Genomic DNA, 115,343 nt, shown 5'->3' with positions numbered 1-115,343 from the left:
GCTGATAGTAAAGAAAATGCTATTAAATTTAACGCATCATTATGCACAAGTTGTGGATATTGTATAAATTCTTGTGCTGAAAAAGATACTATTTTTATACAAAAAGATATTTTAGAACTAAATCCGATTAGCTTTACTCATAAAACTTTAGCTAAAGATGAATTGTTTGCTTGTATTGAGTGTGGTAAAGAATTTGCTACTAAAAAATCAATTGATAAAATAGCTGGTATTTTAGGGGCAGCTTTTAGCTCTGATGTTACGAAAAAATACTCGCTTTATTGCTGTGCTGATTGTAAGGCTAAGATAATGATGCTAAAACAAGCTCAAGTTTTTGATGATACAAATAGTTTTTTTGCACCACTTGAAGAAAAATTAAATAAATTTTTGAAAGGTTAAAATGAACGAAGAATTAAATATAACTAGGTCATATTTTTACGAATTTTGTGCTAGAGCAATTAGCTTTATGAATAATGATGATTTTAATACTTTAAGAGAACAAGCTAAGTTTTTTTATGATAATTTAGATGATTTAAAAGATGATTTTAAAGTAATTTTAGATACTGATTATGCAGCTTATAAAGATGAGCAAAATGCTGTTTTTTATGATTTTTCTTATGTAAATGTGCCTACTGATGCTAGTTTTTATGATGAAGGGCGTGATAATGGCAAAATGAGAATAATTGCAACAGGAATTTTAAAAAGAGCTAATTTAATCAAAAACGCAAATCTTAGCGATAATGAAGATAGTATGAATTTTTTATTTTATCTAGGTAGTGTTTTATGCAAAAATAATGATGAATTATGTCAGGAACTATTTTCAAGAATTATTAATGAAGTTGTAGATGAGTTTTGTGAAAAACTACAAACTCATAAAAACTCAAAAATATTTACTCATATTGCAAATATCATATCTTATTTAATACAAATTGAAAGGGCATTTTATAGTGTAAATGCACCTGCTAAAAAAGAATCGGTTGCAGATAAAGCATTGCAAAGAATACCTTATGAACCAAGACTTCCAACCGAGTTTTCAAAAATCAATATGAGTGAGCTAACTAGCTTTAAAGAAAATATAGAATAAGTTTTATAAAGGAATAAAATGAAGATAATGTTTGTATGTTTAGGCAATATTTGTCGCTCTCCTATGGCTGAGTTTATTATGAAAGACTTATGCAAAAATAAAGAATTTAAAATAACAAGTTCAGGAACAGCAGGTTATCACGATGGAGAAGATATGCATATAGGCACGAAAAAACTTTTAAAAAATAAAAATATTGAATGCGATAATTTCGTATCAAAAAAACTCACAAAAAAATTATGCCAAGAATATGATTTAATCCTTACTATGGACGAGAGTAATTATAAAGATGTTTTAAATAATTTTTCTGAGTTTAAAGACAAAGTAAAACCAATATGTTCTTATTGTGATTTAGGATATAAAAATGTGCCTGACCCTTGGTATACAAATAATTTTGATGAAGTTTATATGATTTTAAATAATGCTTGCAAAAATATCCTAAAAGAAATTGAAAATAATAAGATTTAGCTAAAAACTAAATCTTATCTAAATATCTGAAATGTAAAAAACTCTGATTTGTATTCATCATTCATTTTCTCATATTGTGATATAGCTGATTCATAATTTTTTGCTTCGTGATAAAGTAAAGCTAAAGCCAATCTTGATTCAAGATTGCTTGGATTTTTTACACGAGATAGTTCAAGTAAGGCTATAGCTGAATTATTATGCCCTGCTCCAATAGCTGCAACACTAGCTAAAAATAAAATATCAGAATCTTCAATATGATAATCATCAATCAAACTATTATAAATTGCAAAACTCTCTTCAAATTCATTAGCATAAATATCTATATAAGCAAGTGCTTTTAAAGCTCCTATGTCTTCATTAGTTTTTAAATATTGCTTTAATTTTTCTCTTTCTTGTTGTAAAAGACCTGAAATCTGCATTAATTTTACATAGTTATACCCTACTATTTTAGCACCACCAAATAATGAGCGATAATCTAATTTTTTGTTAAGAAAATACATTTGAACATCTTTAGCATAGGCTTTTACATCTTTTTTATTGTTTTTTAAAGAAAAATATAAAATATTTGCGATTATGTCATTATCACTTAAGTCTATTAAAACTTTTGATTTATCTATCATCTTATCATAATCATTTTGCATATAAAATCCAAGAATTTCTAAACTAATATTGCTAATATTATTTGTATTAGTTTGGTTCAAAAAACCTTGCATATTTACATAATCTTTTTTCTTAATTGAAAGCAATGCTAAATAATAATTTCTATCTTTTTCATCTTCAACATAATTTAAATTATATTGTAAATCTTGCTCTAATTTCGTAGTATCATCATATAACAAATCCGAACAAAATAAAGCATAAATTCCTGCTCTTAAATCCTTAGGGTCTAAATGATAACTAGCTAAAAAGTGTTTTTTTGCTAAATCATATTTGCCTAAGAGTGCATATGCTAAACCTAAATCATATTGCAAAATACTATGCTGTGGATAAAGCTTTACTAATTCTTCTAATAACTCACTAGCACTCTTTATATCATAACTAAAAGCATAATTTAAAGCTTTTGTAATTTGTATATTTATCTTTGATAAAGTTTGACTATTTTTAAGATAATTTGAGCTTTTATCTAAATCATCTAAGTAAATATTAACATTTGCCTTATTTATCATTTTAGTCGCACTTGTCGCATCAAATACTTTAAAAGGCGAAAAATAAAATATCAAATCATATTTTTGTTGCTTTGAATCTATAAAGGTTTTTTCATAAGTATGTTGAGCGTAATTTATATCAAATATCCTATCATCTATGGTTGTTTTGACATTATAGCTTGACTTAAGCCACTCTAAATCATTTTTTTCTAATTCTTTTAAAAACCTTGAAGCTTCTTGATATTCTGCTAATTTTATATCAACTAAAGCTAAAGCTAATTTTGTCTCTTTTGGTTTTATTCTTTTTTCAAGTGCATTTTTTAAATAAAATCTTGCTTTGTTATATTCAGCATTTCTTGCATAAAGTAATCCTAAAGATAAATTTTTATCATAAGAATCTTGTAAATTAATCTCTCTTATAGAATCAGAACTTTTATTAAATGAGCTTAATATTTTTGCTCTTAAATATCTTGCGTCGTTTTGATAAAGTGGATGGATTTGTTTATTTAATGCTTGTAAAGCTTCAGGATAAAATCCTTTATAAAAATTCACTAAACCCAAGTAATAATAATAAAGGCTTGAGTTTTTTTCATTACTTAAATAAGAATATGCTAAATCTATATAATATTTAAATTCTTTATCTTTTTGTAATTTTAAAGCACAAACAGCAGCATTTAAAGCAGCCACCGTGTTATTTTCATTATTTTCCAAAGCCTTTTGAAAACTCTCTAAAGCTCCTTTATAGTTTGCTTGTTTCATTCTTGAAATTCCTAAATTATAATGCGAAAAACTCTCATTATATTTAGCTATATTTTCATATATTTTTAAAGCTTCACTTTTGTTTCCACTCTCATATAAAGCATTGGCTTTTGCCACCATTAAATCTAATTTTTGGCTTTTAAATTGTTGAATGCTTATTTTTGGCTCTATTAGCTCATTTCGCTCAACTTTAATTTCTTTTGACTTATCTTGAGTAAAAATTAAAAAAAGTAAAACTACTAATAAAATAATAATAAGTAAAGAAAGTCCAGCGATTAAAATTATACTTTTTTTGCTGAACTTACTTTGTTTTACTGGAAGAGTATTTCCTTCTTCAATAACAATTACTTGTTCTTCTGCCATACTTTATCTTACATATATTTTTGTAATACTTCAGGTATTGCTATTGTGCCATCTTCTCTTTGATAATTTTCCATAATAGCTACTAAAGTCCTACCTACTGCAAGGCTTGAACCATTTAGTGTATGAGCTAATTTGTTTTTACCATTTTCATCTTTATATCTTATTTTTGCGCGTCTTGCTTGAAAATCATAACAATTACTAACAGAGCTAATTTCACGATATTTATTTTGTGCTGGTAGCCACACTTCTAAATCAACTGTTTTTCCTGCACTAAAGCCCAAATCCCCACTACAAAGCATTAAATGTCTATGAGCTAAACCTAAGCTTGTTAATAAATCACTTGCGCAACTAAGCATATCTTCAAATACTTTATCGCTATCTTCTTGAGTGCTAATGCTTACAAGTTCAACTTTTCCGAATTGGTGTTGGCGGATAATTCCTTTTGTATCACGCCCTGCACTTCCTGCTTCTTTTCTAAAACAAGGTGAATAGCAAGTCATTTTGATAGGCAATTCATTTAAAGCTATAATTTCATCATTATATAGATTTGTTACACTAACTTCACTTGTAGGGATTAAATACAATTCTTCGCCATCAATTTTGAATAAATCATCTTTAAATTTAGGTAATTGTCCTGTGCCAAACATAGTATTAGCATTTACAATATAAGGAGTATTTACAAACTCAAATCCTCTTGAGCGGTTAAAATCTATCATATAATTATATAATGCTCTTTCAAGTCTTGCACCTTCACCGCGTAAAGCTACAAAACGACTTTTAGCAACTTTTACACCACGCTCAAAATCAAGCCAACCAAGTGCTACACCTAAATCGTGATGGTCTTTTGGAGTGAAATTAAATGTTGGTGGAATTAATACCTTTTTAATCTCTACATTTTCTTCTTCATCATTTCCAATAGGCACACAATCAGCTATTAAATTTGGAATACAAGCTGCAATTTCATTTAATTTAGCTTCACTTACGCTTACTTTTTCATTTAATTCAGCTATTTTTTTCTTATTTTCATCTAAAGACTTTTTAAGCTCACTTATATCTTCTCCTGATTTTGCTTTAAGTCCCATTTCTTTTGAGAATTTGTTTTGAAAACTTTGGGCGTTTTCTAATTCTATTTTTAACGCTTTTGTATCATTGTAGCTATCTAATAAACTTTTTAAAACTCCATCATCTACTTTTTTTGCTTTTAATTTTTGATTAAAAACTTCATAATTTTCTTCAATTTTTCTTAAATCTATCATAATTTCTCCTTATAAACTTAAAGCTTTATAAACTTGTTGCATTTTATTTTGCGCTAATATACTAGCTTTTTTTGCACCATCGTTTAATATATCAGCAATTTCTTTACCTTGCAATAATCTTTCATACTCACTTCTAGCCTTGTCAAAATACTCCCAAATAACATCACATAAATACAATTTAAAATGTCCGTATCCTTCTCCACCTTTTTCATACCTTGCACGAAGACTTGCTAAATCATTTTCATCTAAAAATAATTCAGCAATTTTATATATATTACAATTTTTCCAATCCTTAGGCTCTTCAATAGGAGTGCTATCGCTTACTATTTTATTTACTTGTTTTTTAAGTTGTTTATAACTTGTGAAAATATCAATAGTATTGCCATAGCTTTTACTCATTTTAGCACCATCTGTGCCTACTATTGTTTGAGTATTTTCATCAACTAATGCTTCAGGGATAGTAAATACATTTCCAAATTCATTATTAAATTTAATTGCAATATCTCTTGTAATTTCTAGGTGTTGAATTTGGTCTTTTCCAACAGGAACTAATGGTGCATCAAACAATAAAATATCAGCCGCCATTAAAACAGGATATGAAAATAAGCCGTGATTTGCACTAAGACCTTTTGCTATTTTATCCTTATATGAATGTGCTCTTTCAAGTAATCCCATAGGAGTAAATTGCGATAGTATCCAATAAAGTTCTAAGACTTCTTTAACATCACTTTGTAAATAAAATATACTTTTATTTGGATTTAATCCTAAAGCTAAAAATGCAGCTGCTGCTTTGTTAATATTATCTTTAAAATTACTAGCTGTTTTTTTATCCTTTAAAATACTTGTCATAGCGTGATAATTTGCAATAAACATTATCATTTCATTATCATTTTGTCTTTTCATCATTGGAGCTATTGCTCCAAAATAATTGCCTATATGCAAATCCCCACTTGGCTGAAGTCCTGTAAAAATTCTCATTTGTTCTCCATATCTTTACTTGTAATTTAAAATTTATGCTTAATATAGAGCAAAAAAATTAATAAAGGAGCTTAAATGCTATATGATTTAGTAGTAATAGGTGCAGGTCCAGCAGGAATTGCAAGTGCTTATGAAGCACATAAAAATGGTTTAAAAAATGTTTTATTAATAGAAAAAGCAGCAGAGAATTGTCAAACTTTTAGAACTTATTATAAAGATGGAAAAAGAGTTGATAAAGTTTATAATAAAATTGATATTCCAAACTTAGGAAATATACCTTTTGAAGATGGAACAAAAGAAAGCTCATTAGAATTATTTACAAGCCTTTGTGATGGTTCTTTTGAAGTAATGTTTTCAAATGAAGTTGAGAAAATCAAGCAAGTTGATGGAAATTTAGTTGTATATTCAAGTAAAGGCGAATTTAAAACAAAAAATGCAGTAATTTCAATAGGTAGAATGGGAAAACCAAATAAACCAAGTTATAAACTACCTTCAAAATTAAGTAAAGTTATCAATTTTAACGCAAACGACGCTAAAGAAAATGAAAAAATCTTAGTAGTTGGTGGTGGTAATAGTGCTGTTGAATACGCTGTTGATTTAAGCAAAAAAGCAAATGTTACATTATGCTATAGAAGAGCTGAATTTAGTAGAATTAATGAAATAAATCATAAAAATGTATATGAAGCAAAACTTACTTTAAAATTAGCAACTGATATTAGCGAAGTAAATGAAGTAGATAACAAACCTGAAGTTACTTATACTAATGGTGAAAAAGAGATTTTTGATAGAATAATTTATGGAATTGGCGGCTCTACTCCAGTTGATTTTCTAACAAATAGTGGAATAGAAATTGATGATAAGGGCGTTCCTACTTTTGATACCAATATGCAAAGTAATGTTAAAAATATTTTCGTAGCAGGAGATATTGCTAGTAAAAATGGAGAAAGCATAATAACTGCTTTAAATCACGCTAAAAAAATTGCTGATTATATTATTAAGGGTTAAGCTTGGCTAAGAAGAATTTAACACTATATAGCTTAGGTGCTTGTGCTGTTATTTTAGGTGGAATTTATTTTGTAATTCCATCTAAAGACACAAAAACAAACCAAACACCAATAAAACCACAAGTAAAAATAGAGCAAAAACAACAAACAAAACAAGTGCAATTGCCAAAACTTGAAGAACAAAACTATAAGATATTAAATGATAGAATTGTAAAGCTTACAAAGCAAATAGAAAGCTTAAAAAATAGCAATACCAAAGCCAATGAAATAGAAAATCTATATCAAGAAATTGAAAAATTAAAAATACAAAACGAACAATTAGAAACTAAGAATAATGAATTAGTTCATCGTTTAAATAACGAAAGTTTATTAGTAAATGAAAATAGCAAAAACTCATATCAGCAAATGATAGATAAGCTAAATGAAGATTTAGCAAATTATAAAAGCGAAAACGATAGTTTAAAATTAAGCTTAAATGATAAAGAAAACGCTGTTAAAAATCTAAATTCTTTACTAGGAACTCTTAGTAATCAAAAACAAATGGACGAATTTGAACACGATAATTTAGCAAGAAAATTGCAAGATGAATTAGATAAAGCAAATGCAAAAATCATAGCAAATCAAAAAAATTACACAGATGTGGTTAAAGAAAATGATATTTTAAAACAAAGAGTAAAAAATCTAGGGAATTTAGAAAGTGTAAATGCTGAATTAAGTAAAGTAAATAATGAACTTAACTTAAAAAATCTTGAATTAAGTAAAGAAATAAAAGCAGCAAGTAAGCTAAATGATGAATTAAAAAGCAATAATAATTCTGATTTTGTAAAGCTTAATTTGGATAATAAAAATCTCCAAGCAAAATTAGATGATGCCAAAACTTCAATATTAAAATTAAATCAAGTTAAAAATGATTTGGAACAAAAATTAGATAATTTGAAAAATATTGAAAAACAAAGAGATGAATTAAAAAATGAAGTTTTTCAAGCAAAACTAGAACTTGAAAAATCTAAAAACGAACAAACTAAAGTGATTAAGGATTTAAGTGATAAAAGCCAAAATTCACTTGATAATCTTACAAAAGAGCTAAATAAAGTTAATGAATCTAATGCTAAATTACAAGATAAAAATACAAAAAATGAAATAGCATTAAAAGATATGCAACTAAAAAATAAAGAACTAGAATTAGACTCAAAGAAAAAAGAAAAAGATTTAAGTGAAACAATAGCAAAACTTCAAAAAATTGATGAGCAATTAAAAGCAAGTAGTGCAAATAATATGGATTTAAAAACAAAATTAGATAATTTACAAAAAGAAAAAATAGAATTAACCACGCAATTAAATAAAATTAATAATGAGTTTTTAAACTATAAAAACGATAGCTTAAGTAATAAACAAAACGATGTTAAAGACTTAAATAATAAACTTTACGAAAGTTCAAAAGCTTATGATGAGCTAAATGTAAAATATATAGCTTTAAAAGAAGAATATGCGGCTAAAGAACTAGATAATAATAAAGCAAAACAAGAAAACAAAACACTTTTAGATGAAATTGAACAACTAAAATTAACTATTAGTAAGGATACAAATTCTGAAAGAGTTTTAGCCTTAGAAGAAGAAAAAGATAAGCTATTAAAACAACTAAATGAAATAAATATCAAAACTTTAAATAACTATAATCAAGAAAATAGCGAACTAATAGCAAAAAAAGAAAAAATTCAAGAATTAGAAAAAAAACTTGAATTAGCTCAAAAAGGAAGTTCGTTAAATACAAATAGTTTAAAATTACAAGATACTTTTGTTTGTGATGATATAAAATCAGGAGTAATTGGACTTAGTAAAACTTGCTCGCTTGAACTTGATAAATTCTTAGCAAAATATAATCAAAATTATTTATATGAGATAACTCCTATAATTGATGATAGTGGCTTTAAGAGTTTAAGTGCTATTGATGGAGTTCATATGGCTAGTAAAGAAGTGCAAAGATTAACTCGCTTAGCTAATTTTGGATTATCAAAAGATAGAACAAAAAGTGCTGCAAGTTATATAAAATCAAAAATTCCTAATGCACTAATTAGCTCAAGTTTAGAGCCTGAATACTCAAAAGACAATAAAAAAGGCTTTATTTTAAGAGTTTATAAATGATAATTTATCAATATAAAAACGGCTATCGCTACAATAGTGATAGCATAATTTTATATGATTTTATAAGTAAAGATAAGCTTAAAGGAATAGGACTTGATATTGGTGCTGGAAGTGGAATTTTAAGCCTATTATTAAGCGAAAATAAAAATATAAAAATAGATGCAATTGATATTCAAGAAGAAAATGTAAAACTATGCAAAAAAAATTATGAAAAAAATAATCTTAATTATAAAGTAATTTTAGGTGATATTAAAGATTATAAAGTTTATAATTATTATGATTTTATAATCTCTAATCCACCATTTTATTCTAAAATGCAAGCACAAAATAAGCATTTAAATATTTCAAGACATATTGATTTTTTGCCACTTGAAATATTGCTAAAAAGTGCTGATAAATTATTAAAACCGAAAGGTTTTTTATATTTTTGTTATGATGCTAAAAAAATTGATTTAATATTTGAAACCTTAAAAAATACGAATTTAAAATGCGAAATAATAAGATTTATTCACACAAAAGCAGAAAAACCATCAAATTTAGTATTAATTAAAGCAAGAAAATTAAGCAAAAGCGATGTATTAATTTTGCCACCTTTAATATGTAACGATAGCAATGGCACAACAAAAGAATTTAATTCAATTTATCAAAATATCAAAGTTCAAAGTTATGATTTACAATAAAGATTACTCATATTCATTTGATGAGAGTAAATGCAGTGAGTGTGGCGGTAAGTGTTGCACGGGTGAGAGTGGTTATATATTTTTAACTAGCGATGAAATTATCCAACTAGCTAAGATAAAAAATACAACTTTTAATGATTTTGTTAATAAATATTGCATTAAAGTAGGCGTTAGGTTTAGCCTAATTGAAAAGCCATACAATAATGGCTTTGCTTGTATATTTTTTGATGAAATTAATAAAAATTGTGGAGTATATGAAGCAAGACCTATGCAATGTAGAACATTTCCGTTTTGGGAATATTTTAAAAATAACCTAAAGGAGCTTAAAAAAGAATGTATTGGGGTAAATTAATACTAATCTTATTAGCTAGTATTACTTTTGCTGATAGTATTGATAATTTGCGTTTAAATGCAATGTTAAACGAAAATAATAATGCTAAATTATCTAGCGAATCATATTTAAAATTATATGATGAAACAAAATTAAAAGCTTATTTAGAAAATGGAATAAAACAAGGTTTTATTGCTAATTTAAATATGGATAAAGCAGTAAATACTCTAAGAGATATTGATAAAGATAATAATTTAATCAAAAAACTAGATATTGTTAAATTAGTAGAACAAAAAAATTATAAACAAGCAAAAAAAGAATATTATAAATTCATATCAAAAAACGAAGATTTTACACTAGCTAATGCTATGAGTAAGGAGCTGTTTAATCAAGGATTAAAAAAAGAAGCCTTACAAATATCTAAAGATTATTATAAAAAATATAGCAATTTATACTCATTATATTTATATATTGAAATGCTTATGGCTAACGAAAAATATAAAGATGTAGTAAAACTAACAGAAGAATTTAATAAAACTGCAGAAGAAAATAATAAAGTAGATACAGAATTAGCTCCTTTTTTATTAATGCGTTTAAATGCTTTAAAAGCTCTTAATATGTGGGAGAAAACGATTAGATTAGACCCTAAAGGCTATTCAGAACAAATACTAAAATTATTTAAAGAAAAAGATTATAAAAATATCAAAGAATATACTAAATTAGTGCCTATAAATCCTGATTATTCATTGTTTTTGCTGTATAGATTAGAAGCGCTTTATGAACTTAATAATTCTTCAGATATTGATGAGATTTTTAGCTTAGGAATGAAGCTTTATGAATTTACAAATAATAAAGATATTTTATACACAATAACTAAGAAATTATTGGAATTTAACAAGAAAAAAGAGCTTTATGAAATAGCTAATTTAGATGATGAATTAGCTTATAAAGTATATTTTAATTTAAAAGAATATAAAAAACTTAGTGAATTTTTATATCAAAAAGCAATTAAAGAAAATAATAATAGTTATTTAATAGAATCATATATATACGAAATGCTAGATAATCCTAAAGAATTTGATTATTTCAAATTAGATGAATTAGTAGCTAAAGGTGGCGTTGCTCCTAATATGCTAAATATATATGCTTATACAATAATTGATGAAAAAATTGATATTGCAAAAGGTATAAAACTAATACAAAAAGCTTTAGAACAAGAACCTGATAATGCTTATTTTCTTGATACTTTAGCTTGGGGATATTATTTAATAAATGATTGCAAAAACGCACAAGAAACTATGCAAAAAGTATTACAAAACGAAGATGTTTTAAATGAAGATGAAATAAAACTGCATAATCAAAGGATAAATAAATGCAAGAATTAAGCAAAGAAATTCTAATAAAAAGTCTTGGATTTAATCTGTTTTATCCAAGAGATTTAAGTGAATTTAAAAATGAAATAATTAAATTTAGCTATGACTTAAATGATTTAAATGATGCTTTTATTACCAGTGATTTTGATGAGCTAGGTTATGCTAGGCGTTATGTTAAAAAGCATTTATTTTATTATTCAAAAAACTTAAGCGAAGATGAATTAATCAAAGCTAGTATTTACGGAGCTGATGGGATTGTTTTGGATAAAATTGCTAATAATGATTTATTAAATCTTGCAAAAAATTGTGGTTTTAGCTTAGGGTTTTTAGCTAAAAACAATATAGATTTATTTAAAGCTACCATAAAACAATTTGATATTTTTATTGCTAACGATAAATTATTAAAAAATGTTCCAAATACTAAATATAAAGGAATTCTTAATGCAACACCTAAAAGCACCTTGGCGTGATAAATATTTTAAAGAAGATAGAAGTTTATGTCCTTTTTGCGAAGATAGTGAAGTGCTAGTTTATGAAGATGAATTGTGTAGGGTTTTAATGAATAAATACCCTTATTCTCCAGGACATATTCTAATAACTCCTAGAAAGCATGTTGAGTTTTTAAACGATTTAGATGAGATAACTTGGCTTAGAATGGCAAAAATAGCTAGATTTGCTGAAAATATTATGAGAACAACCTTGCACGCACAAGGAGTAAATATCGGACTTAATTTAGGCGATGCAGCTGGTGCTGGTATAGCAAAACACTTGCATTTACATGTCTTACCAAGATGGCATAAGGATACTAATTTTATAACCACTATTTGTGATACTAGAGTTATAGGGACTAGCCTAGATGAATTATATTTAAAGATAAAAGAGAGCTTTCAAAACTACAATGCAGCTAATTAGTGCTAAAGAATTTTTAAATACTAATAAAAATATTTTAATAGACGCAAGAAGTCCAAATGAATACAAAAAAGCACATTTAAAAAAAGCCTTAAACTTTTTTGCCTTAAATAATGAAGAGCATAAATTAGTAGGGACAAAATATGCTACTAATAAATTTAATGCAAAATTATTAGGAGCTAGTTTTATTTGCAAAAACACAAGCATTCATCTTAAAAAAATACAAAATATAGCAAATCCACATAAAGATGAAATATATATTTATTGTGCTAGGGGCGGTCAGCGAAGTGGCGCGATAGGTCATATTTTAAGTGAGATTGGATTTAAAGTCTATAAATGCGAAGGTGGTTTTAAAGAACTTAGAAACGAGATGATTTCGTATCTTAATAGCTATCAAAATCCTAATTTTGTAAGCCTAGCAGGAAATACAGCTTGTGGTAAAACAAGGCTTTTAAAATTACTTGATAATAAAATAGATTTAGAAAAATTAGCCCATCATTTCGGCTCAACTTTTGGCTCTCGTGGGTTTTTACAACCTAGCCAACAACAATTTGATATAAATCTAATAAATGAATTAAAAGCATTAAAAGATGCAAAAGTATTCATAGAAGCAGAGAGCAAAAACATAGGAACTATAACTTTATTTAATAATTTTTACGAGCAAATGAATAGCGGTATTAAGGTGCTTTGCGAAGCTAGTTTGGATATTAGAGTGCAAAATTGTGTGAATGATTATCAAAACATTAGCTCGGAGTTTTTTTATTTTTGTCTTGAGAGATTAAAGCCTTATTTAGGAAATGCTTTAGTTTATGAGCTAAGCACTGCTTATAATAATAAGGATTTAAAAAGTGTAGCAAAAATACTTTTAGTCAATTATTATGATAAGGTCTATAAAAAACCTAAGGAATTTGATTTATTATTAAATCTTGATGATTTAGAAAAAGCTAAAAACGAGTTAATGAAATTGTAATTTTATAATCTAAAGGATTTTTATGGATAATGTAAGCTCAAGCATATTAACTTTTGATAAATTAACCGAACTAAATCTTAGCATACCTGATTATCAACGCCCTTATGTTTGGAATGAAAATCATATAAAAACGCTTTTAAAAGATATTGAAAGTAACAAAAATATAACATTGCTAGGCTCTATCGTTTTATACAAAACTAACAAAGTAACAAAAGATAATAAACCAATTTATGAAATAATAGACGGGCAACAAAGATTAACCACTATAAAACTTATTTTAAAGGCTTTAGATAAAAATAATAAGTTTTTAGAAAATGCTAAATATTATCATCAAATATCGCATATAAATATAAAGAAAAATTACGATTTTTTAAAAGAATATCTAAAAAATAAAACAAATTTTTACGGAAAGCTAGAAAAGATTAATTTTATTTATATTAGCACGAATGATATAAAAAGAGCTTTTGTGTTTTTTGATAATATTAATACCAAAGGTAAAAAGCTAGAAAATTATGACTTAATCAAAGCATATTGGGTATTAAATACCAATAATGATTTAATTAATTACTATGTGAAAAAATACAATGAATTTATAGAAGATGGCAAAAGCAATACAATATATGAAAGTAACGAAGTAATTAAAAACTATTTTCAATTTTTCTTAGAAAATTTAGCAATGATTAGAAAATTTGATGATGAGCATAAATTTGATTTTTATTATTATTCTTGGGCTATTGATATTATTGATGAATATTGCAAAATCACACCTTTTAGCACAGGAGCTAATCTAAACAATATAAATGCAAGTTTTGCTAATGGAATTAGCTTTTTTTCTTGGGTTAAAAAACATTATGAAAATAAAGATGTGATAGCTAAAAGTAGCTTTTTAAATAAACTTGTTAAAAGCAATTATCCAAAAAGCAAATATTATGATTATTCTTATATATACACACAATTTGCACTTATCGTATATCTTGATAAATTTCTTGATGGAGATTTTGATAGGGTGGCAAGGATGATTGTAAGGATAATGTATTATAAGGTTATTACAGGTGGAAGGACTGATTATATTTCGCTTGTTGCAGACCTTAGAAGAATTACTAAAATGGTAATAAACTCAAATTGTGAAAATGATTTTATAAGAAGATTGGATAATTTAATAAGCTTAGAAGAATATCAAATTAGTTCATTTCAAAGGCTTAAATTTTTAGAAGATGAGTTTAAAAAATACAATATTTTAGGAGTAAGTGATGCAAAGTAAGATAATAAGCCTAAATGAAATTGATAAAAGCATTGTAATACCTATTTATCAAAGATTATATGAATGGGAAGAAGGACAAATTAAAGCGCTTTTAGATGATATTTTAAACGCAAATGAAGAGTATTTTATAGGCACTATTACAGCAAGCCTTAAAGATGATGAATTAGTGATAATTGATGGACAACAAAGACTTAGCACGATATTTTTCTTATGTGCTTATATGTGCTATGAAAATAACAAAATGCAAAAAGCTGAAGGAGAATTTGCAAATGCTTTTAATTTTGCGTATTTAGAAAATGAATGTAGATTCAAAATGCCTTTAAGAGAAGATATAACAGATGCTATTTGGGATTATAATTTTAATAATTTAGGTGAGAATATAGACAATGCTTTTAATACTTTTAAAGAGTATTTTAAAGACAATGATAAGTCAAAATTAAACGAAAACCTTTTTAAAAATATCAGAATAAATCTTGTGATTTTAGATGGTATTAATTGTGGCAATTATTTTATAAATATGAATAGCAACTCTCAAGCCCTTGATGAAAGCGATATTTTAAAATCATTTTTACTTAAGCTTGTAAAAGATGATGATAAATATTTTTATTATTCAAATATTTTAAACGAATGTATGCAAATGGATAAAATAGCTGATTTTAATACCAAATACGAAGCTCTTAGCATAGGTAGGATTTTAGACTTGGATATAAAAGAATGTAAAGCAAAAGAGTTTAAAAGCATTGTTGATTATCCTACATTTGTTTTGCATATTTTTAGGATTTTATTTGGAGATGAAATTAAAATTGATAAAACAAAATTCTTAGAAAATACTTGGAATAAAATAGAGCAAACAAAAGAAAACGCCATAAAAATAATAAATGCTTTAAAAGAATATAGAATTATTTTTGATAGAAGAAGTGTTAGAAAAACTCACGAAGATTATAAGCTTTTAGGAGATTTAAAGGATGCTAAGCTTGAATTGTTTTTAAATTATTTAAGAGTAGCTAGAAATCCTAGTGAATATTTAGAAACTTTACTAACTTGTAAAAGTGATGAAGATTTATTTAAAGAGCTAAAAAACCTAGATGATAATCTAGCAAAAAACGACAATCTTGATGATTTAAATTATAATCATCAAAATATTGTTTATTGGTTACAACGCTATGAATACTATCTAATGCAAGATGCTGATTTTAAAAACAACTATAAAAATTACATTACAAATTATCGCTTTAGAGATATTAATTCAGTTGAGCATATTTACCCACAAAGCAGAAGTAAAATTGATGACTTAGGCAATTTAGCCTTGATAAGCGATAGTGAAAACTCACAATTTAGCGATAAAGATTTTAATAAAAAGAAAAATATTTTTCAAAATTTCATAAATGAAAAAATAATAATTAGTCTAAAATTATTAGAAGTCTATTCTAAAAATAGCTGGGATTTAGAAGAAATTAATGCCTATCATAAAAAAATGCTAGATATTTTAAATAATTCCTTTTAAGCTAAATACAAAATTATTTTAAATTCTATAAAAATATTAAGAATTTAAAATAGATTTTGTGTTTAAAAAGTCTTTAGATAAAACGACTAAAATAGCCCTAAAGGATAAATTATGGATTTTACACATTTACATTTACATACAGAATATTCGCTTTTAGATGGCGCAAATAAAATTGATGAATTAGCAAAAAGATTAAAAGAGTTAAATTTTAAATCTTGTGCAATAACTGATCACGGGGTTATGTTTGGAGCAATTCATTTTTATAAAAGTATGAAAAAGCACGGAATTAAGCCTATTATTGGATTTGAAGGCTATTTGCACGATGATGATGATTTAAGCAGCACTGCAACCAATCGCCGTTGGCATATATGTTTATTTGCTAAAAATCAAAAAGGCTATGAAAACCTTATGTATCTTACTTCAAGAGCTCATATAGATGGTTTTTATTATCGCCCTAGAATTAATAAAAAATTATTAAAAGAATATAGCGAAGGTATAATTTGTAGCTCTGCTTGTCTTGCAGGTGAGATTAATTGGCATTTAAATGATAAAGAAGTTCGTCGCAATGGAAAAACAAATGCTGATATGGGAGCTAAAGGCTATGAAGGTGCAAAAGCAGCCGCACTTTGGTATAAAGAAGTTTTTGGAGATGATTTTTATCTTGAAATTATGAGAATGGGTATAAATTCTCAATTAAATATAGATACAAATATACTTAAATTAGGAAGAGAATTAGGTATAAAAGTAATAGCTACAAACGATTCACATTATACTTATAAAGATAGGGCTCAAGCTCAAAATATCTTTATGGCAATTAGCACAGGAGATATTGTAGGGGTTGATCCTGAAAGTGATGAAGCCAAAAAAGACAATGGCTTAAGACACACAATGAGTGAAATCTATGTAAAAAGCGCTGAAGAAATGCACGAATTATTCCTTGATGTGCCTGAAGTTGTGCAAAATACTCAAGAAATAGTTGATAAATGCAATTTAGAGCTAAACTTAGGAAACCCTACTCCACCAAATTTTAAATTCGCTCTTGAATATGCTGAAAAAATCGGCTTAGAATTGCCTAGTCAAGATATGTTTAGCTTTAGCAATGATGATGTATTGTTTGAAAGGCTTTGTTGGGACGGGCTTAATAAGCGTTTAGTATATATTGATGAGAGCAAACACGAAACCTATAAAGAGCGTTTAAGAACTGAAATCAACATTATTAAAAATATGCGTTTTAGTGGTTATATGCTAATCGTTCATGATTTTATAAAAGCTGCTAAGGATATGGGTATTCCTGTTGGACCTGGTAGGGGCTCTGCTGCAGGTTCATTGGTATCGTTTTGTTTAGAAATAACTGACCTTGACCCACTTCCTTATAATCTACTTTTTGAGCGTTTTTTAAATCCTGAGCGTGTATCTATGCCTGATATTGATGTGGATTTTTGTCAAAATAGGCGTGAAGAAGTAATTGATTATGTTGTAAAAAAATATGGTCGCTATAACGTAGCTCAAGTAATTACCTTTGGTAAATTACTTGCAAAAGGTGTTATTCGTGATGTTGCAAGGGTTTGTGATTTACGCATAAAAGATGCTGATACTTTAGCAAAATTAGTCCCTGATGAGCTAAAAATCACTCTAAAAGATGCTTACGAAAAAAACCCTGATATTAAGGCTTTCATTGAAGATTTAGACAATCGTGCAGAGTATAAAAATATAGTTTGCCACCCTGATGATGTAAGGGGCAAAAGCAAAATTGGAACTAGAGTTTGGGAGTATTCATTAGCACTTGAAGGACTTAATAGAAACGCAGGAATGCACGCTGCTGGAGTGGTGATTTCAAACGAAGAATTATGGAAAAAAACCCCATTGTTTAAACAACCAAAATCAGACGCATTAGTAACTCAATATATGAAAGATTATCTTGAAGATGTTGATTTGATTAAGTTTGACTTCTTAGGACTTAAAACTTTAACCGTTATTGATAATGCTATAAAACTCATTAAAAAACGCCATAATATAGATATAGACTGGAACAAAATTGATGTAAATGATAAAGGCGTTTATGATTTAATTCAAACAGGAAATACTCTTGGGATTTTCCAAATAGAAAGCTCGGGAATGCAGGATTTAAATGCTAGGCTTAAGCCAACTTGCTTTGAAGACTTAATCGCTGTTTTAGCACTTTATCGCCCAGGGCCACTTGATAGTGGAATGGTTGATGATTTTATAGATATTAAGCACGGAAGAAAACCAGCAGTATATGCTTTCCCTGAATTAAAGCCTATTTTAGAGCCAACTTATGGGGTTATTGTATATCAAGAGCAAGTTATGCAAGTAGTTCAAACCATTGGTGGATTTAGCTTAGGTGGAGCTGATTTGGTTCGTCGTGCTATGGGTAAGAAAAAGCTTGAAGAAATGGTAAAATTAAAAGGAGAATACCTAGAAGGTGCTATAAAACAAGGCTTTGATGAGAAAAAGGCTGATGATTTATGGGAGCTTATTTTAAAATTTGCTGAATACGGATTTAACAAATCTCACTCAGCAGCCTATGCTCTAGTAGCCTTTCAGACGGCTTATCTTAAAAAATATTATGAAACAGAATTTATGGCAGCATTACTAACTAGCGAAGAAGGAAAAGTTGAAAAAATTGAAAAATATAAAGATGAGCTAGATAGATTAGGAATAGAGCTTTTACCACCTAATATAAACGATGGTACAAGGGAATTTAACGTTACTATAAAAGATGGAAAAGCTGCTATTGTCTATGGGCTTGGCTCAATTAAGAGCTTTGGAATTCCTAGTGCTGAAGGACTTGCAAAAGCTAGAGCAGATAAGCCATTTAGCGATATGAAAGACTTTATTGCAAGGGCTGATGCTGCTTATATGAATAAAAAAGGCTTAGAAGCTTTAGCTAAGACGGGTTGTTTTGAATGTATTGGGATTAATAGAAAAAGTGCTTTAAATGCAATTGATTATATTATTAATGAGTTTAAAGCAAAAAAAGAGCATGATAAAAGATTGCAAGAGAGTTTATTCTCTCAATTTGAAACAGAATATCATAGTAGTATTGATATTACAAACCAAGAAGAATTTAGCGTAGCAGAATTAGCCGAGTTTGATAAAGAATATTTAGGAATATATCTTGGCTCACACCCGCTAGATGAGTTTAAAAAAGAAATTAAATCAATTGAGCATTATAAAAGTAGTGATTTTGAGAATTTAGATGATGGGGAATATCAAGCATTTTGCTTAGGAATTATTGAAGAAGTTGATTTTAAACAAAGCAAAAGCGGTAAAAGCTATGCAAATATTAAAGCGCTTGATTATTATTCAAATTTTAATATTTTGTGTTTTAACCCTGATTTAATAGATGTTTTAGCATCAAAATATAAAGCAATGAACCTAGCAGCTCAAGATATAAAAACCAAAAAATCTCTTTACGCATTTATTTTAAATCTTAAAAGAGATAATGCAAAAAATACTTTATTTTTAAATAATTTAATAGAAGTAAATGCTAGTGAAATAGGTGTAAATACTGATGATAAAAATGCTCTTGGATATGAAGTGTTTAGCAAAAAGGGTGGTAAGAAAATTAAGGGCGATATTAAAAGATTTTCTCATCTAACTCAAAATATTGAGTATTTAAAAAGTAGCGATTTTAACAAGGCTGATTATGGAGATTACAATGCTTTTTGCTTAGGAATAGTAACTGAAGCAGAATTTAAAGTAAGCAAAAAAAATAAAGCCTTTGCTAAGCTTAAAGTGGTTGATGAAGGTGGAGAATTTGATATTTTATGCTTTAATGATGAAGTGTATAAAAAGCTAGAAAATGAGTTTTTTAGTAAAGAAAAAGAAGAGAATTTATATGGATTTGAAGTTAGTTTAAGAGCTGATGAGAATGGAGTTGGGGTATTTATTGATGATTTTTTCTTAATTACTAACGAGCTTATAAAAGAGCCAAGTGAGAATAAAAACTCATTAGGTTATGTGGTATTTGAAAAACGAATAGCAAAACCAAGAAGGCAGTATTCTAAAGAAAATAAAGAAGAATTCACTCAAAGCCCAAAAGCCTTTGAAGGAGAATTCATACAAATTGATTTATTAAATATCAGTGCAGAGATTTTGCAAGAAATCACAAGATTGATTAAAGAGAATTTAAGTCAAAATGTAAGTGCAAAAGAAATAGTTTTAGAATTTTTAGATGATTCTTGCGTGAATAAATATTCAAGAAGATTTGGTTTAAATAATGAAGCTATAGAGAAAATAAAGGAATTATCAAAAATTAGCTAAAAAATTGATATTTAAATTCTAGTGGATAAAGAATTTATAAAATAAACTATAAGACTTTATCCACTAAATAATCTTTTAATTTTATAACTAACTTAGATAAAAGTAAAAGAATTTAAAACATAGATTTTTAATAAGTCCTTATTAAGTATAAAATGCTAGTTAAATAACACAAAATAAGTTTTATCAATTTTACAAAAGCTTTAGAATTAGGCGTTTGCTAGTATTTTTTAAAGTTAAATAAGACTTAAAGCTTTCAAAACTAAAATAGATTTTTCTTACAGGGTTTAAACTGATTAGCTAAGTGTAAGCTCTCATAAGGCAAACCTATTAGCTAGAATAAATATCTTTAAAACCATTGATTGTTATGATTTTTATAAAAAAAGCAATACACAAAAATACCTAAAAGAATACGAAAATCAAATTCTAAACGAAATAATAAATGCTTAAAATAATAATTTAAAATAACAAATTAGTATAATTTACTTCCAAAAAAGGAGATATATTGAAAAAGTTATTGTGTTTTATACTTTTAAGCATTTGCATTATCGGTTGTTCTAAAACAAATATGCTAGAAAAAATCAAATGCGATCAAGATGATTACATTGCTTGCGTTCTCTTAGGTTCTAATTATAAAGATAATTATGGTTATCAAAAGGCTGCACAACTAGCTACAAAAGCTTGTAATGATGAAGATTTTGAAGCTTGCTATCATTTAGAGGAGTTTTATATGAAAACGCACAAGGAGTAGAGCAAGATTATACTAAAGCATTTAATCTTTATAAAAAATCTTGCGAAGGTGGGTTTATTTATAGTTGTAATAATTTAGCTGGTTTATATGTTAGCGGAAATGGCACAAAACAAGACTATGCAAAAGCAGTAAAGCTTTATACTAAAACTTGTGGTGATGAGTATGCTGTTAGCTGTTATAATTTGGGATTTTTATATAATGTTGGAGTGGGTGTAAAGCAAGATTATACAAAAGCAATTCAATTTTATACAAAAGCTTGCGATAAAAACTATGCGAGTGCTTGTAGTAATTTAGGAACTTTATACCAAAAAGGTGAAGGTGAAAAACAAGATTTTGTTAAGGCTGTAATATTCTATCATAAAGCTTGTGAGAAAAATAATGCAATAGGTTGTATCAATTTAGGGTTTATGTATTTTAAAGGACAAGGTATAAAACAAGATACTCAAATAGCTAAACATTTTTTCAATAAAGCTTGTGATTTAGGCAACAATATAGGTTGTGAGAATGCTATGCAACTTAAATAAATAGATTTAATTGTTTTTAACTAAAAAATCTATAAAAAATAGTGATTTAATGTAATTGCTATATATAAATTTAACTAAGTAAGAATATTTTTGCTTAGTTAAAAATAAAATTAGCTTTATAAAAAGTGTATTAAAAACACAAAAACATTTTTATTTGTAACGAGCATAAATAAATCAATTTTATTTTATGAAAAGCTTGGATTTTGCATAGAGCAAAAATAAGAGATTAAAAAACTTTTTTTCAAGTGAAAATGTCTAGATAATGCTACAAGATATAAATAGGATTAAATAAGAGTTTTCGTTTCTAGCAAATCTAAAGGCAGCTATGAAATGAAAGAATTTGTAATGTAAGATTTTAATGGCTATGTATATATAATTGCATAAAAAAATCATTAAATTTAAAGGAAAATTATGAAAGCAGCAGTTTTAAATAATTTTAAAAGTGATTTAGAAATAAAAGAAATTGATATTCCAAAAATAACAGATGATGAAGTTTTAATTAAAGTAACTTATGCAGCCGTAAATCCACTAGATAATCTTATAAAAGATGGCGCACTAAATATAATAACTCCTTATAAATTACCACTAATTTTAGGCAATGAATTAGTAGGAGTTATAACTAGCATAGGTAAAAATGTAAAAAAATTTAAAGTTGGGGATAGAGTTTATGCAATGTGTGAAAAAGCATTTGCTGAATATGTAGCGATAAATCATAAGTATATAGCAAAAGTGCCTGAATATTTAAAAGATGATGAAGCAGCTTGCGTGCCATTAGCCTCTTTAACATTTTTACAAGCTATTAAATTAATGAATGCTAAAAATGAAAACTCAATATTTATTTCTGGAGCTAGTGGGAGTTTTGGAAATCTTGCTTTGCCACTTGCAAAAGAGCTTAACATATATGCTAGCGGAAATGCTAATTTTAAGCAAAAAGCCTTAGAATTAGGCGTTTGCGAGTATTTTACAAAAAGCGATGATTATACAAAAATTAAAGTAGATTTTGTAATAGATTGCATTGGTAAAAATGAAACTTTTAAGCAGTTTAAAATCCTAAATAAAGGTGGAAAGCTAGTATCTTTAAAGGGTATGCCTGATATGAAATTTGCTAAAAGCTTGAAGCTTTCAAAACTAAAGCAGATTTTATTTTATTTTGCAGGACTTAAGCTAAACAATGCAGCTAAAAAAGTAGGCTGTGAGTATCATTTTATGTTTGTTAATAAAAAATGGCGAAGAGCTTAAGCAAATATCTTCTATGCTAGATAATATAAAATACCGCCCATCAGTCGGTGAGATTTTTAGCATAAATGATATAAACCAAGCTTTAAAAAGTGTAAAAAATAACAATAAAATCGGTAAGGTTTTGATTAATTTAAATAATTAGAATGCTTATAAAATATCTTTCTAATTTAAATTCTAAGAATTTAAATTAGACTAATTATATTTATATTTTAGTTAAAAAACTCAGGGTGTTTGTCTTTTAATAAAGCCATAGTTTCTAAAATAAGCTCAAAATCATCTTCACTCTTCGCTTCATCAATTAGCTCAAGATAAGTAAATGCAGCCTTTTCTAGGCAGTTTTTCTTAACCCCTGCATAATACAAAGCAGCTTTGTGCATTAGAGCAATCTCATACATTAAATCTTCAATTTCTTCATTTTTCATTAAATTTCTCCAAATAAGTTTTAGTTTGTTCGTAAATCTTAGAATATACACTACTATCTTTATAACTTGTAAATATCCCGCCACTAGCATTTGCGTGACCGCCACCATTAAAAGCCGTTTTTGCAAATAAGCTAACATCAATTTTATTATTAGCCCTAAGAGAGATTTTCTTGCCAGGATTAATTTCTAAAAAGAAATCATATTCAGGATTTTTGACTAAAAAATCATTTCCTATAACGCTAACATTTCCTATATCATAGACCAATAAGCCTTTTTTGTCTTTATAATAAATCGTATAATCTTGCTTATTTTCGCTTAAAATCCTTACTAAATAATCGCTTATTAAATTACACAAAGTATCGTTTTTGTCATTTTTAAAAAACTCTTTTTTAATACTATGAGTTGCATCTTCTAAAGCAATATTTGGATTTTCAAGATGAAAATATTCTCTAGCTTTGTTTAATAAAAAGAACATATAAGCGTGATTTTGCTTAGCAAACATAGTTCTATTTATCTCCTTACTACTAGCAATTATTTGCATTAATATTTTGCCTAATTCAAAATATTTGCTATCACTTAGCCAAATATCAATGCTATTTATAATATCTACCATTAGGCTTAGTTCTTTATTTTCTCCAAAAATTTTACTAAAAAAATCATAAGTAATCTTAGTAGCACACCTTGAACTATCTAAAAAATACCAAGGATATTTTTCCATACAAGCTTTACCTGTTTGATGATGGTCAAGCAATAATAATTTTGCGTGATTTAGCCTTGCAACCCTAGAAGTAAATTCTTCGCAAACACTTTCAATAGGATTTACATCAGTTATTAAAATAAGAGCAAATTCATCAGGATTTGCTTCTACTTTTATCATAATTTCTTCAAATTTTTCTTCAATTTCTTTGCCATAATTAGAATTATAAAATTCACAATCCTTAAAATAATTAGCTACCACATATTGGCAACCATATCCATCTAAATCAGTGTGGCTTAGGTGATATATTTTCATTATTTTCCTTTCTAAATTGCTGCATCAACATTGCCTATATTATCAAAATCAGCGTTATTTGCAATCTCGCTATAAGCAAGAACAACAACTTGTTTTAATCCAAATCTTTCACAAATCTCTTTTATCTTTCTTCTAAGACTAGGTTCTACTAATAATATAAAAGTATTTGAATGCATATTATAATGCTCTTTTACTTTATCGCTAATTGCTGTATATAAAGCGTGGGTTTGCTCTGTATTTATTGCTAGGGTTGTTGTGCCGTTTTTATTAGTTACTAGCATTTCCAATAAACGCCTATTCACTTGCATTGATAGTGCATAAAATTGTAGTTTGTTATTATCATCTAAATACATATTAGTAATTACTCTATTAAGACTAGCTCTTACATGATCTGTTATTGTATCAATATCTTGAGTATAAGGCACTAAATCAGATATTGTTTCTAATATACTTATCATATCTTTTATTGGAATTTGCTCTTTTAATAATTCTTTTAATACCTTTTGTATAAGACCTATTGAAGTGATTTTCAATACTTCTTCAACCAACACACTTTGAGTAAGCTTTAATCTATCTAATAAAGAATTTACTTCTTGCCTAGTTAAAAGTTCGGCTGCGTGTTCTTTAACCAATTCACTTAAATGTGTGCTAATTACTGCACCAGGATGAACTACTACATAACCACTCATCGTAGCTTTATTTTTTTCACTTGGGTCAATCCAAATAGCTTTTGAACCAAAAGCAGGTTCTATTACTTCTATTCCTTCTATTTCATCGGTTTCATCAAAACCATTATCAATTGCTAAAAATTTATCAGGATATATAATATTTTTTGCAATTGAAATTCCTTTAATTCTAAAATCATATTCATTAGGGTCTAGCTGAATATTATCAATTATTCTAATATCTTGCATTAAAAAACCTAGATTTTTAGCTATTGTTTGACGCATTGTTGGAATTCTATCTATTAAATCACTTTCAGCAACTTTTACTAAAGAATATCCGATTTGTAATTCAAGCATTTCAAGATTTAAGCTTTCTTCATTTTTCTTTTTACGCTCTGCTGCAATTTCAGCTTCACTTTTTCTAGGTGGTGTTGTGCTTTGAGCTGGTGCTGCTCCACTTGTGTTTGGTTGTTGAGCTGCTCCTTTTTGCTTTGGTTTAGGACTTAATAAATCTTCATCTTTAGTCTTCATAAGTAAAAAGCCAAGCCCACCAAATACAAAAGCCATAAAACCTAGTGAAATAGTAGGAAGACCAGGAACTAAAGCAAATACGAACAAAATAAACCCAACTATAAATAAGGTTTTATAATCTCCAAATAATTGCTCTAAAGATTTTTCAGCAAATGGTTTTTCTTCTTTACTTGCACGAGTAATAATTATAGCTGTTGCTGTTGAAGTGATTAATCCTGGGATTTGAGATACAAGTCCATCTCCTATAGTTAAAATAGTATAACTAGAAGCAGCAGCATTTAATTCTAAATCGTGCTGAAACATACCTATTAAAAGTCCGCCAACTATATTAATAATAGTGATTATTATACCTGCAACTGCATCACCTTTAATAAATTTAGAAGAACCATCCATAGCTCCATAAAAGTTCGCTTCGCCTATTATTTCTTGACGCCTTTCTCTAGCTTGCTCTTCAGTAATAAGCCCTGCATTTAAATCAGCATCAATTGCCATTTGTTTTCCTGGCATTGCATCTAGCGTAAATCTAGCTTGAACTTCACTAACACGAGTTGAACCCTTTGTAACAACCATAAAATTAATTAATACTAAGATACAAAATACAACAACCCCTATTACATAGTTTCCACCTACAACAAATTCTCCAAAACTAGCAATTATATCACTAACTGCAGCAGGGCCTTCATGCCCTTTGCTTAAAATCATTCTAGTGGTTGCGATATTAAGGCTTAGTCTAAAAAGAGTAATTATTAAAATTAATGTTGGAAAAGTAGTCAAATCAGTCGGTTTTGGAATATACATAGCTATTAAAATCATCAAAACCGATATAGCAATACTAAGTGCTAAGCAAAAATCAAGTATTCCAGATGGTAAAGGAACGATAATAATTGCTAAAATAGCAACTATTAAACCTACCATAGAAAGACTTTTAAATTTTACAAGTGGCTCTAAATAAGGAGCTACTAGGCTTAGCATAGTATTTTTTTGTTTTGCCATTATTTTAAAATCTGCTCTAAGGTAATATCAGTTAAAAAAGAATTTATTTTATCTTGTAAGTTGGTAATTATAGGATATATTTTACAAGTATCGTGCCTATTACTAGGACACTTATCATCTCCTGTGCATTCAAAAACTAAAGGCTCTTTTTTTTCAGCAGATATTATGACATCTTTTATATTTATTAAATTTGGTTCTTTTGCCAGAATAAAACCACCATTAATACCTTTATAAGATTTTAAAATATGCGCTCTTGCTAAATTTTGTAATATTTTTGCTAAAAAGCTTCTTGGTATATTTAATTCACTTGCTAAAGTATCTACATCTATTGGACTTTTATGTTTTGCAATGTAAATTAAACTAATTAAAGCATATTCACTAGCTCTTGTAAATAACATTGTTTTCCTTAAAATATTTTTATTTAAATCTTAACTTTTTTTATTTAATACATAGACTAAGCAATAATCATTCTTGATTAGGAGTTTAAAAAATATTTATTTTATAATAAATTTAAAAAGGAATTTAAACTCAAAAAATGAGTTTAAATTCTTAAAAATTATAAAGAATACACGCTTAATGATATTTCTTCTAAAGCCTTTAAATAAGCTTTTGCAATATCAAGATTTGTAAAGCTTGCAACCTTACTCTCACTTGCTGCGCGTCTTATTTTAAATCCATCACTAAGGCTATTTTTTGCATCTCTTGGAGTATTAATTACTAATGTAATTTCTCCATTAACAATTTTTGAAATTATGTCATCTTCATCGCCTAATTTATTAACACTAATTGCATTAATTCCATGATTATTAAAATAAATTGCTGTATTTTTAGTAGCTAAGATTTTATAACCTAAGTTCATAAATCCACGAGCAAGCTCAAGTGAATCAGCCTTATTTTTATCATCAATACTAAATAATACTCCGCCAAATTCTTCTATTCTAACGCCACTTGCAACAAGACCTTTATAAAGTGCTTTGTTTGCACTTGTGCTAGTTCCCATAACTTCTCCAGTGCTTTTCATCTCAGGCCCTAAAACTGTATCAACTAAAGATAATTTTGAGAAGCTAAATACAGGAACTTTTACATAATACATTCCTTGTATTTCTTCAAATTCTTTAGTAATTCCTTGCTCTTTTAGGCTTATTCCTAAAGCAGCTTTTAAAGCTATATTTGCTAGGTTTTTATTAATTACTTTACTTAAAAACGGCAATGTTCTTGAAGCTCTTGGATTTACTTCTAATACATAAAGTTTATTTTCAAAATATACAAATTGTATATTTAAAAGTCCTTTGATTTTTAAAGCAAGTGCAAGTTTTTTAGTGTAATTAATAATTTCTTCTTTTACCTCATCACTTATACTAACGCTAGGAGTTATTGCTGTGCTATCTCCACTATGCACACCTGCTCTTTCAATATGCTCTAAAATACTTGGTATATAAACATTTTCTCCATCACAAATAGCATCTACTTCAAGCTCTTTTCCACATAAATATTTATCAATTAATATAGGTTTATCAAGGCTTACTTCTGTTGCTTCTTGCATATATTTTTTAAGTTCTTCATCGTTAAATACAACTTGCATAGCTCTACCACCTAAAACAAACGATGGACGAACTAGCACAGGATAGCCTATTAAATTAGCATTTTTGATAGCTTCATCAACACTAATTGCAGTAATTCCTTTAGGTTGATTTAAGCCTAAATCACTCATTAATTTTTCAAATAATTTTCTATCTTCAGCAGTATTTATGCTATCTAAACTTGTGCCTAAAATCTTAACTCCATTTGCTTCTAAAAACTCAGCTAAATTAATAGCAGTTTGACCACCAAAACTAACAATTACTCCTAAAGGTTTTTCAATATTAATAATTTCTAAAACTTCTTCATTGCTTAAAGGCTCAAAATAAAGCTTATTAGCTACGCTATAATCAGTTGATAATGTTTCAGGATTGTTATTAATTATTATTGCTTCATAGCCCATTTCTTTAATAGCCCAAATAGCATGCACGCTAGAATAATCAAACTCAATTCCTTGACCAATTCTAATAGGACCACTTCCTAAAACTATTATTTTTTGCTTATTGCTAATTTCATTTGTGTCTTTAAATTCTTTATTATAAGTTGAATAAAAACTTGGAATTAGATTTTTATAATCCATCGGCTGAACGCATTTATAAATAGGTCTTATATTATTTTTAGCTCTTAGTTCATACACTTCTTTTTGCTTGCATTCCCAACGATGTGCGATAATTTTATCAGCTAGTCCTATTTGCTTAGCTTTTGTAAGTGCTTGAATATCAAATTTTTTCTCTTTTAATTCGTGTTCTGTATCAATGATTTGCTTAAATGTGTCTATAAATAATCTTTGCATTTTAGTAAGATTCATAATCTCATCAACACTAATTCCACGCCTTAAAGCTTCTCCTATGAAAAATATTCTTTCATCTCCAGCTTTAATTAAACGCTTTTTGATTTTTTCATCTGTGTATGTTTCGCCGTTTTTAAGACCTAGATGACAAATTCCATATTCAAGTGATTTAATAGCTTTTAAAATACTTTCAGCTAGGCTAGTTCCTAAGCCCATTACTTCACCCGTTGCTTTCATTTGAGTGCCTAAATAACGATTAGCATCTTTAAACTTATCAAATGCAAATCTAGGAGCTTTAGTAACTATATAATCAAGATTTGGTTTATACTCAAGATAGCTTAAGCCACTTGCTTCATTTTTAATCTCATCTAAAGTTTTGCCTATTGCGATTTTTGCTGCGATTTTTGCTATAGGAAATGAAGTTGCTTTACTAGCTAAAGCACTTGAGCGTGAAACTCTAGGATTTACTTCAATAATAAAATATTCTTTTGTAATTGGGTTTAAAGCTATTTGAACATTACAACCACCTTCAATTTTTAATGCTCTTATTAATTTAATAGCAACATCTATCATTTGTTGTTTGATTTTTGGCTCAAGTGTTTGAGTTGGCGCAACAACCAATGAATCACCTGTATGAATTCCAACAGGGTCAATATTTTCCATATCGCAAATTAATATAGCATTATCAGCTCTATCTCTTATAACTTCATATTCAAGTTCTATAAATCCTGCTATTGATTTTTCAATTAAACATTGTCTAGTAGGAGAATAAATTAAGCCTTCGCTAGCTATTTTTTTAAGTTCAGCTTCATTTTCACAAATTCCGCCACCAGTTCCACCCATAGTAAATGCTGGACGAACAACAACAGGATAACCACATTCATTAGCAAAAGAAATTGCACTCTTTGTATTATTTACAATAACACTTGGTGGAACAGGTTCATTTAATTCATTCATTAATGCTCTAAATAATTCTCTATCTTCAGCCTTATTAATAGTATCTAAGCTAGAACCTAATACTTTTATATTATATTCTTTTAAAATCCCTGCTTTATCTAATTCTATTGCCATATTTAAAGCAACTTGTCCGCCTAAGGTAGCCAAGATTGCATCAGGGCGAGTTTTTTTAATAACCTTTGTTACAAATTCTAAAGTAATTGGCTCTATATAAATCTCATCAGCAATATTTTTATCAGTCATAATAGTAGCTGGGTTTGAATTGATTAATATTACATATTTACCTTCTTCTTTAAGCGATAAACAAGCTTGAGTTCCTGCATAATCAAACTCTGCTGCTTGACCAATTATAATAGGACCACTTCCTATAACTAAAATTTTATTTACATCTTGCATTTTATTCTCCTTTAAAAATAATTTTTCCATCACAAATTGTAAGCTCTACTTTTGAGCTTAATACACTTCCTAAATAAGGCGTATTCTTGCCTAAACTAACGATTTCATCTTCTTTTAATTCCCAAGTTTTATCTAAATCAATTACTACAATATCAGCTATCGAACCAACTTTAAGCTCCCCTGCATTTTCTAAATTAAATATTTTTTTAGGATTAGTGCTAAAAGCGTTTAGAATTGTCTCAAGTTTTACTAAATTAGTTTTTACTAATTTTGTATAAAGCAATGAAAACGCAAACTCACTTCCTATAATTCCAAAATAAGCCTTATTAAATCCACCTTGCTTTTCGTCTTTTGAATGTGGTGCATGATCTGTTGCTATTACTTCAATTATGCCTTCATTTAAAGCATTTATTAAATAATCTCTATCAGCTTTGCTTCTTAAAGGCGGATTCATCTTCCACATTCCATTATCTTCTTTAATATCTTCATCACAAGAAATTAAATGATGTGGAGTTACTTCACAACTTATATTTACTCCAAGTTTTTTGCCAAACTCAACCATCGCAACACTTTCTTTAGCACTTATATGACATACATGATAATTTGAATTGCATTCTTTACAAAGTAGCATATCTCTTGCAACTTGCACGCTCTCGCTTGAACTTGAAATTCCTTTAATTCCTAATTTTTTAGACTGAACTCCATCGTGCATATGACCGCCTTCAACTAGGTCTAAATCTTCGCAATGTGCAATTACATATTTATTTAATTTCGCACATTCTTTCATTGCGTCTTTCATAATTTTTGCATTTGCAACACCTCTTCCATCATCGCTAAACGCAAAAACAAAAGGAGCTAATTGGCTAAAATTAACTAAGCTTTGACCTTTTTCTTCCATAGTAATAGCTCCATAAGGAAGAACTTTCATACAAGAATCTTTTTGAATTAAATCTAATTCAAGTTTTAAATTCTCTAAAGTATCAGGCACAGGTTTTAGATTTGGCATAGCACAAGCTGTAGTAATTCCACCTTTTGCATTCGCCATTGAGCCTGTTTTTATGCTCTCTTTGTGTGAATATCCTGGCTCTCTTAAATGCTGATGAATATCAACAAAACCCGCACTAACAAGCTTACCTTTAACATCAATTATTTCTCCACTATAATCAATATTAGGAGCTATTTTTACTATTTTTTTACCTTCAATTAAAATATCAGTTTCAACAAATTTATTATCTATAAATGCATTACAATTTTTAAGAAGCATTTTAAATCCTTTCATATACATAATCAAGTATTGCCATTCTAGCAAATACACCATTACTCATTTGGGTAAAAATCTTTGATTTTTCACATTCAACCAAACAACTATCAATCTCTACTCCACGATTAATTGGGGCTGGGTGCATTATGATTGCATCATTTTTTAATCTTTTATAATTATTAGTTGTAAGTGCGAAAGATTTTCTATATTTTTCTAAATCTAATTCATTTTTATCGTGTCTTTCGTGTTGAATGCGTAAAAGCATACAAACATCAACCTCATCTATAATTTCATCTAATTTATAGTATTCATTATAAGAATTATCTTGATAAATAGGAGGTGCAGCTAAAAATACTTTAGCTCCAAGTCTTTCAAGCGCATCTTTGTTTGATTTTGCTACACGAGAATTTTTTATATCTCCAACTATTGCTATTTTTAAACCACTAAAAGTATTAAAATGCTCATAAATCGTTACTAAATCAAGCAAACATTGAGATGGGTGTGCTCCACTTCCATCACCTGCATTAACCACTTTAGCATTAAGTCCTACTAAATCATCAAAATAATTATTTTGTTTATGTCTAATTACTAAAACGCTAGTTCCAAGACTTTCAAAAGTCTTGCAAGTATCATATAAACTCTCGCCTTTATTTACACTTGAACTACTAGCAGAAAAATTAAGCACTCTAAAGCCAAGCTTAAGCTCAGCAACTTCAAAACTTGTCCTTGTTCTTGTAGAATCTTCAAAAAATAAATTAGCTATGATTTGATTTTCATAATTTTTAAAAAAGCCATCGTGTTGTTTGTAATACAAAGCTTTTTTTATAAGCGTATAAAAATCATCATTGCTAAGATTTTTAGTTGTTAAATAATCACGCATTGTCCTTCTCCCACGAGAGTAAGGCCTAACCGCCATTAGAAAACAATTTTAAATAAAGGGGATTGTATAAGTGAAGTTCAAAAAAATCTGTCAATAATAATATTTTAAACTTAAAATAAAATTAATTTTTATAAATTTTAGTAAAAATATATTTTAGGAATTTAAATTCCTAAAATATTTAATTCTCTCTAAAGAATTTTTGTGCCATTTGATTGGCTTTTGCTTTATCACGACCTTTTTTAAAGCTTTTATAAATTCCACTTACATAGTTTTCAAAAGTTTCTTGAGAATCAAGAGCTTTTTCATCTTTTTCTATCTTGGTATAAATACCATTCTCATCAAGCGTGTAAGCTAATTGATTATCACTTAATTGAAGTCTTAAAATCTCTGCTAATTTAGCGTGCAAACTCTCATTTAATATAGGTGTCATTAGTTCAAGCCTACGCTCAAGATTTCTTGGCATCATATCAGCACTGCTTATATAATATTGTGGAGTTGCGTGTTTAAAATAAAAAATCCTAGCGTGTTCAAGATATTTTCCAACTATACTTCTTACTCTTATATTTTCGCTAAATCCTTTAAGATTTGGTTTAAGACAACAAATCCCACGAACTATTAAATCAATGCTTACACCTTTGTTTGACGCTTCATAAAGTGCTTTTATAATGTCTTCATCAACAAGCGAGTTCATCTTCATTATAATTTCACCCTTTTTACCTGCTAGGCTTTCAGTTTTTATCATTTTTAAAATCTGCTCTTTTATCTGAAACGGGCTCATTGATAGAGTTTTTAAGCGTTTATTTTTGCAATAGCCTGTAAGTATGTTAAAAAACGCTGTAATATCAGTATTTGCTATATCAAAATTAGATGTAAAAAAGCTAATATCAGTATATACTTTAGCAGTAGCGGCGTTATAATTACCCGTGCCTAAATGTGCGTAGAATTTAAGCGTGCCATCATCTAATTGGCGAATTACTTGAGTAATTTTTGCATGCACTTTAAACCCTGCTATTCCATATACTACATGAGCTCCTGCGTTTTCTAATTCTTTTGCCCAATAAAGGTTATTTTCTTCATCAAAACGAGCCTTTAATTCAACCATAACCGTAACTTGCTTTCCATCATTAGCTGCGTCCATTAAAGCCTTAATAATTTGCGAGTTTTTTTCTAAGCGATATAGGGTCATTCTAATTGATATTACTTTTGAATCCTTACTAGCTTCTTTGATAAAACTTGCAACTGGGTCAAAACTCTCATAAGGCTGATAGCATAAAATATCTTGCTTATCAATTACTTCAAATATACTTACATTCTCATCAAATGGTGGCAAAATCTTAGGCACATAAGAAGCATTGCATAAATGACTTAATTGCTTATTATTTACGATTTGTAGCATTGATGATAGGGCTAATGGGGTTTTGTATTCGTAAATATCTTTATTAAATACTTTTAAATGTATGCTTAAAAAGTTTTTAATCTCTTCACTAGCACCGCTTTCAATTTGAATTCTAACATAAGCACCTTTTCTTCTAAGTTTTAAGCCTTGCTCAAGTAGCATCATAAAATCATCTGCTTCTTCTTCCTCAATTATAATATCAGCATTTCTAGTTACTCTAAAAGCTGCACTTTCTACCATAGTAAAACCTGGGAAAATATCTTCTAAATGCTCTTTTACCACACTTTCAATAGGAACGAAAAGCCCCCTATCAGCTTCAAAAAATCTAGGCAATACTCTAGGAATTCTAACCATAGCGAATTTATCGTGCTTTTCATCTTCGCTTTTTAACTTAACAGCTAGTGAGAAAGATAGGTTATTAAGTGGTGGAAATGGGTGCGTTGAATCTACTGCAATAGGAACAATTACTGGCATTATGGTGCTAAAGAAATATTCTTTAGCTTTGCCTTTTTGATTTCTTGTTAAATCATTATAAGTTTTAAGCTCCACACCCACTTTTGCTAATTCGCTCATTATAGAAAAATAATTTTGTTCTAAAGTGTCTTTTTCTGCGTGTAAATATTCACGAATAGCGTTTAATTGCTCTAATGGTGGTAGTTCATTTTGTGGCACTACTCCTGCTGCAAAAAGTTGCTTAAGTCCAGCAACTCTAATCATATAAAACTCATCTAAATTCGTGCAATATATACTAATAAATCTTAATTTTTCTAATAAAGGTATTTTTTTATTGCACTGATCAAGCACCCTTGAATTAAACTTGAGCCACGATAATTCTCTATTAAAAACCAATTCCTTCTTCATTAATTATCCTTAATTTATAAAACCACTTGCTACTACTAAATCACCTTGATAAAATACTGCTAATTGTCCTTTTGCTAAAGCATATACGCTTTCTTCTAATAATACTTTTTTTTCATTTTTTAGCAATTTACAAGGCACTTCTTTAGTGTTATATCTGATTTTTACCTTGCAATCAATCTCATCAAAATCACAAAAAGCATTTACATTTTTTAATTGAAATTCTTTTACAAATAATTCTTCTTTTGAACCTACTATTATTACATTTTCTTTCGCATCAATTTCTAATACATAATGTGGAGTTAATGCACCTTTTACACTAAAACCACGCCTTTTACCGATAGTATAGTGCATATAGCCTTCGTGCTCTCCTACAACTTCGCCCTTAGTATTTTTTACTAAGCCTTTTTGATTAACTTTTACATAATCTTTTAAAATATCGGTGTAATTTGTGGTTACAAAACATATTTCAGAGCTTTCTTTTTGTTCGCTGATTGATTTTAACATAGGGATTTTTAGTGCTTGTTCTTTTATGTCTTTTTTAAATTTATCCCCTAGTGGAAAAAGCACATAATTTAGACTTTCTTTATTTACATTTGCTAGAAAATATGTTTGGTCTTTGCTTAAATCTACGGCTTTTTTAAGCATATTGTTTTCTATTTGAGCGTAATGTCCTGTTGCTAACTTTGCATTTTTGCTTTTAGCATAGTCTAATAATGCTCCTAGTTTTATTTTTTGATTGCATAAAGCACAAGGATTTGGAGTAAGTCCATCTTCATAAGTCTTAATAAATGGATTAAAAACTGCTTTGCTAAATTCATCAGTAAAATCAATAATATCATAAGAAATTCCTAAAAAATCAGCCACTCTTTGTCCATTTTCTATATTTTTTTCGTGGTAGTTTAAACGATTGTGTAATTTCATATAAACACCACTTACATTAAAACCTTTTTCTTTAAGCATAAGAGCTGTATAAGAGCTATCAACCCCACCACTCATTGCTAAAACTACATTCATATAATTTCCTTTCCATCTAAATACATATTTTTTATTTTATTCGTTCTTAAAATTATTTGAGCTAATACATTATCCTTATCATAGCCAAAATCATCTAGCAAGATAAAATCTGCCTTAGCACCATTGCTTAATGGCTTTAAGCCATTTAAAAATAAATGAGAATTATCAAAACAAGCCGCCTTATAAATTATGTAAGCTAATTCGTTTAATTCAAATTCATTATGAGTAAATATAAAAGCTCTTAGCTCATCAAACATATTTAAACTATTATTTGAGCTAAGCCCATCTGTGCCTATGCTAAGATTTAAATCATTTGCTAAAAGATTTTTAAGCTTAATTGCACGAGAGCCTAAAAATCTATTTGATTTAGGACAAGTCGTGATTATATGATGAGATTTAAAAATACTAAAATCATCAACATAATTACAATGAGTAAAAATAGCTCTTAAATCATCAAATCCACTTAAAAAATCCTTAGCAATTAAACTAGGATTAAATCTAGCTAAGTAATTGCTTAAAGCATTACTTTTGCCTTGCAAATACTCCTTTTCATAAGCACTTTCTAAAAAATGTGTGCTGATTAATAAATCATTTTTCTTAGCAAAATTAAGTGCGTATTCATAAGTCTTATCGCAAATTGAATAAGGACTATGCAATGATATATGGTTATTAAGGTTTGAAAATCTTGAAAATCTCTCTTCAAAACTCTTAATATTGTTTTTTAAAGTTTCATCATTAGCACCTAAAATCTCGTGAAAAATAATGCTTTTTATCTTGCTATTTGATAGGATTTCTAGGTTTGCTCCAAAACTTGAAATTTCGCCTAGATACCCTACCCCGCTTTGCATTAGAATTTCAATTTGTCTATTAATCTCTTTACTTAATAAATCTTTATTTATCGCTTCACGATTTTTGATAATGCTCTCAAGCCATTTTGCAAAATCTCCATAATAAAGCTTAGATAGACAAAACTCCAAATGTGAATGCAAATTGCACAATACTGGGCTTAAAATATATTCGCTTTTATCAATTATTTGAGCGTTTTTGTATTCACTTAAAGCCTTGTTAAAATCACATATTTTAATAATCTCTTCATCAAATACTAAAGCTTTATTGGTTTGTAAAAATTCATCTTGGCTAAAGTCTAAAATAGCCTTAGTTTTCATAATTTTAATCATTTTTTTCCTTTATGAAATATTACGAAACTTTTTTTAATAAATGTTGTTAAAAATAGCAAATCGGATAATAAAAATCCTTTTTAGATAAAAATTTAATCCATAATTTAAATTCTTTTGATTAAAAATATGTATTAAAGCTTGATAAAATCACCAATTTTAAAGTATTGCTCATAATATTCAGATAATTTTAAAACCCCTTCATTACCCATTACTAAGGCACTATCATTATGAATTTTAAGAGCAGAACCATACGGCAGAGCAAAAACAGAAGAATTTTGATTTAGCTTAAAATATTCATAAAGCTTCATTGAATATTCCCTATCTTGAGGGATATATTCAGTGATTATTTGGTATTTTAAAATACCTAAAGCTTGCAAATTACTAGGATACAATATAGGTAAATCATTACAAGTTTTAATATCTTCTGATAATACACTAGCCCCAGCACCCCAACCAGCATAGGTTATAGAATTTTCTATTTTATCTTTTAAAATATCTAATAAATTTAGCTTTTGTAATCTATGCAAAAGAACAAATAAATTACCGCCACTTACTAATATCCCATCGCTATCGTTTAATATATTAATAGGGTCATTGTGTATAGAAACTATTTTTGAGTTTATTTTATTTTTAAGAGTTTTTTCGTATTCATCAAATCCATCAATTACTTGAGCATAAGGAACTAGAGCTATTTGTTTAGTTTTAGCAAAAAAATCATTTAATATACTAGCACACCAATCAAAAGAATCTAAGTTTTTATATCTATCACTGCTTAATAATAAAATATTTCTCATACTATTTTCCTTTTAAAACTCATATCTATAATTAATCATACTTGTATAATTTAAACTATCATAAAAATTATGATTTGAATTTTGCTTATCATAAATCAAAGCGAAACTCAAAGATTGATTATAATCTAATTTATAATCAAAAATACTAGAAATAACTATTTCATTATCTTTTCTTTTTGAATAATAAGATGAATCAACCTTTTTATAAATTGTATGATTATAACCAAAACTTGGCTTAAAACTAACTTTATTTAATATAGGAATAATAGCCCCGATTTTTATACCATAATTTTTAAAATCAGAATTAGCACTAAAACTATCTTTTGCATTTTCTAAATCATAATTTAAATTAAAATAATAAATATTATCATTATATGCAAAAACATTATTAAGACCTAAAGAATGATGGATAAAATTAGAATCTTTATCCATACTATCAGCAAATATTCCTTTAGATAAATCATAAGAAATTAAATATAAATAATTATCATTTACATTATTTTCATAATTAATACCCATATTTAAGCTATGCAAAAACGCAGCTCTTCTAAGTAATACAAAATCATAACTAGCATTTAGAGTAATTTTGTGATTATCCCTTACATAGCTTGGATTAATTGCTAATGTTAATACATTTAAATCAGGATAATTTTCGCTTTTATTTTTTAAATATTTTTTATTATTTAAACTCGCATAAAGCTCTGCAAAATAATTATTTCCTAAATCTAAATTATAAGCACCATCTATATTAAAATTAAAACTTAAAGAACCACTTGCTTTTTCATTTTTAAAATTTCTAATCTTCTCACCAACAAAATCAGTGAAATTATCATTGCCATAAAGTGGGTTTGTATCATAAGCAAAACCCAAATTAAGTCCTATAAAATAAGGCTTAGCAACTTCTTTTGTAAAATTATCTAAATTATTTAGCATATTATTAATTCTAACTTTTTGAGTAGAACTTAAATCCAAATTATTTAGCATATAATTTAATTCATCTCTCATAAGTTCAGGATTATTATTTTCATAATACAAATTAGCTATTGAAAATCTAGCTTCAATATTGTTTTCATTAATAATTAAAACCCTATCATAAGCTGCAATTGCTTCTTTTGTATCTTTTAATTTTTCAGCACTTTTTGCCAAAATTAGGTTAAGTTTTTCATCACTACAATCAATCTCACATTGAGCTTTAGCTAATTCTAAAGCTTTTTTATAATTTTTCTTATTAAACTCATCTATATAATTAGCAAAAGCAAGAGAGCTTATTAAAAATGATAAAATAATCTTTTTTATCATTTTTGAACCCCGTAAGTAGAATTTCTTTGCCTATTGTTTTGATAGTCTTTACCATTTAAATATCCCTTATTTGCATAATTTATTTTATTTTGTATGCAATAAGTATTGCCATTACATATTTTAATGATATCTTTAGATATTGAATTAGTATCTAAATCCTTTATTCTTTCATTATTGTATTTATAATTATTTTTATAATCTTGATAATTTTTATTTTGATAGTATTCTTGTTTTGCTTTTATCATTTCTTCTTTAGAATTTAAAAACTCATTAAAACTTTCACTATTTTTATAAGATTGTTTAGTATTTACTTGACTTTCTTTACCTGTATTAATAGTTTCAAATTCCTTAGGCACTATCTTTTCAATCTTAATAACCTTATCATTATCAAATCTTAATTGATTTCCTGCTTGAACTAAAGAAGTTTTATTTCCTACTTTAACATCTATTGCACCTTCTAAACAACCTACTTTATCAACCTTTCCAAGACTTCCAACAAACACGGTTCCTCTAATTCCAATCGTCGCTGTTTTTGCTTGAAATTCAAAATTCTTTCTAGCTATTTTTGAAATATTTCCCGATATTACCTTAAAATGCCCATTATTTACTTCAAGACTTACTTTTGATTTTTTACCATCAATTACATAATCTTTAATATTTAAAGTTGTATTTTTACCTAGCGTAACTATTGTATTATCTATGAATTTAATTTGTAATTTTGCATTATTTTTTGTGATTATTTTGTCATTTTCTTCTAAAATATCATTTGTTTTTGCAATTCTTTCTTTGTTGTCACTTAAAATTACAACATCTCCTCTTAATGTAACTATTTTTCCAATATTTGCGAAAAGTGAGCTTGCTACAAACACAATTAAAGCTATTTTGTTCATATTTTCTCCTATTTTTATAATTTGATTACATTAAAACTACTTGGTTTTAATTTTTCTAATTTGATAATTCCTAAATTTTTATAGTGTAATCTCTCTCCTTTTTTTAAATTATATTTTTTACCGCCTACTCCAACTTCAATTTCTCCTGAAATACAATTAACAAAACCATTATTAACATCTCCACTAAATCTAGTTCCACGAATGCCAATGGTCGCTGTATTTGCTTGGAAAGTAAAGTTTTGTCTAGCTAGCTTAGAAATCTCTCCACTTACTAAATCGTAGCTTCCTTTTTTAGCTTTCAAATTCACTTTAGAATTTGCTCCATTAATTAAATATTTATTGATTTGTAAAGTTGAGTTTTTACCTAAAGTAAGAGTAGTATTATCTATAAATTTTATTTGAACTTTTGCATTATTTTTAGTAAGAATAATATCGTTTTCTAATAGCTCATAATTTTTATGATTTACATTAATTGTTGATTGATTTCTTAAAACCTCAACATCTCCTACATAATTTACAATACTTCCAACATTAGCAACTAATGAAATTGAAAAAAACACCAATAAAAGCAAAATACGCATAATAAGTCCTTTTTTAAGATTTAATCAGTGATTTTATGATATTAACTTTAATTATAAATTAAAAATATATTAAATAAAAAATATAATCAAAAGTAAATTTTATTTATAAAATAATAAATTTATAAATAATTCATCACAATAATTTTTATCTTATTGTGATGAAAGAAGATTAGAAGTTATATCTATATACTAGGTTAAAGCTATAATCTATGTTTAGATTACCACCGAATGTTTTTTCAAATTCTAAGCCTATATTTGAACGATTATTTAGCTTATAAGAGCTTGATAAATTAACAAATACTCTTGAATCTCTTTTACCATTATTAATGCTTATAGTATCTAAATCTTTTATAGTTTTCTTAGAATTATTTACCAAATCACTAGCAAGTCCAACGCCTGCTCTAAGTGATAAATCATTTTTATTAAAACCTGTAAAAATAGCTGTTTTTAAATTAAGTGGGATAAAAGAATCTGATTGTAAATATAATTTTTTATCACTGCTTGTTAATTCTTGCTTACTTACATAACCTGTTATTAATTCAATTTGTGGTTCTAAATAAAAATTATTAAAATCTTTTCTATATCCAATCTCAGCACTAGCTAAAAAAGTATAAGAATTATTTGGTTTTAAAGAATTTGTAACTTCGTTTTGATTTTTAACATATAAATTAAAATCATTTTTATAATTTATATATTTTGCTATTACATCAAAATACAATCCATTATCATATATAGTGCTAGAGTATGCTCCAAAACCATAACCTTTTATACTGCCATCTAAATTATCACTTAAACTATATTTACTAGCATTAAAAATAAGCCCTGTGTAATTTACATAATTATTGCCTTGATTTAATTTATCAGCACCTAATTGCATTTCATAAAACTTAGTCTTGTTTGCGTGTTCGTAAGAGCTTTGACCTGTATAAGCTCTAAACCAAATTCCAGCATTTGCATCTGTGTTATTTCTTAATTCCCCCATTCTTTTTTGCAAGTTATTCCATTCTAATACATAGCTAAAAAATACTTGATTTAACGAGCTATCAATCATTTGTGTAACTTCTTTATTTTCTTGAACGAAGAAATAATCTTTAACACTAGGCTTATTTAAATCATCGTTAGGTTTAGTAGGTTCTGGTTTAGGTTCTGGATTTGTTTCTGGCACAATAGGAGTTGTATTTTCAATATCTTCTTTATTTACCTTTACTAAATACCAATTAGCTTTGCCATTTTCATTAACAAACTCAACATTAGGTGTATAAATACTGATATTTTCTTTATAATCAAGTGCTTTTAAATAATCATTATTAATAGTATTGTTAGTATTTACAAGACTTGCTAATAAAAACTTATTAGCATTAGCTAAATCAGGTTTAATCATAAAAGTATTTTGCCCACCTAGTGTGCTTATACTTGATATTAGAGTATTGTTTAAACTAAACATAAAATTAGTCTTGCTAGCATTTAAATTAGCTACATTTATATTTGCATCAATATTTGCATTATTTAAGTTTAAAGTAGAATTATTATCTTCTGTGATTATAGAACCACTAAAATTAGAATTATTCATAATGCTAAGAGTTGAATTATTTTTTAATTTCACATTTGCAGTCACTTCAATATCTTTTGCAACTGAACTAAACTCATTAGCAAAAGAAGTAAATACTAAAGAGCTATTTATATGATTTGCATCATATTTATCAAGATAAATCAAATTCTCTCCTATGCTAAGATTTGATTTATCTAAAGTAATATTACCTGATGTTAAATTGCTATGTTTTAATATTTTAAAGGTTGAATTATTTAGATTTATATTATTTATTTTGCTTGTTCTATTTTCGTATTCATCTTGAGTATTTGTATTAGGAGCAGTATTTACACCTAAAGAATTAGCTAAAGATTGATTTAGAAAATAAGAATGCTCTAAAGGATGACCTTGTAATATCGTAGTTCCACCATTTACACTTAATTCATCAGCTTTTATTTCTCCATCAAATACAAAAGTCTTAGAATTATTCAGTTTTAAATTAATATTATCGCTAATTTGTCCATGATAAATACCTATATCATTAGTGTTATTTATACTTAGAGTTGATTTTTTAGAATTTGAATTAATAATCTTAGTTCTAAAATCATTTGCTTGAATTTTATCAAAACTTAAATCAACTCCATTTAAATCCAAATATCCACCATTAAAAACTAAATTAGCATTATTAATTTGATTTGCATTAGTTATTTTTAGCCCTGCATTGTTTAGAAGATAAATTGAACTAAACGCTTTATTGCTTGTATTTAAAATCGTTAGCCCTTCGCCACTTCTTAATCCACCTGCACTTTCTTTGCTAATTTCTAGCGTTCCTTTTCCCATTTTATGCAAATTATCATTAGCTGCTGTTTTTGCATTAAAATTAAGTGTCTTACCATCATCTATCACAACTCCACCCAATAAAACTTCTTCGCCATTTAAAGTAGAATTATCTTTAAAATAAAACACACTTGAGCCAAAATTTTCATTATTGTTTAAAGCAATACTTGCAGCTTTACTAAATACTAAATCTTTATTATTTTCATTATATTTATCTTTAATATTTGAATATATATCATTTGAATTATAAGAATTACCACTTAAAGTAGCAGTAAAATCATTCTTAAAATCATTAATTATAAAACTATTTATAAGGGCATATTTTGTATAAGAGCAAGTTGTATTATCATCACCACAATCGCTTCTACTAACTACTCCAATTACTAGCCATTCTTTTTTCAGATTATCCCATACATAAATAGCACTTCCACTATCTCCTGGAGCTGAAGTATTTGAAAAATCAAGCCTTATATCTTTATAATAATCCTTTGCACTTAAATGTAAATATCCTGTTTCTGTTTTGCTTTTATCTTCATCTACATATAAAATTCCGCCGGTTAAAAACTCTGAAGGATCAGCTACTTTTTTAGGAAAAATATTTGTATTAATATTACCAATTTTTTGAATTCCACTACCAGTTCTTGCATATACGCTAAATCTTTCTGGATTATTTAAAATTTCACCTTTTCCTATATTATTATCATCTTTTTCACCGCTTGTTTTAATATATTCTTTATAAGCATCAATATCCCACTTACTAGAACTATTTTTATTAAAATACTTATCTTGATATATTACATTTTGGTCATTTTTTAAATTTTCACTAACATTTGTGTTTTTAAAATAAAATTCTTTATCAATTAGCTTTGCACTTTCATTGATATTTAATTTACTCATTTTAATTACCGCAAAATCTTTTAAATCATCAACTTGAACTAATTCACTACAAGATTTGTTCCATTTAAGATAATCTTTAAAATTTGTATCACTTGCTACTACTTTTGATTTTACTAAGCCAAATTCATATTCTTTATCTTTTTGTATTAAATAAGGTCTATATGTAGGACTAATCATATGAGCTGCAGTGATTGCAAAAGAGCCACCTATATTAGTAAGCTCGCCCATCAAATCTCCTGTAGTATTTGCTGCATTAAAACTTGGCATAGGAACTTTAAAATCAATAGTTTTTCCATAAATATCTGTAACTTCTATATTATTACCTACTTTAAATTTGCCTTTGTTATTTCCAAAATCTAAATAATCTTGATAAGCAAAATTAGGATTTACAACACCTGCAAATAAATTAACACTAAGTAAAATGGCACTATATTTGATTTTCATAGTGGCTCCTTATATTAAAATTATGTTTTATAATAATATCAATATACTTTAAATTCTCTTTAAAGAATAATTTTTATTAAAGGAAAAAATATGAAATTATTAAGCATAGCTTTAGAAAATTCTGCAAATTCTCATCTAAAACATATATTAAAAAAATTAGATAATATAGAATTATACGGGATTTATGATATTAATTTAAAAAATGAAATTCCTATTTTAAATTCTAATAATTATTGTGATTTTACAGAATTTAATGCTATGGGTTTTGTGCAGATTTTGCCACTTATTTTAAAAGCAAAAAAAGCTATAAAAGATTTGGTTCAAATAGCACTTAATGACAAAATTGAAAAGATTTTATTAATTGATTCTCCTGCTTTTAATATACCATTTGCAAAAGCCTTAAGAAAAGCAGGTTTTAAAGGCAAAATTATTTATTTTATCTTACCACAAGTTTGGGCTTGGAAAAAAGGTAGGATTAAGGTAGTTGAGAGTTTATGTGATGAGCTAATTGGGATTTTGCCTTTTGAAAATCAGTATTTTAAAAAATCTCATTATTTTGGAAATCCAAGCAATGAAGCATTGAAAGATTATTTTAAAGAAAACTCAAATTCTAAAAAATTAATAGCCTTTTTACCAGGTTCAAGAAAAAGCGAAATCAAATCTTTAATGCCGATTTTTAGGAATTTAAAACAAGATTTTAAAGACTATGAATGCGTAGTTTGTGTGCCAAATTTTTTAAAAGATAGATTAGATTTATATGGGGATTTAAGCGGCTTTACTATCTCATATGATACTAAGGCTACTTTAAAAGAATGCGAGTTTGCTTATATTTGCAGTGGGACTGCAAGTCTTGAAGCAGGGCTTATTGGAAATGCTTTTTGTTTATGTTATAAGGCTAAAATGATTGATTATTTCATAGCAAAAACTTTAGTAAAAATCAAATTTATTGGACTTTGTAATATTATTTTTGATAAGCTTAATTTGGGCGAATTTCATAAAGAATTCATTCAAAATTTAGATAAGACAGAGTTATTAAAAGCATTTGAAAATGCAAATAAAGATGAATTTTTAGAAAAATCAAAAAAATTAAGAGAATTAACTAAAGGTGAAATAGCAAATAATTTAGCAAAATTAATCAAGGAGTAATAGTATGGAAATGATGACACAAAAAGGATATGAAAAATTATTTAAAGAATTAGAGCATTTAAAGGTAGTTGAGCGTCCTAATGTGGTAAAAGAAATTGATATTGCAAGGTCTCACGGAGATTTAAAAGAAAATGCTGAATATCACGCAGCAAGAGAAAAACAAAGCTTTTTAGAAGGCAAAATCGCAGAACTTAGCGAAATTTTAGCAAATGCTAAGATAGTAAATCCAGCAGAATTTAATCACGATAAAGTAAGATTTGGTAGCACGGTTTTGATAATGGATTTAAATACAGAAGAAGAAAAAACATTTAGCATAGTAGGAAATAGTGAAAGCGATTTAGATAAAGGTTATATTAGTATAAACTCACCTATAGCAAAAGCTATGATAGGTAAAGTTGAAGGCGATGAGTTTAATGTAGTATTACCTAAAGGTAAAGCTAGTTATGAAATACTTGAAATTTATTATAAAGAGCTTGATATTTAATGCTTGTATTAAAAGAAGGAGCAATTTTTATAGCCGATGTGCATTATGATAGCACTAGGCTTGATTTTGTAGATTTTATAGATTTTTTAAAAAAGACTAATCCACCACAAGTAATACTTCTAGGAGATATTTTTAATCTTTTAATAGGTGGAATTTCAAGTTGTAAAAACGATAATTTAGATATTATAAAAGCATTAGATGATTTAGCTTTAAAAATAGAAATTATTTATTTTGAAGGAAATCATGATTTTAATTTAACTAAGCTTTTTAACAATGTAAAAATCATTAAAAATCAACCAATTTTAGCAACTTATAACAATAAGATTTTTGCTATATCTCACGGAGATATATTCTTACCAATCATCACTCAAATAGCTTTAAGATTTTTAAGATTTAGCTTTGTAATTTTTATATTAAATTTATTAAATATTTTAAGTTTTGATAAAATTTATCAAAAGATTTGCAATCAACAAAAGGTAAAAAAGCTATATAAAAAATTAAATTTTTTTAAAAAATTAATGGAATTTAGAATTAAAAAATATAAAAATTTTTTTATAAAAAAAGGCGTAAATATTGATTATATAATAGAAGGGCACTTTCATCAAGGAGATGAGTATTGCTTAGAAAATATAAAATATAAGAATTTAGAAGCTTTTGCAAATGACCGAAGTTTTTTTATACTAGAATATGGCTTTATAAAAAAATATAACTTACCCAGAAAGGAGTAAATATGGCAGAAGATAAAGTCTTAAAGGCTGATTCTAATGAAATGGAACTTGTAGATTTTCGTATCTATAAACAAGGACAACATAAAGTCTATGAAGGAATTTATGGAGTTAATGTTGCTAAAGTTAAAGAAATCATAAAAATACCTGCACTTACAGAATTACCAGGTGTTCCTGAATATATTGAAGGAGTATTTGATTTAAGAGGAGTTGTAATTCCTGTAATAAATTTAGCTAAATGGATGAATATAATTGAGCCAAAAGATATGGTATTAAAACCTAGAATTATTATTGCTGAATTTTCAAATATTATGATAGGTTTTATAGTTCATGAAGCAAAAAGAATTAGAAGAATTAATGCAAGTGATATTAGAGGTTCTGATTTTTCAACAAATACAGGCGGATTTGATAAAAGTCAAATAACAGGAATTGCTAAGATTGAAAATGATGAAGTTTTATTAATCTTAGACCTTGAAAGAATTGTTGAAGAGCTTGGAATTTACTCTCCAAAAATTGATATAGAAGAAAAAGAAATCAAAAAAATGACAGGAACAGCAGTTGTATTAGATGATAGCTCAACTGCTAGAAAATTAGTTCGCGATGCACTTGATAAAATGGGCTTTAAAGTAATTGAAGCAAAAGATGGTGTAGATGGACTTAATAAAATGAATGAACTTTATGAAGCATACAAAGGCGACATTGCTAATCAAGTAAAAGTTATTATTAGTGATGTTGAAATGCCACAAATGGACGGATTTCACTTCGCTTCAAGAGTTAGAGAAGATATTAGATTTAAAGGTATTCCAATTATCTTCAACTCATCTTTAAGCAACGAATTTTCAACTCTGAAGAGTAAAGATGTAGGTGGAGATGCCTTTTTAACCAAATTTGATGCTAATGTATTTTACAAAGAAGTATCAAGAGTAATTGAATCATATATTAATAAGTAAGGAGCGTAAATATGGAAGATATGCAAGAGATATTAGAAGACTTCTTAGTAGAAGCTTTTGAATTAATTGAACAAATAGATCACGATTTAGTTGAGCTTGAGAGTAATCCTGAAGATTTAGAATTGCTAAACCGCATTTTCCGTGTTGCTCACACTGTTAAAGGAAGTTCAAGCTTTTTAAACTTTGATGTTTTAACAAAACTAACTCATCATATGGAAGATGTTTTAAACAAAGCTCGTCACGGAGAATTGCTAATAACTCCTGATATTATGGATGTTGTGCTTGAATCAATTGATATGATGAAAGACTTATTACATTGTATTAAAGATAATGGCAATGATACAGCAATAAATATGGATATTAGCTCAATTTGTAGCCGTCTAACTGCAATTAGCGAGGGTAAAATTTTAAGCGAAGTTAAGGCTGAGCCAAAAAGTTTAAATGAAAAAATTGAAGAATTAATTGAAAAAGATTCAAATAGTAATGAAGAAGAAGTAGATGTAAATTCTTTAAGTGCTGATGAAGTAGAAGCTGAAATTGAAAGATTGTTAAAACAAAGAAAAGCTGAAGATAAAGCAAGAAGAGAAGAGAAAAAACAACAAGAAGCAGTGGTAGAGACTAAAAAAGTTGAAAAAGTAGTTGAAACACCTGTTGAAAAGCCGGTAGAAAAAATCTCTGAAAGAGCTAGTGAAAAACAAGATACAAGAGAAGCTAGAAATGCGAAACAAGCACCTGTAGCTGCTGATAAAGGCAACTCATCAAATATGGAGCAAACTATTAGGGTTGAAGTAAAAAGACTTGATAACCTAATGAACTTAATAGGCGAACTTGTATTGGGTAAAAATAGACTTTTAAAAATCTATGATGATGTTGAAGAAAGATATGAAGGCGAAAAATTCATAGAAGAATTAAATCAAGTTGTAAATCAATTAAGCGTAGTAACAACTGATATTCAATTAGCTGTAATGAAAACAAGAATGCAACCAATTGCAAAAGTATTTAACAAATTCCCAAGGGTTGTTAGAGATTTAAGCCGTGATTTAGGAAAACAAATTGAGCTTGAACTTGAAGGTGAAGAAACAGAACTTGATAAATCAATCGTAGAAGAAATAGGCGATCCTATTATGCATATGATTAGAAATTCTTGCGATCACGGAGTTGAATCAGCAGAAGATAGAATTGCAGCAGGCAAACCAGAAAGAGGAACGGTTCAGCTAAAAGCATACAATGAAGGAAATCACATAGTAATTGAAATAGCTGATGATGGTAAAGGACTTAATGCTGAAGTATTAAAAACTAAAGGTATTGAAAAAGGAATTATTAGCGAAAGAGAAGCTGATAATATGAGCGATAAAGAGGCTTTCGGACTTATATTTAAACCAGGATTTTCAACTGCTAAACAAGTAACAAATGTAAGTGGTCGTGGTGTTGGAATGGATGTTGTTAAAACAAACATTGATAAGCTAAATGGTATTATTGAAGTAGATAGCGAGTTAGGAAAAGGAACGGTTATAAAACTAAAAATCCCATTAACACTAGCTATCATTCAATCACTACTTGTAAAAACTCAAGAAGAATTCTATGCAATTCCACTTGCTAGTGTTCTTGAAACGGTAAGAGTTGCTATTGATGATATTTATACAATTGAAGGCAAAAATGTTTTAAGACTTAGAGATGAAGTTTTATCACTTGTAAGACTTAGTGATTTATTTGGAGTAAAACAAGTACTTGAAAATAGCGAACAAGCTTATGTAGTTGTTGTTGGTGCAGCAGCTTCTAAACTTGGAATTATAGTAGATACTTTAATAGGTCAAGAAGAAGTTGTAATTAAATCTATGGGATATTATTTACAAAATATCACAGGAATTGCAGGCTCAACCATTCGTGGAGATGGTAATGTTACATTAATAGTTGATGTTGGTGCAATGATGGATATGGCAAAAGATGTTAAAGTAGATATTAAAGCAAGTAGTGAAAGTGGTGCTAAAGTTTCAAAAGAAAAACCAAGTGATTATGTAGTTTTAGCTGTTGATGATTCTCAAATTGATAGAGGAATTATGAAAAAAGCATTAGAACCACTTGGAATTAAAGTAATTGAAGCAAGCAATGGTGTAGAAGCTTTAAATATAGTAAAAAGTGGCGAGCATTCAATAGATGGAATGCTAATTGATATTGAAATGCCAAGAATGGATGGTTACACACTAGCAGCAGAAATTAGAAAATATGCAAAATATAGAAATCTACCACTAATTGCTGTTACAAGTAGAACTAGCAAGAGTGATAGATTAAGAGGCGTAGAAGTAGGAATGACTGAGTATATTACAAAGCCTTATTCTTATGAATATTTAGAAAATGTAGTAAGAAAGAATTTAAAATTAGGATAATGTAATGGAAAGATTAAATCAAGTTTTAAATAGACAACAAGAACAAGTTAAAGGTGCTTCTGGTAGAGATGTAAAAGAAGAACAAATTAGACAATTAGTAGGATTTATGATTGATGAAGAAGAGTATGCAATTCCAATTCTAAGCATACAAGAAATCATAAAGCCTATTGAATACACTAGAGTTCCTAGCGTTCCTGATTATGTATTAGGAGTATTCAATATGCGTGGTAATGTAATTCCATTAATTGACCTTGCAAAGCGTTTTGGCTTGGGTAGTTCAAAACATACTCAACATACAAGATATATAGTTTTAAAAGGTGAAGAAGGAAATATCGGTTTTGTTATTGATAAATTAACAGAAGCTATCAAAATTAAAGAAAGCAATATTGACCAACCACCTGAAACTTTACTTAAAGAAAAAGGTATGATTGATGGGATTGGCAAGCAAGAAAATAGCATTTTAACTATATTAAAAGTTGAAGCTTTAATGAAAAGGGATTTTTAATGAGTGGATATAGCATTTGGTGTGATTTTATTGAAAATAGTTTTTTAGATAATGAATTTTTACAAATGCTAGCTAGTGGCACTATAAATGGTGCTACTAGTAATCCTAGTATATTTAAAAATGCAATTACTACTTCAGCATATTATAAAGAAAGAATTAAGCAATTAAATATAAAAAATAAAGAAGAATTATTTTTAACTCTAGCCTTAGAAGACATTAAAAAAGCAGCTATTAAAATGAGCCATTTATATGCAAAAGATAGCAATAATGGTTTTATTAGTTTTGAAATAAATCCACTAAATAGCAATAATGCAGGTCTTAGTATTGCAGAAGGTTTAAAGATTGCTAATTTAATAAATATGCCAAATTTAATGATAAAAGTGCCGGCAACTAATGCAGGATATGAAGTTATGAATACATTGGCAAGTTATGGAATTAGCATAAATGCTACACTGATTTTTTCTTACGAACAAGCAAAAAAATGTAATGATGCAATAGCACAAGGTATGAAAAAATATAAAGCAAAAAATCCTAATGGAATAATTAATAAAGGTGTAGTTAGTATTTTTGTAAGCAGAGTTGATAGTTTATTAAATAATAGATTTAGTGTTAAAAACCAAATAGGAATTCAAAACGCAATTTATTCAGCATCTAAAGTAGATAGTGAAAATATAAGAGCTTTATTTGCAAGTACAGGAACAAAAAGTAATGATTTAAGTAAAGATTATTATTTAAAAGAACTAGAATTTAATAACACTATAAATACAGCTCCAATTAATGCTATAAATGCCTATAAACCTAGTAAAACTATAAAGAATTTAAATCAAGAAATAATTTCAAATTCAAAAGATTTTATATTCTCAACTATAAACGAAATTGAGTATAATGCCGCTTGCAAAAAACTTTTAGAAGATGGATTAATCCAATTTGAAAAAGCATATATAGATATTTTAGAAAGTCTTTAAAGGTTATTAATGGAAATAGATTTAGAAAATATTCGTTGGGAATTAAGAGATAATTTAGATGGTTGGTTAAATACCTTAATTGAAGTTGGTGGAAGTGATTTACACCTTAGCTCAAACCTAAATCCAAAAGGTAGAGTAAATGGAGAAATTAGCGAAATAGCACCCGATATTATATCAAGAGAAGATATGTTAGATTTATGTAAAGCCCTAACAAGGGGAGATTTTACAAGATTTGTAGATAATAAAAATATAGACTTCTCTTATGAGCCTAAAAATAAAGATAAATTTAAATACAAAGGCTCTTTTCGTGTGAATTTATTTTTTACAATGAATGGACCTAGTGCTGTTTTTAGAACAATCCCTGATACTATGCCAAGTTTTGAAGCATTAAAACTGCCAGAAGTTATTAAAGATATAACAACAACAGAAACAAGGGGATTAATATTAGTTACTGGACCAACTGGTAGTGGTAAAACGACTACACTTGCTTCAATCATTGAATATATCAATCAAAACTACCATAGACATATTATCACTATTGAAGACCCAATTGAATTTAAATATAAACCTGCAAAATCAATAGTAAATCAAAGAGCTATAGGACAAGATGCTTTAAGCTTTCAAGATGCACTAAGAGCAGCTTTAAGAGAAGACCCTGATATTATTCTAGTAGGTGAGATGAGAGATTTAGAAACCATTGAAGTAGCAATGCACGCAGCAGAAACAGGACACTTAGTTTTAAGCACACTTCACACAATTAATGCACAAGAAACATTAAATAGGGTTTTAGGAATGTTCCCTAAAGAAGAGCAAAACAGAATTAGAAGTTCATTTTCTGGAGTATTAAAGGCTGTTATTTCTCAAAGATTATGTAAAACCACAGATGGAAAAAGAACAGCTGCTATTGAAGTTTTAAGAGGAAATGAGCGTATAAAAAGACTTATTTTAGAAGGTAGGGAAAACTCAATAGGCGATGTATTAAAAGAAGGCACAATGAAAATGCAAAGTTTTGACCAACATTTGCTAATGCTATATAAATCAGGAAGAATTACAGAAGAAGAAGCGTATGATAAAGCAAGTAATGCAAATGACTTGAAAGTATTAATTGATGGTTATAAATTTGGAGAAGCTAAAAAATCATCATCTAATGTAAGCACTGGTTTTCAATTTAAACTTGCTTCTCAAGAAGAATAATATTTTTATTAAACTTTTTATAGTATTATTCACACTTATTTTTTTTGAAAGGACATTTTATGTTAGAAGGACAAATTAGACAGAGTATTGGTAGAAAGTCAGCTAAAGCTGCTAGACAAGATGGTATGCTAATTGCTAATATCTATGGCAAAGGCGTTGAAAATATCCATGCGGTATTTAAAACAAACGAATTTATTAAAGAAGTTCGTAAAAAAGACGGATTAATTTTCCCTGTTAGTGTTGATGGTAAAACTTATGAAGTTGTAATTGTTGATTATCAACACCATCCAGTAACTAGCGAAATTAAGCACGTTGATTTAAAAATAGCACTAAAAGGTGTTGAGAGCTTTTATATGGTTCCAGTAAAAGTTGTAGGAACTGCAAAAGGTCTTAAAAATAAAGGTGTATTAATTCAATCAAAACGCCGCTTAAAAGTAAAATGTAAAGCAGAAAATTTACCTAATTTCTTTGAATTAGATGTAACTGATTTAGATGTTGGTGATGCTTTATTAGTAAGAGATATTAAAGTTGCTGATAATGTAAAAATTATTGACGCTGGTCGTGTAGCTGTTGTTGGAGTTGAAAAAGCTAGATGATTTTAGTAGTAGGCTTAGGAAATCCTGGCGAGAAATATGCAAATACTCGCCACAACCTAGGCTTTATGTTAATTGATAAATTACTTAACTCTTCTTATACTAAACAAAGTTTAAACTGCAATGGAGAACTTTATAAAAAACAAAATATATTACTACTTAAACCACTAACCTACATGAATAATTCAGGAGAAAGTGTAAAGAAGGTTGTAGATTTTTATAAACCAGAAAGAATAATTGTATGCCACGATGAAATGGATATAAATTTTTCTAAGCTAAAAATTAAAAAAGGTGGTAGTTCTGGTGGTCATAATGGGTTAAAATCCATAGATAACTTTATAGGTAATGATTATGAAAGAATTAGATTAGGAATTGGAAAACCTGATTTAAAATATGAAGTTATTAATTATGTTCTTGACAATTTTAATGAAAATGAAAAAAAAGAATTAGAAAACTTCTTAAATTATTCAAAAGACGCTTTAGAATATCTTTTAGACAATGATATATTAAAGACTCAAAATAAATTTCATAATTAAACACTTTCAAATAATTAATAAAATCATTATTCTTAAATAATTAATAATACAAATATGTATTTAAATAGCCTAATATTTTAGTTATTGTAGTTTTGCCAAACTCATAAATAAATTACAATTTATAATAATCGTGGTATAGACTTAAAATAAATCATATTTAAAGCCTATTTAAAATGTTTATTTAAAAACAAAATTTTTCAAAATAAGATAAATTAAATTACAAATATAAAATTATTTATCAATTAATTCCATTGACAAAATACTCATTAAATATTTATAAATGTTTAAAAAGTTAATTTTATGAATTTAAAAATATACTTATATGATTAAATCACAACAATAGAATTTATAAAAAACTTAATATAGTCAAAATCTACATATATTTCTAAAAATATAAAAGTAAAAATTAACAAATTCTCTAATTTGAACTATTTATAAAACACTTAGAAAATAATTAATTTAGCTAATTGATTATATCTAATAAGTTACTTTAATAACCTATAATCGCGACATTTTTTTAAAAAAAGGATTAAAGTGGCAGAGATAAAACTACAAGGACATACACTAAAATCATTTGACTTAAAAACAAAACCAATTATGCAAGAATACTTAAAGGATTTTGATGTTAATGTCAGTGATTATTCATTTTGTGCGAACTATATTTGGCTTTCTAAAGCTAGTGGATTTTATTCAATAATCAATAATACATTTTGCTTATTTGTTATGAATGGTGGAGAATTATCTATGTTATTACCACCACTAGGAAAACCTCAAGATTGTTATGATAGCATACCAGAATGCTTTAAGATTATGAATGAAAACAATACTTCTACATATTACTCTAAAATTGAATATGTTTGTGATAACTTCTTAGAAGGATTTATTACCCATACAAATGAAGGTGAAGTTATGTTTAGCTCACTAGATAATTATATAATAGAAAAAAAATTAGCAGATTATATATATGTAAGCGATGATTTAATAGAGCTTAGGGGTAATGCTTATCACACTAAAAGAACCGAAATTAATAAATTTAAAAGAGTATATCCAAATTATTTTTTACAGACATTAGATTGTAAAAAACATAGCGATGATATAAAAATGCTTTTTGATAAATGGGTAAGCGATAGGATTAAATATGTTCCAAAAGCAGAAGTAGATGCGTTTTTAGATGGAATTTATCAAGAAAGATTAGCGATTAAAAAATGCTTACAAGATTACGAGACATTAGGACTAGATGGCTTAGTAATTTATATTGATGATGAATTAAAAGGCTTTACAATAGGTGAAAAAATATGTAGCGATACAGCAAGTGTATTGATTGAAAAAACTGATTTTGAAACTTTAGGTTGTGCTCAATTTATCTTTAGAGAATTTTCAAAAGTTTTAAAAGAAAAATATGATTGTAAATATATAAATGTAGGAGATGATATGGGCTTTGAAAACCTAAAAAAAGTTAAAATGTCGTATCGTCCAGAAAAAATCATACCAAAATACACAATATATCAAAAACTATGATTATAAAAGCTACTAAAACTCATTTAAAAGACCTTTTGCTAATTGAAGAAGAATGTTTTAAAAATGATTGTTTTAAGTTAAGTAAAAATAATTTCTTATATCACATAAAAAAAGAAAATATATTTATTTTTTTATGTGATAAAAAAGTAGCTGGATATATTATGAAGCTTACTTATAAAAATAGTATTAGAATATATTCTTTAGCGATAAAAGATGAATTTAAGGGTTTAAAAATAGGCACAAAATTATGCGAAGAACTAATTAATAATGCTAAAGTATTAAATAAAGAAAAGATATTTTTAGAAGTAAGAGTAAGCAATATAAATGCTATTAATTTATATAAAAAACTTCAATTTAAAGAAGAAAAAATCTTAAAAAATTATTATAGCAATGAAGATGGTATTAAAATGACGCTTATATTAAAGCCTAAAAATTAGGCTTTAAGTTTATTTTCTAATATGAGCATTTCCTATGATTTGATATTTTGTAGTTGTTAATTCATTTAATCCCATAGGACCTCTTGCGTGAAGTTTTTGAGTGCTTATTCCTATTTCAGCCGCATAGCCAAATTCCGCACCATCGCTAAATCTAGTGCTAGCATTTACATATAAAACTGCTGAATCAATCTCATCTAAGAACTTATTAATATTAGTATAATCTTGAGAAATTATCGCTTCTGAATGATTTGTGCTGTATTTTTGAATGTGAAGTATAGCTTCATTAATATCATCTACTATTTTAATAGCTAGTATTAAATCTTCAAATTCTTCTTCCCAATCACTATCATTTGCCTTTTTATAATTTTTTAAAAATTTCTCACACTTAGTGCAAACTCTAAGTTCTACATTAGGCATTTTTCTTTCTAATAAAGGCAAAATTTCACTAGCTATATTTTTATTAATGAGTAAAGTCTCTACACTATTACATACCCCTGGTCTTTGCGTTTTAGCATTATTTATAATATTTATAGCATCATCTATTTTCGCATTATAATCAACATAAATATGACAATTCCCTACTCCTGTTTGAATGCAAGGAATTAGGCTATTATTTTTAACTTCATTAATCAAACTAGCACTACCCCTTGGAATTACAATATCTATATAATCATTCGCCCTTAAAAGCTCTTTTACTAAATCCCTGTTAGTATCACTTACAATCTGAACGAAATTCTCATCTAAATCAAATCTTTTTAATACCTTTTGAAAAATTGAAACTAAAAATAAATTAGTATTTAAAGCTTCCTTTCCACCCCTTAAAATCACTACATTAGAACTCTTAAAACATAGTGCAAAAGCATCTACGCAAACATTAGGACGAGATTCAAAAATAATAGCAACTACTCCTAAAGGCACCTTAATTTGCTGCATTTTTAGACCATTTTCTAAAGTCTTTCCAAATACCACCCTACCCACTACATCATCAAGTAAAGCGACATTTCTTAAAGTGCTTATCATATTATTTATTCTATTTTCATTAAGTCTTAATCTATCTACAAAAGCACTTTTTAGATTTGAATTATCATTAATATCTTTAAGGTTTGCTTTTAATAAACCATCAATATTTGCAAGTATTTCATCAGCACAAGAATTTAAAACTTCTTTTTTAATACTTGAATTAAGCTTAGCTAATTTAGTCTTTGCATTTTTTGCATTCTTGCATAAAATATCAATCATTTTTACTCCTTATCAAAAATAGTTCCTATATCAGCACCACTAATTAACTCGCTAATATTCATAGGATTAGAGCCGTTTAAAATAGCCATTCTTACACCATTTTTAGCACAATTACTTGCAGCTTGTAATTTTGTCTTCATACCACCTATACTAAACTCACTACCTTTATCTCCGCCCATTTGCATAATCTCATCTGTGATTTTTTCTACATAAGAAATTCTTTTTGCATTAGGATTGTTCTTAGGATTTGCTGTATAAAATGCGTCTATATCACTTAAGATTATTAACAAATCAGCCTTGATTAGACAAGCAACACTAGCTGAAAGGCTATCATTATCACTAAATTCAATCTCATAAGTTGAAATAGTATCATTAGCATTAATTATCGGGATAATTTCGTATTTTAATAAAGTATTTAAAGTGTTTTCAGTATTTTGTTTTCTTTGTTCTATTTCAAAATCATCTTTAGTTAGTAAAACTTGTGCTACAAATGAACTAAAATTAGCAAATGCGTTTTGATAAATATGCATAAGCTCTGCTTGACCTATTGCTGCTGCTGCTTGTTTTTCCATAGTAATTGTAGGTCTTTGCTTAAAGCCAAGTTTTTTTGAACCAACCCCAATCGCACCTGAAGTAACCAATACAACTTCTTTTCCTTGATTTTTCAAATCAGCTAAAACCCAAGCTAACTTATTAATTAATCCTAAGTTTAAATTACCATTTTCATAAGTTAGAGTTGATGTGCCAACTTTGATTACAATTCTTTTGCTATCTTTTAAATTAATTTTTAAATTCTCATTCATATTTTCCCCTTATTTAGAAGAATATTAAATACTTTAAATTAATGCTTAAATATAAAAATTACAAATGAGAATTTAAAATGATTAGAATATAAAATAATAATATTTTACCCCTAATATTAGGGGTAAATTTTAGTAAAATATTATATGAACTTTTTGACTTCCATGAACTCCAAAAACGGTTACAAGCTCAATATCAGATGTTCTACTAGGACCTGCAATATATAAAATATTAGTAGGTAAAATCTCATTTTCAGCTTTTATTCTAGCAAGACCACTAGCAAGTGAAGGCTCAATTTTTGTTTTATCAAGTAGCATAATGCAAAGCATTGGAGCAAGGCTTAGCATTCTTGGTTGATTTGCACTTGATTTTATACAAGCAACCCCATGTGAGCTAATAGCAAATTCTACATCAATTACTGAAAAATCACTATGAAAAACTTCACTTCTTAATTCTTCTACGCTTTTATCAAAACAAACTTTTTTACTTGCATTTATTTTTTCTACATCAGCACTTAGGCTTTTTGGATAAATTAAAGATGAATATCCATAAGAGCTTGTGATTTTGTTTATTTCATCATAAACATTGTCTAAGCCACTAACTTCATGAACTTCAAATTTGTTTTCACTCATTTTAGTTTTAGTTTCTTCTAAAGGATTATCGCTTTGTTTTATATGCACACTTGGGTCTATACTTTTATCATTTAACTCGTGTCTTACACCACATTCAATTGCGTTTAAAATCTGATTTCTTGAGCGATTGCTTATCTCTTCAATTCTCTTATTCATAAGAAACTCCTTCTAAGTTTTCTAATTCTTTATAAATATTTCCTTTAAGTTCAGGTAAGTCTTTATAAGTAGCCCAATTTTTAAGCACAGGTAGGCTTGTTCCTAGACTTTGTAATAGCCAGTTAAACTTACTTGCGTTACCAATAGCAACTCTCCACATTTTTGGACTTGTAGCAATATCAGCAAACTTAGCAAATCCATAGCTTTCCATTGCACTATGCTCTAATTCATTTGCACCTAGTGGAGCATTGTCCCCAGCTTCACCTATCTTATCACGGCGTAATTTTCTAATCATACTATCAAGTGGGATTTTTACAGGGCAAACTTCAGAGCAACGACCACATAAAGAGCATAAGCTTAAAATATCTCCATGCTCTTTCATACCGAATAATTGCGGAGATATAACTTCTCCAATTGGCCCAGGATAAACAGCATCATAACTATGACCGCCGATTTTATCATACACAGGACAAAAGTTCATACAAGCACCACATCTAATGCAGCGTAATGCTTCATAATAATCTTCGTTACTTAAAATATTTGTTCTATGGTTGTTAAATAATATTATATGCACTTCTTTAGGACCATCTAGCTCATCAGCTTTTCTAGGGCCTGTAATAATATTGTTATACGCAGGGATAAATTGTCCTGTAGCAGATGGAGTTAATAATGTATCAGTTGTAGCTGCATCAGTAAAACTCTCTACTATTTTTTCAATTCCACAAATTGCTACATGAATAGTTGGAGCAGTTGTGCACATTCTACCATTGCCTTCGTTTTCAATCAGCCAAATAGCACCTTCACTTGAAATTGCAAAATTTACCCCGCTAATTCCCATTTGCAAACCTTCAAATTCATTTCTTAAATGAGTTCTAGCAATTGCATTTAATTTTTCAGGCTCACTTTCTTTAGCTACGCCTAATTTTTCGCTAAATAATTCTCCTATTTCATAACGATTTTTATGAATTGCAGGGACAACTATATGAACAGGAGTTTCATTACCTAATTGTAAAATCAGCTCTCCTAAATCAGTCTCAATTGCATTTAAGCCTTTGTGTTCTAAATAGTGATTTAAGCCTATTTCTTCACTAGCCATTGATTTGCCTTTTAAGACTTTACTGATTTTCTTTTCCATCATTAGCTCATAAATTATCTCACAAGCATCTTCTTTAGTATTTGCAAAATGCACTTTCATTCCATTTTTTGTAGCATTTTTTTCAAATTCTAATACCCTATCTTTTAAGGTATATAAAGCATTATTTTTAGCTTTTTGTGCTTTTGTTCTAAGCCCTTGCCAATCTTGAAATTTTGCATTTATTAGGTTTTTTCTTCTATCTTGTAAGGCGTGCATTGCAGAGCTTACATTTTCTCTCATTTGTTTATCAGCTAATTTAGTTTTAATTAATTCGCTATGATTTTTCATATCTTTTCTCCTTGCATTCTAGCAGCTAAAAAGTCATATAAATGATAAGTTTTGATATCAAGACCCATTTTTGCAATAGTTCCACGAATGTTTAATAAACACCCACCATCAGCTGAAATTATAACCTTTGCTCCACTTTCAACTATATCATTTACTTTTGCAGTTGCCATAGCGTTTGAGATTTCAGGCTCTTTTACACTAAAAGTCCCACCAAATCCGCAGCATTCTTCTTCATATTTAAGCTCAACTAATTCAACATTTTTAAGACTTCTTAATAAATTTTTAGAAGCTTCAATGCTTTTTTGCACTCTTAAAGCGTGGCAATTGCTATGCCAAGTAACCTTAATAGGCTCTCCTTTATCTTCTATCTTAAATCCAATTTGTTCTAAATATTGACTAAGTTCTATTACTTTTGAGCTAAATTTTTTAATTTTTTCATAATTTGCGTCATCTTTAAAAAGCTCAACATAATCATGGCTCATCATACCACCGCAACTTCCACTAGGAATTACTACTGGCAAATCTTCACTAAATAATTCGGCATTATATAAAGCTACTTTTTTAGTATCTTTAAAATATCCTGTGTTATAACTTGGCTGACCGCAACAGGTTTGATCTTTTTTAAAAATCACTTCAACTCCAGCACTTCTTAAAAGCTTAATAGAGTTTAAAATAGTATTCTGCATAGCAGCACTTGCTAGACAGGTCGCATAAAAATATACTTTTTTTTGCATTTTTAACCCTTTTTAATAAAATGATAATTTATTATATAACTTTAAAAATATTAAAGGGTTAAAATGGTTTTTTATGCGATTATTTTTTTAAATGTGTTGATTTATTTACTTGAATTTTTATTTGGTAAATCTGTATTTATAAATAACTTTGCACTTTATTATGGAAGTGATTTTTATACATTTTTTACCTACTCGTTCTTGCACGGAGATTTTGAGCATATTTTTATGAATATGGTAATGCTTTTTATGCTATCTCAAATTCTTAGATTTTTAAATATCAAACACTTACTAATTGTATATTTTGTAGGTGCAATTATTTCATCTTTGGGGTATTATTATTTAATGATAAATATGGGATATTATAATTTCATTTTACTTGGAGCTAGTGGAGCTATTAGTGCTTTAATGGGCTATGCTGCAATTATTTTAAGACAAAATGGATTTTTAATAGCTATTGTAGTAACTAGTATAATTTCTGCTGTGATTTTTCAAAATATTGCTTGGCAGGCTCATATTTTTGGTGCTATTTTTGGCATAATCTATGCTTATGGAATTTATTTTTTAAGGAGATAGAATGAAAAATTTTTTAAAAGGTTTTAGCTTATGCTTTAGTTTATTTATATTCTTTATATTAGGATTAATATCTACTAAAATTTATGAGTATTTAATAAATAAAGATGAAATTGTTATTGAGCAAACAATAGAAGTAGAAAAAAGATTAAATTATGATTCTTATATTTCAAATCCAAAATTTACTATGACAAAACAACTTAGTATAAAAGAAAATCTAAATGAAAATGAAAAGAATGAAATAGAAGAATTGTTCTCTAAGGTATTAGAAAGAGTAAAAGAAAGTAATTTATGTGAAGGTGGAAGCTATATATTACAACCTAATATAGCCTATCAAGATGGAATGAATATTCCAAATGGTTATAAATTTGATTCTGCTTTAAGATGCGAGTTTAAAAAAGAAGAATATCAAAACTATAAGAATTTATTAAAAGATATAGATAACATACTAGCTAATAATGAGTATATTACAATTAATTCTCCTGCCTTAAATCTATCAGTTAGTAAAGAAGAAATAAGCATAATAAAACAAGAATTGTATGATGAAATATTTAAAAAAGCTATAAGTATAAAAGATAAATATTCTAATCTTACAAATAAAATTTGTGAAATAAAATCAATAAAACATTATGAATTAGCACAAAATCAAATATTAGGTGCTGATTATAAATACGATGATACACCAATAGAAAAAGATAGTGATTTTAAATTAAACGCTACTTTAGAATTAACTTGCAAATAAGGAAAAAATATGAGTGAAATTATAACTAAAGGCTTTGCAGCTTATGATGAAAGTGCTAATTTTAAGCCAATTACTTTTAAAAGAAGTGCTTTAAGAGATGATGAGATATTGATTAAAACTATGTATTGTGGGATTTGCCATAGTGATATTCACGCTGCTAAAAATGAATGGAAAGCTACAAAATATCCTATAGTTCCAGGTCATGAAATAGTTGGCTTAGTAGTTGAAATCGGTAAAAATGTAAAAGAATTTGAAATAGGAAATTACGCAGGAATTGGTTGTTTGATTAATTCTTGTGGTGAATGTGATGCTTGTTTAAACTCAAATGAGCAATTTTGTCAAAAAGGTGCTGTTTGGACTTATAATAGCGTTGATTATTTTAATAATTCAGAAATTACTAAAGGCGGATATTCAAATTATATAAAAGTTCATAAAAACTATGCAATTAAAGTTCCTAATAATGCTCCACTAAAACTAATTGCTCCACTTTTTTGTGCAGGAATTACTACTTATTCTCCACTTAAATTCTCTAAAGTTAGTAAAGGTATGGATGTAGCAATCGCAGGATTTGGAGGCTTGGGTGTAATGGCCTTTAAATACGCAAAAGCAATGGGTGCAAATGTTAGTGTAATAGCTAGAAACGATACTAAAAAAGAAGCAGCTATTAAACTTGGAGCAAGTAATTATTATAATGATATTAATAAGGTTGATAAAAAATTTGATGTAATAATTAGCACAATTCCAAGTAAATACGATGTCTTAGCGTATGCAAGAACTTTAAAATACGGCGGAGAAATGGCAATCGTTGGCTTACCACCAATAAACGAGCAAGTATCAATTAGTCTAAATGCCTTAATTAGAGTAAGTCATAAGAAAATTTATGGCTCATTAATAGGTGGCATTAAAGAAACTAAAGAAATGCTTGAATTTTCATTAAAACACTCAATTTATCCAGAAGTTAAAATCATAAAACCTGATGAAATTAATAAAGCTTATGATGACTTATTGAATAATTCAAATTCTTTTAGATATGTAATTGATTTTAATGAATAAAAATCTAATTTTAAGCCTAATATCTTTAGGCTTAATATCATTTTTAAGCGTATTAATTGAAACTTCTTTAAATGTAACTTTTGCTTATTTAATACAAACTTTTAATATTGATATCAATAAAGCTTCTTTGCTTACTTCTATGTTTTTACTAGCAATCACACTTACAATGCCACTAAGCTCATATTTAGTAAATCAAATTAATACTAAAAAACTTTTTATTTTTACTAATTTATTATTTTTAATAAGCCTAATAATTTGCTCAAGTGCAGGTGAGTTTTATATTTTAGTTTTTGCTAGATTTTTACAAGGAATTGCTGCAGGTATTGCTCTACCACTTATGTTTAATATGGTAATTTTTAAAGCTAGTGAAAAATACTTCGGATTTTTGATGGGATTTTGTATATTTTTAGTAGCGACTGCACCTGGTTTTGGGCCAATTTATGGTGGATTTATTATGAAATATTTTAAGTTTAAAGATATTTTTATATTTTTAATACCTTTTTTGGTTTTTGCCTTTGTTTTAGGAATTAAAAATATTCCAAATCTTGGAACAAAATATAAATTAGACTTAAAAGAATATATATTAATTGTATTGCTAGTAATTAGTGTTGCTATAAGTATTAAATATATTTATATTTTATTTTTTAGTATTTTAATTATTTTTATGCTAAATAAAAGCAAAATTATTGCAAGTGCTAAGAATTTGCAATTTTTCTCATCTACTTTAATTGTATTTTTAATGCAGTTTTTTGCTTTAAGCTACTCATTAATACTACCGAATTATTTAATTATGAATAAAAATTATGATAATTTTGAAGCTAGTAAAGTAATGCTTTTAGGCTCATTAATTGCTGCTATTTTATCTCCAATAAGCGGATATTTAAGCGATAAATTTGGCTCTTTTAAATTAAGTTTGCTAGGTATTTTTATCATAATAATTGCAAATATTTTATTATTAAATATTGAAGAAAAAACATTATTAAATCTTTCAATATGTTATTTAATTTATGCTTTCGCACAAGGCTTATCTATGAGTGCTTTAATTTCTTACTCTATAAAAATTTCTAAAGATAAAACAAATGCAAATAATTATATAAATACTTTTCAACAAAGTTTTGGAAGCTATGCTGTGATGATAATATCTATAATTTTTAATAATAATTACGAAATTGGCTTTTTAAATTCTATAAAATTAATACTATTTTTAGCATTTTTACAATTAATCTTAATTTATTTTGCTTTTAGAAAAAAAATCTAGCAATGGGTTTTTAATCATTGCTGGATTTTTTATTATATAAACTTATGTAAAGAATGTAAGTGATATAAAATAAGTTGAAAGCTTTATGTGCTCGTTATTTAAGCTTGATTTTTGTAAAATGTAAGTGCTTTACAAAGTGTATAAAATAAGAGTTTTTGCTTTACATTTCATAAAATGCTTTTAAAAAACCTTTACAACATACTTTACAAAATCTTTATAAAAGCCCATTAAATCGGCTTTGAAATACTTTTAAAATCTTTTTAAATAATATATGCAAAAAATATTGCGGGGACATTTGGGGGATATTTTGTCCCCCATAAATAAAATTATAGCAACATTTTAAGCCAATTTTTTATATTAATCTTGACCATTTCTAACGAATGCAGGTTCGTTAAAATCTCTAGTTTTATAATCTACTTTTATTGTTCCGCCACTTACTTTTTGCATTTCAGGTTGAACTATTTTATAGCTTAACTCTTCTTCACGCTTTTTGCTCTCTTGCTCAATTTTAGCTTTTTGTGCTCTTGTTTCATCAAAACCTGTAGCTATAATAGTAACTTCAACAGCATCAGCTGGCAAGCTAGTATCTAATACATGTCCGCAGAATACATTTAAATCTTCGTTACTAGAATTTGAAATCTCTTCCATTGTCTCAACAAGTTGGAAGAAAGGAATATTTTCACCATAGCTAAAAAATACTATCATAGCTTTAGCATCTTGTAGGTTAGTTGTATAATTTTCTAATAATGGAGAATCAATTGCATTTGCATACGCTTCTTTAATAGCATTTTCACCTTCAGCTCTTCCCATTCCCATAAGTGCTGTTCCACGATGGCTCATAACAGAAGTAACATCTGCAAAATCTATATTAGTATCAGCTTCAATTAATAACATTTTAATTATGCCGGTTACAGCATTTACTAAAACATCATTAGCAAATTTGTTAGCTTCTCTAGTATTTAAAGTTTTTGGAACTACTAATTTTAACTTATCATTTTGGATTAATATAACGCAATCGCTTTCTTTTTTTAGCTCTTCTAATCCTTTTTCAGCAGCTTTAATTCTAGCTTTTTCATAACTAAATGGGAATGTAGCAACAGAAACAACAAGTATGCCTAAAGATTTTGCAATTTTAGCAATAACTGGACCTGCACCAGTGCCAGTTCCACCGCCTAGACCTTCGGCGATAAATAATAATTCTGTTCCTGCTAAGCGTTCTTTAATTTCATCTTCAACTTCTTCAGCTGAAATTCTACCTATTTCAGGATTTGCACCAGCTCCACGACCATTTGTCTTCTTTGGTCCTAATTGTATTTTAATGTTTGCTTTTGACCTATTTATATCTTGAATATCAGTATTTGCAATCATAATATCTACATTAGAAATATCAACTTTTAAAGAACTAGCACAAGTTTCTACAATATGATTTATCATATTTCCACCTGCTCCACCAACACCAATTACTTTTATCTTAACGCCGCAATCCATTTCACTCTCCATTACTTTAAAATCTATATTATCACCTAAAATATCAAAATCCATTTCTTAAAATATCCTTTCTATATAAGCACAAACTTTCTTCCAAGATTTAGCAAAAACGCCTTCAGATTTTTCTTCATTAGAACTAATCTTTAATGACTCTAATACTTCATCTTTGTCATTTTTTTCAATCTTAAGCAATTTTTGTTCCTTAACATCTATATTTGTGTAATAAGAAGTATTGTTTTTAGTTTCTATTTCTTTATCTACCGAAAAATCTATAATTTTTTCTAATTCTGTGGTTTTTTGTCTAGTTAATAAAACACCACTAGAATTAAGCTCATATTTAGTATGAAAACCACAAGAATACATACATAGGCCTAATAAACATGTATATTCAGGCATAGTAAAAATCTCATTATCCCCATAAAATACGCTATTTTTTTCTATAACGGTTCTTACGGCTTTATTGTTAAATTTAGGAGTTGCTCTTTCAGCCATATTGTCTATTTTGAAACAACCTCCAGTTAAAACTACTCTTGAGAAAAATTTCTCATAAGGACTATCATCTATGCTAGCATATATACATTCAAGCATTTCTGTAAGTCTCATATTTACACACTTTGAAACTGATTCAACAGATACTCTATCAAGAGTTTGAGAACCGGTTTTGTAATATTCTACATGAGTGCTATTTTCTTCATCTTTAAATAAAGAAAATTGTAATTTAATCTTATCTGCAACCTCATTGCTAGCGGTAAGATATTTAGCAATATCGCTTGTAATATGCCAAGAACCAAAAGGAAAATAATACATCCATATAATTGAATTATAAGCATATATTGCAATATCACATACTTGCGAACCACAATCAATGATAGCAACACCATTTTCTCTTTCATCGTTATTTAAACAATAAATTGAATTAGCATATATAGAAGATACTAAAACATAGTTTTTTATATCAGCATTTGATAATATTTGCTTTATATTTTCATAATCATTTTTATTCATAGTAATAATATTAGCTTCCAATCTAAAGCTTGAAGCCATCATACCAAGTGGATCTTCAATATTATCAGTATTATTCGCTCTAAATCTATAAGGCAGTATATGAATTGGAATTTGATCGCTATGAATATCTGCAGATGTTCTAGCAGCATTAATTGCTTTTTCTATATCCTTAATCGTAATTGCCGAGCCATTAGCATCTAGCCTTATATCAGCATATCCAGTTACAGAATTCGTATAAGCTCCACTAACAGAAACAGCAATTTTATCTATATTAATACTTAAATTTTCCTTAACCTTATTTACTGCTTTTTTAATGGAATTACTTGCATCATTAATGCTTGTAATTTTTCCAGATTTAATTCCGTAAGTTTGTGTATTAGCAACACTAACTACTTTGATACCTTCCCCATCAAAACTAACAATAGCTACTTTTATTAAACTAGAACCAAGATCAATAGCTAAAATATTCAAAATTCACTACCTTTATAATAATTTTTAATTTCATAACGCTTATCTAATTCTTTTATTAAATCATCAAGCATAAGAGTAAAATTAATATTTTTCAACTCATTACTTAAATCAGTATTATTCTTTTCACTTGTATTATCAACTAATTTTTGAGAAAGTATTTCATATACTAATACTTTATCATTTAAAAGCACATAAGATTTTTTAGTATTTTTCAAAAATAACTCGCTCACAAATGTAAAAAATTCTGTATCTGTTAAATCGGTATTATTTTTAGAAACTTTAGATATAAAACCTATATTTTTGCCATTAATTTTATCTTTTTTTAATTCTTCTTCGCCTGTATTTGACAATAATTCTTTAAATTTTAATTCTCTTAAATCTTCTTCTACCATCATTTTAGCTTTTTCAAATTCTAAAGCAGTTGGCTGATTTATTTTATCAAGTCTTACTATGTAATATTTATTATCCATAATAAAAGGCTTACTCATTTCACCTACTTTTAAATCTTTATTTTGTAAAACTAATTCAGAATAAGCATTTTGATTTGTAGTTGATTGGAATTTAATTTCATTATTTTTTAACTTAATGTAATCAAGTTTAGCTTCTTTTTCTAACAAACTTAAAGCAAAATCTATCTTAACATCATTTAATGCTAGTTCATATTCTTTAATTTTGCCTTCTTCATCTTTATAATTAAATTTATTATTTTCCCAATAAGTTTTCATATCACTTTCAATTAAATTGTCTAAATTAGGATTTAATGTATATACAGAATAATCATATGATAGTTCAGTTTTATATTCATCTTTATGTTCTTGCCAATAAGACTTTAATTCATCTTCGCTTAATTTGATTTTATCTTCTTCTTTAGACAAATCTATAATTTTTAAATTTATCTCATCTTGCATATTTAAACTAGCATTTGCGATTTCTAATTCTTCTTTATTTGCTGGAACTGCTAGTAATTTTAATAATTTAGAAATTTCTAATTTATTTTTAATTTGATTAGCAAAATCTGCTTCACTCATTCTTAAATTTTTTAAATATGTTAAATATTTACTTTTATCAAATGTTTTATCTTCTTCACTTTTATTAAATAACTCATAGCTAGCTATTGTTTTTACAACTTCTTCTTCACTAGCATAAAATCCCAAATCATTAGCATAGTTTAATAATAATTTTTCTCTTATTAATTCCACTAATGCTTGTTTATCCAGTCCTAATTTTAACGCTTGTTCTTCTGTTAATTCACCATTAGATAATTGATTTTGAATATAAAATAATTCGCTATATTTATCATTAAATTCTTTATGTGTTACGCCTAAATTTCCTACTTTTGCTACATATTTGCTTCTTGAACTATTTAAATCTACACTACCCCAACCAACAGTTCCTGCACCAACAAATGCTATAACGCTAATCCAAATTGTAACAACTAAATATTTTTTATGACGCTGCATCCAAGTAATCATTATTTATCCTAATTTCAAGTGTTTTTAAAGAAAAATCCTATCTTATAAGCATTAACAAAGATTTAATTTATAAAGAAATTTTAGCCTGCAAATCTATATCAAAAATTTTAGAAAATAAACCATTAAAATCTCTATCAAAAATCAATAATCCAAAATTCTTTATCATTAAAAAATTAGATTTATTTTTTCTTAATTTATCTATTAAAACATTCATATCTTGTAAAATTAATTCATTTTCTATAAAAATATTTTGATTTTGATATTTCAAACTTGAACCATTGCATATTTTCATTATATCTTTAGTGCAAACTACGGCTATCACTTTAGCTTGTGAAAAAGAATTATATATTTTTGAATGTAATTTTACATATTTACAAGCATCATATTGTTTATAATTTTCATTTAATAATAATTTAATAAAGAATGAATTATCATCATTAAATATTGTATTTTTGTTTATTAAAAACGCATTATCTTCAAATCTTGAAGATATAGAACCATTAAGTCCATATATAAAGTCTTTTTCATACATTATTTTTGCGTATTTTTTGATTTCAGCAAACATTATTATATCCTTGTTAAAAAGTTTTATTTATTATATATACAATATTAAATTACAAGGTAAGCATTTGCAAATTCATATTCCCGTTTTAAAAGATGAAGTAGTTAAATTATTTAAAGATTTAGATAATGGTTATTATCTTGACGCGACTTTGGGCTATGCAGGACACGCTAGTGCTATATTAAAAAATAATAATAAACTAAATCTAATAGCGTGTGACCAAGATATAGAAGCCATCAATTATTCTAAAGAAAAATTAAAAGAATTTAATGTAGATATTCAAATTTATAAAACAAATTATGAAAATATATTTTCTTTCATTAATAACAAAAATGAAATTAAAGGTGTATTAGCAGATATTGGAGTATCTAGTTTGCAATTAGATAAAGATGATAGGGGTTTTTCTTTTGATTCTAGTGAATTAGATATGAGAATGGATAAAAATAAAGATTTTGATGCAAAAACTCTAATTAATACCTATACTAGCAAGCAACTAAGTGAAATTTTTAAAAATTACGCAGAATTACCAGAAAAACTAGCTTCTGATATAGCTTCAAATATTATCAAAAATAGACCTATTAACTCTTGCAAAGAACTTAGTAAAATAATAGGAAATGCAAAGTTAAACAATCGTAGTGTAAGCCTAAAAACTTTAATATTTCAAGCAATTAGAATTGAAGTAAATGATGAATTAGGAGTGCTTAAAAGATTTTTAGAGCAACTGAAAGAATTTAAAAATTGTCTAATTTGTATAATTACTTTTCATTCTTTAGAAGATAAAATAGTAAAAGACACTTTTAAAAAATGGGCAAATAATTGCATTTGTGATGAATTTGCAATTAGATGTGAATGTGGTAATAACCATTCCTTAGGAAAAATTATTACTAAAAAACCAATTGAACCTAGCAAAGAAGAAATAAAATATAATTCTAGGTCAAGTTGTGCAAAACTTAGAGCGTTTTATTTAAAATAATGAAAAACATAAGAACAAGTACAGAAGAAAAAGAAGAATTACTAATAAATAAATACCAAGATTATTCTATTTTAGGTTTTAACAAAAGGCTAATATTATTATTTTTTATAATAATGATTATATCAATTAGCTTAGTTTGGGTTAGACTTCAACTCTATGAATCAAGTAAAGTTTATGCTCAATTAAAAGATAAAAGAGAAGTATTAAGCGAAGAAAATAAAGAGCTTAAAAGAAAAATAGAAGCTTTACAATTTAAAAATAAAATTACAAATTATTTTGAAGTGCAATATGGAACTAAATAAACAATATTTTATTAATTCGTATCAAAAATTAAAAGTGTATTTTCATAAATACGACCCTAGTAATTTTTCATTACTATACGCTATGAAAGCTTGCGTTGGACTTGCTATTTGCTTAATCATAAGCTATTTTACAATTCACGAAAACTATACTATTTTTAGTGTTTTATCTTGTGTTTTTATATTTTATATGAACAATCTTAATTCGGTAGGAACTAAGAAAATATTATATTTGCTAGCTTTTACTTTTTTTGGTTGTTTTTTTGCTCTAGTAGTTCCTTATTTAATCAAACTTGATTTTTTTATGGCAATTCCTAGTTTTATTTGGATTTTCGCTGTTATTTTTGCAGGTGCAATTTCACAAGACGCACTCAAAGTTGGCATATATGCAACCTTACTTGTTATGGCTATGTTAATTAGTGCTAGTCTAAATAATTTTGATTCTTTAGAAGTATTTTATGCGACATTAATTGGCTCTTGCGTAGCAACTATTTTTAGAACTTTTGCATTTTATACTTATGGTGGATTTACTAGAAGAAGTTTTATAATGCTTTTAAATGATTTGATTTATATGAGTGAAAATATGACAAATAGCAAATATGAAATGTGGCAAAATTTATTCGTAACAAGGATAAATGAATTTAAAAGACTTTTTGAAAGTAAATCAGTAAATATAAAAGACTCAAGCCTTATAAGACACCAAGAAATGGCTATGTTTTATTTGCTAAAGTGTGAAGAAATAGCACTTGCTTTATTTTCACTAAGGACATTTTTTAAACAAAATTCAAAAAATGCTCATATAAAAAATATTCAAAATGAAATTATTTTTAATCTTGAAGAATTAAAAAAGATATTTAAAGATGAAAAAGTCAATCTCAAATCATTTTGTCTTGATAGATTAAAACAATTAAATACCTTACCAATATTATGCACCTTAGTAGAGGTTCTTTATTACAAGCTTGAATTATTTAAACAAGGTGGAGCAAAACAATTAACCTTAAAACCAAAAGATAAAAAAATCACAATTAAAACTATTTTAGAAAAGTTTCATTTTGATAATAAGTATTTTAAATTCTCAATAAAAGTTGCATTAGCAACTTCGTTTTCATTATTTTTAGCATTATTTTTCAAAATTGACCACGGAATTTGGATAGCGATGGGTGTTTTTACAATGTTTAAAGAAACCATCAATTCAACTACAATTAATAATAAAGAAACCATTTATGCAGCACTCATAGGCTTTGCATTAGGACTTTTAATTATTTTTTCAATACATTCAAAATTAATTTTTGTAGTGCTATTTTTATCATATTTTGCTTGTATATATTTTAAGCATTTTCCATATTTTATAGCAACTATTTTTATTATGTTAAATCTTGCTATTTTATTTGCAAGTTTAGGGCTTGATTATGAAAGATTACTTGTATATAGATTGATTGATTTTATTGTAGCATTTTTTATAGTTTATACCTTTTCGTATCTTTGGCCTAGCAAAAGCGAAGATGATATAAAACCTACTTTAAAAGACGCAATAAATAATCTTAAAAACTTCTTAAGTGCTGTTATTAAAAAAGAAGATTATTTAAATTATGAAAATAAAATTTTATTAAATATTAAAAGCCTTAAAAACCTTTTATACGAAAGCAGAAACAAACATAATAAAATTGAGCAAATTAGACTACTAGAAGCAGTTTTAGAAATGAATAACTTATGTATATCATTAAATGAGTATTTATATTCAAAATATAATAAAATTCAATTAAAAGAACAATCAGATATTGGAATTTTAATCACTAGATTTAAAATGATGGAAAATATAAGCAATGACTTGCCTTATTATTTTTATGATGAAATAGATGATAAAATTCTAACAAACGATGAGAGAATTAAGTATTTTATAAACCAAATCTCAAAACGCCAAGATATAGTATATAAATATCTAATTGATAACTAAAATCACTCTAATTCAACTTGCTCTAATAATAATTCATCGCCACTTTTAATCTCAACATTATTGCTAGAGCAATTTTTGCAACAAAACTCATTTTTATTTTGAATAAAACTACAATTACAATCTTTGCAAAAAAGTTCAAGTTCTTTTAAAACTACTTCTAATTTAGCATTGAAATAGCTTGAATTATTATCACTAGTAAAAGCATTGAAAGCTTCTTTAAAATAATGCTCTTCAACACCACTAAGCCTACCTATGCTAACTCTTACTCTAGTAATTTTTGTAGCTTTATTATTTATTCTAATTCTTTCACACTCATCTAAAAGATTATTAACAATTGCCATTTCATGCATTAGCAAATCCTTGGCAATAATTCGCCTTTTGGCATTTGTAAAATCCTACTTCCACCATAGCTATTATTAAGCTTTACTGATGGGCTTTTTGACTTATGCACTACACCTATTATATTTGCAAAATCATTGTATTTTTTTAATTCTTTTAATACATTTTGCGCATCTTCTTTAGAACAAATACAAACAAATGTTCCTTCATTAGCTAATTCTAAAGCATCAAATCCTAATAATTCACAAAGCCCTAAAACCCCATCACTTATACTAATATCACTTTCATTGATTATAAATTCCAAGCCACTTGATTTTGCTAATTCATTTAACACGCTAGATAAACCACCACGAGTAGCGTCTCTTAGGCATTTTATATCGTATTTTAAAATATCTTTTACTTCATTATATAAACATTTTGCATCACTCATAATATCGTAGTTAAAACCAAATCTAGCAGCCATTACACAAGCTCCATGTCTTCCTAAATCACCACTTACTATAATAGCATCACCTTCTTTTATATTTTTTGTGCTAATTTTATTATTATTAATAAATCCATTTGCATCGCCTATACAAGTTGTATTTATATATATCTTATCAGCCTTACCCTTAGGAACTACCTTCAAATCCCCACACTTAATTCCTACTTCAAATTCTTTTGCAGTATTTGATAAATCATTTAATATTTTTGCTAAATCATCAAGTAAAAAACCTTCTTCTAAAATAAGACCTAAAGTAAGATATTTAGGCTTTGCTCCCATCATCAAAACATCATTTATAGAACCACAAGCTGCGATTTTACCTATATTTGCACCATTAATAAAAATTGGGTCAAGCACAAAAGAATCAGTTGAAAAAGCGATTTTAGAAAAACCATCACACACAGCAGCATCTTCGCTAAGTCCTTGAGAATTATCAGCATGAATATGTTTTAAAATAAAATTATTTAAAAACTCATTCATCTCATCTCCGCCACCACCATAGCTTAATAAAACTTGCTTTTGCATAATATTTCCTTTAATTTCCTATTGTGTAATCTCTTACTAATCTAATTTTTGCTACTTTTGATAAAGCTTCTCCTGTCTCAACACTAATTCTTGCTAAAACGGTGTTTTTATCAAATTTTAAAGCATTATCTGGATTTACTTTAAAATACTCTATATTAATAATATATTTTTGATCCTCATAGTTAGGGTAAAAATAAGTTCTAGTTACACCTTTATCTCCTTTGCGGATACAAAAAGCCTTTATATCATCACATGTATTATTGTATTTACCTTCTTTATATATACTATCTTCATTTTTATCATCGGGATTTTCTGAATTAAACCAATCACTCAAAGCTTTAGCTCTAGCCCCGTCCATTATAAGTTCAACTTGCTCTTTAAGATAAGCTCTAGCTGCAAATGACACGGTGCTTTTTGATGATTGCAGTGTTAAAACTCCAACAACGCTTACTAAAATAATAAATATAATAGCAGTTATCATACTAAAACCTGATTTTTTCATATTATTACCCCACTTTTGCAAACTTTAAGGCTTGTCTTTTTAGTAATAAAACTACCTGGCAAATCATTTACTTCTAAGCATAATTTAATTTTAGTAACGCCGTTATTATTACTAATAATAAAATCACTAACATTATTTACAAGTGTTACTTTATCAATGGTATTTGTTGCGAAATTTGGTCTTTTATCTTTAAAATCATAACTATAATATTTTAATTCTTTATTATCATATAAAATACCTTCAATCTTATCAACTAATACATAAACATTACTCATAGTAAAATTTTTCTCATCTAATCTTAATTTAATTCTAGTTGCTTTGCTTATAGTTCCAGTAGTTGAAGTTATAGAATATACTTCAAAATCATATAAATCTTTTTCCATAAACGAAGTTGAAGTTGCAATATTATCTCCTAAGAAATATATACCAAGTATTGTTCCTTCATCGTAAGTTGTCAATATTTGGTTTATTCTACTATTTGAAAAACATTGAAAATAATTAGGTTTTATTAAATCATCATAACAATCTGATTTATTATCTACAGCTGCTTTAATAACACTTTTAGTTTCGTTAAGCCCGTCCCATTTATTATGCTTTTTATCAATAATAGCAATCCTAGCCCATTCAAAAATCTTAAAAGGATTTTTAATATCAGGAGTATTTTTTAAAGACTCATCTTTAATATTAAAAACAAACTTACACTTAATTGCAGAACTATTTTTCTTACCTGCACATTCAGAATCTTCAGTTTCTTTAAGTCTAAAACTATTTTTAATAGCATTGTTTAGATGTGCTGTTAAAAAGTCCATAGTAGCTTGAGATTTAAGCTCAAGTTCATTTAATGCTCTAACTCTTTGTTCGTTATCGTAAGAAAATTTAATAATCTCTATTCCAAGCCCTGCAATTATTCCTAAAATAACAATAACAACAATTAATTCTATTATCGTAAAAGCCTTTTTCATCTACTTCCTTATAAACTTAAATAATTTTTTAATTTTGCTTCATTAGTGCTATCCCAAGTGGAATCACTAGCCTTCATTAGATATTGGCTATAAATACTATCTAATCTTCCAAATTTATTAAAAATTACATAAAATGATACAAATACATTATTACTATCATCTTTGATTTGTAATTTACTAGTTTGCATTGTAGGTTTGCCAGGTTTGCCAGGTTTGCCAGGTTTGCCAGGTTTGCCGCCTATATAACCACATAATGAAGTTTCATTATCCTCATTGCAATCCGTAAAAGCATCATAAGAATATTTAAAATTTTTATCTACTTTTGAAAATTTCCCTAATTCATAGTTTATTTTTTGATTTAAAATATTTGTATCATTATAAGTATTGTTACCACTTATTTTTTTTAAAGCACCTTTTATATTTGCTACACTTTTTGAGATTGGTGTTGTGTAATATCGTGAATTGATATTAATTTGATTTAATTCTTCTAATTTATATTTAATATCTGATTGTAAACTATTTTCCATTGCATATTGAGATAATAAACTATTTTTTTTATATTCATCTTCTGCCATATTGAGTTCGCTTAAAGGAAGATTTCTAATAAGCCCATAAAATTCTTTTATCTCATAAAAATATTCTTGTTTATAACCTACCTCATCGCCTTCTAAACTAGCATTAACTATTTTTGGAATAGCTGCTAAGCTAATTCCAATTACAACCATAGAAAATATAAGCTCAATTAATGAAAAGCCTTTTTTCATCCACGAACCCTTTCGTATTCTTTCATATATTCGCCTAAAATTTTAACTTTTTCTAAACTAGCACTATTGTAAATACTAGCTCTTAATCCGCCAAGTTTTTTATGACCTTTTAAACCTAGCATATTGTGTTCTTTAGCAGCTTTACTCCAAAATTCTAAGTCTAATTCATCATTTCCTGTAGTAAAGCAAACATTCATAACTGATCTATCATCATTATTTACATAAGCTTTGTAAAAATTACTATTATCAATAATATCATAAAGATATTTAGCTTTTATTTCATTTTCTTGATTAATTGCATCAAGTCCGCCTTTAGCTTTAATCCATTTCATAATTTTTGCATATACATAAATAGCAAATGTAGGCGGAGTATTAAATAAAGAATTATTATCTGCATAAGTGTTGTAATTAAACATTTTAGGCATAGTTTTATTTTTACTGCGTTCTAATAAGTCTTTTCTAATAATTAAACATGCAAATCCTGCTATACCAGCATTTTTTTGAACTCCACCATATAAAACACCTATATTTGAAAAGTCTAATTTCTTAGAAAAAAAGTCCGAACTAGCATCAACAATCAAAGGAGAATTTGAAATAGGAAGTTGCTTATATTGAGTTCCATGCACCGTGTTATTTGAACAAATATAAGTATAAGAACTATCATTATTTAAAGCAATTTTTGGAATATAATTATATTTACTATCTTTTGAACTAGCTACGATTTTTGCATTTACTCCAGCTAAGATAGCTTCTTCGCAAGCTTTTTGCGTCCATACATCAGTATCAATGTATTCACAAGGCTTATTATCTAGGCTAAAATTCATAGCCAATAAGCTAAATTGCATAGTAGCACCACCTTGAACGAAAATTACTTCATAATCATCATTTATTCCATAAAGCTCTTTTGCATCTTTAATAGCGTCATTGTGCATTTGCTCATAATAACTTGAGCGATGACTAATTTCCATAATAGAAAAGCCGTTATTTTTATAACTTAATAATTCTTCTTGAATTTCTTTTAAAACCTCTAATGGTAATTCAGATGGTCCTGCACTAAAATTGTATTGTCTCATTTTTACTCCTTTATAATCTTTGCTATTTTTACACAATCAATTGATTTTAGCGTGATTTCATCGCCTTCTTTTAAAGCACTAAGTTTTATGCCTTTATTATCTTTCATAACTCTAGCATACTCTTTAATACTTTCTAAGAATGATTGATGAGTGCTTAAAATCTTTTGATAATTGTTTATTTTTACATATTTTTCTTTAAATTTAGGTTTAAAGCTGTTATTTAATAGTATTTTTTGATTTTCTAGTTTATCTTTTGCTAGTTTTATTTTAAAATCAATGATGTTTTTACTCTTTATAAAATCATTTAAAGATTGATTTTTATTTAAAATAGCCTTATTAAATGATTGCTTTGCTAGTTTTTCATATTGATTTAGGCTAAATTGCATACTTGAAATATTGCTTTTAAGCTTTGTAATATTTATCTTATTTTCATAAACATTATAAAGCTTTTCTTTATTTTCTAAGGCTTTATGAAAATTATTATTTAAAATAGTTTTTTGATTATTTAAAATTAGCTCATTTTGTTTTAAAATATTTTTTAGCTTATTTTGAAATAAAGTCTTTTTATTTAAAAGATTATTTTTATATGAATTAAATTTAAAATTCACTTCTTTTTTAGAAAATTTACTTGCTAAATATAAATAATTTTGCTCTTTTTTATCCAAATGTTTTTTAATAGTTAAATTAAAATAATTTTGTAAATTATCTAAATCTAGCATTCTATCAAACTTATTATAAACCAAGCTTTGCATAGCCGCAGTTGGGGTCGCATAATACTTACTAGCTGCTAAATCGCTTAAATGAGTATCTATTTCGTGTCCTAAACCTGTAATTATTGGGATTTTAGATGCTACGATTTGTCTTACTAAAGCTTCATCGTTAAAGCAAAATAAATCTTCTTTACTACCACCGCCACGAGCTATTAATATAATATCAAAATCAAATTCATTAGCCTTTTTAATACACTCAATTACTCTTTTACTAGCATTTTCTCCTTGCATTAAACTATCAAAAAACACTAATTTTATTAAATAAGCTTCGTTGTTTTCATAAACTCTTAAAATATCTTTAGCAGCAGCTGAATTAATAGCTGTAATTACTGCAATTTTTTTAATATTTTTTGGAATTTGTTTTTTATAAATATCTAAAAACAAACCTTCATCTTTTAATTTCTTATAAAGCTCATTAAAAGCTGCTTGTAATTTGCCCAATCCATCGGCTAATTCATAATCAGTGCAGTTTAATTGATACTTTCCACTAGCAGGATATATGGTAAGTTTTCCAATGGCTATTATTTTATTGCCTACTATTAAATTAGCCTTACCTTTGTTATAGCTTGAAAACATAGTGCAATCAAGGCTTGATAACTCATCTTTAATAGTAAAATACCAATGCCCTGAAGTATGATTTATAATCTTGCTAACTTCTCCTTGAATTGCAATATTTAAAAAAGTGCTTTCTAAATTATTTTTAGCAAGATTATTGATTTCGCTTACACTAAAATATGTTTTTTCTAGTTTATTTGCTAACATTTTTACTCGCTATAAACAATGAACTAACTCCAAAACTATAAGTTTTGAAAAGTTTTAAATCAAAATTATGCTCTTTTAATTTATCTTTAAATTCATCATTTGAGTAAAAATCATCAATAGAATTAGGTAAATATTCATAGGCTGCTTTGTTTTTGCTTAAAATTCCACCTATTATAGGTAATATTTTTTTTAGATAAAAATCACGGAAAAATCCTATTATACCGCCCTTTTCTCTTTTAAAAAACTCTAATACCAAAAGCGTTCCATTAGGCTTTAGCACTCTTTTAAATTCTTCCAATGCTTCATCTTTTTCAACCACATTTCTAAAACCATAACTAATAGTAATTAAATCTACGCTTTCATTATCTAATGGTAAATTATTTGCATAGCCTAATTTAAAATCAATTTCTAAATGACGCTTTTTAGCCACTTCTAGCATTCCACTGCTTGGGTCAATCCCTACAACCTTTGCATTTGGAATTTTACTTAGCAAAACACACATATCGCCTGTCCCACAAGCAATATCAGCTATATTTAAATTAGAATTTAAATTAAGAAAATCTTTAACCTTACTAATCGCATCAAATCTCCATTTTGCATCGATACCAAAACTTAAAACCTTATTAGCTTTATCATAGCTTGGAGCTATTTCATTAAACATTTCTACTATTTTTTCTTGTTTTTGCATATTTATCCTAAATAATAAGTTCTAGCTATTTTACTAATTTTTCTAGCTATTTTTTTAACGCTTTTATTTTTTGCTAATTTTTCTTGAAAATCTAATTTTTTATGAGTTTTAAAAAAGCTTAAAAATTCAAGCAATATTATTAATTTTTCGCAACTTTCATTAAATCTTAATACTTTTATAGCTTCTTTTCTTAAAACTTTTGAAAAGATTTTTACAAAATTAACCTTAGCACAATTTGTGGTATAAAAATTATTTTCATCTAAAATAATACAAGATAAATTATCATAAAAATTATCATTTTTATTGATAGTTTTTATTATATTTTCTTCGTAAATAAAAGAGAATAAATTAAGAATTTCTTTTATTATCTCTTGCTTAGAATTAATACTCAAATAAAACAAATATATCCTTAAAGCAAGTCCTATGCTAATGCTTAAATCCCTTGATTTAAGCCCATAAGTTAAAAATATTTTTAATCTTTCATATTCACTAAAACTAAGTCCATCTTGAGAATTTTCATCAAATAAAGTGCAGATATAAAAATTATTAAATTGTTCTATCATCTTGCCTTGAGTGATGGCTCTTTTGTATTTTAAACTTTTGCTTTTTACTTCATTTAAGCTAAGCTCACTCGTATGATATTCTATGTCAGCTCTTGATAAATTAGCTTTTAAAAAATGTAAATTACTATCAATTATATCAAGTTTATAAAGACTATTTTCAAATAAACAAAAACTATCTTTAAGCTTTTTAAACTCTAAATTACTCTCTAAGGTAAAAAAGAGAAAGTGTTTTAAAATACTCACCTAAACTCCTTTTTTATCTTATTTTAACTTATATTATTTGCAATTTGAACAAGTAGCCAAAAACGCTGTAATTTTAATACTTTCTATAGGATTATCTAACTTAGTTTGTAAAGTTTGTTGATATTTATCAAGCCCAGCCTTAACTTTATCTAAATCAAAAACACTTTTACAATTATTACAAACCAAATGAATATGTTCGTATTCATATATATCGTATTTTGATTTATCATTAGGGATTGAAATCTCAACTACTAAACCCTCATCAATCATAGTGCTAAGATTTTTATAAACAGTAGCAAGTGAAATTGCAGGATATTCAACCTTTATTTGCTCGTATAATTCATCAATACTAGGGTGTTCGTGTTTTGATAAAACTTTTAAAATGCTTATTCTTTGCGGAGTTGCTTTTAGCTTTCTATCCTTTAAAATCTCTAAAAACTTCATATTTACCTTTACCAAATAATATTTTTTATTAAATGCGAAAGAATACTATAAATAACTTAATATTTCTAGTCATTAATTAAGTTATTTTAAATTTGTAATATTTTTGTAAGGAGAAAAAATGAAAGCGAAAATCATTTATTGTAATGCTTGAAAATATGAACCACAAGCTGCAAGGGTTGCAGATGAATTAATTGGTGAATTTCAAGGAATAGAAGTAGAATTTGAAATAGGAAGTAAAGGCGATTTTATAGTTATTTGTGATAATGAGAAAATATATTCAAAAAATGAATTAATAGGTTGTGATAGCAAAAGATTTCCACATATTAATGAGATTAATTCGCTTATTAAAGCCTATAGATAATTAAAGAATTTAATTTTAAATTCTTTAATTACAAATCAATTCTTACTAATTTATAATCAGGGTCAAACCTAAATGATAATAAATTTTCATATATTCCAAAAAGTATCATAAAGGTTACAAAAGAGCTTCCACCATAGCTAAAAAACGGCAGTGGCACTCCAACAACAGGAGCAAACCCTATAGTCATAGATACATTAACCCCAACATAAATAAATATTAATATGGATAGAGCTGATGTGAAAGTTTTAGCAAAATAATCTTTTTTAAGCTTTTTATTAAAGCTTAGCAAATGTAAAATCAGTAATAAATATAATCCTAAAAGCAAACAAGCACCTAAAAATCCGTATCTTTCAATAGTATATGCAAAAATAAAATCACTCGTGCTAATTGGTAAGAATTTAAAATGAGTTTGAGTAGCATCATCTTTGCTTTTACCATTTATTCCACCACTTCCTATTGCTATCATACTTTGTCTTACTTGATAGCTTGGTTTTTCACTTAAAAAATCGGTAATTCTTTTCTTTTGGTAATCATTTAAATTATCATAGACAATAGGAGCTATTGGCATACAAATTCCAAGCAATAATGCCCCTGTTAAAATAATTTTGTGATGAATGCCCACTAAAAATAATGTAACATAGCCAACTATTAAAATAATTAAAGCAGAACCTAAGTCAGGCTCACTTTTAATAAGAACAAAAGGTAAAATTATATAAAAACTAATTTTGCAAAAATCTTTAAATCTATATCCATCATCAGGTGGAGGATTGTGTCTAATTAAATAAGCAAGCATTAATAAAAATGCAGGTTTAAAAATCTCACTAGGCTGAATCGTAAATCTTGTAAAAGGAATTTCAAGCCATCTAGTAGCTCCTAATTTAGTAGCCCCTAAAACATCAACTAATAATAATAAACCTATGCAAAACCAGTAAAAAAAAGGAATAAGCCATTCAATTTTTTTAATGGGTAATAAAAAAAATATAAAAAAAGCAAAAAACCCTACAATCACATATATAATTTGTTTATGCGCTAAAACTTCATTCGCCTCATTCATTAATAAAAATGAAAAAATTATTATTGGAAATACGAGCAATGGCAATATAAAATCAAAGTGGGTTAAAATTTTACCATCTAGTTTTATCAATTTACAACCTTTTGCTAAATTTGTTTATGAATATGATTTAAAAAGGTTAATATTGAGTAAGATTGTAGCAAGTGAAATTGAAAGAATTGATATATATTTAGCTAAAGTTTTAGGACAAAGTCGCTCACAAATTTCTAATCTAATAAAAAATCAAAATGTATTAGTAAATAATAAAGTAATTAAAAGCTCATATAAACTAAATATAAATGATGAAATAGAGATTAATTACCCTGATATAAAAGATATAAATATTAAATATGAAGCTAATTTTGATGTAGAAATTCTGTATGAAGATGAGTGTATGCTAGTAGTAAATAAGCCAAATAATGTAGCAACTCACGGCTGCTCTTCTTTAAAAGAAGCATCATTAGTAGAATGGCTACTTGAGAGAAATTATAAACTAGCTGATATTAACGGCAAAATAAGAGCAGGAATAGTGCATAGACTTGATAAAGATACTAGCGGAGTTATGCTAGTAGCTAAAAGCAATGAAGCATATTTTAGCTTGGCAAATCAGATTAAAAATAGAGAAGTAAATAGAATTTATCTAGCAGTTACAAACCACACAATAAATCAAAATCATATAGAAAAATATATAAAAAGAAATGAGAATAATAGATTAAAAATGCAATCTTTAAGCAAAGATGAATGTATTAAAAAATACGGCTTAAATGAAGATAGATGGGGCAAATGGGCTAGAACTCATTTTATAAATCTTGCAAATACAAACGATAAAGCTTTAATTTCAGCAAAATTAGAAAGCGGTAGAACTCATCAAATAAGAACCCATCTAGCAAGTGTAAATAGATATATTTTAGGAGATAGTATTTATGCTGATGAGAGCAGTAAAAATAAAGCAAATAGATTAATGCTACATTCATTTTATATAAATTACACTCATCCAATAACAAATAATTTTATGGAATTTTATTCAAGTAATTGTTTGAGTTTTAATGAAACTATTAAAGATTTTAAAGATATAAAACTTGACTTAAATCTAGCTCATAATTTATTAAATCAATTTAGTAATAATTTGGAATAGGATATGCTTATAAATCATTATTCATACTTAGTATAATTAAATCTTTACACGAAAGGCAAAATATGAAGAAAATTATTAAAATAAGTTTATTTACAGCTTTTATTATAGGTTTTAATGCGTGCTCTAGCACAACAAGTCTTAGTGAAATTGCTCCGATTGATAATCTTACTATGGTAAACAATATAAGAACTCTTCAAGGTATGAAAGAAATAGGATTTGAGTGGGACCCTATATATGATCAAAATATAGATGGTTATAAGATTTATAGAAAAGAGCTAAATGATGAAAATGCAAAAGACAAACTAATCGCTACTATAAATGATAGATATGCAACTCATTATTCTGATAATAATTTAAATCCTGATACTAGCTATGCTTATACTTTCGTAACTTTTAATAAAGAAGGTAATTCAAAACTATCTACTATAAATGTAAAAACTATAGGAAAAATTGAACCAGTTACATTCATTCAAGCAATAGCAGGACTTCCTAATAAAATCAAAATAATTTGGAGACCGCATACTGATTCAAGAGTTGTAAAATATAATATTTATAAACAAGACGCTAATTCTGATAAGTGGTATAAAGTAGCAACTATTAATAATCGCTTAAGTGCTGAATATTTAGACGAAGTTAAAGCAAATCTATATGCTAAATACAAAGTAACTGCACTAACTTATAACGGAGTTGAAAGTGATGCTAGTGCTGAAGTTGAAGCAATTAGTAAAGTTTTACCACCACAAATTGTAAATATCAATGTAACTACAAACCTACCTAAAAAAATAATTCTTACTTGGGACGCTCCTAAATATGAAGATTTTTCTCATTATAAAATATATTATTCAAAAGCATCTTTATTACCATTTTTTGAGCTAGCTACAACTACAGAAAATAGCTATGAGGATAATATAGGAGATGATGGAGTAAGCAGATATTATTATGTAACTATGATAGATAAAGACGGACTTGAGAGTGCAAAAACTGGCGTAAATGTAGTTGGAATGAGCCTTGATAAACCTAAAACTCCTGCTCTTACAGGATTTGAATTACAAAATGAAAATACACTAAAAATAAAATGGATTAGCACGGATAATCGTATAAGAACCTATAAACTTATTAAAAATTCAACAGAAGTTGCAAACGGAATACAAAATGATTATTATGTAGATACTACATATGTGCCTGGAGATGTTTATCAAATAATTGGCGTTGATGAATTTGGAATAGAATCAAAACCTAGTTCAAAATTGAGTGTTAAATAATGCCAAATTTTAAAGCAAAATATATAAAGAATTTAACCTTGCCAATTAGTGTTGGGGAGGTTGAATTTAAATTTAAAACAAAAACACAATTAGGCAAAACTTTAGTTTATACTAGTATTAATAATTCTAGTTTTTTTATAGAACTTAACGAAAAAAATAACGAATTTGTAGTAAAAATTGATAAATTAACAAAAATTACCGACTTAGCCTTAATGCAAAAAGCCTTAGAAGCATTTGAAAAAACATTTTGTGATGAAATCATATCAAAAGCATATCATTATAATAAATTTAAAGAATTAGCAAGTAATGTCATATCATCTCCTAAGGACTTTAAAGAATTAATTAATTCATTAGATAATGCTTATTTAGAGATAGGTTTTGGTTCAGGAAGACATTTGCTATATCAAGCAAAAAATAATCCTCAAAATACTTATATTGGAATAGAAATTCATAAACCTAGTCTTATTCAAGTAAGTAAATTAGCTAAAGATTTAAAGAATATATATTTATTAGATTTTGATGCAAGAATAGCTATAAAAGAATTAAATAATAGTTGTTTAAATGGAATATATTTGCATTTTCCTGTGCCTTGGGACGACGCTCCTTATAGAAGAGTTGTATCAAATGAATTTAAAAACGAGTGCGAAAGAGTATTAAAAGAAAATGGATTTTTTGAATTAAGAAGCGATAGTTTAATGTATGCAGAATATACAAAAAATATTTTTTATGATTTAGACTATGATTATTTTAAAAATAAAAACGCAAGGATAATAAGCAAATACGAAAGCCGTTGGCTTAAAATGAATAAAGATATATATGATTTTGTTTGCTATGTGAGAAATAAAAAGAATTTAAATCAAGAAATCATAAATCAAAAAATTAATTTCAAAATTGATTTTAATAAGCTTAATTTTATAAAACATATTGATGAAGATTTTTTCTTAAAAATATCAAGAATTTATGAATGTGATAATGCAAAAATCATTCAAATAGCTTATGGTGGATTTGACACACCAAGTAGCTCTTATTTGTTATGTAAAGAAAATGAAGAATTTGAGTTTTTATTTCACGACTTTTGCCCAAATACTTTAAATTTAAAAGCATTTATTAAATTAAAAGAGTTTTTACAATGAAAAGCAATGCTACTTTAATAAATGCCAATAATTTAACTCTAGCCTACAATAATGAAATAGTATTGCATAATATAAATTTTAGTGCTAATGAAGGTGATTTTATATTTATCACCGGTAAAAGTGGTAGCGGGAAAACAACATTGCTTAAAAGTTTTTTTGGAGAATTTAGCGAATTTAGTGGGGATTTGCATGTTTTGTTTAAAAATATGGGAAATATTAGCAATGCTGAATTGTTAAAACTTAGAAGAAAATTAGGAATAATTTTTCAAGATTATAAGCTAATTAACGAGCTAAATGTAAACGATAATATAGCATTACCTTTAAAAATAGCTGGCGTTAAAAATGAGCAAATCAGCAAGCATGTAGATGTGTTATTAAAATACACAAAACTTCAGCATAAAGCTAAAAAAATGCCTTTAGAATTAAGTGGCGGAGAGCAACAAAGAATAGCCCTTGCAAGAGCAATTATACACAATCCTAAAATAATAATATGTGATGAGCCAACAGGAAATCTTGATATTCATTCAGCTGATATTATTTGGCAATTACTAAACGCTGCTAGAAATACATTCAATGCTTGCATTATCGCAGTAACTCATCAAATTCCACCTAGAATTGATTTTAATTATAGGCATTTAAATATAGAAAATGGGGTTTTGAATGAATTTATTTAAAACACATATTAGTTTTATTTTTCCACTTTTTATTATATGTTTTTGTTTTCAATTTGCCTTTTTTATTGATGAATTAATAAAAGATTATGAAACCAAATTAAATAAAGATTACAGCGTAGTATTAGTAAGCGAGCTAGAAATTCAAGCAGTTGATTTAGCTAATATTGAGTATTTTTCAAGTATTAACGAATTAGACCCTAGTGAAATTCTTAATAAATTAAAAAAAGATATAACAAATGCTAATTTAAATACCTTAAAATCAAAACTCCCAAAATTTTATAATATTAGCTTTACTAAATTTATTAATGAAAACGAAATAAATCAAATCAAAAAACAACTATTAAAAATACCGAATGTTTTAAAAGTAGAAACATTCTCAAAAACACACATTAAAATATATAAACTATTAAATATTATAAAACTAATCTCTTATATATGTTTAATTTGCATAAGCATATTATCTATTGCTTTATTTATAAAACAAATAAAAATTTTTAAATACGAGCACGAAAATAGAATTTATATTCTTAATTTATTTGGGGCAAATTTCTTCCAAAGAGCTGCACCAATGCTTAAGATTGTATTTGTAGATAATATAATTTGTTTTGCTTTATTATTTGCGTTTTTTATTAATTTTAATAATATCTCTTATATAAAAGAATTTTTAGCAAAACTTGATATAGATTTACCGCAAATTGATTTTTTACCTAGCTTAATTGAAGTAAGCTCTTATTCTTTACTAGCTTCATTACTATGTATAATGATTGTAATGTTTAAGGTAAAAAGACAATGAAAAAACTTCTAATAGTTTTGTTTAGCTTAAGTTTATTTGCAAATCAAATAGAAAACAACACAAAAAAACTAGAGCAAACTCAAAATGAAAAAGAACAAATATCAAAAAAATTAGAAGATTTGGCAAGTGAAATAATTGAAGGGGAACAAAAATTAAAAGAAATAAATGAAAAAGTTAAAAAAACTTCAAATATAACGGCAGAATTACAAGAACTTGTAAATGCTCAAAATGGAGAATTAAATACATTTATCACACAAAATAAAGAACTAATGAAAGATAAAGAGAAATTAGGTGCTAAATTAGTTGAAATAATTGCTAAGGATTTTTCGTATGATTTAATAGCACCAAAAGATTTAATTGATAGCTCAATGAGTATAGTTTCTATTGAAGTATTAAACACGCTTTCTGAAGTTTTGAATAATGAGCTTTATAAAATTTCAAAAGATTATGCAAGAACGCAACAGCAAATTGATTATAAGCAAAAAAAAATTAGTGAAATGAATGTAAATATTGATAATTATAAAAAACAAGCAAAAGAATTAAGCGAACTTAAAAAACGCCAAGAGAATTTAATTTCTAAACAAAAACAAGATGAAAAAATATATAAACAACGCCTAACAAATTTACAAAAACAACAAGATGAAATTAGAGCAACTTTGGCTAAGTTAAAAATCATAGAAAATGAAAAATCAAATAAAAAATCAAGTCAAACTACACAAGTAAAACATTCTGATACCTTAAGTTATGATGGAAAGGTAGCAAAATATACAGGAGCAAAAACTATAGCACCTTTAGTTGATTTTAGTGTAAAACAAAAATTTGGAGATTACATAGACCCTATATATAAATTAAAAATATTTAATGAAAATGTAGTGCTACGCTCAAATACGCCTGATGCCAATGTAAGAGTAGTATTTGATGGAAAAGTAGTTTTTGCAAATGATACTGCAGTCCTTGATAAGGTTGTAATTGTTGAACACGCAAATGGAATTCACACAATATACGCTCACTTATCAAAATTTAGCAAACTTGCAAAGGTTGGAGAAGTATTAAAAAAAGGAAACATTGTTGGAAAAGTTGAAAGGGATTTAACTTTTGAAGTTACACAAAAAAACTACCACATAAATCCGTTAGAACTAATCAACAATTAAATTATAGTTATACTTTTAAGTATTTATACGCAAATAACATTAGTAATGCTAAAAATAATACAAAAAATCCTTGCATACTAAAATACAATTCATAACTAATATTATCAATATATTTTGCAATAATTCCTTCAATTCCTTGTGCGGCACCAGAACATAAAAACCAAATTCCCATAGTGCTTGAATTAAATCCACTTGGAGTTAATTTTGATACTATGCTAAGTCCTAAAACCCCTATACTTGTTTGAGAAATACCCAACATAAAATAAGTAATTAATATATAAAATGGATTAATAAAATCATCTTTGCTAAGCATTCCTAAAACAATAAATGAACTAGCAGCAATAATCATAGCTGCTGGTATAATTAATGCTTCATTAATTGAGCTTTTTTTACTTATAAAACTTAAAAGCATACTTGTAAAAATACTGACTAAAAACATAAAAGCTAAATACCAACTAGCTGGAATTTGATAATTTAAAATGCTAAAAGAAACCTTACTTTTAATTAAAATATTTAAAGTATTAAAGCTTTGAAAAATCAACATATAAAAAAACACAGCAGCTATTAAATAAAAAGCTAATTTTTTAAAATTATTTTTTGTTGGTATTTTTCTATAAATAAAAATATAAAAAATTATTAAAATTAAAATTGAAAAAATACTTATAATTTTACTAACCACCAAAAGTTCTTGAGTAGCTAAAAATGCAATAAATAAAAATATCAAAATAAGCATAGCTATATTATTTTTAAAAAAATCATATTTTATAGGTTCGCTAGATATATATTTTGAATTATAAAAAAATACTAAAATAGCACAAAATACACTAAAAAATGATATGAAAAATGCTAAATTATAAGAATGTAGTATTAAAAGACCAGCACTAATTTGACCCAAAAAACATCCTATATTTACAAAAATATAAAACATACTAAATACATACTCGCTATCATTAGGATAACTTTTAGATAACAAACTTGTAATATTTGACTTAATTAATACACTACCAAAAATAATGCAAAAAAGAGATATTGTTAATAAATCAAAAGTTAAACACAAATACCCTAAAGTAAGAAAAATAATTCCTAAAATTACACATCTTTTTGCACCTAAGCAAAAATCACTTAAATATGCTCCAAATATACCAAAAGCATAAATAGCAGCACCCAAACTTGCACTTATTGCACTAGCTTCACCTTTAGAAAAAGAAAATGTATCCATTAAATAAAATACAAAAATACCTAAAAAGCCTAAAAAGGCAAATCTTTCTAGGGCTTCTATGTAACATATTGGTAATAGTGGTTTTAACTTATTTTTTGACATCGTTTTCTCCTAAAGAAAATCTTGAAGCCTAAGAAAGATTTAATTCTATTAAATTTAAAGGAGGTGGTGGATTTACCAGGACTCGAACCTGGGACCAACCGGTTATGAGCCGGTTGCTCTAACCAACTGAGCTATAAATCCTCCGTGATTAAAAGCTGTTATTATATATTTAAAAACTTAAAAATTACTTAAACAATAAAATTTTTATCTTTTTTATAGGCTTTTATTGAATATTACAAAATAACCCATAAAAACCTATAGGCATTTATAAAAAAATATAAATGCCTAATCATATTACATAGCAATGAAATTCTTAGGATTAAAATACTCAAGATTAAAGGCATTTGCCACACCTTCGTGAGTGCAGTGTCCTTTATGTGTATTTAAACCATATCTTAAACTTTCAAAACAAGTTATAGCACCAATTACTCCAAGGTTTGCTATTTTAATTCCATAAGGAGTTGTAGCGTTTAATAGTGCTAAAGTAGCTGTTTTTGCAACTGCTCCTGGCATATTACCAACTGCATAATGAATTATCCCATCAACTTCATAAATAGGGTTTGTATGAGTTGTTGCACGACTTGTCTCAAAACAACCGCCTTGATCAATCGCAACATCAACTATAACAGCACCTTTTTTCATATGCTTTAAATGTTTTCTAGATAATAATTTAGGAGTTTTTGCTCCTGGAACTAAAGCTGCTCCAATTACTACATCAGCATCTTTTATACTATCTAATATATTTGAAATATTACTATATAAAGTAGTAATCTTACCATTAAATACATGGTCAATATAATCTAGTCTATTAGCATCACGACCTAAAATTACAACTTCTGCTCCCATACCAAAAGCAAGTTGAGCAGCATTAAGCCCTACCATACCACTACCTAAAATTACAACTTTTCCTTTTTTAACACCAGTTAGACCACTAAGCAGCATTCCATTACCGCCATAAGTTTTTTCCAAATACTTACAACCTTGAATTACCGCTAAACGACCAGCAATAGCACTCATAGGAGCTAAACAAGGAAGATTTTTACCTTCTTGAATCGTCTCATAAGCAAATGCTGATATTTCTTTATCTATTAACATTTTTGTAAGTTTTTCATCTGCTGCTAAATGTAAATATGTATATAAAATCTGTCCTTTTTTAAAATACTTATATTCACTTTCAATTGGTTCTTTTACTTTAATAATCATTCCAGCTTTTTCAAAAATTTCTTCTTTAGTTAAAATCTTTGCTCCGGCTTTTATATATTCTTCATCACTTATATCAATACCAGCACCGGCTTTACTTTCTACTAAAACTTCATGTCCATGATTTATATATTCAATAACATCTAAAGGCGTTAAGCCAACTCTATATTCTTGGTCTTTAATTTCTTTTAAACAACCTATAATCATTTATACTCCTTTTGTGATAAAGGAGTATGATATAAAAAAAATAAAAACTTCAAAAGATTTTTTTGAAAAAATTATAAAAAGTGTTACGAATTTACAAGTTATATGTTTTCTAGCATATGAACTATTACAATTTTAAACGCCAAAAATAAAAGTAGCAAGCTTCCTATTGGTTGTAAAATTTTTTTATTAACTTTCATTTTGCTTATAAACAAACTAGAAAAACACATAAAAAATGTAACTAAAGCTATTAATACAGAAGAAATAAATAAATTATATTCCAAAGAAAATATCATAAGTCCTGCACCTAAAGCATCAATACTAGTTACTATACTAAGCAAAAACAACGACCCATAACTAATATCAATATTCTCATTTTCATTATCTAAAAATTCTTTAAATAATTTATAAGCTAAAAATGCAAAAACTACAAAAATCAAATAGTGATCAATTGCTTGAATTAACTTCATATATCTTACATTTAGTAAATAAGTTACATAATATCCTAAAATAGGCATTAAAACTTGAAAACAAGCAGATAATGCACTAAAAACCAATAACTTTTTTAAAGATTGTTTTTGTAGCACTAAGCAAATACTTAATGCTACAAAAAATGCGTCAATTGCTAAAGAGAAAGCTAAAATAACAATATCAATTATCATCAAATAAGCCATTCTCTTCTTCTAAATTTTCTTCTTCGTCTTCTTCCTTAGGGCATTTTGCAATGCTTACAACCTCATCGCTACCAACATTTACAACAATTACTCCACTTGTATTTCTACCAGCTTTTCTAATGCTTTGCATATCAGTTCTAATCATCTTGCCACTACTTGTAAGTGCCATTAAATCCATAGTATCATCAACAATTACAATGCCTACTAAATCTTTTGTCTTTTGAGTAAGTTTCATACAAATTACGCCCTTACCACCACGACTTTGTAAGCGATATTCTCCTGCATCAGTTCTTTTTGCGATACCTTTTTGGCTAACACTTAAAATTTCTTGCTCATTACTTTCAATAACCACTGCACCTATTACATAATCTTGCTCTTCTTTAAAGCGAATAGCAGTTACTCCACGAGCTACACGACCAATTTGACGAACTTTTGTAAGTGGGAATTTAATACACATACCCTTTTTAGTAGCTACAAAAATCATAGTTCCACTAACTTGCTCTTCTTGATTATCTTGGTTTTCATCTAAAGAATTTTCTTCTTCAACAATTTGAATATTATCATCTTCAATAATTTCACTATTTTCATCAACCAAATCAATATTTTCACTATCATCATTTTGTGCTATTAAAACACTTACTAATTCATCGTTTTCATCAAGATTAATAGCTCTTACACCAACTGAACGGATATTACTATATTCACTTAAATTCGTGCGTTTAATAAGACCATTTTTAGTAAAGAATGCAAGTGATTTTGTCTTAGCAAAATCAGTTGTTGGAATTATTGCCATAATTTTTTCATCTGGTAAAAGATTGATTAGATTTACAACAGCTTTTCCTTTAGCAGTTCTGCTACCTTCAGGAATTTTATAAACTTTTAACCAATATAGTTGTCCTTTATTAGTAACAAACATTAGCGTATCGTGAGAATTTGCAGTAAAGAAACTCTCTATAAAATCATCATCATAAGTAGTAACTGCGACTTTACCTTTACCACCACGCTTTTGTTTTTCATATGATTTTGTAGGAACTCTTTTGATATACCCACGATGAGTAATTGTAATTACCATTGGCTCATTTGGTATTAAATCTTCTACATCAATTTCATCATAATCATCTACTATTTCAGTAATTCTTGGAACTTTAAATTTATTTTTAATTTCTAATAATTCATCGTGAATTATTTCTTCTATTTTTTCTTCGCTTTTTAAGATTGCATTTAGTTCTTCAATTTTTGCTAAAAGCTCTCTTAATTCATCTTCTAATTTATCTCTTTCAAGTCCTGTAAGACGGCTAAGTCTCATTTCTAAAATAGCATTAGCCTGTAATTCAGTTAAGCTAAATTTTTCTACTAAAGCATCTCTTGCACTTGCAGTATCTGCACTTGATTTAATCAATGCAATTACTTCATCTATATTATCTAGTGCAATTTTAAGACCTTCTAAGATATGTGCTCTTGCTTTTGCTTTTTCAAGTTCAAAAATAGTTCTTCTAATAATTACGGTTTTTCTATGATTTAAGAATAAATCTAATAGCTCAATTAAAGAAAATACCTTAGGTTCTTTATTGTGAATTGCTAACATTATCACACCAAATGTTGTCTCCATTGTGGTGCTTTTAAATAAATTATTTAGCACAATTTCACTCATAGCATCACGCTTAAGCTCAATTACAAGGCGAATTCCATCTCTATCACTCTCATCTCTTGTCTCACTTATACCTTCTATTTGCTTTTCTTTTACAAGCTCTGCAATTTGCTCATGAAGTCTTGCTTTATTTACTTGATAAGGTAACTCATCAATTACTATTAGCTCTTTATTTCCTTTTTGTTCTATATGAGTTTTTGCTCTTACTTTAATTCTACCGCGACCTGTTTTATAAGCTTCTATAATGCCTTTTTTACCAAAAATTATCCCACCTGTTGGAAAATCAGGACCTTTTATAAACTGCATTATTTCTTCTAAACTAGCGTTTTTATTCTCAAGTAAATATAAAAGTCCATCTACTAATTCATCTAAACTATGTGGCGGAATATTAGTTGCCATACCAACAGCAATACCACTTGAGCCGTTTAATAATAAATTAGGCACTCTTGAAGGTAAAACATCAGGCTCACTCATACTATCATCATAGTTTGGAACAAAATCAACGGTGTCTTTATCTAAATCTTTTAACAATTCTTCAGCCAAAATTGTCATTCTAGCTTCAGTATAACGCATAGCTGCAGCACCATCTCCATCAACTGAACCAAAGTTTCCTTGACCATCAATACTTGGGTATCTCATTGAAAAGCTTTGTGCCATTCTTACTAAAGCATCATAAACAGCAGTATCTCCGTGCGGATGGTATTTACCGATTACATCACCCACTATACGAGCTGATTTTTTATAAGCACTTTTTGAACCTACTCCTAAATCATTCATTGCATAAAGAATTCTTCTATGAACCGGCTTTAATCCATCTCTTGCATCGGGTAAGGCACGGCCTATAATTACTGACATAGAATAATCAAGATAGCTTGTTTTTATACTATCTTCAATATCTACAATAGTAATTTCACTATTATCAAATAAATTCATTGTTTTCCTTTAAGTAAAGATTTTTTTATACTAGCAAACTAAACTTTCGCATCGGCTAATACGACCGCAAAAAGAACCTTAATTTTAGCTTTTTTAAGCACTAAATTTGCTTGTTTTAAAGACTCGCCTGAAGTGATAATATCATCTACTAAAATTACAGGTAAATCCAAGGTCTTTTGCAATTCATATTTTCTTTTATTTTTCTTTCTAAATGAAAGGCTTTTACCTTTATAAATAATCTTATTTTTTGCTTTAATTGCGTTATATAATGGAATAATATTTTTTGATTTCATATTTTTAATAAGTATTGCTGTATGAGAATATCCGCTAGAGCAATCATCATCTAAGCCTATAGCATAAGCTAATTCATTATCAAAATGAAATCTTTTATAAGAATAAGATGCGAGTTTATTTAATATAAAATATCCACTAATAAAATGCTTGTGATTTAATAGTTTTTTAATTTTAGAATATTTATAAAAGCTAATTACTTCTAAACCATCATCTAAAATTCTTCTTTTACATTCAAGTAATTTAAATTCTTTTTCACAAGTTTTACAAAAAATCTTAAATGTAGGCTTAGAGCAATTATAACATAGCATAAAGATTTTATTCTTTATCTTTTAGACGCTTTTTAACCGATTTTACCTTATATTTTAGATTATCATTTCTACTTTTGTGAATGTCAAATTTGGCTACTAAATAAACTCTATCTTTATTAATTAATTTATTTGCTTTATTTAAAATTTTTAAAGCACTTTTTAAATCATCAGTTTCTACGCTAGTTCCCATTGCACCTAATTTGTGTTTTATATTTTTCTTTCTTAAATACTCAATAATTGGTGCTATTTCTTCACTTTTACTATCATCGCTCATAGAAAAAATACAAAAATCCATTGTAACACTCATTTTTTCTCCTTTAAATAAATTTAATTATTTCTTCATTACTTGCTCTAGTAGTTTTAAAATCATTTACATTATCGCTACTTTTTTTACCTATTGCAATGCCACATATGATTTTGCCTTCAACCCCATTTTCTCTAATAGTATCGCAATATTCAGCAATACTACCTAAAACACAAGTGCTAAATCCTAAATATGTAGCCGCATTTAAAAAATTAGCTAGAAAAATACCACAATCTAACAAAGAGCCTTCGTTTAAACCATTATCAATATGTAAAATTGCTAGATTTTTAGCATTAAAGAATTTAAAATTCTTATGCCATTGCTCTAGCCTTTTTTCTTTCTCATCTCGCTTTATATTAAGTGCTTCATAAAGCTTAATTCCTGTCTGAAATCTTCTGCTCTTATAAGGCTCAAACCAAATATCAGGATATAATTTTATATCTTGGCTTTTTAAATTATTTTTTACAGCATTTAATAAATCATCGCTTAATTTAGCAAGACTTTTACCACTAAAAAAGCTTAGTTTTGCTGGTTGCATATTTGTTGCACTAGGGCTTAATTTTGCAAGTTCTACTATATTAATTAATTCATCTTTACTTAATTCATAGTCAAGAAAATCTCTACAAGAAAATCTATTATCCAAACATTCCTTAAAAGTCATAAAATCTCCTTAAAACAAGCATAATCGCAAAATATTCTAAAATAAAAGCAGAAATTATATTAATAATCTTTAGCACTTTTAGACTAAATAAATTTGTATATTTATATACAAAAAACGAAAGCGAAAATATCCAAATAAGTATGCTAACGCTAAGTCCTAAAAATAAATATATAGGATTTTGTTTAGTGCTTAGCATAGTTGCAACGCTAAGCCAAAATGTGATTACATAAGGATTTGCTAGATTTAGTAAAAATCCTTTAATAAAATTACTAAATATATTTGTATTTTCTAAATTCTTATGAAGATTTATATCTTTTACTGGCTTTAGCATTAAAAATGCTAAATAACTTAAAAATATAAAGCCAAAAATACTTAAAATATTTAAAAATAAATCATTTTTAATAAATTCTAAAACGCTAAAGCTTAATAATGATAAATAAAGTAAATCAGCGACAAAAGCACCAAAACCTAAAGCAAAAGCATTCTTAAAAGATTTTAGTGCATAACTTAAAATTAGAATATTAACAGGACCAAAAGGAACGCAAACTCCAAGTCCTAATAATATCCCATCAAATAAATCATTCATCTGCTAAACTAAGTCCTACTTTTCCATCTTTAATTTCACTAACTATTACTTCTAGCGTTTCGCCCTCATTAAAGCTTTTGCCCTTAATTTTATTAGAATGTAATAATCCATCAATGCCGTCTTGTAAGGTTACAAATACTCCAAAATTAGCTACTTTTTTAACAACTCCACTAAATCTAGTTCCTATTTCAAATTCTACTTTAGGAGCTTGTTTTTTGCCTTTAGATTTTGGTTTTAACACTTCATTTAATATATATTCTTTAGCTTCTTTTACTAATTTTCCACTAATTTTTACTTCATTTTTATCTCTATCTAAATCTATGCTAACGCCAAATTTATCTATGATTTCTTTAATAGTTTTACCACCTTGACCAATAATTTCTGGAATATCATTAGCACTTACGCTAAATATTTCTAATTTAGGTAAAATTTCTTCATTAATAACAATCTTAGAATTTGCTTCTTCCATTAAATTAAGAATATGAATTCTTCCTTTTCTAGCAGCTTCTAAAGCTTGGGTTAATATTTCAGTGCTAACCCCACCTAATTTTATATCCATTTGCATAGCAGTTATTCCATCAACACTACCTGCTACTTTAAAATCCATATCCCCATCGTGATCTTCTAAGCCCATAATATCAGTTAATACAGCATATTCACTATCTTCAATTATAAGCCCCATAGCAACTCCAGCTACTAGTTTTTTACTAGGCACTGCTGCAGCACGAAGAGCTAATGAGCCACCACAAACACTAGCCATTGAGCTACTTCCATTACTTTCTAATATTTCTGAAACTATTCTAATAGTGTGAGCATAATCTTTACTAACTGAAGAACTTAAAGCTCTTTTTGCTAGATTTCCGTGTCCTAATTCTCTTCTTGAAGGTGCTTTTAAAGGACTTGCTTCGCCTACACAAAAACCAGGAAAATTATAATTAAACATAAATCTTTCATAGGTAGTTGATTTATTATTTAATAATTCAATCGCTTGAGCGTCATTGTCGCTACCTAAAGTACAAACCACTAATGCTTGAGTTTGACCCCTTGTAAATAAACAAGAGCCGTGCGCATTTGGTAAAATATTAGTCAATATACTAATAGGACGAACCTCATCTAAAGCTCTCCCATCAGCTCTTCTTCTTTCTTTTAAGATTTGCTTTCTTACTATATGTTTTTTAATACGATTTAATTCATAATCAAGTTCAGCTTCACTCCAATTATTATTTATAAATTCTTCATCTAAAACAACTTTTTTTGCAATAGCTTTAAGCTCACTTGCCCTTTCGCTTTTAGCCATTTTATTAATTGCAAATTTTATATCTTCTAAATAGTTTTTTTCTAAATATTCATATACTGCTAGATTTTCACTATCAGCTTTGTAATTAAACTCATAAGATTTTTTATATTCTTTAAAAGTATTATAAAAATCATTACTTATATTTAAAATACTACCTTTTGCAAATTCTAAAGCTTGTAATAACTCACTCTCACTCATCTCATTCATTGAATTATTAGTCTCATTTGCTTTCATTTCTATCATTAATAATTCATCTTTAAGACCACTTACAAACAAATCAAGACTTGAAAGTTCTAAAGAATTTAAATCAGGATTTAGAACAAAACCATTTTCATCCTTAGCAACCCTAACCCCAACTGCTGGATATACAATTTCAATATCACTTAAAAATAAAGCTGCACTTGCTGCATAAAGTGCAAGTGGCTGAATATCAACATTTTCTTCAACCGAAAGAAGCATAACAACGATATGAGTTGGATGTAAATAACCCTTAGGAAATAATGGGCGTAATGTTCTATCAATTATTCTTGAAGTTAAAGTCTCATAATCACTTGGTTTTGTTTCTCTTTTCACAAAACCGCCTGGAATTTTACCTGCTGCATAAGTTTTTTCTACATAGCTAACGGTTAATGGTAAAAAATCTTCACTAACACACTCATCTTCTCTAGCAACACTTGCTAACATAACCGTTTTACCACAAGTCATTAAAACACTTGCATTTGCTTGTTTGGCAACTAAATCAAGTTCAAATACTAATTCTTTATCGTTAATCTTAATTATTTTTTTCATTTATCTCCTTTTGATATGGCAAATAATAATTGCTCGTTTCTAAAATCTCACACGCATATTCACTTGATATTTCAAGTGGTTGCTTGTAGTAATAATCTTTATCTATAAAATGTTCTATTTTTTCTAAATAATAAACTTTATCAAATAAATCATTATAATAATTATAAGCATCAGCAGCTACTAAAGCACTTGCATATTTTATACTTCTAACGCCTAAACCCAATAAACTTTTATGACATACATTAATAGTTAAACCGCTGTTTGAACCTTGGTCTAACAATAAAATATCCTTACCTTTAAGATTGCTAAGTGGTAAAGACTTTCTATATTTTGCAATTTTACCCATAATTGATTCATCATAAAGCACAGTGCTCATTGATAAAATATATTCTTGAGTTATGGAAAAAGCTTCAATTAATTCTTGAATACATACTATATCTCTTGTTTCACTAATTTTTGCTATCTGACATTCATTATTTGGGGCATATATGCCTTTGTTAAAAAGCATATCATAATATAAATTAAGTTCACTTGCAATAGTCTCAATAAAAGGAATATTTTTAATACTATTTCCTATAATTATATGTCCTTCTAATTCTTTATATTGCAATAATTTTTCACTAAATTTATTAGCAGCTTGTAAAGGATTGTCAAAAATCATAAGTATCATCACCTCTTAAAGCAAAATTATATCTTACACCGCCTATTGGATAAAGATTGAATTTCAAATAAACTCCCCTATCTCTTACAGATTTTACACCCATTTGAGTAAGTTTAGCTGTTGTGCTTTCTTTAAATTCTAAAGAATAATTTATACATCTTTTTTTATGAGTAAAACCTATACTATAGTTTTCAAATTTCTTGCTATTTAAATTAAACCAAGCTTGAGAATATATTATGTTATAAGGCATAAATTCATATTGAAATTTACTAGTTAAAAATCTATCATAAGGCTTATTTTTCATAAGAAGCTCATCAATTTTATTATAATAAAATCCAGAACTTATTTTAAATGGCTGGGTTGTATATACGCCTTCTATAAAAAATCTATCAATATTAGAATTTTTAAACGAATACTCCGTAGTATTATTAATATTAAAATTATTATTAAAATAATACTTAAGCTGATTGCTTAAAATATTAAACTTAGAATCTTCTGTCCTAAGCGTTAAAGAATGCTTAAGTTTTTTATCATTATCGCTAAAAATTATTTGAGATAACTCAATGTTAAAGGTTAAATCATCATAAGTATTTGGTATGAAAAATTCATTTTCTATTTCTTTTGAACCAGTCCTAAGACTAGCACCAAAACCAAAATTAATATTATGCAATATATAATCATACTTTCTAAATAAATTAGTATATATAAAAGCACTATGAGTAGAATTAAAATTATAATCATCTCTTCTACTATAATTATTATAAAAGTTAAGTCCTAATTCAAATTCTTCATTTAAAACAAAGTTAATATAATCATCAAATAAGCTTTTATTAAACTCAATTGGAACATAAAAATGAAATCTATTTAATGTGCTACCTTCTCTTCTATAAAAATTGCTATATGAAAAATCTGCTTTATAATTAATATGATTATCAAATAAAGTATCATAAAATCTATGATAATGTAGATTTGGAATTTCTTGTAAAGTATAATCTTGATTAATACTTGAAGTGTCTTGATAATATTTAGCATATAAACCGAAATAATCTTTATTATCTGTATAAAAATAATTAAATTTTGAAGTTATTATGGCTTCATCATTATTATCTAAAAAACTAGATAAATTCAAATAATCAATATCACTAATTCTTAAAAAGTCTAAATATAATCCTTCTTGATTTTTGTTATTTGTATTAAAGATTTTATCTCTTTCATAGTGCATATTAAATCCATAATGCTCGCCGAATTTCAATTCTTCTTTATTTAAATAGCTATTAAATTCTTTAAAATACCCAACTCCTATATTTCCTTTAGAATAAGGGCTATCAACAAAACGAAAATTAGAATAAATTCCATAGCCCCTATTTGTTCTAATTTGTGGTCTTAATTCTAAATCCATTCTATGATTAATCGCCCAAAAAAATGGTTGCTCATAATGAATAGCTTCTTTGCTTTTTATTGATAATTTAGGAACCAAAAAACCAGTTTTTCTACTATCATCTGTATTAATAGCAAAATATGGCATATAAAAAATTGGTATATTTTTAAATCTTAAAACCATACCTTTTAATACTAAATCTTGAGTTTTAGTATTATAAATACCTTCCTTAAAATCAATACTCCATTCAGGATTTGCAACATCACAAGAACTAACACTTGCATTTTTTACAATAAAATCACCATTTATATAAGAACTATTCTTACTTTTTAACCATACTTCAATAAAAGAATCGCTTATAAAAAAATTATCAAAATTTGCACAAGAATTACCTAAATTAATTTTTGCATAATTTGATATAGTAGTTTGATTATTGTTTATTAAAAATACATCTCCAAATAATTCTAACTCTTTTGTATCTTGATTATATTTACCACTATTTGCTCTTGCAAAATAATTTTCTTTAAACAACAATATATCTTTATTTGAGATTATGTAATTATCTTTTTTTATAAACTCATCTGATTGAATTTCAATTTGATTTGAATAAAGTAAGCCAATAAGCAATATCAAATAAGATATTTTTTTAATCAACTTTAATCACCATAGATTTGCTGGCAATATCAGCAAAATTTCTTCTTGTCTTATTAAAAAATATAGATACAAACAATACCCCATTTATAAAAAATTCACAAAATACAAACACTAAAGCTCTATTTAAAGATTCTGTAAAATTAGGAGTATCAAAATGTTCGCAATTTACAATTTTTGTCTTTGTAATCATATTACCAAAAGTTGCACCATACATATAAAAAAATATAAGAACATAAAAGAATTTAATAATAAAATATGCTTTTACATAGCGAAATAACAATATATTTAAATTGATATAATCTTCGTTATTTATTAAGGTTCTTATTTTAATTATTTCTTCATCATTTATAAAATATATCATTAAAATAAAGATAAGAATATAGCAAATTATAAAATCAGCCACAAAAGCAATAAACCTAGCAACAATATCAGCTAGTTGTTTATCTTCTTTTTCAAGCTTTTCTAATATTTTATCATCCATTTAAAACCCTAAACATAAATCCCCAAACAAGCGTTAAATTTCAAGGTCTTGTAACCTAAAAAATAGTGGAAGAAAAGCATTAAAGGCTGCAATTCACAATTACTTGCATCACAGAACACGGTTGCTTAAACTTAATCACATAAAAAAATCTGTTAGACCGAATATATTAAACCCGCGTTGTCTAGGGTAGTGTAATTTTACATAAAAAGCTTAATGAATTTTTACTTACCCAAGCAAAACTCAGAAAACATTGCATCAAACAATTCATCGCTTCCTGTTTTTTTACCAAAAAGAGATAGTTTATTTAAACTTTCATTTAAATAATAAGCACAAATTTCAAGCTCATTAAAATTATCTATAGCTAAATAAATATTCTCACTAGCACTATAAAACGCACTTATTAAATCAGTATTTGTTAAAACCAATTCATTGTCTAATTGAGAATTTAAATAATTTTTTAATTCAAATTCTAAAGCTTTTATATCATTATTTAATGCTGATATTTTAATACCTTCTAAAGTATTTACTTGAGCTAAGTCGCTTTTATTTTGAACTATAAAATATTTTTTACCACTATTTTTAATGTATTCTAAAAGCTTTAATTCATCTTCTAAGCATTCTTTTGATGAATCAATTAAAAACAATACTATATCAGCTTTATTAATAGCCTCATAGCTTCTTTTAATGCCTAATTCTTCTATTAAATCATCACTTTGTCTAATTCCTGCAGTATCAACTAATTTTATTAAATGTCCGTGATAGTTTAAATACTCTTCAATACTATCTCTTGTAGTTCCTGCAATATCACTAACTATTGCTCTATTAAATGATAATAAAGCATTTAATAAAGAGCTTTTACCTACATTTGGTTTTCCAATAATTGCTAGGTTAAATCCTTCTATTAAGCCTCTTTTTTTCTCGCTTCTAATTGCAATTGTTTCTAATTCTTTAGCATTATTAAGTAGTTTTGTTTTAGCATTTTCTAAAATATCTTCAGGCAAATCATCATCAGCATAATCAATTGCAGTTTCTAAATAAGCTAAAGTTTTAATTAACTCATCTTGAGTGTTAGTGATTAATTCTTTAAAAGCTCCATCTATATTCTTAGATATTATTTTTCTTGCATTTTCACTCTTTGCAACAATTAATTCATTTATTAAAAGTGCTTTTTCTAAACTCATTTTATTGTTTAAGCAAGCTCTTTTGCTAAATTCCCCTGCTCTTGCAAATCTAGCACCTAATTTATTTAAAATCATAAGTATATTTTGTGCGTTTGTAAAACCGCCATGAATTTGAAACTCTACGCAATCTTCACCAGTAAAAGAAAAAGGGGCTTTAAAATAAATTATAATGCCTTCATCAACAAATTCATTTTCGTAAAATAGTTTAAAAAAGTGAGCATAGCGGGGATTATTTTTTAATTTTTCTGCGTTTTTTTGACTTAATAATTTTGATGCTATTTCTAAAGCTTTTTCCCCACTTAATCTAATAATACTAATAGCACCATTTCCACTAGCACTAGCAAGCGCTACTATTGTGCTATTCATTGTTTTTTAAATTCTCCATAAATTGCAATGTATCTTCCTAAAGAACTATCTTTTATAACTATATTTTTATGAGAAAATTCTTTTAGTAATTCTTCATATACTAGATTTAATAAACTTGTTTCTAATGGTCTTGTTTGGGCCTTACCTACTTCATCAATTTTTGTCTTTACTTCGCTTAAATGCTTTTCAAGATTTTCTCTTAATTTAGCAAGAACACCACAAATCTCAACTCTTGCGTGAAGATTGTATTTAATGTTTATTAGATGATTTACAATAGTATCTAGTGCTTTGTATTTATGTGCGTCTTTTCCTATTAAACTTTCATAAGAATTTGCAATAAATTCTACATTTACACTATTTTCATTAGCTGGAGTTACCACAACATCTCTTACATCAAAATATTCACTACAAAATAAATTTTTTAAATCTTTTGCAATATCTTCAATAATATTAATTTCAATTTTTTTCTTAACTTTTACTTCAATTATTGCATCTTTTTTAAAAAAACCTAAAAAACCAGCTTTTGGCAATTGAATTATTTCATACTCTAATTCTCTAATAGAGCAATTAGTTTCCTTAATTGCTCTATCAATAGCACCTTCTAGTGTTTTATCAACTATTTGCATTTTTTCCTTCTTTATTAGCAAAAATTTTATTTACAAACCATTGTTGAGCTAGTGAAAATGTATTATTTACACACCAATACAATGTAAGACCTGCTGGGAAATTTATAAAAAATATCACAAATACTAAAGGTAAGAATTTCATAATCTTAGCTTGTGTAGGGTCTTGTATAGTCATAGGAGTTATAACTTGTTGTAAAAACATAGTAGCACCCATATAAATTGGTAAAATATAATAAGGATCATGTATTGCTAAGTCATTAATCCATAAAGCCCAAGGAGCAGCCTTAAGTTCAATAGCATTTAATAATACCCTATAAATTGCAAAAAATATTGGAATTTGAATTAATATTGGTAAACATCCGCCTAATGGATTTGCCTTATGTTTTTTATAAAGCTCCATCATATGCATTTGCATTTTTTGTGGATTACCTTTATATTTTTCTTGAATTTCTTTAATTTTTGGAGCTAAAACTTTTAATTTTTGCATAGAAACCATACTTTTATAAGTTGGATATGTAAGACAAATTCTAACAACTATCGTAAGAATAACAATAGACCAACCCCAATTGCCTACATGTGAATATATAAAACTTAAAAATACAAACATTGGTTTAGCAATAAAAGTAAACCAACCATATTCAACCACATTTGTAAGTTTTTCATTAACAGCTTCTAAAATTTTATGCTCTTTTGGACCAATATAAGCATTAAATGTATCATTGCCGCTAGCTACAACATAACCAACTGATAAATCTTTGTGATTTTTAACAACTACCTTAAATGGCTTTTCAAAATTATAAAATGTGCTTGTGTAGTATCTATCAGAAAATGCAGCTATTATAGAATCAGTTTCAACTCTTTCATCATTTGATTTTATATCTCCATCTTCATAATCTACTTTAGTATCATCATTTTTGTAAATCATAGCACCATGAACTGTTAAAGTATCTGCTAAAACATTCGGACGCTCACCTGGAGTAATAACATAATCTCTTAATTTATTATCGCTAAAAGTAATTTTTACTTGATAAAAACCATTTTCTTTGAATGTTATAATTTTATTAACAATTACACCATTTACATCTTTACTTAAAACTAGCTCTTCACCAATATTTACACTACTTTTATTTGCTTTAAAAGTTGTATTGTTAAATTCTTTATTAAATTCACTATCATAAAAAACCATAGATAAAGGATATAAAGTAGTATTTTTATCAACTAAATTAATAGCTTCATTTGTTTCATTTAAAAATCTTTCATCTTTTAAAATAAAACTACTAATTTCTCCATTTTCATTGATTTGAACATCAAAATGCTCATTATTAACACTAGCAATAATATTATTTGTTTTTATTGCTTTAATATCTCCGATATTTTGAGTTTTTGTTTGTATATTACTAACTTCTTGCTTTTGAATTTGTTGAGTATTAGTAACAACTGGTTTAGGGATTAAAAAATCATAACCTATAAAAAAAACCATAGATAAAACTACAGCAATTATAATCCTTTTTTGTTGAGACATATTATCAAACATATTTTTCCTTTATTTGAATATTACTTTTACTATATAATAAAATTGTTTATCTTTTGGAACAAAAATCATTTTAAGTTTTTTTATCTTATTTTGATGTGTAAAAAGCATAATAGGTTTATGTTTAATTTTAATTATAGGATAATCAAAACCACCTACAAATAATTGATTACATTTTAAAATTCTTAAAGCTGTTAAAAAAAGTGCTTTAAAAAAATTATTATATTGAAGTTGAATAATCGCATATTGAGAGCAAGTTGGATAATATCTACAAGATTTAGGCTTTAAAGGACTTAAAAAATATCTATAAAATTCAACTAATTTAACAGCTAAATACCTAAACATTTTATTCCTTTAAACACCCCAACCTTTTAAGACTCCACTTAATATTCTTTTCTAATTCAAAATAACCTAAATCACTAAAACCTTTTTTTGCTACAAATATGTAATAACCGCTACTTATATTTGGATAAAGTTGTAAAAAAATAGCTCTTATTAATCTTTTAGTTCTATTTCTTACAACAGCACATCCTACTTTTTTACTTGCGATTACTGCAATTTTTTTAACTTCGCTTGGTTCGTGATAAATAACGCAGTTTTTAGCAAACCATTTTGAACCAATTTTATAAAGTCTAGCAAAATCTTTAGAATCATTTATGCTAGAAAATTCCTTTAGATTGCTAATCTTCTTCTACCTTTTGCGCGTCTTGCATTGATTACTTTACGACCATTTTTAGTCTTCATTCTTACACGAAATCCGTGAGTTCTCTTGCGAGGTGTATTGTGTGGTTGATAAGTTCTTTTTGGCATTTTTCTTCCTTAAATAAAAAAATTAAACGCATATTCTATCACAAATAACTTAATTATTTTTAAGTATTTTTGATATAAAATAAATTTTATGGATAAAAATACATATTTACATTACTTAAAATTATTCGGATTTTCCTTTTACAACGATAAGTTAAGCGTTAATAAAAACTACAATATAAAAGATATAAAAAATTGCAAATTATGCAATTTATACAAAAGTAAAAATAATTTTTATACAAATAAAGTAATTAAATCAAATATTTTCATACTAAGCGATATTGGTTTTAATGACAATGATGCTGAATATTTTAATAGTATTTTAAGCAAGAATTTAAATCTTAATTTAAATAATGTATATATTACAAATATAGTAAAATGCTCAAATCAATATAAACAAGAAAATATTTTAAAGTGCTATCAGTATTTTTTAAATGAACTTTTAGAAAGTGAAGCAAATATTATAATTTTATTAGGAGAAAATTTAAAAAATATATTACAATTATCAAATTTTAATATTGGAGATATTATTTTTTATGACTTTTATGGTAAAAAAAGAAAAGTTTTGCTAAATTACAGCTTTAGCTTTATTAAAAAAAACCCAAGTTATGAAAATGATTTTATAAATAACTTAAAAAAAATAAAGGAATAATTATGAAAAAATTATTAACAACAATGTTAATATGCTCAAATCTTATTGCTGCCAAACAAGAATTAGTCAAAATTGAGCCAGCAAAGGTTTTTTATGTTAATTACGAAAAAGAAAAATGCTCTGATGAATGTCTAAAAGACTTATTATACAAAGGTCTTTATATAAGCTATATAACAAGATTTAATTCTAATGATGAAAAACTAAATAACATTTATGTAAAACTTCTTAATGGAATTGAATATATTGATTTACCTAAAAAACAACAATTAAACACAATTAAAATAGCTTTAGTTATACCAGAAAAAGTTGTAAAATCTTATTCTAGTAATATAATTTCTCCTGCACTTGCATATCTTATGAAACAAAATGATAATGTATATATGAAAGTATATTTTACAGGAGATGAAAGTGAAGCTAATATAGCTCCTATCATAAGCCAATTACACGATTATTCACTAATTATTACAGGATTTCAAAAAAACGGCATTAATGTATTAAACAAAAGTATTACAAATATTGCAGTATTTAATCCATTGGCAAAATCTAGTGATTTTGATAATGTAAATTCTAATTTTACATTTGGTAGCATAGATTATCAAGAGCAAGTTGCAAAACTAATAAATATTTCAAATAATAAAATAGCTGTATTTAAAGATGATAGCTTACTAGCAAGTAAAATAACTGATAATATAAGAGAACAAAGCAATATAATTTCTCTTAAAACTATTGAAAAGAAAAATCTAAATGTAAATTCGGCTTTAAGTGATGCTTGGAAATTAAATAATTCTAGCGTATTTTTTAATATACCATTAGTAAAAACAACTCTTTTGGCAACACAAATAAGAGCTTTAAGTATTAGACCAAATAAATATTTAAGCACTCAAATTAATTATCATCCAATGTTTTTAAACCTAAGCCAAGAAAACGAAAGGTCTATGTTTTATTTTGCTAATTCAATAGGCGAAATTGATGAAGAAATAGAGTATATAAATGATTTATTAGGGCAAAAAATAGCTTATAACTGGATAGCTTATTCAACTAGCGTTGGATTAGATTACTACTATCACGAGCTATATTCAAACAAAAAAGATAGATTATTTAAAGATAATTTTATAGGTAATTCAATACATTTTAATGTAAGAATTATGAATGCTAAACAATCAAAATTTAGCGAACAAAAATAAAACTAAGAATTTAAATTCTTAGTTTTAAGTAATTTTATAAAGATAATAAAGCAATTCTTACTGCGTTAGTTGCTGCTCCAACACGAATTTGATCAGCTACACACCATAAATGTAAAATCTTAGGGTTATTTAAATCAACTCTAATTCTACCAACATAAGTTTCATTTGTATTGCTTGTAAATAAAGGCATTGGATAGCGTAATTCTTCATTTTCACTATCTTCATTATGTGCTTTTGTGTTTGGATTATCCATCAATACAACGCTTGGAGCTTTACTTAAAATCTCTCTTACTTTTGTTAAATCTACATTATTTTTAAAAGTAATTGTAATACTTTCGCTATGACTTCTAAGCACTGGCACTCTAACGCAAGTAGCACTAATTTGCATTTTTTTATTCATAATTTTTTGAGTTTCATTTACCATTTTTAGCTCTTCTTTTGTATAGCCACTATCAGTAAATACATCAATTTGAGGAATTAGATTTAATGCTAGTTGATAAGTAAATTTTGATGGTTTAATTTCTTCAAAAGCAAATACTTTTTGAAGACCTTCCATAAGCTCACTCATACCTAAATTCCCTGCTCCACTTGCCGCTTGATAAGTGCTAACATCAACTCTTTCTATATCAAATACATCATCAAGTGGTTTTAATACTTGCACCATTTGAATGGTTGAGCAATTTGGATTTGCAATTATTCCTTTATGTTTTTCAAAATCACCAGGATTACATTCAGGCACTATTAAAGGCACATCATTCATCATTCTAAAATAACTTGTATTATCAATAACCAAAGCACCTTTATTTGCTGCAATTTTTGCATATTTTTCACTTATACTTCCACCCGCACAAAAGAATGCTATATCAACATCTTCTTCATCAAAACTATGCTCATCTAATTCTTCTATAACATAAGTTTCATCACGCCATACAATCTCTTTACCAGCACTATTTTTACTAGCTAATAATCTTAGTTCTTTTACTGGAAAATTGTATTCATTTAATACATTTAATATTTCTTCGCCTACAGCACCTGTTGCACCAATGATTGCAATATTTTTCATTTCACTCTCCTAAATTGTATTTTTGCATTTTTTCTCTAAAAACTTTTTCACTCATTGAAATTAATTTAGAAGCTGCTTTTATATCCTTTTCTTGCTTTAAAGCTTCTTTAATTAATTCAAATTCTAAGTCATTTATATTATTTTTATTATTATTAGTAAAATTAAGCCTTAAATCACTATCTTTTACTATATTGTCATCACTTAAAATTGCAGCACTTTCAACAATAGAAATCAATTCTCTTATATTTCCAGGATAATTATAATCATTTAATACTTTTATAGCTTCTTTGCTAAAAGTTTTTTCCCCTAAATCATACTCATTACAAATTCTATTTAAAGTAGCATTAGCAATTTCTATTATTTCATCTTTTCTTTGTCTTAAAGGCAAAATATCTAGCATAATTGTATTTAATCTATAAAATAAATCTGCTCTAAATTTATTATTTTTAATATTATCTTGTATGTTTATATTACTAGCACTTATAATTCTTACATCTATATTAATTAATTTTGTACCACCTAATCTTTGTATAGTTTTTTCTTGTAAAACTCTTAATAACTTAGCTTGAATACTAGCACTCATTTCGCCTATTTCATCAAGAAATAAAGTGCCTTCATTAGCTAACTCAAATAAGCCTAATTTATTAGAATTAGCATCTGTAAAAGCTCCTTTTTCATATCCAAACAATTCACTCTCTATTAAATTTTCAGGAATAGCAGCCATATTAATAGCTATAAAAGGCTTATTTGCTCTTTTACTATTTTCGTGAATAAATTTTGCAAATACTTCTTTACCAACTCCACTTTCACCGCTTAAAAATACACTGACATTTGTTTTAGCTGCTTTTAAAGCTATTGTTTTTAAATTCTCAAGTTCTTTTGATGAACCTAAAAATCCATTTTGTTTTACTGGAATTTCTTTTTTAATTTTATTAGCTTTTTTTTCCCTAATAATTTTTGCTCTATTTATTGCTTCATATAATTTATCCAAATCAAATGGCTTTGTTAAAAAATCTTTTACTCCAAGTCTTAGTGCTTCAATTGCTTTATTTAAAGTAGCATTTCCTGTAATAATTATAAACTCAGCACTAATTTTTTGTTCTAAAGCTGTTTTTACAAACTCAAGTCCGTCCATTTTAGGCATATTAATATCACTTATTATTAAGTCAAAACTATCATCTAATTCTTTTAAAGCATCAATTGGATTTTTATAAGTTTTTAATTCATAATCATCACTTAATGATAATTCTAAGGATTTTCTCATATTAATATCATCTTCAACTATGGCTATTTTCATACCTTATCCTTTGTGTAAATCAATATTTTACCTTGAGCAAGTTCTGCTTTAAAATAAATTGGCAATAATCTTAAATGAGTTTTTATACTTGCTTTAAAATTATTGACATCAACATATTCACTCACTATCGCTTTATTAACACAATCTATTAAATTTGTTTGTTGGTCTTTTAAACTATCATAAATATTAGACTTTGTAGCATTAATCTCACAAACATAAGTATATCTTGCTTTTTTATCAATACTCATTGCTCTACTTAAGTGAAATTCTTCGTTAGTTAAGACTAGATTAGTAGTACTTAATCTAGCCCAAAATATATAATCAGGATTTGCAGCGTTTAATAATCCTAAAAAGCTAATTAATATGAGAACAATTCGTTCCATTTATATTTATCAATTTTTAGTTCTAATTCAACCGTATAAAGACCATCTTTAAATCCTTCTCCGGTAATGTTTGCATTTTTAATAAGTCCATTAACATATGTTGTAATTAACGAGCTTCTAAGCATTGCATCTTTTACATTTTCTCTAGAATTTACTCTAACCCCATAAAGTTTGCCAGCTAATTGACGATAAGCATCAGCTAATGCTGCTCTTTTTGCAAGTGCTAATGCTTGAGCTTGCGAAACTGTGTTTTGAGGTGGAATTCCCTCTCCTACCGAACTAAAAATCATAAGTCTTACTGCTTCTTCTTCAGGACTTAAAACAGGCTCTTGATAACTTGCTTTTTTATAAGCTGTTTTTTGAGTGTTATTTTCTACTTGAACTGTTGTTTCTTTTTTTTGTGGAACACAAGCACAAATAAATATAGCTAAAGCGATGGTGCCTAATCTTTTCACGATTTTTCCTTTAAATAATTATTTAATTGCTTCAAAGCAATTATTATTCCTTTTCTTTAAATAGCTTGTTATAATATGAAAAATAATCTGTTGTTTTGCTTAATTGTTTAGAAATATTTGAATAAAAATTTATTTCATCAATTTGATTATATTCTAAATTATTATCCAATTCAGCTATTTTCTTTAAAGAAGAACATTCATATAAATATAAGTTATTTTTTAATGCAACCATCACACTACCAATAGCCCAAGTTCTACAAAATTCTCTTAAATCATTTCTATTTGGAGTTAGTTGTTTTTTAGCGTATAAATTCGCTGCTAAAACATTAGTATCAAAATATATAAAATTGTTATATTTATTTTTAATACTATCATATATTTTTTGACTAGGAGCTATTAATAATGTATGTTCAATATAATTATTAAAAATTACTCTATCGCCTATTTGTGGAGTTAATATAGGTAATGGTAAAGCATCTTGTTTTAAATCAGAAAATGTATATAGCTCTAATTTAATATTATTGTTCTCATTATTTACAAAACTAGCTCTAGCAACAATTATAGAATATTCTCCGATATCTTTAATAACAATAGCGCCATTTTTTAAATTATTTTCATCATATTTTGCATCAACTATATGAGCATAAGCATAGCCATTATCAATCTTATCAATAACAGCATTTATAAATTGATTAGCAAATGCAAAAACCGAAAAGCATATTAAAATAAAAGTTTTCTTAAACATATTATCCCTTTAAAATTAAATTACTAAATTATAAGCAAAAAAAAGTAAAATGTCTGCCTTATTTTGGAAATTTTATCATATTTTAAAGGAAAATAATGCGAAAAATCATATTAGTTTTATCTATTTTTTTAAGTTTAAATTTATTCTCAAAAGAATTAAAAATGGAAGAATTAATATGGGAAAGAGGCGAGAGTTTTTTATTTTTCTTACAAAAAAATCAAATTCCATTAAGCATATATCACAATCTTGATAAAGAAGATAAAGAACTAACAGCAGAAATTATAGCTGGGGTTAAATATCAAATATTAAGAGATGAAAATGATAATATAGAACAAATTTTAATACCAATAAGCGAAACTTTACAAATACAAATATATAAGGATTTAGAAGATAAATATGCTATAACATTTACTCCAATTACTTATAAAGTTGAAGAAACAAGTTTAACATTTAAAATAAATAAATCAGTTTATCAAGATATTATAGATAACACTCAAAATTCTAGATTAGCAAGCGCTCTGCTTAGAGCATATGCAGGAACGATTAATTATACAGGAATGAAAAAAGATGATAGGGTAGTAATCGTTTATTCTCAAAAAAGAAGATTAGGTAGAATTTATGGAGATGCAAATATAAAATCAGCTATGATTGAAGTCAATAAAAAGCCTTATTATATATTTAAATATGGAGATAATGATTTTTACGATGAAAACGGAAAACAATTAGAAACATATACTTTCATATTACCTGTTGGAAATGTTAGAATTAGTTCTCCATTTAACCCAGGAAGATTTCATCCTATTTTAAAAAAATATAGAGCCCATCTAGGAATAGATTATGCAGCACCAACAGGAACGCCAGTAAAAGCAGCAGGTGCTGGAAAAATAATGTTTAGAGGAGTAAAAGGCGGATATGGAAATGTAGTTCAAGTAAATCATTCAAGTGGCTATATGACTTTATACGCACATTTAAGCAAATTTGGTAAATACAAAATAGGAGATAGTGTAAAACAAGGTCAAGTAATTGGCTATGTAGGAACCACAGGTCTTAGCACAGGGCCGCACTTACATTTTGGTATGTATAAAAACAATGCAGCAATTAACCCAGCAACAGTTGTTAGAGTTGCAAAAGATGGTCTAGTAGGCAAAGAAAAGCAAAAATTTGATTTAATAACTAAAGAATATATAAGTGAAATTAAGCATATATTAGAAAGTAAAATAACTCCTATAAAAGAAGAGAATTTTGAAAATATTGTGGAGCTTAATTAAAATATGAAAAATACAGCAGTAGCTTTTGAAATAATACAAGATTTTTTAGATGAAAAAGATGTTAGCTATGCTGAATTATTAGAAGCCCTAAAAATAATAAAAAATGATGATTATGAAGCTTATGAAAACATAATCAAAAGTCTTGATGATGAAGACTTAGGAAATATCGCAACACTAATGCCTGAACATATGTTAAGCGATGTTTTGAAATTATCTTCAAGTAAAAAATTAGCTTTAGCATTAGGCGAATTAGAAAGCGATGATGCAACTGATTTAATGCAAAGCATTGAAGAAATTGATGATGAAAAAGCAAATAGAATTTTTTCAAATCTTAGTAAAGACGAACAAGATGATATTTTATTCTTAAAACGCTACGATGATGAAAAAGCTGGTGCTTATATGCAAACAGAGATTTTTACCGCAAAACTTAGTGATACTCTAGAAAGTGCTATTAGCAAATATAAAGAGCTTAAAAAAAGCGAAGAAATAGAACATATAATCCAACTTTTTATAACCGATGAAAATGAAAAATTAATTTATAGTTTGCATGTAGGAGATTTAATTTTATATGAATTTAAAGATACTTTTCAGCAAATTCTAGATAAAAATGAAGATTTAGCAAAAGATTTACATTTTATTAGAGATTACGACACTATAAATGATGCTATCTCTATGGTTCAAGACTATGATTTAAGTGTAATTGCTGTAGTTGATAATAATAATAAATTATTAGGAAGAATAACTTATGATGATATACACGACTTAATCCAAGACTATGCAACAGAGCAAATGTATAACTTTGCAGGGGTTGGAGATATTGATAGCGAAGATGAAAATACTATAAAAGCAGCTAAAAGTAGAGCTAAATGGCTTATTGTAAATCTAATTACTTCGTTAATTTCAGCCCATGTTATCGCAATGTTTTCTGATGCAATAGAAAAGTTAGTAGCACTTGCAGCTTTAATGCCAATAGTTGCATCAATGGGTGGAAATACTGGTTCACAAGCACTTGCCGTAACTATTAGAAAACTTGCTTTAGGCGAATTAAGTTATGAGAATTCAAAACATATATTATTAAGAGAAATTGCTATTTCGTTTTCAAACGCAACGATTTTTGCCATTGTTTTAGGAGCTGTTGCGTATTTTTGGTTTTCAATCCCAATGCTAAGCCTTGTGATATTCATATCAATGATTTTAAATTTAGGTTTTGCAGGTTTAATTGGCTCATTAATACCTTTGGTATTAAAAAAATGTGGATTTGACCCTGCACTAGGTAGTGCAGTTTTGCTAACAGCAACCACCGATGCTTTAGGATTTTTTAGCTTTTTATTGCTTGCTAAAATAATATTGCTATGATTTAATTTTCTTTTAACAAAAATATGTTTAAATTTAAGATTTAATTTTCAATAAAAAGGAGATAAAATGAAAATTTCAACAAAACTTTCGTTATGTATACTGATTAGTTTGTGTATCTTAGGCATTAGCCTAATATTTATTTCTAACAAAGGAATGCAAGAAATTGACGATGTAACAACTAAAACGGTAGAAGAATTAGCAGTAAAAGATGCTAGAAGTGCTGCAAAAAGCATTGTATTTGGATTTTATAATTTTTCTGAAAAATTATATAAAGACTTTGTAAAAGCTGGAGATGGACCTGAAGATGCACTTGAAAGCACAATTGAATATCTTCAAGGTATGAATTTAGATAGCACAAATATTAGATTTTTTGCCGTTAATTCAGATGGAACTTATTTAGTTCATTATCAACCAGAAAAAGTAGGAAAGAATTTAAAAGCAGATTTAGATATTAAAGGCGAAAGCTATGTAGAAAAATTTGTTAAGAATGGCTTAGCAGGTGGTGGTTTTACAGAAGTTACATTCTTTGATAAGGTAACTAACAAAGATAGAAATATCATTACCTATACTAAAAAAGATAAAAATATGGATATTATCTATGGTTGCACAATAGATATGGATATAACAAATCAAGAAATCGCTGAAGTAGGTAAAATAATTGATGAAGTTATTAGTAGCTCAAATTATAAATTTACATTAGCAGCAGTTGTTATAGCAGCTATAATTTTAATATTAATGATTATCTTCGTAAAATTCCAAATCACTCGCCCACTAAACAATCTAACAGCTAAATCAAACGAACTTAGCAGTGGAGATGGAGATTTAACTAAAAAGCTAGATGATAAAGGTAATGATGAAATAGCTC

108 protein-coding genes, 1 tRNA gene and 2 pseudogenes (1 of these 111 running past the window's edge) are annotated in these 115,343 nt (G+C 27.1%); 49 read left to right on the top strand and 62 right to left on the bottom strand.

The window, feature by feature from the left end:
- The 3 genes in view from KJR01_RS02500 to KJR01_RS02490 are tightly spaced (at most 18 nt apart) and all read left to right on the top strand, a layout consistent with a single transcriptional unit that may run on beyond the window.
- Positions 1–396: the end of a 4Fe-4S binding protein gene (locus KJR01_RS02500; protein WP_214116705.1), read on the top strand. 1,215 nt of this gene lie to the left of the window's left edge; the window shows 396 of its 1,611 coding nt (coding positions 1,216–1,611); the start codon falls outside the window, past its left edge; the stop codon is at positions 394–396.
- A gap of 1 nt (position 397) precedes the next feature.
- Complete coding sequence (locus KJR01_RS02495) at positions 398–1,081, top strand: hypothetical protein (RefSeq protein WP_214116703.1); 684 nt, start codon at positions 398–400, stop codon at positions 1,079–1,081.
- Positions 1,082–1,099: 18 nt separating this feature from the next.
- Entirely contained in the window at positions 1,100–1,546 is a 447-nt protein-coding gene (locus KJR01_RS02490; RefSeq protein WP_214116701.1) for a low molecular weight protein-tyrosine-phosphatase, read from the top strand.
- A 14-nt stretch (positions 1,547–1,560) separates the two neighbouring features.
- On the opposite strand, the gene KJR01_RS02485 is transcribed toward KJR01_RS02490, so the two are convergent.
- The 3 genes from KJR01_RS02485 to trpS are packed head-to-tail and all read right to left on the bottom strand — an operon-like array spanning position 1,561 to position 6,047.
- The gene (locus KJR01_RS02485; RefSeq protein WP_214116699.1) at positions 1,561–3,813 is read right to left on the bottom strand and encodes a tetratricopeptide repeat protein; all 2,253 of its coding nucleotides are present in this window, start codon (positions 3,811–3,813) and stop codon (positions 1,561–1,563) included.
- An 8-nt stretch (positions 3,814–3,821) separates the two neighbouring features.
- Positions 3,822–5,069: a serine--tRNA ligase gene (gene serS / locus KJR01_RS02480; protein WP_214116697.1), complete on the bottom strand. Its 1,248-nt coding sequence runs from the start codon at positions 5,067–5,069 to the stop codon at positions 3,822–3,824.
- 9 nt (positions 5,070–5,078) lie between these two features.
- Positions 5,079–6,047 carry a tryptophan--tRNA ligase gene (gene trpS, locus KJR01_RS02475; RefSeq protein WP_214116695.1) on the bottom strand — a complete coding sequence of 323 codons (969 nt, stop codon included), beginning with the start codon at positions 6,045–6,047 and terminating at the stop codon, positions 5,079–5,081.
- Between the two features lie 75 nt (positions 6,048–6,122).
- Between trpS and KJR01_RS02470 the strand changes: the two genes are divergently transcribed.
- The 15 genes from KJR01_RS02470 (at position 6,123) to KJR01_RS02400 (ending at position 23,161) form a co-directional block, all read left to right on the top strand.
- Positions 6,123–7,052 carry an NAD(P)-binding domain-containing protein gene (locus tag KJR01_RS02470; RefSeq protein WP_214116693.1) on the top strand — a complete coding sequence of 310 codons (930 nt, stop codon included), beginning with the start codon at positions 6,123–6,125 and terminating at the stop codon, positions 7,050–7,052.
- Positions 7,053–7,054: 2 nt separating this feature from the next.
- Complete coding sequence (locus tag KJR01_RS02465; protein WP_214116691.1) at positions 7,055–9,193, top strand: coiled-coil domain-containing protein; 2,139 nt, start codon at positions 7,055–7,057, stop codon at positions 9,191–9,193.
- On the top strand, positions 9,190–9,873 hold the full coding sequence (locus KJR01_RS02460; protein WP_214116689.1) for a tRNA1(Val) (adenine(37)-N6)-methyltransferase: 684 nt from the start codon (positions 9,190–9,192) through the stop codon (positions 9,871–9,873). The genes KJR01_RS02465 and KJR01_RS02460 overlap by 4 nt, the downstream gene beginning before the upstream one ends.
- Entirely contained in the window at positions 9,860–10,225 is a 366-nt protein-coding gene (locus KJR01_RS02455) for a YkgJ family cysteine cluster protein (protein ID WP_214116687.1), read from the top strand. The genes KJR01_RS02460 and KJR01_RS02455 overlap by 14 nt, the downstream gene beginning before the upstream one ends.
- Positions 10,207–11,589, top strand: a complete 1,383-nt coding sequence (locus KJR01_RS02450; protein WP_214116685.1) for a tetratricopeptide repeat protein — start codon at positions 10,207–10,209, stop codon at positions 11,587–11,589. Before KJR01_RS02455 ends, KJR01_RS02450 begins: the two co-directional genes overlap by 19 nt.
- The gene (locus KJR01_RS02445; protein WP_214116683.1) at positions 11,577–12,047 is read left to right on the top strand and encodes a hypothetical protein; all 471 of its coding nucleotides are present in this window, start codon (positions 11,577–11,579) and stop codon (positions 12,045–12,047) included. Before KJR01_RS02450 ends, KJR01_RS02445 begins: the two co-directional genes overlap by 13 nt.
- Positions 12,019–12,489: an HIT family protein gene (locus KJR01_RS02440; RefSeq protein WP_214116681.1), complete on the top strand. Its 471-nt coding sequence runs from the start codon at positions 12,019–12,021 to the stop codon at positions 12,487–12,489. Before KJR01_RS02445 ends, KJR01_RS02440 begins: the two co-directional genes overlap by 29 nt.
- Positions 12,476–13,456: a tRNA 2-selenouridine(34) synthase MnmH gene (gene mnmH, locus KJR01_RS02435; RefSeq protein WP_214116679.1), complete on the top strand. Its 981-nt coding sequence runs from the start codon at positions 12,476–12,478 to the stop codon at positions 13,454–13,456. The genes KJR01_RS02440 and mnmH overlap by 14 nt, the downstream gene beginning before the upstream one ends.
- 22 nt (positions 13,457–13,478) lie before the next feature.
- Positions 13,479–14,717, top strand: a complete 1,239-nt coding sequence (locus KJR01_RS02430; protein ID WP_214116677.1) for a DUF262 domain-containing protein — start codon at positions 13,479–13,481, stop codon at positions 14,715–14,717.
- The gene (locus KJR01_RS02425) at positions 14,707–16,221 is read left to right on the top strand and encodes a DUF262 domain-containing protein (protein ID WP_214116675.1); all 1,515 of its coding nucleotides are present in this window, start codon (positions 14,707–14,709) and stop codon (positions 16,219–16,221) included. Before KJR01_RS02430 ends, KJR01_RS02425 begins: the two co-directional genes overlap by 11 nt.
- A gap of 108 nt (positions 16,222–16,329) precedes the next feature.
- Entirely contained in the window at positions 16,330–20,508 is a 4,179-nt protein-coding gene (gene dnaE, locus KJR01_RS02420) for a DNA polymerase III subunit alpha (RefSeq protein ID WP_214116787.1), read from the top strand.
- A 502-nt stretch (positions 20,509–21,010) separates the two neighbouring features.
- Positions 21,011–21,256, top strand: coding sequence for an SEL1-like repeat protein (locus KJR01_RS02415; protein ID WP_214116673.1), 246 nt, complete (start codon positions 21,011–21,013; stop codon positions 21,254–21,256).
- Positions 21,211–21,780: a tetratricopeptide repeat protein gene (locus KJR01_RS02410; RefSeq protein WP_214116671.1), complete on the top strand. Its 570-nt coding sequence runs from the start codon at positions 21,211–21,213 to the stop codon at positions 21,778–21,780. The genes KJR01_RS02415 and KJR01_RS02410 overlap by 46 nt, the downstream gene beginning before the upstream one ends.
- Before the next feature lie 411 nt (positions 21,781–22,191).
- Positions 22,192–23,019, top strand: a complete 828-nt coding sequence (locus KJR01_RS02405; RefSeq protein WP_214116668.1) for an NADP-dependent oxidoreductase — start codon at positions 22,192–22,194, stop codon at positions 23,017–23,019.
- Positions 22,973–23,161, top strand: coding sequence for a hypothetical protein (locus KJR01_RS02400; protein ID WP_350028289.1), 189 nt, complete (start codon positions 22,973–22,975; stop codon positions 23,159–23,161). The genes KJR01_RS02405 and KJR01_RS02400 overlap by 47 nt, the downstream gene beginning before the upstream one ends.
- 67 nt (positions 23,162–23,228) lie before the next feature.
- Here KJR01_RS02400 and KJR01_RS02395 read toward each other — a convergent pair whose 3' ends face one another.
- The 15 genes from KJR01_RS02395 to KJR01_RS02325 form a co-directional block, all read right to left on the bottom strand.
- Positions 23,229–23,441, bottom strand: a complete 213-nt coding sequence (locus tag KJR01_RS02395; RefSeq protein WP_214116664.1) for a hypothetical protein — start codon at positions 23,439–23,441, stop codon at positions 23,229–23,231.
- Positions 23,431–24,453 carry a DHH family phosphoesterase gene (locus KJR01_RS02390; protein WP_214116662.1) on the bottom strand — a complete coding sequence of 341 codons (1,023 nt, stop codon included), beginning with the start codon at positions 24,451–24,453 and terminating at the stop codon, positions 23,431–23,433. Before KJR01_RS02390 ends, KJR01_RS02395 begins: the two co-directional genes overlap by 11 nt.
- Positions 24,454–24,464: 11 nt before the next feature.
- The gene (gene flhA, locus KJR01_RS02385; RefSeq protein ID WP_214116660.1) at positions 24,465–26,642 is read right to left on the bottom strand and encodes a flagellar biosynthesis protein FlhA; all 2,178 of its coding nucleotides are present in this window, start codon (positions 26,640–26,642) and stop codon (positions 24,465–24,467) included.
- Positions 26,642–27,040, bottom strand: coding sequence for an Rrf2 family transcriptional regulator (locus KJR01_RS02380; protein ID WP_214116657.1), 399 nt, complete (start codon positions 27,038–27,040; stop codon positions 26,642–26,644). Before KJR01_RS02380 ends, flhA begins: the two co-directional genes overlap by 1 nt.
- 158 nt (positions 27,041–27,198) lie before the next feature.
- Positions 27,199–30,363 carry a carbamoyl-phosphate synthase large subunit gene (gene carB / locus KJR01_RS02375; protein WP_214116655.1) on the bottom strand — a complete coding sequence of 1,055 codons (3,165 nt, stop codon included), beginning with the start codon at positions 30,361–30,363 and terminating at the stop codon, positions 27,199–27,201.
- 1 nt (position 30,364) lies between these two features.
- Positions 30,365–31,627, bottom strand: a complete 1,263-nt coding sequence (locus KJR01_RS02370; protein ID WP_214116653.1) for a dihydroorotase — start codon at positions 31,625–31,627, stop codon at positions 30,365–30,367.
- 1 nt (position 31,628) lies between these two features.
- Positions 31,629–32,504 carry an aspartate carbamoyltransferase catalytic subunit gene (locus KJR01_RS02365; protein ID WP_214116651.1) on the bottom strand — a complete coding sequence of 292 codons (876 nt, stop codon included), beginning with the start codon at positions 32,502–32,504 and terminating at the stop codon, positions 31,629–31,631.
- Positions 32,505–32,682: 178 nt separating this feature from the next.
- The gene (locus KJR01_RS02360) at positions 32,683–34,761 is read right to left on the bottom strand and encodes an RNA degradosome polyphosphate kinase (protein WP_214116649.1); all 2,079 of its coding nucleotides are present in this window, start codon (positions 34,759–34,761) and stop codon (positions 32,683–32,685) included.
- 9 nt (positions 34,762–34,770) lie between these two features.
- A complete protein-coding gene (mnmA, locus tag KJR01_RS02355; RefSeq protein ID WP_214116648.1) occupies positions 34,771–35,775 on the bottom strand; it encodes a tRNA 2-thiouridine(34) synthase MnmA in 1,005 nt (334 codons plus the stop codon).
- Positions 35,772–36,953, bottom strand: a complete 1,182-nt coding sequence (mqnF, locus tag KJR01_RS02350) for an aminofutalosine deaminase family hydrolase (protein WP_214116646.1) — start codon at positions 36,951–36,953, stop codon at positions 35,772–35,774. Before mqnF ends, mnmA begins: the two co-directional genes overlap by 4 nt.
- Positions 36,954–37,084: 131 nt before the next feature.
- Positions 37,085–37,747, bottom strand: coding sequence for a Type 1 glutamine amidotransferase-like domain-containing protein (locus tag KJR01_RS02345; protein WP_214116644.1), 663 nt, complete (start codon positions 37,745–37,747; stop codon positions 37,085–37,087).
- 12 nt (positions 37,748–37,759) lie between these two features.
- Positions 37,760–39,046, bottom strand: coding sequence for a surface lipoprotein assembly modifier (locus tag KJR01_RS02340; RefSeq protein ID WP_214116642.1), 1,287 nt, complete (start codon positions 39,044–39,046; stop codon positions 37,760–37,762).
- Positions 39,043–39,936: a FecR family protein gene (locus KJR01_RS02335; RefSeq protein ID WP_214116640.1), complete on the bottom strand. Its 894-nt coding sequence runs from the start codon at positions 39,934–39,936 to the stop codon at positions 39,043–39,045. The genes KJR01_RS02340 and KJR01_RS02335 overlap by 4 nt, the downstream gene beginning before the upstream one ends.
- Positions 39,937–39,950: 14 nt before the next feature.
- Positions 39,951–40,517, bottom strand: coding sequence for a FecR family protein (locus KJR01_RS02330; protein WP_214116637.1), 567 nt, complete (start codon positions 40,515–40,517; stop codon positions 39,951–39,953).
- 169 nt (positions 40,518–40,686) lie between these two features.
- Positions 40,687–44,223, bottom strand: coding sequence for a S6 family peptidase (locus tag KJR01_RS02325; protein ID WP_214116635.1), 3,537 nt, complete (start codon positions 44,221–44,223; stop codon positions 40,687–40,689).
- A gap of 90 nt (positions 44,224–44,313) precedes the next feature.
- On the opposite strand from KJR01_RS02325, the gene KJR01_RS02320 reads away from it, so the two are divergent.
- From KJR01_RS02320 to rimI, 12 genes are all read left to right on the top strand, one after another.
- Positions 44,314–45,369 carry a lipid-A-disaccharide synthase gene (locus KJR01_RS02320; protein ID WP_214116633.1) on the top strand — a complete coding sequence of 352 codons (1,056 nt, stop codon included), beginning with the start codon at positions 44,314–44,316 and terminating at the stop codon, positions 45,367–45,369.
- A gap of 4 nt (positions 45,370–45,373) precedes the next feature.
- Positions 45,374–45,853, top strand: a complete 480-nt coding sequence (greA, locus tag KJR01_RS02315; RefSeq protein WP_239802743.1) for a transcription elongation factor GreA — start codon at positions 45,374–45,376, stop codon at positions 45,851–45,853.
- Positions 45,853–46,581, top strand: coding sequence for a UDP-2,3-diacylglucosamine diphosphatase (locus KJR01_RS02310; protein WP_214116631.1), 729 nt, complete (start codon positions 45,853–45,855; stop codon positions 46,579–46,581). The genes greA and KJR01_RS02310 overlap by 1 nt, the downstream gene beginning before the upstream one ends.
- Before the next feature lie 2 nt (positions 46,582–46,583).
- Positions 46,584–47,528, top strand: coding sequence for a chemotaxis protein (locus KJR01_RS02305; RefSeq protein WP_214116629.1), 945 nt, complete (start codon positions 46,584–46,586; stop codon positions 47,526–47,528).
- Between the two features lie 11 nt (positions 47,529–47,539).
- Complete coding sequence (locus KJR01_RS02300) at positions 47,540–49,912, top strand: hybrid sensor histidine kinase/response regulator (RefSeq protein ID WP_214116627.1); 2,373 nt, start codon at positions 47,540–47,542, stop codon at positions 49,910–49,912.
- 4 nt (positions 49,913–49,916) lie between these two features.
- The gene (locus KJR01_RS02295) at positions 49,917–50,417 is read left to right on the top strand and encodes a chemotaxis protein CheW (RefSeq protein WP_214116625.1); all 501 of its coding nucleotides are present in this window, start codon (positions 49,917–49,919) and stop codon (positions 50,415–50,417) included.
- Positions 50,417–51,382, top strand: coding sequence for a transaldolase (locus tag KJR01_RS02290; protein ID WP_214116623.1), 966 nt, complete (start codon positions 50,417–50,419; stop codon positions 51,380–51,382). The genes KJR01_RS02295 and KJR01_RS02290 overlap by 1 nt, the downstream gene beginning before the upstream one ends.
- Positions 51,383–51,391: 9 nt before the next feature.
- Positions 51,392–52,576, top strand: coding sequence for a type IV pilus twitching motility protein PilT (locus KJR01_RS02285; RefSeq protein WP_214116621.1), 1,185 nt, complete (start codon positions 51,392–51,394; stop codon positions 52,574–52,576).
- Between the two features lie 59 nt (positions 52,577–52,635).
- A complete protein-coding gene (locus KJR01_RS02280) occupies positions 52,636–53,172 on the top strand; it encodes a 50S ribosomal protein L25/general stress protein Ctc (RefSeq protein WP_214116615.1) in 537 nt (178 codons plus the stop codon).
- Positions 53,169–53,705 carry an aminoacyl-tRNA hydrolase gene (gene pth, locus KJR01_RS02275; RefSeq protein WP_214116613.1) on the top strand — a complete coding sequence of 179 codons (537 nt, stop codon included), beginning with the start codon at positions 53,169–53,171 and terminating at the stop codon, positions 53,703–53,705. The genes KJR01_RS02280 and pth overlap by 4 nt, the downstream gene beginning before the upstream one ends.
- Before the next feature lie 534 nt (positions 53,706–54,239).
- A complete protein-coding gene (locus tag KJR01_RS02270) occupies positions 54,240–55,223 on the top strand; it encodes a DUF2156 domain-containing protein (protein ID WP_336606890.1) in 984 nt (327 codons plus the stop codon).
- Positions 55,220–55,660, top strand: a complete 441-nt coding sequence (gene rimI, locus KJR01_RS02265; protein WP_214116611.1) for a ribosomal protein S18-alanine N-acetyltransferase — start codon at positions 55,220–55,222, stop codon at positions 55,658–55,660. The genes KJR01_RS02270 and rimI overlap by 4 nt, the downstream gene beginning before the upstream one ends.
- Positions 55,661–55,669: 9 nt before the next feature.
- On the opposite strand, the gene KJR01_RS02260 is transcribed toward rimI, so the two are convergent.
- From KJR01_RS02260 to KJR01_RS02240, 5 genes are all read right to left on the bottom strand, one after another.
- On the bottom strand, positions 55,670–56,899 hold the full coding sequence (locus tag KJR01_RS02260; protein WP_214116609.1) for a glutamate-5-semialdehyde dehydrogenase: 1,230 nt from the start codon (positions 56,897–56,899) through the stop codon (positions 55,670–55,672).
- A gap of 2 nt (positions 56,900–56,901) precedes the next feature.
- Positions 56,902–57,702 carry a glutamate 5-kinase gene (proB, locus tag KJR01_RS02255; RefSeq protein ID WP_214116606.1) on the bottom strand — a complete coding sequence of 267 codons (801 nt, stop codon included), beginning with the start codon at positions 57,700–57,702 and terminating at the stop codon, positions 56,902–56,904.
- 129 nt (positions 57,703–57,831) lie between these two features.
- Positions 57,832–58,488, bottom strand: a complete 657-nt coding sequence (locus tag KJR01_RS02250) for a LutC/YkgG family protein (RefSeq protein WP_214116603.1) — start codon at positions 58,486–58,488, stop codon at positions 57,832–57,834.
- A complete protein-coding gene (locus KJR01_RS02245; protein ID WP_214116601.1) occupies positions 58,481–59,911 on the bottom strand; it encodes a LutB/LldF family L-lactate oxidation iron-sulfur protein in 1,431 nt (476 codons plus the stop codon). The genes KJR01_RS02250 and KJR01_RS02245 overlap by 8 nt, the downstream gene beginning before the upstream one ends.
- Positions 59,908–60,645, bottom strand: coding sequence for a (Fe-S)-binding protein (locus KJR01_RS02240; RefSeq protein ID WP_214116599.1), 738 nt, complete (start codon positions 60,643–60,645; stop codon positions 59,908–59,910). Before KJR01_RS02240 ends, KJR01_RS02245 begins: the two co-directional genes overlap by 4 nt.
- A gap of 63 nt (positions 60,646–60,708) precedes the next feature.
- Here KJR01_RS02240 and KJR01_RS02235 point away from each other — a divergent pair, with 63 nt between their 5' ends.
- The 4 genes from KJR01_RS02235 to KJR01_RS02220 are packed head-to-tail and all read left to right on the top strand — an operon-like array spanning position 60,709 to position 64,268.
- Complete coding sequence (locus KJR01_RS02235) at positions 60,709–61,218, top strand: rhomboid family intramembrane serine protease (protein ID WP_214116597.1); 510 nt, start codon at positions 60,709–60,711, stop codon at positions 61,216–61,218.
- A 1-nt stretch (position 61,219) separates the two neighbouring features.
- A complete protein-coding gene (locus tag KJR01_RS02230; RefSeq protein WP_214116595.1) occupies positions 61,220–61,957 on the top strand; it encodes a hypothetical protein in 738 nt (245 codons plus the stop codon).
- A gap of 9 nt (positions 61,958–61,966) precedes the next feature.
- Entirely contained in the window at positions 61,967–63,010 is a 1,044-nt protein-coding gene (locus tag KJR01_RS02225; protein ID WP_214116593.1) for an NAD(P)-dependent alcohol dehydrogenase, read from the top strand.
- Complete coding sequence (locus KJR01_RS02220) at positions 63,003–64,268, top strand: MFS transporter (protein ID WP_214116591.1); 1,266 nt, start codon at positions 63,003–63,005, stop codon at positions 64,266–64,268. Before KJR01_RS02225 ends, KJR01_RS02220 begins: the two co-directional genes overlap by 8 nt.
- Positions 64,269–64,625: 357 nt before the next feature.
- Here the strand turns inward: KJR01_RS02220 and ftsZ are convergent, their stop codons facing one another.
- The 4 genes from ftsZ to KJR01_RS02200 all read right to left on the bottom strand — a co-directional run bounded on the left by ftsZ (position 64,626) and on the right by KJR01_RS02200 (position 69,269).
- Entirely contained in the window at positions 64,626–65,810 is a 1,185-nt protein-coding gene (ftsZ, locus tag KJR01_RS02215; protein ID WP_214116589.1) for a cell division protein FtsZ, read from the bottom strand.
- A gap of 3 nt (positions 65,811–65,813) precedes the next feature.
- Positions 65,814–67,232: a cell division protein FtsA gene (gene ftsA, locus KJR01_RS02210; RefSeq protein ID WP_214116587.1), complete on the bottom strand. Its 1,419-nt coding sequence runs from the start codon at positions 67,230–67,232 to the stop codon at positions 65,814–65,816.
- Positions 67,229–68,704, bottom strand: a complete 1,476-nt coding sequence (locus KJR01_RS02205; protein WP_214116584.1) for a peptidylprolyl isomerase — start codon at positions 68,702–68,704, stop codon at positions 67,229–67,231. The genes ftsA and KJR01_RS02205 overlap by 4 nt, the downstream gene beginning before the upstream one ends.
- Before the next feature lie 67 nt (positions 68,705–68,771).
- Positions 68,772–69,269: a class II aldolase/adducin head domain-containing protein gene (locus tag KJR01_RS02200; protein ID WP_214116582.1), complete on the bottom strand. Its 498-nt coding sequence runs from the start codon at positions 69,267–69,269 to the stop codon at positions 68,772–68,774.
- A gap of 64 nt (positions 69,270–69,333) precedes the next feature.
- Here KJR01_RS02200 and rsmH point away from each other — a divergent pair, with 64 nt between their 5' ends.
- From rsmH to KJR01_RS02185, 3 genes are read left to right on the top strand one after another with little or no spacing between them, the layout of a single operon-like run.
- Entirely contained in the window at positions 69,334–70,239 is a 906-nt protein-coding gene (rsmH, locus tag KJR01_RS02195; protein ID WP_214116580.1) for a 16S rRNA (cytosine(1402)-N(4))-methyltransferase RsmH, read from the top strand.
- Entirely contained in the window at positions 70,239–70,541 is a 303-nt protein-coding gene (locus tag KJR01_RS02190) for a hypothetical protein (RefSeq protein ID WP_214116578.1), read from the top strand. The genes rsmH and KJR01_RS02190 overlap by 1 nt, the downstream gene beginning before the upstream one ends.
- Positions 70,528–72,492 (top strand): FUSC family protein, encoded by a 1,965-nt coding sequence (locus tag KJR01_RS02185; protein ID WP_214116576.1) that lies wholly within the window; start codon positions 70,528–70,530, stop codon positions 72,490–72,492. Before KJR01_RS02190 ends, KJR01_RS02185 begins: the two co-directional genes overlap by 14 nt.
- 2 nt (positions 72,493–72,494) lie before the next feature.
- Here KJR01_RS02185 and KJR01_RS02180 read toward each other — a convergent pair whose 3' ends face one another.
- From KJR01_RS02180 to KJR01_RS02135, 10 genes are read right to left on the bottom strand one after another with little or no spacing between them, the layout of a single operon-like run.
- Positions 72,495–72,842 carry a hydrogenase maturation nickel metallochaperone HypA/HybF gene (locus KJR01_RS02180; protein WP_214116574.1) on the bottom strand — a complete coding sequence of 116 codons (348 nt, stop codon included), beginning with the start codon at positions 72,840–72,842 and terminating at the stop codon, positions 72,495–72,497.
- Complete coding sequence (gene hypE / locus KJR01_RS02175; protein ID WP_214116572.1) at positions 72,842–73,840, bottom strand: hydrogenase expression/formation protein HypE; 999 nt, start codon at positions 73,838–73,840, stop codon at positions 72,842–72,844. Before hypE ends, KJR01_RS02180 begins: the two co-directional genes overlap by 1 nt.
- 10 nt (positions 73,841–73,850) lie before the next feature.
- Positions 73,851–74,342, bottom strand: a complete 492-nt coding sequence (locus KJR01_RS02170) for a hypothetical protein (RefSeq protein WP_214116570.1) — start codon at positions 74,340–74,342, stop codon at positions 73,851–73,853.
- Entirely contained in the window at positions 74,339–75,304 is a 966-nt protein-coding gene (locus KJR01_RS02165) for a prepilin-type N-terminal cleavage/methylation domain-containing protein (protein WP_214116567.1), read from the bottom strand. The genes KJR01_RS02170 and KJR01_RS02165 overlap by 4 nt, the downstream gene beginning before the upstream one ends.
- An 8-nt stretch (positions 75,305–75,312) precedes the next feature.
- Positions 75,313–76,068: a type II secretion system protein gene (locus KJR01_RS02160; RefSeq protein ID WP_214116565.1), complete on the bottom strand. Its 756-nt coding sequence runs from the start codon at positions 76,066–76,068 to the stop codon at positions 75,313–75,315.
- Positions 76,065–77,141, bottom strand: a complete 1,077-nt coding sequence (serC, locus tag KJR01_RS02155) for a 3-phosphoserine/phosphohydroxythreonine transaminase (protein ID WP_214116563.1) — start codon at positions 77,139–77,141, stop codon at positions 76,065–76,067. The genes KJR01_RS02160 and serC overlap by 4 nt, the downstream gene beginning before the upstream one ends.
- Before the next feature lie 2 nt (positions 77,142–77,143).
- Positions 77,144–78,673 (bottom strand): exodeoxyribonuclease VII large subunit, encoded by a 1,530-nt coding sequence (gene xseA, locus KJR01_RS02150; RefSeq protein ID WP_214116561.1) that lies wholly within the window; start codon positions 78,671–78,673, stop codon positions 77,144–77,146.
- On the bottom strand, positions 78,660–79,361 hold the full coding sequence (ubiE, locus tag KJR01_RS02145) for a bifunctional demethylmenaquinone methyltransferase/2-methoxy-6-polyprenyl-1,4-benzoquinol methylase UbiE (RefSeq protein ID WP_214116559.1): 702 nt from the start codon (positions 79,359–79,361) through the stop codon (positions 78,660–78,662). Before ubiE ends, xseA begins: the two co-directional genes overlap by 14 nt.
- A gap of 2 nt (positions 79,362–79,363) precedes the next feature.
- Positions 79,364–80,167, bottom strand: coding sequence for a hypothetical protein (locus tag KJR01_RS02140; protein ID WP_214116557.1), 804 nt, complete (start codon positions 80,165–80,167; stop codon positions 79,364–79,366).
- Between the two features lie 33 nt (positions 80,168–80,200).
- Complete coding sequence (locus KJR01_RS02135; RefSeq protein WP_214116554.1) at positions 80,201–80,611, bottom strand: Fur family transcriptional regulator; 411 nt, start codon at positions 80,609–80,611, stop codon at positions 80,201–80,203.
- 163 nt (positions 80,612–80,774) lie between these two features.
- Between KJR01_RS02135 and KJR01_RS10360 the strand changes: the two are divergent.
- Positions 80,775–80,972 (top strand): annotated as a pseudogene (locus KJR01_RS10360) (Rdx family protein); the annotation flags it as partial.
- A 28-nt stretch (positions 80,973–81,000) separates the two neighbouring features.
- On the opposite strand, the gene KJR01_RS02125 reads toward KJR01_RS10360, so the two are convergent.
- On the bottom strand, positions 81,001–82,116 hold the full coding sequence (locus KJR01_RS02125) for an FtsW/RodA/SpoVE family cell cycle protein (RefSeq protein ID WP_214116552.1): 1,116 nt from the start codon (positions 82,114–82,116) through the stop codon (positions 81,001–81,003).
- A 52-nt stretch (positions 82,117–82,168) separates the two neighbouring features.
- On the opposite strand from KJR01_RS02125, the gene KJR01_RS02120 reads away from it, so the two are divergent.
- The 6 genes from KJR01_RS02120 (at position 82,169) to KJR01_RS02095 (ending at position 88,171) form a co-directional block, all read left to right on the top strand.
- A complete protein-coding gene (locus KJR01_RS02120) occupies positions 82,169–83,158 on the top strand; it encodes an RluA family pseudouridine synthase (protein ID WP_214116550.1) in 990 nt (329 codons plus the stop codon).
- A gap of 62 nt (positions 83,159–83,220) precedes the next feature.
- Positions 83,221–84,420 (top strand): fibronectin type III domain-containing protein, encoded by a 1,200-nt coding sequence (locus KJR01_RS02115; protein WP_214116548.1) that lies wholly within the window; start codon positions 83,221–83,223, stop codon positions 84,418–84,420.
- A complete protein-coding gene (gene trmB / locus KJR01_RS02110; RefSeq protein ID WP_214116545.1) occupies positions 84,420–85,553 on the top strand; it encodes a tRNA (guanosine(46)-N7)-methyltransferase TrmB in 1,134 nt (377 codons plus the stop codon). Before KJR01_RS02115 ends, trmB begins: the two co-directional genes overlap by 1 nt.
- The gene (locus tag KJR01_RS02105) at positions 85,550–86,227 is read left to right on the top strand and encodes a cell division ATP-binding protein FtsE (RefSeq protein ID WP_214116542.1); all 678 of its coding nucleotides are present in this window, start codon (positions 85,550–85,552) and stop codon (positions 86,225–86,227) included. The genes trmB and KJR01_RS02105 overlap by 4 nt, the downstream gene beginning before the upstream one ends.
- A complete protein-coding gene (locus tag KJR01_RS02100) occupies positions 86,214–87,020 on the top strand; it encodes an ABC transporter permease (protein ID WP_214116540.1) in 807 nt (268 codons plus the stop codon). Before KJR01_RS02105 ends, KJR01_RS02100 begins: the two co-directional genes overlap by 14 nt.
- Positions 87,017–88,171 (top strand): murein hydrolase activator EnvC family protein, encoded by a 1,155-nt coding sequence (locus KJR01_RS02095; RefSeq protein ID WP_214116538.1) that lies wholly within the window; start codon positions 87,017–87,019, stop codon positions 88,169–88,171. The genes KJR01_RS02100 and KJR01_RS02095 overlap by 4 nt, the downstream gene beginning before the upstream one ends.
- Positions 88,172–88,178: 7 nt before the next feature.
- Here KJR01_RS02095 and KJR01_RS02090 read toward each other — a convergent pair whose 3' ends face one another.
- From KJR01_RS02090 to rpmH, 19 genes are all read right to left on the bottom strand, one after another.
- Positions 88,179–89,492 carry an oligopeptide:H+ symporter gene (locus tag KJR01_RS02090; RefSeq protein ID WP_214116536.1) on the bottom strand — a complete coding sequence of 438 codons (1,314 nt, stop codon included), beginning with the start codon at positions 89,490–89,492 and terminating at the stop codon, positions 88,179–88,181.
- Between the two features lie 64 nt (positions 89,493–89,556).
- Positions 89,557–89,633 (bottom strand) — tRNA-Ile (locus KJR01_RS02085).
- A 153-nt stretch (positions 89,634–89,786) separates the two neighbouring features.
- Positions 89,787–90,899, bottom strand: a complete 1,113-nt coding sequence (gene ald, locus KJR01_RS02080) for an alanine dehydrogenase (RefSeq protein WP_214116534.1) — start codon at positions 90,897–90,899, stop codon at positions 89,787–89,789.
- A 98-nt stretch (positions 90,900–90,997) separates the two neighbouring features.
- Complete coding sequence (locus tag KJR01_RS02075; protein ID WP_214116532.1) at positions 90,998–91,570, bottom strand: manganese efflux pump MntP; 573 nt, start codon at positions 91,568–91,570, stop codon at positions 90,998–91,000.
- Positions 91,548–94,151: a DNA gyrase subunit A gene (gene gyrA, locus KJR01_RS02070; RefSeq protein ID WP_214116530.1), complete on the bottom strand. Its 2,604-nt coding sequence runs from the start codon at positions 94,149–94,151 to the stop codon at positions 91,548–91,550. The genes KJR01_RS02075 and gyrA overlap by 23 nt, the downstream gene beginning before the upstream one ends.
- A gap of 38 nt (positions 94,152–94,189) precedes the next feature.
- A complete protein-coding gene (locus KJR01_RS02065) occupies positions 94,190–94,753 on the bottom strand; it encodes a ComF family protein (protein ID WP_239802769.1) in 564 nt (187 codons plus the stop codon).
- Between the two features lie 7 nt (positions 94,754–94,760).
- The gene (locus KJR01_RS02060) at positions 94,761–95,060 is read right to left on the bottom strand and encodes a thiamine-binding protein (protein WP_214116528.1); all 300 of its coding nucleotides are present in this window, start codon (positions 95,058–95,060) and stop codon (positions 94,761–94,763) included.
- A gap of 10 nt (positions 95,061–95,070) precedes the next feature.
- Positions 95,071–95,718: a nitroreductase family protein gene (locus KJR01_RS02055; RefSeq protein ID WP_214116526.1), complete on the bottom strand. Its 648-nt coding sequence runs from the start codon at positions 95,716–95,718 to the stop codon at positions 95,071–95,073.
- On the bottom strand, positions 95,708–96,304 hold the full coding sequence (locus KJR01_RS02050; protein WP_214116524.1) for a LysE family transporter: 597 nt from the start codon (positions 96,302–96,304) through the stop codon (positions 95,708–95,710). Before KJR01_RS02050 ends, KJR01_RS02055 begins: the two co-directional genes overlap by 11 nt.
- Positions 96,297–98,390: a polyribonucleotide nucleotidyltransferase gene (locus KJR01_RS02045; RefSeq protein WP_214116522.1), complete on the bottom strand. Its 2,094-nt coding sequence runs from the start codon at positions 98,388–98,390 to the stop codon at positions 96,297–96,299. The genes KJR01_RS02050 and KJR01_RS02045 overlap by 8 nt, the downstream gene beginning before the upstream one ends.
- Complete coding sequence (locus KJR01_RS02040; RefSeq protein WP_214116520.1) at positions 98,374–99,051, bottom strand: sodium:proton antiporter; 678 nt, start codon at positions 99,049–99,051, stop codon at positions 98,374–98,376. Before KJR01_RS02040 ends, KJR01_RS02045 begins: the two co-directional genes overlap by 17 nt.
- Positions 99,041–101,083, bottom strand: coding sequence for an LPS-assembly protein LptD (locus tag KJR01_RS02035; protein ID WP_214116518.1), 2,043 nt, complete (start codon positions 101,081–101,083; stop codon positions 99,041–99,043). The genes KJR01_RS02040 and KJR01_RS02035 overlap by 11 nt, the downstream gene beginning before the upstream one ends.
- Entirely contained in the window at positions 101,076–101,564 is a 489-nt protein-coding gene (locus KJR01_RS02030; protein WP_214116509.1) for an RDD family protein, read from the bottom strand. Before KJR01_RS02030 ends, KJR01_RS02035 begins: the two co-directional genes overlap by 8 nt.
- A gap of 221 nt (positions 101,565–101,785) precedes the next feature.
- On the bottom strand, positions 101,786–103,111 hold the full coding sequence (gene mnmE, locus KJR01_RS02025) for a tRNA uridine-5-carboxymethylaminomethyl(34) synthesis GTPase MnmE (RefSeq protein WP_214116507.1): 1,326 nt from the start codon (positions 103,109–103,111) through the stop codon (positions 101,786–101,788).
- Complete coding sequence (locus KJR01_RS02020) at positions 103,108–103,737, bottom strand: Jag N-terminal domain-containing protein (RefSeq protein ID WP_214116505.1); 630 nt, start codon at positions 103,735–103,737, stop codon at positions 103,108–103,110. The genes mnmE and KJR01_RS02020 overlap by 4 nt, the downstream gene beginning before the upstream one ends.
- On the bottom strand, positions 103,724–105,271 hold the full coding sequence (yidC, locus tag KJR01_RS02015; protein ID WP_214116503.1) for a membrane protein insertase YidC: 1,548 nt from the start codon (positions 105,269–105,271) through the stop codon (positions 103,724–103,726). Before yidC ends, KJR01_RS02020 begins: the two co-directional genes overlap by 14 nt.
- A gap of 9 nt (positions 105,272–105,280) precedes the next feature.
- Entirely contained in the window at positions 105,281–105,613 is a 333-nt protein-coding gene (yidD, locus tag KJR01_RS02010) for a membrane protein insertion efficiency factor YidD (RefSeq protein ID WP_214116501.1), read from the bottom strand.
- 1 nt (position 105,614) lies between these two features.
- Positions 105,615–105,953, bottom strand: a complete 339-nt coding sequence (gene rnpA / locus KJR01_RS02005) for a ribonuclease P protein component (protein ID WP_275592001.1) — start codon at positions 105,951–105,953, stop codon at positions 105,615–105,617.
- The gene (rpmH, locus tag KJR01_RS02000) at positions 105,941–106,078 is read right to left on the bottom strand and encodes a 50S ribosomal protein L34 (protein ID WP_214116499.1); all 138 of its coding nucleotides are present in this window, start codon (positions 106,076–106,078) and stop codon (positions 105,941–105,943) included. Before rpmH ends, rnpA begins: the two co-directional genes overlap by 13 nt.
- Positions 106,079–106,166: 88 nt before the next feature.
- On the opposite strand from rpmH, the gene KJR01_RS01995 reads away from it, so the two are divergent.
- Complete coding sequence (locus KJR01_RS01995; RefSeq protein WP_214116498.1) at positions 106,167–106,727, top strand: uracil-DNA glycosylase family protein; 561 nt, start codon at positions 106,167–106,169, stop codon at positions 106,725–106,727.
- A gap of 2 nt (positions 106,728–106,729) precedes the next feature.
- Entirely contained in the window at positions 106,730–107,911 is a 1,182-nt protein-coding gene (locus KJR01_RS01990; RefSeq protein WP_214116496.1) for a hypothetical protein, read from the top strand.
- Positions 107,912–107,945: 34 nt separating this feature from the next.
- On the opposite strand, the gene KJR01_RS01985 is transcribed toward KJR01_RS01990, so the two are convergent.
- The 5 genes and pseudogenes from KJR01_RS01985 to KJR01_RS01965 all read right to left on the bottom strand — a co-directional run bounded on the left by KJR01_RS01985 (position 107,946) and on the right by KJR01_RS01965 (position 111,854).
- Entirely contained in the window at positions 107,946–108,974 is a 1,029-nt protein-coding gene (locus KJR01_RS01985; RefSeq protein ID WP_214116494.1) for an aspartate-semialdehyde dehydrogenase, read from the bottom strand.
- Position 108,975: 1 nt separating this feature from the next.
- The gene (locus KJR01_RS01980; RefSeq protein ID WP_214116484.1) at positions 108,976–110,271 is read right to left on the bottom strand and encodes a sigma-54-dependent transcriptional regulator; all 1,296 of its coding nucleotides are present in this window, start codon (positions 110,269–110,271) and stop codon (positions 108,976–108,978) included.
- A complete protein-coding gene (locus KJR01_RS01975; RefSeq protein ID WP_214116482.1) occupies positions 110,268–110,654 on the bottom strand; it encodes a hypothetical protein in 387 nt (128 codons plus the stop codon). The genes KJR01_RS01980 and KJR01_RS01975 overlap by 4 nt, the downstream gene beginning before the upstream one ends.
- A pseudogene (locus tag KJR01_RS10510) lies at positions 110,630–110,938 on the bottom strand (lipoprotein required for motility); the annotation flags it as partial. The pseudogene KJR01_RS10510 and the gene KJR01_RS01975, both read right to left, overlap by 25 nt.
- Positions 110,939–111,152: 214 nt before the next feature.
- Positions 111,153–111,854 (bottom strand): plasminogen-binding N-terminal domain-containing protein, encoded by a 702-nt coding sequence (locus KJR01_RS01965; protein WP_214116480.1) that lies wholly within the window; start codon positions 111,852–111,854, stop codon positions 111,153–111,155.
- 95 nt (positions 111,855–111,949) lie between these two features.
- Between KJR01_RS01965 and KJR01_RS01960 the strand changes: the two genes are divergently transcribed.
- The 3 genes from KJR01_RS01960 to KJR01_RS01950 all read left to right on the top strand — a co-directional run.
- Positions 111,950–113,122 (top strand): peptidoglycan DD-metalloendopeptidase family protein, encoded by a 1,173-nt coding sequence (locus KJR01_RS01960; RefSeq protein WP_214116477.1) that lies wholly within the window; start codon positions 111,950–111,952, stop codon positions 113,120–113,122.
- 3 nt (positions 113,123–113,125) lie between these two features.
- Entirely contained in the window at positions 113,126–114,478 is a 1,353-nt protein-coding gene (locus KJR01_RS01955) for a magnesium transporter (RefSeq protein WP_214116475.1), read from the top strand.
- 66 nt (positions 114,479–114,544) lie between these two features.
- The coding region (locus KJR01_RS01950) for a cache domain-containing protein (RefSeq protein WP_214116472.1) at positions 114,545–115,343 on the top strand (799 nt) is incomplete at its 3' end.

Source organism: Campylobacter sp. 2018MI10 (assembly GCF_018501175.1).
GTDB lineage: Bacteria > Campylobacterota > Campylobacteria > Campylobacterales > Campylobacteraceae > Campylobacter_E.
Note: the sequence above shows the minus strand (reverse complement) of the source record. Positions and strands in the feature narration are given on the sequence as shown.

What these genes read in the sequence shown, in the direction of transcription:
- KJR01_RS02495 (WP_214116703.1), top strand. Translation starts at nt 398, where the DNA reads ATGAACGAAGAATTAAATATAACTAGGTCATATTTTTACGAATTTTGT.
- KJR01_RS02490 (WP_214116701.1), top strand. Translation starts at nt 1,100, where the DNA reads ATGAAGATAATGTTTGTATGTTTAGGCAATATTTGTCGCTCTCCTATG.
- KJR01_RS02485 (WP_214116699.1), bottom strand. Translation starts at nt 3,813, where the DNA reads ATGGCAGAAGAACAAGTAATTGTTATTGAAGAAGGAAATACTCTTCCA.
- serS (WP_214116697.1), bottom strand. Translation starts at nt 5,069, where the DNA reads ATGATAGATTTAAGAAAAATTGAAGAAAATTATGAAGTTTTTAATCAA.
- trpS (WP_214116695.1), bottom strand. Translation starts at nt 6,047, where the DNA reads ATGAGAATTTTTACAGGACTTCAGCCAAGTGGGGATTTGCATATAGGC.
- KJR01_RS02470 (WP_214116693.1), top strand. Translation starts at nt 6,123, where the DNA reads ATGCTATATGATTTAGTAGTAATAGGTGCAGGTCCAGCAGGAATTGCA.
- KJR01_RS02460 (WP_214116689.1), top strand. Translation starts at nt 9,190, where the DNA reads ATGATAATTTATCAATATAAAAACGGCTATCGCTACAATAGTGATAGC.
- KJR01_RS02455 (WP_214116687.1), top strand. Translation starts at nt 9,860, where the DNA reads ATGATTTACAATAAAGATTACTCATATTCATTTGATGAGAGTAAATGC.
- KJR01_RS02450 (WP_214116685.1), top strand. Translation starts at nt 10,207, where the DNA reads ATGTATTGGGGTAAATTAATACTAATCTTATTAGCTAGTATTACTTTT.
- KJR01_RS02445 (WP_214116683.1), top strand. Translation starts at nt 11,577, where the DNA reads ATGCAAGAATTAAGCAAAGAAATTCTAATAAAAAGTCTTGGATTTAAT.
- KJR01_RS02440 (WP_214116681.1), top strand. Translation starts at nt 12,019, where the DNA reads ATGCAACACCTAAAAGCACCTTGGCGTGATAAATATTTTAAAGAAGAT.
- mnmH (WP_214116679.1), top strand. Translation starts at nt 12,476, where the DNA reads ATGCAGCTAATTAGTGCTAAAGAATTTTTAAATACTAATAAAAATATT.
- KJR01_RS02430 (WP_214116677.1), top strand. Translation starts at nt 13,479, where the DNA reads ATGGATAATGTAAGCTCAAGCATATTAACTTTTGATAAATTAACCGAA.
- KJR01_RS02425 (WP_214116675.1), top strand. Translation starts at nt 14,707, where the DNA reads ATGCAAAGTAAGATAATAAGCCTAAATGAAATTGATAAAAGCATTGTA.
- KJR01_RS02405 (WP_214116668.1), top strand. Translation starts at nt 22,192, where the DNA reads ATGAAAGCAGCAGTTTTAAATAATTTTAAAAGTGATTTAGAAATAAAA.
- KJR01_RS02395 (WP_214116664.1), bottom strand. Translation starts at nt 23,441, where the DNA reads ATGAAAAATGAAGAAATTGAAGATTTAATGTATGAGATTGCTCTAATG.
- KJR01_RS02390 (WP_214116662.1), bottom strand. Translation starts at nt 24,453, where the DNA reads ATGAAAATATATCACCTAAGCCACACTGATTTAGATGGATATGGTTGC.
- flhA (WP_214116660.1), bottom strand. Translation starts at nt 26,642, where the DNA reads ATGGCAAAACAAAAAAATACTATGCTAAGCCTAGTAGCTCCTTATTTA.
- KJR01_RS02380 (WP_214116657.1), bottom strand. Translation starts at nt 27,040, where the DNA reads ATGTTATTTACAAGAGCTAGTGAATATGCTTTAATTAGTTTAATTTAC.
- carB (WP_214116655.1), bottom strand. Translation starts at nt 30,363, where the DNA reads ATGCAAGATGTAAATAAAATTTTAGTTATAGGAAGTGGTCCTATTATA.
- KJR01_RS02370 (WP_214116653.1), bottom strand. Translation starts at nt 31,627, where the DNA reads ATGCTTCTTAAAAATTGTAATGCATTTATAGATAATAAATTTGTTGAA.
- KJR01_RS02365 (WP_214116651.1), bottom strand. Translation starts at nt 32,504, where the DNA reads ATGCGTGATTATTTAACAACTAAAAATCTTAGCAATGATGATTTTTAT.
- KJR01_RS02360 (WP_214116649.1), bottom strand. Translation starts at nt 34,761, where the DNA reads ATGAAGAAGGAATTGGTTTTTAATAGAGAATTATCGTGGCTCAAGTTT.
- mnmA (WP_214116648.1), bottom strand. Translation starts at nt 35,775, where the DNA reads ATGAATGTAGTTTTAGCAATGAGTGGTGGGGTTGATAGCTCTTATACA.
- mqnF (WP_214116646.1), bottom strand. Translation starts at nt 36,953, where the DNA reads ATGATTAAAATTATGAAAACTAAGGCTATTTTAGACTTTAGCCAAGAT.
- KJR01_RS02345 (WP_214116644.1), bottom strand. Translation starts at nt 37,747, where the DNA reads ATGAGAAATATTTTATTATTAAGCAGTGATAGATATAAAAACTTAGAT.
- KJR01_RS02340 (WP_214116642.1), bottom strand. Translation starts at nt 39,046, where the DNA reads ATGATAAAAAAGATTATTTTATCATTTTTAATAAGCTCTCTTGCTTTT.
- KJR01_RS02335 (WP_214116640.1), bottom strand. Translation starts at nt 39,936, where the DNA reads ATGAACAAAATAGCTTTAATTGTGTTTGTAGCAAGCTCACTTTTCGCA.
- KJR01_RS02330 (WP_214116637.1), bottom strand. Translation starts at nt 40,517, where the DNA reads ATGCGTATTTTGCTTTTATTGGTGTTTTTTTCAATTTCATTAGTTGCT.
- KJR01_RS02325 (WP_214116635.1), bottom strand. Translation starts at nt 44,223, where the DNA reads ATGAAAATCAAATATAGTGCCATTTTACTTAGTGTTAATTTATTTGCA.
- KJR01_RS02320 (WP_214116633.1), top strand. Translation starts at nt 44,314, where the DNA reads ATGAAATTATTAAGCATAGCTTTAGAAAATTCTGCAAATTCTCATCTA.
- greA (WP_239802743.1), top strand. Translation starts at nt 45,374, where the DNA reads ATGGAAATGATGACACAAAAAGGATATGAAAAATTATTTAAAGAATTA.
- KJR01_RS02310 (WP_214116631.1), top strand. Translation starts at nt 45,853, where the DNA reads ATGCTTGTATTAAAAGAAGGAGCAATTTTTATAGCCGATGTGCATTAT.
- KJR01_RS02305 (WP_214116629.1), top strand. Translation starts at nt 46,584, where the DNA reads ATGGCAGAAGATAAAGTCTTAAAGGCTGATTCTAATGAAATGGAACTT.
- KJR01_RS02300 (WP_214116627.1), top strand. Translation starts at nt 47,540, where the DNA reads ATGGAAGATATGCAAGAGATATTAGAAGACTTCTTAGTAGAAGCTTTT.
- KJR01_RS02295 (WP_214116625.1), top strand. Translation starts at nt 49,917, where the DNA reads ATGGAAAGATTAAATCAAGTTTTAAATAGACAACAAGAACAAGTTAAA.
- KJR01_RS02290 (WP_214116623.1), top strand. Translation starts at nt 50,417, where the DNA reads ATGAGTGGATATAGCATTTGGTGTGATTTTATTGAAAATAGTTTTTTA.
- KJR01_RS02285 (WP_214116621.1), top strand. Translation starts at nt 51,392, where the DNA reads ATGGAAATAGATTTAGAAAATATTCGTTGGGAATTAAGAGATAATTTA.
- KJR01_RS02280 (WP_214116615.1), top strand. Translation starts at nt 52,636, where the DNA reads ATGTTAGAAGGACAAATTAGACAGAGTATTGGTAGAAAGTCAGCTAAA.
- pth (WP_214116613.1), top strand. Translation starts at nt 53,169, where the DNA reads ATGATTTTAGTAGTAGGCTTAGGAAATCCTGGCGAGAAATATGCAAAT.
- rimI (WP_214116611.1), top strand. Translation starts at nt 55,220, where the DNA reads ATGATTATAAAAGCTACTAAAACTCATTTAAAAGACCTTTTGCTAATT.
- KJR01_RS02260 (WP_214116609.1), bottom strand. Translation starts at nt 56,899, where the DNA reads ATGATTGATATTTTATGCAAGAATGCAAAAAATGCAAAGACTAAATTA.
- proB (WP_214116606.1), bottom strand. Translation starts at nt 57,702, where the DNA reads ATGAATGAGAATTTAAAAATTAATTTAAAAGATAGCAAAAGAATTGTA.
- KJR01_RS02250 (WP_214116603.1), bottom strand. Translation starts at nt 58,488, where the DNA reads ATGAATAAGAGAATTGAAGAGATAAGCAATCGCTCAAGAAATCAGATT.
- KJR01_RS02245 (WP_214116601.1), bottom strand. Translation starts at nt 59,911, where the DNA reads ATGAAAAATCATAGCGAATTAATTAAAACTAAATTAGCTGATAAACAA.
- KJR01_RS02240 (WP_214116599.1), bottom strand. Translation starts at nt 60,645, where the DNA reads ATGCAAAAAAAAGTATATTTTTATGCGACCTGTCTAGCAAGTGCTGCT.
- KJR01_RS02235 (WP_214116597.1), top strand. Translation starts at nt 60,709, where the DNA reads ATGGTTTTTTATGCGATTATTTTTTTAAATGTGTTGATTTATTTACTT.
- KJR01_RS02230 (WP_214116595.1), top strand. Translation starts at nt 61,220, where the DNA reads ATGAAAAATTTTTTAAAAGGTTTTAGCTTATGCTTTAGTTTATTTATA.
- KJR01_RS02225 (WP_214116593.1), top strand. Translation starts at nt 61,967, where the DNA reads ATGAGTGAAATTATAACTAAAGGCTTTGCAGCTTATGATGAAAGTGCT.
- KJR01_RS02220 (WP_214116591.1), top strand. Translation starts at nt 63,003, where the DNA reads ATGAATAAAAATCTAATTTTAAGCCTAATATCTTTAGGCTTAATATCA.
- ftsZ (WP_214116589.1), bottom strand. Translation starts at nt 65,810, where the DNA reads ATGGATTTTGATATTTTAGGTGATAATATAGATTTTAAAGTAATGGAG.
- KJR01_RS02205 (WP_214116584.1), bottom strand. Translation starts at nt 68,704, where the DNA reads ATGATTACTTGGATGCAGCGTCATAAAAAATATTTAGTTGTTACAATT.
- KJR01_RS02200 (WP_214116582.1), bottom strand. Translation starts at nt 69,269, where the DNA reads ATGTTTGCTGAAATCAAAAAATACGCAAAAATAATGTATGAAAAAGAC.
- KJR01_RS02190 (WP_214116578.1), top strand. Translation starts at nt 70,239, where the DNA reads ATGAAAAACATAAGAACAAGTACAGAAGAAAAAGAAGAATTACTAATA.
- KJR01_RS02185 (WP_214116576.1), top strand. Translation starts at nt 70,528, where the DNA reads ATGGAACTAAATAAACAATATTTTATTAATTCGTATCAAAAATTAAAA.
- KJR01_RS02180 (WP_214116574.1), bottom strand. Translation starts at nt 72,842, where the DNA reads ATGCATGAAATGGCAATTGTTAATAATCTTTTAGATGAGTGTGAAAGA.
- hypE (WP_214116572.1), bottom strand. Translation starts at nt 73,840, where the DNA reads ATGCAAAAGCAAGTTTTATTAAGCTATGGTGGTGGCGGAGATGAGATG.
- KJR01_RS02170 (WP_214116570.1), bottom strand. Translation starts at nt 74,342, where the DNA reads ATGAAAAAATCAGGTTTTAGTATGATAACTGCTATTATATTTATTATT.
- KJR01_RS02165 (WP_214116567.1), bottom strand. Translation starts at nt 75,304, where the DNA reads ATGAAAAAGGCTTTTACGATAATAGAATTAATTGTTGTTATTGTTATT.
- KJR01_RS02160 (WP_214116565.1), bottom strand. Translation starts at nt 76,068, where the DNA reads ATGAAAAAAGGCTTTTCATTAATTGAGCTTATATTTTCTATGGTTGTA.
- serC (WP_214116563.1), bottom strand. Translation starts at nt 77,141, where the DNA reads ATGAGACAATACAATTTTAGTGCAGGACCATCTGAATTACCATTAGAG.
- xseA (WP_214116561.1), bottom strand. Translation starts at nt 78,673, where the DNA reads ATGTTAGCAAATAAACTAGAAAAAACATATTTTAGTGTAAGCGAAATC.
- ubiE (WP_214116559.1), bottom strand. Translation starts at nt 79,361, where the DNA reads ATGCAAAAACAAGAAAAAATAGTAGAAATGTTTAATGAAATAGCTCCA.
- KJR01_RS02135 (WP_214116554.1), bottom strand. Translation starts at nt 80,611, where the DNA reads ATGAAGTTTTTAGAGATTTTAAAGGATAGAAAGCTAAAAGCAACTCCG.
- KJR01_RS02115 (WP_214116548.1), top strand. Translation starts at nt 83,221, where the DNA reads ATGAAGAAAATTATTAAAATAAGTTTATTTACAGCTTTTATTATAGGT.
- trmB (WP_214116545.1), top strand. Translation starts at nt 84,420, where the DNA reads ATGCCAAATTTTAAAGCAAAATATATAAAGAATTTAACCTTGCCAATT.
- KJR01_RS02105 (WP_214116542.1), top strand. Translation starts at nt 85,550, where the DNA reads ATGAAAAGCAATGCTACTTTAATAAATGCCAATAATTTAACTCTAGCC.
- KJR01_RS02100 (WP_214116540.1), top strand. Translation starts at nt 86,214, where the DNA reads ATGAATTTATTTAAAACACATATTAGTTTTATTTTTCCACTTTTTATT.
- KJR01_RS02095 (WP_214116538.1), top strand. Translation starts at nt 87,017, where the DNA reads ATGAAAAAACTTCTAATAGTTTTGTTTAGCTTAAGTTTATTTGCAAAT.
- KJR01_RS02090 (WP_214116536.1), bottom strand. Translation starts at nt 89,492, where the DNA reads ATGTCAAAAAATAAGTTAAAACCACTATTACCAATATGTTACATAGAA.
- ald (WP_214116534.1), bottom strand. Translation starts at nt 90,899, where the DNA reads ATGATTATAGGTTGTTTAAAAGAAATTAAAGACCAAGAATATAGAGTT.
- KJR01_RS02075 (WP_214116532.1), bottom strand. Translation starts at nt 91,570, where the DNA reads ATGGCTTATTTGATGATAATTGATATTGTTATTTTAGCTTTCTCTTTA.
- gyrA (WP_214116530.1), bottom strand. Translation starts at nt 94,151, where the DNA reads ATGAATTTATTTGATAATAGTGAAATTACTATTGTAGATATTGAAGAT.
- KJR01_RS02065 (WP_239802769.1), bottom strand. Translation starts at nt 94,753, where the DNA reads ATGCTATGTTATAATTGCTCTAAGCCTACATTTAAGATTTTTTGTAAA.
- KJR01_RS02060 (WP_214116528.1), bottom strand. Translation starts at nt 95,060, where the DNA reads ATGAGTGTTACAATGGATTTTTGTATTTTTTCTATGAGCGATGATAGT.
- KJR01_RS02055 (WP_214116526.1), bottom strand. Translation starts at nt 95,718, where the DNA reads ATGACTTTTAAGGAATGTTTGGATAATAGATTTTCTTGTAGAGATTTT.
- KJR01_RS02050 (WP_214116524.1), bottom strand. Translation starts at nt 96,304, where the DNA reads ATGAATGATTTATTTGATGGGATATTATTAGGACTTGGAGTTTGCGTT.
- KJR01_RS02045 (WP_214116522.1), bottom strand. Translation starts at nt 98,390, where the DNA reads ATGAAAAAAATAATTAAGATTAACGATAAAGAATTAGTATTTGAACTT.
- KJR01_RS02040 (WP_214116520.1), bottom strand. Translation starts at nt 99,051, where the DNA reads ATGATTTTTGACAATCCTTTACAAGCTGCTAATAAATTTAGTGAAAAA.
- KJR01_RS02030 (WP_214116509.1), bottom strand. Translation starts at nt 101,564, where the DNA reads ATGGATGATAAAATATTAGAAAAGCTTGAAAAAGAAGATAAACAACTA.
- mnmE (WP_214116507.1), bottom strand. Translation starts at nt 103,111, where the DNA reads ATGAATAGCACAATAGTAGCGCTTGCTAGTGCTAGTGGAAATGGTGCT.
- KJR01_RS02020 (WP_214116505.1), bottom strand. Translation starts at nt 103,737, where the DNA reads ATGCAAATAGTTGATAAAACACTAGAAGGTGCTATTGATAGAGCAATT.
- yidC (WP_214116503.1), bottom strand. Translation starts at nt 105,271, where the DNA reads ATGTTTGATAATATGTCTCAACAAAAAAGGATTATAATTGCTGTAGTT.
- yidD (WP_214116501.1), bottom strand. Translation starts at nt 105,613, where the DNA reads ATGTTTAGGTATTTAGCTGTTAAATTAGTTGAATTTTATAGATATTTT.
- rpmH (WP_214116499.1), bottom strand. Translation starts at nt 106,078, where the DNA reads ATGCCAAAAAGAACTTATCAACCACACAATACACCTCGCAAGAGAACT.
- KJR01_RS01995 (WP_214116498.1), top strand. Translation starts at nt 106,167, where the DNA reads ATGGATAAAAATACATATTTACATTACTTAAAATTATTCGGATTTTCC.
- KJR01_RS01990 (WP_214116496.1), top strand. Translation starts at nt 106,730, where the DNA reads ATGAAAAAATTATTAACAACAATGTTAATATGCTCAAATCTTATTGCT.
- KJR01_RS01985 (WP_214116494.1), bottom strand. Translation starts at nt 108,974, where the DNA reads ATGAAAAATATTGCAATCATTGGTGCAACAGGTGCTGTAGGCGAAGAA.
- KJR01_RS01980 (WP_214116484.1), bottom strand. Translation starts at nt 110,271, where the DNA reads ATGAAAATAGCCATAGTTGAAGATGATATTAATATGAGAAAATCCTTA.
- KJR01_RS01975 (WP_214116482.1), bottom strand. Translation starts at nt 110,654, where the DNA reads ATGGAACGAATTGTTCTCATATTAATTAGCTTTTTAGGATTATTAAAC.
- KJR01_RS01965 (WP_214116480.1), bottom strand. Translation starts at nt 111,854, where the DNA reads ATGTTTAAGAAAACTTTTATTTTAATATGCTTTTCGGTTTTTGCATTT.
- KJR01_RS01960 (WP_214116477.1), top strand. Translation starts at nt 111,950, where the DNA reads ATGCGAAAAATCATATTAGTTTTATCTATTTTTTTAAGTTTAAATTTA.
- KJR01_RS01955 (WP_214116475.1), top strand. Translation starts at nt 113,126, where the DNA reads ATGAAAAATACAGCAGTAGCTTTTGAAATAATACAAGATTTTTTAGAT.